The following is a 115,343-nucleotide window of genomic DNA, read 5'->3' on the forward strand; positions in this document are numbered from 1 at the left end:
TTCACCGAAGGTTTAGTCACTTCATCCCTGATCTTCGGTGCCGCGCTGGGTGCTTTCCTTAGTGGTTATTTCTCCGATCGCTTTGGCCGACGCATTACGCTGCGTTCTCTGGCGCTAATTTTTGTGCTGGGCGCGATTGGTACCGCGTTAGCGCCAAACCTGCACGTAATGGTGGCGATGCGTTTTCTGCTGGGGATTGCGGTGGGTGGCGGTTCCTCAACCGTACCGGTGTTTATTGCCGAAATTGCCGGGCCAAAACGGCGTGCGCCGCTGGTGAGCCGCAACGAGCTGATGATTGTTTCCGGTCAGCTGCTGGCTTATGTGGTCAGCGCGGTAATGAGTTTCACGCTCAACGATCCGCATCTGTGGCGTTATATGCTGGCGATGGCGATGATTCCTGGCGCGTTGCTGTTTATCGGCACCTTCTTTGTGCCAGCGTCGCCACACTGGATGGTGGCAGAAGGGCGCATCAAAGAAGCGAGCCGTATCCTGCACAAACTGCGTGAAACGCCGCGCGAAGTGAAAAAGGAGATGACGGAGATGCGCCAGCACGCTAAAGCGGCGCGTCAGGGGCCCTCAGCGCGTGAACTGCTGCAAGAGAAATGGATTCTTCGCTTATTATTGGTGGGCGCGGGGCTCGGCATTGTTATCCAATTCACCGGCGTGAATGCCTTTATGTACTACACGCCCGTGATTCTGAAAACCACCGGCATGGGCACCAACGCCTCGATTGCGGCGACCATCGGTAACGGGATTGTTTCGGTGCTGGCGACCATGGTGGGCATCAAAGCAGTGGGACGTTTTGGTCGTCGTACCATGCTGATGACCGGTTTGTCGGTAGTGATCGCCATGCAGCTGGCACTGGGCTGCGTGCTGCTGTTGATGCCACAGGACATGACGCAAAGCATCTTCGCGCTGGCGGCGATCCTGGTGTTCCTGTTCTTTATGCAGATGTGCATTTCGCCGGTTTACTGGCTGCTGATGTCGGAGCTGTTCCCGATGAAAGTGCGCGGCGTGCTGACCGGCGCTGCGGTTTCGTTCCAGTGGATCTGTAACGCGGCGGTGGCGTTTGCCTTCCCGCCGCTGCTCTCCGCCACCGGCAATGGCGCGTTCTTTATCTTTGCAGCCATCAACGTCGGCTCGCTGATCTTCGTAATCACTATGCTGCCGGAGACCAAAGGCAAATCGCTCGAGCAGATCGAAAATGAGATGCGCGAGCGGTTCAGCGAGCAGGAGCAGGATCAGCAAACCGCGTAGCGGCGCTTGAGAATTCCTGGTCACGGGAGGAAGATACGCATCTTTCACCGGGCCAGGATTTCCCATGCTAATCACCGCCGAGAACACGCGCACCTTCAATACCGACATTCGCCTGGCCTGCACGCTGGCCGCCGTTGCGGGCGCACTTAACACCGCAGCGTTTGAAACGGTCGGCTTCTTCTCGGCGAACATGACCGGCAATGTCTCCTCACTTTCCGACCATCTGGCCAAAGCTAATCTGCACGTCGGCCTGTTTTTTCTGCTCATCGTGCTGCTGTTTATCGCCGGATCTTCTGTCTCAACGCTGATAATCAACTCCGGCAGACGGCGCCAGATTCGCGGCATCTACGCCATCAACATCCTGATTGAAGGCATCGCTTTGCTGCTGCTCGGCGTGATTGAAAGCTGGTTTCGCTTTAGCGGCTCTGGCGTGTTGCTGGTGCTGAGCCTGAGTTTTTTGATGGGATTGCAAAACGCCGTTGTGACGCGCATCTCCAACGCCCGCGTGCGCACCACGCACGTTTCTGGCACCACGACCGATATCGGCATTGAGCTGGCGATGCTGTTTGATGTGCTGCGCCGCAAAGAATCCCCCAAAGATGCGCCGCTTTACATTGAGCGGCTTAAGCTGCATTTTTACACCGTGCTGGCGTTTTTGGGCGGCGGTGTGTTGGGGATTTGGCTGCTGCAGTGGATGAGTTATCTGCTGCTGATGGTGATCGGTGTGCTGCTCAGCGTGCTGGCTTTGGCGGCACTGCAACGGATCTGATCGGTGAGCAGCTTCACAGTTTTCCGCATCGTTCGCTAAAACTGCTTGCCACTTTTTCCGCGCTGTTAGCATGATAGCGCCCGTTAAGGATTGTTACTGTTCGGCAGGCAAAACCTGAGACGCGCCCTTTTTCAGTTGAAGAGGGCGCGTCTCAGGTTTTTTTTTGCGCGAAATTCAGGGCATGAGTTTAGGGCATTGTTCAGGAGAAAGAGTGATGCAATATCAGGAACTGGCGGATGACATCTTTGCCGGTGTTGGCGGCAAAGAGAACATCATCAGCGTGATGCACTGCGCCACGCGCTTACGCTTCAAACTAAAAAACAGTCAAAAAGCGCAAACTGCGGCGTTAAAAGACAATCCTGGCGTGATCATGGTGGTGGAGAGCGGCGGCCAATATCAGGTGGTGATTGGCAATCAGGTAGCGGAAGTGTATCGCGAAATCACGTCACGTCACGGGCTGGATAATCAGAGCGAGGCCGCAGATAACGCTGCACCGCAAGGCTTATTTGCACGCTTTATCGATCTGGTTTCCGGCATCTTCACCCCCTTTATCGGCGTGATGATCGCCACCGGCATCATCAAAGGGTTGCTGGCGTTGGCGTTGGTGCTCGGCGTGATGAGTGCCGACAGCGGCAGCTACAAAGTGCTGTTTGTCGCCAGCGACGGTTTGTTCTACTTCCTGCCGATTTTGCTCGGCTACAGCGCCGGTAAAAAATTTGGCGGTAATCCTTTTGTCAGCATGGCGATTGCCGCTGCGCTGGTGCATCCAATGATTCTCGAAGTGCTGCAACAGCAGCAGCAGGGCAATGCGCTGACCTTCATCGGCATCCCGCTCGAAGTGCTGAACTACAGCTCGTCGGTGATTCCGATTATTTTCGCGGCCTGGGTTTCCAGCCTGATTGAACGCTGGGTGCATCCGCGTTCTCCTAGCGCGGTGCGTAACTTCACTACGCCGTTGTGCTGCCTGCTGATCACCGTGCCGCTGACGTTTCTGGCGATTGGTCCGGCGGCGACCTGGCTGAGCCGCATGTTGGCCGAAGGTTATTTGTGGATTTACAGCCTGAGCCCAATGATTGCGGGTGCGGTGATGGGCGCGATTTGGCAAGTGTGCGTGATTTTCGGTCTGCACTGGGGTTTAGTGCCGATCATGCTGAACAACCTCGCCAACTTTGGTCACGACACGCTACTGCCCTTGCTGATGCCTGCGGTGCTGGGCCAGGCGGGCGCCACGCTTGGTATTTTCCTGCGCACCCGCGAAGCGAAACTGAAAGCGATGGCGGGATCAGCCTTTACCGCCAGCATCTTCGGCATCACCGAGCCGGCGGTATATGGCGTGACGCTACCGCGTCGTCGTCCGTTTATCTTCGGCTGCATCGGTGGCGCCTTGGGCGCGGCGATCCTTGGCTTCTGGCACACCACCATTTACTCCTTTGGTTTCCCGAGTGTGTTCACCTTTATTCAGGTGGTACCAAACAGCGGCATTGATGCCAGCGTGCTGGCGGCATTTGCCGGTGCGGCGGTGGCGCTGATCTTCGCTTGCGTCAGCACCTATCTGTTCGGTCTGACCGAGCTCGCAACCGAAGCGGTTGCGCCGCCGGCAGCGGTTGCTCCGCCCACCAGCCTGACGCGCCGCGAAAGCGTGGTCAGTCCGATGGCGGGCGATGTCATTCCGCTCGATCAGGTTAAAGATGAAACTTTTGCCAGCGGATTGCTCGGTAAAGGCGCGGCGATTATCCCGCAGCGGGGCCGCGTGGTATCGCCGATCGATGGCGTGGTGTCGTCAATGTTCCGAACCGGCCATGCGATTGGCCTGACATCGGCGCAGGGCGCAGAAGTGTTGATCCACGTTGGCCTCGATACCGTGAAGCTCGATGGACACTATTTCTCTCCGAAAGTAGTGAACGATCAGCCGGTCAAGGTGGGCGATTTGCTGCTGCAGTTCGATCTCGATGCGATTAAAGCCGCAGGCTTTGACCTCACTACGCCAGTGCTGGTGAGTAATAGCGATGACTTTGTGGATGTGTTAACCCTGAGCCGCACGGCCGTGAGCGAAGGCGCTCCGTTGTTGGCCGTGCTGAAATAATAGAGGAGCAAACAGATGACTAAACGTTTCCCTGACGGATTTTTATGGGGCGGCGCCGTTGCCGCAAACCAGGTTGAAGGCGCGTATCAGGAAGGTGGCAAAGGTTTATCGACCTCCGACCTGCAACCCAAGGGCATATTTGGTGCACGCGTCGAGCGCAGCGATGACGATTTTGGCATCAAGGATACCGCCATCGATTTCTATAACCGCTTCCCGGAGGACATCAAACTGTTCGCCGAAATGGGCTTTACCGTGCTGCGTACCTCGATTGCCTGGACGCGCATCTTCCCGCAGGGCGATGAAGCGGAACCTAACGAAGCGGGATTAGCCTATTACGATTGCCTGTTCGATGAGATGGCGAAATACAACATCACGCCGCTGGTGACGCTGTCACATTACGAAATGCCGTACGGCTTGATCAAAAAGTACGGTGGCTGGGGCAATCGCATCACCATTGATTGCTTTGAACGCTATGCGCGCGCGGTGTTCACCCGCTTCCAGCACAAGGTGAAGCTGTGGCTGACCTTTAATGAGATCAACATGTCGCTGCACGCGCCGTTCACCGGCGTAGGTCTGGCGGAAGAGAGCGATCAGCAGGCAATCTATCAGGCGATTCATCATCAGCTGGTGGCGAGCGGGCGCGCGGTGAAAGCCTGCCATGAAATCGTTAAGGACGGCAAAATCGGCAACATGCTGCTGGGCGCGCTGCTCTATCCGCTGAGCTGCCGTCCGGCGGACGTGCTGGAAACCTTGCAACAGAACCGCGAATGGCTGTTCTTTGGCGATGTACAGGTGCGCGGCGCGTATCCGGCCTATATGAAGCGCTTCTTCGCCGATCGTAACATCAGCATCGAGATCACCGAGGCCGATAAGCGCGACCTGCAAAACACCGTCGATTACATCTCCTTCAGCTACTACATGACCGGCTGCGTTACCACTAACGAAGAGGAGAATCAGAAAGCGCGCGGCAACATTCTCTCGATGGTGCCGAACCCACATCTGCCGAGTTCCGATTGGGGTTGGCAGATCGATCCTGAAGGGCTGCGCATTCTGCTTAACGTCCTGTACGACCGCTATCAGAAGCCACTGTTCATCGTGGAAAACGGGCTTGGTGCCAAAGATGTGGTGGAAGCGGACGGGCAAATTAACGACGATTACCGTATCCAGTATCTCAACGATCATCTGGTGCAGGTGCGTGAAGCGATTGAAGATGGCGTCGAGGTATTGGGTTATACCTGCTGGGGACCGATTGATTTGGTCAGCGCGTCAAAGGCCGAGTTCTCCAAGCGTTACGGCTTTATCTACGTTGATCGCGATGACGCGGGCAACGGCACGCTGGCGCGTTCACGTAAGAAGAGTTTCTTCTGGTATCAGGACGTGATTCGTAGCCATGGTGCAGCGTTGAAATAGCCAGTGAATAATTAAGCGCCGCACATATCGTAGCGGCGCAATTTATTGCGCAAAGTCGGGATGGGCACGGTGCCGCCATTGAAATGCGCGATAAATCGCGCTGCTACGCAACGTGCGCGATACAAATTTGGTTATGCCTCATTCGCATCATCCTGCAACGCCAGCGTCTCTTTGCGTACCCGCTCAATGTGAATGGTGAGGAACATGCGTTCCTCGCTGGAGAGCTGATACAGGTATTTCTGCTGAATGTGCTGATCAATCTTCACTGCACATTGATAGGCGAGCGGATATTTGTCGCGCACCACATCATGCAGCGATTCATCCTCGCTCCACACGCCGCGTTTGCCCAACATGCGTTGCGCAAAGAACTTCAGATGGTTGACGAAACGGTTGTAGCTCAAGCTCTCTGTGCGGTAATCCAGCTGCAGGCGATACTTCACGATATGCAGGATTTCCTGCATAAATTGCGTGATGTGAGAAACATCGGCGAAATCACTACCAAGCTGCGCATTCACCAGATGCAGCGCGATAAATCCGGCCTCATCTTCCGGCAACGCTACGCCCAGCCGCTGGTTAATCAGTTCCAACGCTTCGATACCCAATGAAAACTCTTTCGGATAGAGCGTTTTGATCTCCCACTTCAACACGTTGCGAATCGGGATACCTTGCTGGTGGCGCTCAATCGCAAAATGGCAGTGATCGCACAGTGCGATGGAGAGGCTTTCATGCAGCGGCTGGCCCAGCTGCTGACGTGCGTTGGCAATGATCAGTTCGCTGGTGGTGATCACCTCGAGCGGGATATCCGACAGCAGTTCGCTGAGCCGGCCCGTTAAGGTGTCGCTTTGTAGCGCAAACACTTTTTCGATCTGCTGTGCATCCAGTTCGTCGCCAACGCGCTTCTGAAACGCCAAACCGCGTCCCATCACCACCTGTTCTTTGCCGTTGTCGCCCAGCACCACCGCGACATTATTGTTGAGGATTTTCGCGATTTTCATTTTTATCTGCCCTGAAAATAAAAAACCTGACCCACCGGGAGGACGGCGTGTCAGGTTTTGCCTGCGCTGAACGCAGTAACAATCTCGCCAGATCATAATCGGCTCTGCTTTCCCGACAAGCAGAGCGACAGTTAAATGTGAAACGCATCATATTTCCAGCGCAATTAATCAGATGCGTTGATGGCGCAATTTAATGAATGTAAGGATAGCGTAAGGAAATGATCAGATTTCTATAAAGTTTGCGTTAAGGCTGCCGATAGTACCGTAACGTTAAATTAACAGGAGTTGCGTACATGACTGGGATTTCAACATTAGGCGTCGGTTCAGGACTGGGTTTAAGCACCATTCTCGACAAACTGACCGCGGCAGAAAAACAATCGCTGGCACCGATTTCCAAACAACAATCCGCTGCGACCGCGAAGTTGTCCGCCTACGGCACCCTTAAAACCGCAATTCAGACCTTCCAGACGGCAAACAATAAATTAAACGATGCCGCGCTTTATACTTCGACGACCACAGCATCCAGTTCCAGTGCGTTTAGCGCCGATTCCAACGGCAATGCGCTGGCGGGAAAATACACCATCAGCGTGCAGAAGCTGGCGCAATCCCAGACGCTAACCAGCGAGACAAAAACCGATATCAAAGCGGCGATAGGTAGCGATGCCGCGTCCAGAACCCTGAAATTTGTTAACGCGGAAGGTAAAGAGAAAAGCATTACGCTAACCAAAGATCAGACTTCGCTTTCGGCGATTCGTGACACCATTAACAAATCCGACGTTGGCGTTACTGCAAGCCTGATCAAGGTCTCCGCCACGGAATACCGTTTGTCGCTGACATCATCGGCATCCGGCACCGCCAATGCGGTGAAATCGCTGAGCGTGACCGGCGATGATACCTTGCAGGATTTTATCGGCTTTGATGCATCAGATGCGGCCAGCAGCGGCATGGCGCAAAGCGTCGAGGCGCAGAATGCCAAGCTGACCGTAAACAATGTGGCGATTGAGAGCAGCAGCAACGTTATCACCGACGCGGTGGAAGGCATCACGCTGAAGCTTAACGATGAAACCAGCGGCAACCAAACGCTGACGGTGAGCAGCGATACCAACAAGGCGAAAACCGCCATTACCGATTGGGTGAATGCCTATAACTCGCTGCAGGATACGATGGCGAGTTTGACTAAATACACGCCAGTGGATGCGGGTAAGGATCCGGACGGGAAGAATGGAGCGCTACTCGGTGATGGCACACTGCGTAATATTCAGGTGCAACTGAAAAGTATTCTGGCCAACAGCTCGGGTTCAGGTGTTTATAAAACGCTATCTCAGGCGGGCATTACTACCGATCCCACTAACGGCCAACTTAAGCTGGATGCCACCAAACTGACCACCAGCTTGCAAGTGAAACCAGAAGCGATTCGGGACATGTTTGTCGGTGATGGCAAAAAACCGGTGTTTCGACGGTGCTGAACACCACATTCACCGCATTTCTCAGCAGTAAAGGTGTGTTGCAGGGCGCGACGGATTCGATCAGTAAAAAACTGAATACGCTAACCGATCAGTACAATACCGCCAGCAAACGTATTGATGACACGATTGCGCGGTATAAAAAGCAGTTCACCAATCTGGATAAGATGGTCAGCGTGCTGAATAACACCAGCAACTATCTCACCGAGCAGTTCAGCAATAGTACAAAGACCAATAAGTAAGCGTAAAGCGGTCGCCATAAATGGCGATCGCTATTTCTGAAACTAGCCTTACTTTTTCTTATTCAGCATGGCCTTCAAATCGGCAAAAGGATTATAGGTGGCTTCACCAACATCCTTCTGCGCATCTTCACCCGCCACAACACGCGTGCCGTACTGATCCGCTTCGGTGTATTTCGAGTGCTCGTGATCGTGACAATAGAGGCACAACAACTCCCAGTTACTGCCATCTTCCGGGTTATTGGTATGGTCGTGATCGATATGGTGAACGGTTAATTCGCGCAGGTTGGAATAAACAAATTCACGCGAGCAGCGGCCGCATACCCACGGATAGATTTTTAATGCTTTCTCACGATAGCCGCTTTCCAGCCGCGAGTAGTTTTTAGGGATCAGAGCCATTGCCGACGTTGCCTGTTAGAAAGAGATAAAGCGACATGTTATCTGCACATCCCGCAGCTGCCAATGATGTTTATCATTCCTGAGCATCCGTTCTAAAAAACCGCCTACACTAGTTTGTAACTACGCGGAAATAAAAGGCCGCCCGACCCCGTTCGATGGAAATTCACTCATAAAATGATGCCCGTTAATGATTCTCCGTCGGTAAGCCGGATGCAGCGTATCGCTTTGACTATGATGGTGGCATTGCTGGCCACTATCCCTCTATGGACCAACAAAATTTATTATCGGGATGATCTTTACCGGATATTAGATGGGGATAGATCAACATGGCTAAGTAACGGGAGGCCGGGCACCTGGTTATTACAATCCCTGATCTCTTTTGGTGATACGGTCAGCGATATTTCTCCGCTTAATTTACTGCTCGGATTGCTGGCGCTAAGTATTGCTGCGGTATTTTTCACGGAAAGATTGAGAATTCCGCTGGCGGGTTTCTGGTCATTTCTCCCGCCGCTATTTGTCATTCTTAATCCCTTTCTGACGCAGGGAATGCTCTATACCTATGACAGTCTCACCATACTTCTGTCATTTGCAGGCGCCATGCTGGCAAGCATGGTTAATCGCGCAAAGCCTTTTCAGGAGATCGTTTACACGGCGCTGATATTATTGCTGATTCAGACACTCTATCAGCCAGGGCTCAATGTCTATATTGCCTGCGTAGCCTTGCTGGTCGTCTCTCGACTGGTAAATGATCAATCCAGCTGGAAGTGGCTGTGCGGGAAAATAGTGGCGCTGGGCATTGCCATCCTGGCTTATAAACTCGCGATGAATTATTTATTGCCAGTGAAGATCGACTGGTACAGCATGAAACACAGCAAGCTGTTATCACTGAATTCCGATTCTCTGCAAGTCCTTATCAACACTATTAAGGCGTTCAGTGACCTTTTTCTCAGCGCTTATCCGCGCGGCATGATGGTATTTATAGGGCTGCCTATGCTGATAATGTTTTCAGGCCTTATTGTGATGGTTCGAAACTTAAAACAGCAGCAGAAGTTGACGCTAAGTGCGGTCTTAATGCTGTTCAGTGCGGGATTGATCGTCATCATCGCCATCCCCGGGCTTTCATTGGCCTTAGCCACGCCGTTATTTGCACCGCGTATGCTGGGCGCATGCAGCATTACTTTCCTGTTCTGTTTCTATGTAGCCGTTTATTCATTACCTGCAATAAGAAGCTGGCTGGCGGGATTGAGTGCGATATTGCTGTTTTATCATCTGGTGGTGATGCTGGTCACTTTTAACACTGTAGTTAACGATCAACGTTATCAAATGGAGGTGATGAATCAGATCAAAATCACGCTTTCTGCTCCCGCTGCCCAATCGATTGATTCACTTGCCTTTATTGGGCAGTTGAATGATGCTCCAGAAGTACAAACCAATATTCGTAACTTCCCCATCATCGAACATATCCGCATGAAAATGTTGGGTGAGTCTGAACCGTGGATATGGCTGGCGCTGATCAAACATGTAGGTTTGAGATTGAAAGCGGTGAAAGCAACGGATGAGATGAGAGTAATTATACCGCGCCACTATCTGGCGCAGGGACCCGATTTTGACGCCTTTCAGGATGGGCAAACGATGGTGATTGATTTCAGAAAATCGGGTGGGCAGATTAATAAACCTTAAATCAATGGCTCAGTCCGGTTGCGGGTGGGTAATAATCCCGGACTGAGCTTTTATCTGGTGTTATTTATTCAACAGTTCTTTGCGAACAATTTCTGCACCTGCACTCAATGCATCTAGCTTGCCTCTTGCCACACCGCGTGGCAGAGGAATCATGCCGCAGTTGGTGCAAGGGTAGAGTTTATCAGCATCAACAAACTGCAGGGCTTTACGCAGCGTTGCTGCAACTTCTTCTGGCGTTTCAATGGTATTGCTTGCCACGTCAATGGCACCAACCATCACTTTTTTGCCGCGAATCAGTTCCATCAACTCCATTGGCACATGCGAGTTTTGACACTCCAGTGAGATGATATCGATATTCGACTTTTGCAGTTTAGGGAATATCTCTTCATATTGACGCCATTCTGTGCCCAGCGTCTTTTTCCAGTCGGTATTCGCTTTGATGCCATAGCCGTAGCAAATATGCACTGCGGTTTCGCATTTCAGCCCTTCAATGGCTCTTTCTAAGGTTGCGATACCCCAATCATTCACTTCGTCGAAGAAGACGTTAAATGCCGGCTCATCAAACTGAATAATATCGACGCCCACCGCTTCTAACTCTTTCGCTTCTTCATTGAGAATTTTAGCGAATTCCCATGCCAGTTTTTCGCGGCTTTTATAGTGGTTGTCATAAAGCGTGTCGATCATGGTCATTGGACCCGGCAGTGCCCATTTAATAGGACGATCCGTTTGCTGACGTAAAAACTTTGCATCTTCAACAAACACTGATTTTTGACGACTCACCGGACCCACAACTGTTGGCACACTGGCATCATAACGATCGCGGATTTTAACGATCTCGCGCTTCTCAAAATCTACGCCGTTGAGATGTTCAATAAAGGTGGTGACGAAGTGCTGGCGGGTTTGCTCGCCGTCACTGACGATATCAATTCCTGCCTGCTGTTGATCGTCCAGGCACAAACGCAGCGCATCTTGTTTGCCGTCGGTTAATTCCTGATCTTGCAATTTCCACGGTGACCACAACGTTTCCGGCTGAGCCAGCCACGATGGTTTCGGTAAACTACCAGCAGTGGAAGTCGGTAATAATTTTTTCATAGCAGGTGACCTTATATTTTTATCGGTAATCAAAGAACGGGAGTAAACCATTGCTCAAGAAGAGTTTGATATGGCTTGATGAAGCGCTCTTCCGTGAACTTTCCTTGTTCAATAGCCAGTTGGCTACGTTCTTCTCGATCATAAACAATTCGCGTTAAAGAATAATCCTGATGGCTCAGGCTTGGCTGATAGTGTCTACCAGCTGCAGAATTCGCATTGTAAATCTCAGGGCGGTAGATCTTCTGGAACGTCTCCATGGTGCTGATGGTGCTAATCAGCTCAAGATTGGTGTAATCACTGAGTAAATCGCCATGGAAATAGAAGGCCAGAGGCGCAGCACTGTTTGCCGGCATGAAATAGCGTGCCCGCAGGCCCATTTTGCCGAAATATTCGTCAGTCAGAGAAAGTTCATCCTGCTGATATTCAATACCCAACACCGGATGTTCATTACCGGTGCGGTAATAGGTATTTTTACTGGATACGCTCAGGCAAATAACCGGCGCTTTATTGAAATTCGCTTTGTAAGCTTCTGAGTTAACGAAATTCTTGAAGATGTTGCCATGCAGATCGCCAAAATTATCTGGCGTGCGGAATTCAGTATGGTTCTTGTTGTGCTCAGACAATAAAACGCTGAAATCATAATCACGCACGTAAGAAGAGAAGTTATTTCCAACAATCCCTTCAATGCGTTCGTTGGTTTTTTTATCAACGATATTGGTCTTCAATATTTCGATCACCGGGAAGGTGCTGTTGTTGCCCTCGGCACCCAGATTTAGCTCAGCAGAAATAATCTCTAGCTCAACCGCGTAACGATCGCTTTTAGGGTTGTCCCAATACGCCAGTGAATTGAAACGGTTATCAATCATCACTAAGGCGTTGCGCAGGTTCTCCTGACGCTTCTCACCACGCGCCAAATTAGCAAAGTTGGTGGTGATGCGTGTATTGCCAGAAGGATTGTAATTTTCGTCGAAACGAAGGCTCTTAACCGTAAAAGTAAAGGCGTTGTTCATTCTAGTCTGCTATCCCGGTTAACAATAAAAAGCCATGCTGTCGCTGGATTTCAGGATTTCCCAATGCTTTTGCAGGGTACTTTCATTCAGCAGGCTTGATATTATTTTAAGTTATTAACAATGGTACTTTTATGCCTGAGTCACTGGTTGAAAAAAAGTGATTTAATTTCATCGAACATGAAGGAATTTCATGATGAGGAGGGGAGGATGAACGGCGCTCACTGTAGCCAGCCTGTTCAACCTGGCAGAGGCTCTACAATTAAAGGTATACTCTTCCACAAATTTTTAACCGGTTAAGACACGACAATGGCAAAACTCACCTTACAAGAGCAGCTGCTGAAAGCAGGCTTAGTCAGCAGCAAAAAAATGGACAAGGTCCAGAGAACCGCTAAGAAATCACGCGTTCAGGCTCGTGAGGCCAGAGAAGCGGTGGAAGAGAACAAAAAGGCTCAGCTTGAGCGTGATAAGCAATTGAGCGAACAGCAAAAGCAAGCGGCGTTATCGAAAGAGTACAAAGCGCAGGTTAAGCAGCTGATCGAAATGAACAAAATCGATATCTCTAAAGGCAATATTGGTTTTAATTTCACCGACAATAATCTGATCAAAAAAATCGACGTTGATAAGCAAACGCAGACGCAACTGATTAATGGCCGATTGGCGATTGCGCGCCTGGCCGTCGATAGCAAAGGCGAGAGCCAGTACGCGATTATTCCCGCCAGCGTCGCCGATAAAATTGCACAGCGTGATGCGAACAGCATCGTGTTGAATAGTGCATTGAGTCAGGAAGCGCAGGATGAAGACGATCCGTACGCTGATTTCAAAGTGCCTGATGATTTAATGTGGTAAGCACAACGCCGGTTGCGCTGTCAGAACGGGCAGGCACACTTGGCGTTCATGCACTCGCCGCTGACCGGATGAACAAACTTCAACTCGCTGGCGTGTAACATCAGACGCGGGGTGTGTTCGGTCCCCGCCAGCATAAGACCGCCATACAGGTCGCAACCCAAAATCGGATGGCCCAACAGCTGGCAATGGATACGCAGCTGATGGGTGCGTCCAGTCTCTGGCGTAAGTTCCACCCGCGTTAATGGCATGAACGTCTTATCTTCCAATAGGTGATGAGTGCGCTCAATCACCTGATAGCGTGAGCGAGCTGGCTTACCATTGATTGGGCAAATTGACATCAATGGAAATAGCGTCGGATCTTTGGCAATCGGCGCGTCAATCACACCTTCGTCGTCATGCAGATGCCCGCACAACAGTGCACGATAAATCTTGGTCACGCTGCGCTGGCTAAACTGCTGGCAAATTGCGGCATTGATCGCCTTATTGCGGGCAATCACCATTAACCCTGATGTGCCGAAATCCAGACGATGCACCAGCGTGCAGCCGGGGAAAAGCTTCACTAACCGATGATGCACAGAATCGAGATTGCGCGGATTCTTCCCCGACAGGCTGAGCAGACCAGCTGGTTTATTGATCAGCAGCAGATGATCGTCCTGGTAGAGAATCTCAATCTCTTCAAGACATTGCGGGGCAATAAAGGTATCGATAATCGTAGACATCAGGCTGCCCGGCTGGCGAAGGGATGCGGATAATAGCGAATTTTGCGGCAACTGGCGAATCCGGGCATGTGTCTATTCGCTCAGGCGAAATTTATCGTCCAGACTTAAAGCAAAGACGTGGTCTGCGCAGGCAATGTGCTTTACACTGCGCGCTGAAAAAACTGAGTAGATAACGATTAGGTAGGCGGCAATGGCGATGAACGGAACGATCACAACCTGGTTTCAGGATAAAGGTTTTGGATTTATCAAAGATGAAAATGGCGATAACCGCTATTTCCATGTGATTAAGGTCGCTAACCCTGAGCTGATTAAGAAAGACGCGGCGGTGACCTTTGAACCCACCACCAATAATAAAGGTTTGTCAGCGTATGCGGTGAAGGTCTCGCCTGAGAGCAAATACATCTATATTGCCGGCGAGCGCCTGAAGCTCACCTCGATCAAATCTTATGTGGTTTACAGCGAAGACGTGCCGGTTGAAACGCGCATCGATAAAGAGAATACCGTGCTGTCGGTAGGTATTCTGATGAATAGCATCAAGCCGAAAACAGACGTTAAGCCGGATGAAACGCGCTCACTGAAAAAACTGGCGGTAACCACCTTTCAGGGAACGACTTTGATTTTCACGGCGGATGAAATTGATATTGATGCCACGGTGAAAATGCTTAAGGTGTGAAGATATTGTGATTAATTCTCAGCGGAAATCCTCACGCAGGATTTCCGCATTGATTATGCCGTTGGCCTTTCGTTCCATGCGTCGGTGAATTGAATATTTCCATCAACATATTTCCACGTAATCTTCGCGTAACGCAGCGCAACGCTTTCCATATGTCCGGTTCCTGGACAATTACGCGTGTCATGCATGATCGGCGATATCGATATGACCTTTACGTCTTCCATTAATATGTTGAAGTACTCTTCTTCCTGACCAGCATCACTGATGCGGTACCATTTGATTTCAGCTTCTTTTAACGTCTGACCTGTTGCCACAGCCTTGTATAAATAAGGTGACGCAGAATCAATTTCTTTCTCAAACATAAATGGAGCATGTTGCCGTGTGCCTGTTAGCTTGCCGGTATTGTTGTCGGTGGGAATAGAGAGAAGATGCTGTACACCCCGTAATTCAATGCTGCCCTCACGGTGCATCACGTCTGAACCGCCTCTGATTACTGCGCCGCCATCATCTTTAATAAACATATGAACGGGTATAGCCATGTGAATCTCCTTAGTTAGTCATACAACCAGCGTCCAGCTTTAGCCGACTCCACAAACATACGTACAGTTAGTGGTTTAACGTCTTGTTGAATTGGATCCTTAGAAAAGTATTTTCGGAAAACTGTTTCTGTTTTCCAGGGATAATAAGCATCAAAATTTATAACTGTTGTATCGACATGATATTTTTTACCAAAATCCTGAATGGCATAGGGCAACTCATCCCATCCGGCGTAGCCTTGTAATGGAGTATCAAATTCGATTGGAATGGGTTTTAAACTCCATGTAGTCATGAGAGATAACTCGCCACGAAAAAAATCTAATATTTGATGTTCGTCTACCATACTCGATCTTCTTCTCTCACGATCATGTTGTAGGTTGAAACAGTCTTATAGACTATTTGAGAAAGATCATTTGCCAGTAAGACCCATCCTACAACCGGCACAGTTCGGCCAACAAAAGCCCCAAGATTGTTTGTCCACATCGGCTTGAGTAACTTAATGCTGGTATTAGTGAACGTTGGCAAAGGTCTGGGCAATTTCACATTCAGAATTTGACGCGAATATTTAGAGGCGATCGAAGTACCAGGTGTAGCATTGCCGGGCTTACCTCTTGTACCCAGAATAGGAAGACCAAGAATGATGCTGCTCACCGCAACAATGTTATTGATGCCACCTACATGCTCATCAATTTTGTCCAAAAGTATCCAAAAAAATAATTCACCAGCTGAAACATTGCTGACTCCTTTGTAAAAGTACGTCCCATTAAGCTGCTCAACCGTATCCATAATCATCCTCCCTGAATTACAGGCGGCCAGATTACAACGTGATGAACGCTATTTTTTGTTCAAAAGAGAGGAGTGGAACCACTAATAGCGGGTTAACTATTGGAGAGTTTAGGGAGACTATGGCAGCGTTTGCCTGGCAAAGGCAGCGTGGTCGCCATGATTGGCGACCCAGCGTTTTCGTAGGGTGCACATTTATGCGCACCGGCTAAATCAGCTTAAAAACTCTGCCAATCCGCATCATTCACCACCGCAACGCGCGAGGGTTTAACGAATGAAGGCGTACGCACCACAGCCTGCTTTTGCTGAACTTCGCCAGCCGCCGCGACATGGAATTTACCCACCAGCTGATTCAAATTCCCGGCCTGTTCCTGCAGCGATTGCGAAGCGGCAGAGGCTTCTTGCACCAGCGCGGCGTTCTGCTGCGTAACGTCGTCCATCTGATTCACCGCTTGCTGCACCTGCACGATGCCCTGACTCTGCTCGACAGCGGCAGCGGCAATTTCTTCCACCAGTTGGCTTACCTGATGAATGGCATCGTTCATCACGCTCATATTACGGCCTACGTCGCTGGCCTGCGCAGCACCGGCTTCGGTCAGACGATGTGACTCTTCGATCAGCGTTTTGATTTCGCGCGCGGCGGTGGTTGAACGTTGCGACAAGTTGCGCACTTCACCGGCGACTACGGCGAAGCCTTTGCCGTGTTCACCGGCACGTGCGGCTTCAACGGCGGCGTTCAGCGCCAGAATGTTGGTTTGGAAGGCGATGCCTTCAATGATCGAGACGATTTCCGTCACTTTGCGCGAGCTACCACGAATGTTATCCATGGTTGAAAGCATGGTAGTCAGTGACGTGCTGCTCTTCTCTGACAATCCGCTGGCGTTAGCGGCAAGCTGACTGGCCTGGCGCGTGTTATCGGCGGTTTGACGCACGGTTTCACTCAGCTCGGTCATGCTGGCCGCGGTTTGCTCCAGCGATGCCGCCTGTTGCTCGGTGCGTGATGAGAGATCTTCATTGCCCGCGGAAATCTGTACCGATGCGCTGCTCACTGATTGTGACGCCTGACGCACCGAGGAGAGCGCGCCTGATACGCGATCCATCAGGACGTTAAACGAGTGCGCCATGTTGCCCACTTCATCACGACGGCTCTCATCTGCTTTCAGCGTTAAATCGAGGTTCTCGCTGGCAGTCATCATCACTTTGCCCGCAGCAGACAAGCTGCGACGAATGCGCAATACGGTGAACAGCGACAGCACGCCAAAAATCAGCACGGTGGCGATAACGCCGGTGATGGTGGTCCATAACACCGAGTGGAACGTGCTGCGGTTGGTGGCGCGCAGTTCATCGCCAATGGTGATATTCAGCTGCAGCTGTTTTTGATAATCGCTAATTAGCTGGCGAATGGCGGCTCCGATACCGGTTTGTCCATCAATCAGCTTGAGGCTGATATCATTTTGATGCGCACGCGAGGCGGTGATAAACGGCGCCAGTGCGGCGGTGACGTGCTGAATATTGGCATAAGCGACTTCGGTTAAGCGCTTATCTTCATCGCTGGAGATATCGTGCGCCATGTAGTAATCGGTCTGCGCCTTCAAATCCGCCAGCTGTTTCTGGATCTCGTCCTCAATAGCCGGCATTTTGCTGTCGTCGGTCTGGCTTTTGTGTTTGTAGAGCGTTAACGCCAACTGGTTACTGCCATCAATCAGTTTCCCCAGATCTTTGATCGAGGGAATCGCATTGGCCTGTACATATTCAAAGCGATCCTGAAAACCAGAGAGTAAGGAAATGGCGAGTATCGCTTGCAGGATGATGGCGCTAAACAGTATGGAAAAGGTGGCAAACAGACGTTGAGAGATGTTCATTTTATTATCCTTAATCTTAAAGCGTCCCGGCAAAAGCCGCGTAGGGAAGAGGGCAGATTAATAACCATCGGCAGATTGAGGAAATTAGTTAATTTTTTTATTCAGGGTTTAAGTCTTCAACTGGTTATCACGCTAATTTTTAACATTTTTGCCGGATACCAGCGCTGTATTGCATCGGATAAGTAAAGGACACCAAAACTCCGCGCTCCCTCCGATATTGCCTTACAGACCCGCTCTCTAACATTTCGGAAATCGTGAAAGTTTCTGAACTTAAAGAGAGTAAAATCCCATGAATAAAATTTTCCGCGTGATTTGGCATGCTGCAACGCAGCGTTATGTGGTGGCCTCGGAGCTGGCTAAGGGCAAGGTTAAATCCCATTCCTCTTCGGTGTTAACGCCGTCCGCAAGCAAAGCCATGGCGTTAACCGGTGTGGCGCTGGCAATTACAGTGGCTCTGCATGCTACAACGGCAATCGCTGCCAGAACCATCATTGCTAATGACAATCCGGTCATTGTAAATAATCAGGATATTGTAGGTGCGGGAACCGGCCAATATGTGCGCGGCGTAAGCGCCACAAATAATGGGACAGTTGATTTCACCACTGGTACCATCACCACTTCAAATACCTATGGGCACGGTGCATTCGCAGATACTGGCGCTGGGGTGACCTTAAAAGATATCGATATCAAAACCTCTGCAGCCACGTCGCATGGACTCTATGCGCGCGGTGCCGGCTCTATCACTGGTGACGGTATCAATATCATTACATCTGGCAAAGGTTCATACGGGGTCCAAACCAGCGATGGTGATATCACGCTGACTAACGGCACCATTAAAACCAGCGGAGCCAATTCCTTCGGTGCGTTTGCGGCAGCGGGTGCTGGGCATCTTTTCATCAGTGATAGCAGCATCAGTACCACGGGCGATGGTGCTCATGCGGTCAACGCCACTGGTGGCGAGATAACAATTAACAATAGCGTCATCAAAGCAGAAGGCCACATGACTAATGGCGTTAAGGCCGCAGGAAACGCCAGCGTAGTTAATGTTAATAACAGCGAGATCAGCACGGCGGGCTCATCCTCCGAAGCGGTATATGCGCAAAACGGCGGTACGGTTAATCTGACTAACACCAATATCTTTACCGATCGCATTAATAACTACGGTCTGCGTGCCAATGGAGGCAATTCAGTGGTGAATTATGATGGCGGCACCATTACCACCACTGGAGGTACAATAACGGTTCAGGCATTCAATGGCGGGACATTAAATATCCGTAATGCCACCATTAACGGTGGAGCAACAACAGTTGATGCTTATGCAACTGGCGCAATTAATCTCGATAACGTCATTATCAATAATGATGGGTCAATGGCGACTAATGCGGCGGGTGTGTTTGTTCATGGTGTAGGCACAACGCTGAACGCCAAAAATGTCCAAATTAATACGACGGGAACCAATATCTTCGGTATTCAACTGGTTGGTAATAACTCAACGTTGGAAAATGTCGAAATTAACAGCGCTGTCAGAGGCTCCGGCCTGCAGGCATACGACGGCAGTCATATTGTTGCAAATAATTTGCGCATGAGTATTCAAAGCCAGGAAGGGTTGGACATCTCCTCTGGTCTTACCATGAGATCAAATGGTGGCGACAATAACGTGGCGATGGAAAATTCCCAGATCGTTATGCAAGGCACGAATAGCGCAGCGTTACTTTTCAAATCTACAGCTAACAATACTAATAACTTGTCACTGATTAACAGCGCCGTCACTGCCAGTGAAGGCATCGCCATGAAAGTCACTGATACGGCGAATGCACAGGTGACCGCCTCTGGTGCTTTATTATCCGGCGCGACGCTGTTATCTACTGGCGTTAGCAGCACAGGCACGGTTAGCAATGTGACATTGACCGGTGATAACGGCTCAGTATTTAACGGTGATGTCATCATCGATCGCGCCAACACCGCGACTAACATCATCAACCTCGATAACAACTCCGTCTGGAGTGGTGCGACCAGCTCACTGGAAAATCTGAACCTGGCGAATGGCAGCCAGTGGAATGTTACGTCGAGCTCTGCGGTGGATAATCTGACGCTGAATAACGCCACGCTGAATATGACCGCGGCCGGCACCGGCTTTAGCAAGGTGACCTTGAGCAGCCTGAACAGCACCAACGGTACCATCGACTTCAAAACCCATCTGATGGATGATCATTCAGAGACCGATCACCTGCACATCACCGGTGATTACGCCGGTAACAGCAACGTGGTGGTGCAGAACGCCGGCGGCACCGGCGCGCAAACCATCGATGGTATCGAGCTGATTCGCGTCGATGGCAACGTAAACGGTACGTTCACCCAGCAGGGCCGTATTGTGGCCGGTGCTTACGATTATCATCTGGTGCAGGATGCCAATAAATGGGTACTGGAGAGCAACAGCAACAACGTGGCACCGGGCAATCCAGGCAGCAATCCGGTTAATCCTGGCGATCCTGACAACGGCTCCGGCACGCCAGGCGATGATACTGGCACGCCGGGCAGTGGTTCAGGTAATGCGGGCGATGTGGGCAAGCCGGTTAAAGGCTTCCCGATTACGCGTCCGGAAGCGGGCAGCTATGCGGCTAACCTCGCTGCGGCGAATACCTTATTTACCACCTCGCTGGATGATCGTCTGGGTGAGACCCACTACATTGGTGCAGATGGTAAGAAACACGCCACCAGCCTGTGGTTGCGTAACGCAGGTGGACACACGCGCTTCAGCGATAGTTCCGGCCAGCTGAAAACCACCGGTAACCGTTATGTGATGCAGTTAGGCGGCGATATCGCCAAGTGGAGCAGTAATGGTGCGGACCGTTTCCATCTGGGTGTCATGGGCGGCTACGCTAATGCGCAAAGTAACACACACTCCAACGTGACGGGTTACACCGCAAAAGGTCAGGTGCACGGTTACAGCACGGGCGTTTACGCGACCTGGTTGCAGGACAACGCTGACAAGACCGGAGCTTATGTAGACAGCTGGATGCTCTACAACTGGTTTGATAACAGCGTGAAAGGTGATGGCATCGCGGAAGAGAGCTACAAATCGAGAGGCATCACCGCGTCAGTGGAAGCCGGTTACAGCTTCAAAGTCGCGGAGATGAGCGAGCGTTCCAGCGTCTATCTGCAGCCGAAGGCGCAGACGACCTGGATGGGCGTGAAAGCCAAGGATCATCAAGAGCAAAACGGCACGCGCGTGGTAGGTGAAGGCGACAACAACCTGCAAACGCGTCTGGGTGTTCGCGCTTACATCAAAGGCCACAATGCCATTGATGATGGTAAAAACCGCACCTTCGAGCCGTTTATCGAAGCCAACTGGGTGCACAACACCGAAACCTTTGGCAGCAGCATGAATGGCATCAGCGTGCAGCAAGCCGGGGCGCGTAACCTCGGTGAAGTGAAGCTGGGCGTCGATGCGAAGCTGAATAAAACCGTTAATCTGTGGGGCAATTTGGGGCAGCAGATGGGTGATAAGGGTTACAGCGATACCAGCGCAATGGTGGGCGTGAAGGTTAATTTCTGATAACACAAATCGCTTGAAAAATCGCGCCGCTACGAATGCGTGCATGTTTCTGTAGCGGCGCAGTTTATTAAGCAAATTTATATAATTACGGCCTGCGGAACAGCGCCATACTGCGGCCTTCCAGTTCGAAATCCTTCTCTTTGGTAATCACTAACCCTTTCTCAACGCTGTCAGACGTCGAAAGCTCCAGCACCCAGCCGCCTTCACCAAACTGTGGAATACTGAACGGCACATTGCCTTCATATGGATTAAACAGCATCAACACGTCATGCCAGATGCCTTCCTCCGGCACTAAATCCGGGCGACCGAGATACACCCCGAGCGTGGTGCCATCATCCCATTGATCATCCTGCTGGAAGCCGCCACCGGCGTTAAACCATTTGATTTCCATACCATCGCGCCAGCTTTCACGCCGCAGCAGCGGTTGTTGAGCGCGTAACGCCAGAATATGCCGGGTAAAGTCGCGCAGTGCATCAGCAGAAGGCGGCAGGTTTTCCCAATGCAGCCAGGAAATCTCGCTGTCCTGGCAGTAGCCGTTATTGTTGCCGAGTTGACTGCGGCCAAACTCATCGCCCGCCAGCAACATCGGCGTGCCGTGCGAGAACAGCAGCGTGGCGAGGAAGTTGCGTTTCTGCCGCTCACGTACCGCGTTGATGCCTTCATCGTCCGTCGGGCCTTCCGCACCGTAATTGTACGAACGGTTCTCGTTATGGCCGTCATTATTGTCTTCACCGTTAGCTTCGTTGTGTTTCTCGTTGTACGAAACCAAATCGTTGAGCGTGAAGCCATCATGCGCGGTAAGGAAATTGATGCTGGACCAGGGACGGCGACCGCGCTGATCGTAGAGATCGCCAGAACCCAGCAGGCGCGCGGCGAAGTCATTAGTGACCATGTCACCTTTCCAGTACTCACGCACCGTATCGCGATATTTATCGTTCCACTCCGCCCAGCCCGGCGGGAAGCCGCCAACCTGATAACCGCCCGGCCCAATATCCCACGGCTCACCGATCAATTTCAGTTTGGACAACACCGGATCCTGCATGATGGCATCGAAGAAGCCACTACGCTGGTCAAAGCCTTCCGGTTCACGGCCCAGCACGGTGCCGAGATCGAAACGGAAGCCATCAACGTGCATGGATTCGGCCCAATAACGCAGCGAATCCAGAATCATCTGCAGCACGCGCGGATGCGACGTATTCACGGTGTTACCGGTGCCGGTGTCATTGATGTAGTAGCGATGCTGATCCGGCAGCGTGCGGTAATAAGAGTAGTTATCAATGCCTTTAAACGACAACGTGGGGCCGAGTTCATTGCCTTCGGCGGTGTGGTTGTAAACCACGTCGAGGATCACTTCGAGGCCAGCATCGTGGAAGGCGCGCACCATATCGCGGAAGCCCTGAATCCCGCGCGGGCCAAAGTAGCGCGTGGCCGGGGCGAAGAACGCCAGCGTGTTGTAGCCCCAGAAGTTTTTCAGACCGCGATCCAGTAGATGCTGATCGTCCGGGAAACCGTGCACCGGCAGCAGCTCCACGGTGGTTACGCCCAGGCTTTTGATGTAATCGATCGAAGCCTGATTGCTTAAACCGTCGTAAGTGCCGCGCATCTCTTCGGGCACCGCCGGATTAAGCTGGCTAAAACCTTTAACGTGCGCTTCATAAATGACCGTTTTCGACCACGGAATATTCGGTCGATTAGCATCCTGCCAGTCAAATTCATTGGGATCGATGACCACACATTTGGGCGTAAACGGTGCGCTGTCGCGGGTATCGAAACTCAAATCCTTATCTTCATGCAGCAGGTCATACGCGAAGTGCGACTCGTCCCACTGCAATTCGCCCGCCAGTTCGCGTGCGTAAGGGTCGAGCAACAGTTTGTTAGGGTTAAAGCGATGGCCATTTTCCGGCTCGTACGGGCCGTGCACGCGATAGCCATAGAGCGCGCCGGGCTGCAAGCCGGGAATGTAACCGTGCCACACTTCATGGGTGTATTCCGGCAAATCGAAGCGGGCGATTTCGTTTTCGCCGCTCTCATCGTACAAACACAGTTCGACTCGCTCAGCGCAGGCCGAAAACAGCGCAAAGTTCACGCCCTGGCCATCATAGTTAGCGCCAAGCACTTGTCCCGAACCTGCTGTAATTTCTAGAGGCTTACTTGTCATCCATTATTCTCCACACAGATTAATCGGGTAATGCATCAGCTGCTCAGCAGCACTAACGGCGCACTTGAGGCCGCCTCATCCAGCGCGATGTAATCGCCAATCGTCACGGTTTCGCCACTCCATAAGTTGCGATAGTGACGATGGGCGAGTGACTCGGGCAGTACCACTTCGGTTTGCGTCCACTGCGCGTTGTCAAAACTCAGGCGCGGCAGAATGACCAGCAGCGCGTGGTTACTGTCCTGACGCGCAAAGGCGATGACTTTCTCCTGATGTTCACCGCTGACGTCCAGCGGCTGATAATCGCCCACACGGAACAGCTGCGGATAATCGCGACGCAGATGCAGAAGGCGTGCAATCACCTGTTGTTTCAGTTTGCCACTCAGCCAGTTTTGCGCGTCGTTAAAGTCGGGCGAAGAAGACTCTTCCAGCTGCTGCTCCAGCAGCGCGAAGTCCGGCGTGCGGCGGTTGTCGGGATCGACCAGGCTGAAATCCAGCGCTTCGCTACCCTGATAGATATCCGGCACGCCCGGCGCGGTGAGTTTAATTACCGTTTGCGTCAGGCTATTGATTAATCCGGCCTGAATAAACGGTTGCAACGCGTGGCTGAAATCGCTGAGGAACAACTGATTGGCCGGTGAAAGCAGATGACGCGCGTAATCCAGCACCGCTTTTTCGTAGGCTTCGTTGCTCTCTGCCCAGTCGGTGCGCAGTTTGGCTTCGCGTAACGCTTTTTCGACAAAAGGAATAAAGCGCTCTTCAAGTTGGCTGGCATCCTGCGGCTGCAAGGTGGTCGGCCACACGCCAGCTAACGCCTGATACAGCATCCATTCCACTGCCGGTTCCGGCGCGGCGCCATCGTCCAGTTCCACTACCTGCGCCTGATTAATCTGCCGCCAGCGCGCTACGTGTTCCGCCCACAGCGCGGGGGCTTCGCTTAGCGTATACAGCCGCGCACGCGCATCTTCACCACGCTTGGTGTCGTGGGTTGAGGTGGAAGAGATGCCATCGGGCTGCTGTTGCAGCCGCGTTTGCATCTCGCTGTGGAAATGCGCCAGCGAGAAGGCGTGCGGCAGCGGTTCTGCGCCCACTTCATTGATCGCTAATGCGACGTGATTGCGGAAGAACAGCGTGTCTTCAACCGATTTCGCCATCAGCGGTCCGGTCAGCTGCTGGAAGCGCATGCGGAATTCGTGCGCGTCTTTTTCGCTCTCTTCAGAAACCGCGCCCAGCAGCATCGCCTGCAGCAAACTCAACACCGTTGGCGACGCACTGTTTTTCACCGTTTCCAGCACCTGTTGCAGCAGCTCTTCGCCTTCGAGCGGCATGCCGTCCTGCTGGCCGTAGGTGCGATACACCGGGAAGGCGATGAGGATTTCGCGCAGTGCGACGTGCAGTTCCGCTTCGCCAAGGTTGCGATGTTCGGAACCGGCAATCTGCGTCGCCAGCTTAAGCAGACGCGCAAACTCACCGGCGAAATTGCGGTCAACCATCAATTCACGCGCCACGCGCAGTCCGCCTTCAACGTCGTTGCGTTGTCCGGTGGTGGCTTCATAGGCCAGATGCAGCGTATCGATCTGCGAATCATCCACCAGCGCGTGCGACAGCGCGGCAATAAATTCGTAGCCGGTGGTGCCGGAAATGGGCCAATCGTCAGGGATCTTTTCTCCTTCGGCGAGGATCTTTTCCACCGTGATATAGCAATCCGGGCCGGTGGCCTGGCGCAGCTGGCGCAAATAGCCTTGTGGATCGGCAAGGCCATCAACGTGATCGACGCGCAGGCCGCTGACCGCGCCCGAGCGCACCAGTTCAAGAATCAGCCGGTGGGAATCGGCAAACACCGCTTCATCTTCAACGCGCACGCCGACCAGACCGGTGATCTCAAAGAAGCGGCGATAAGAGAGCTCGCTGCGTGCATCGCGCCAGCTGATCAAACGCCACGGCTGCTGCTCATGCAGTTCAGCAATCGCTTTGGCTTCAGTCATCGCCAGCACCTCGTCGGCGCGATCCTGCCAGCTGGCGGGCGTCAGCGGGTAAAAGCTGTCGTAGTACGCCAGCGCGGGATGGCCAGTTTGCGGATGTGCTTTAATGCTCAGCTCACCGTTTTCCAGCACGTTCTCGAAGCTGTCGCCGAGAAACGGCAGCGTCAGACGGCGTGTCCAGTCGATATCAAAATGATTGGCGTAGCGGCTGCTCTCGCCATACTCGATCACATCACGCCACCAGGCATTCTCCAGCGAGGCCGCCATATGGTTTGGCACGATGTCGAGAATCAAGCCGATCTCCGCGTCCTGCAACGCCTCAACCAGACGATTAAAGCCGTCGCGGCCGCCAATCGCCGGTTCGATCTCATTGGCATCGATGACGTCGTAACCGTGGGTGGATTCGGCGGTGGCGCTAAATATCGGCGACGCGTAAAGATGGCTGATGCCAAGGCGTTGCAGATAGGGCACCAGCGCCGCGGCGCGATCAAACGTCATGCCGTTGCGAAACTGAATGCGATACGTCGCGGTTGGAATACTCATTTTGTTGCTCCCTGATCCAAACGCACCACGATGGCGTTTTGTGATAATGCTTCAGTTTCTTGCGGCCAGGCGAAAATCGTGCGACCTGGCGTGGCGGGTAAAGATTGCGTCTGCTTGCCGATATTCAGCGCCAGCGACAGTTCGCCCTGTGGGAAATGCCAGCTGACGGCTACAAAGCTTTCAGCGGTGGCGAGCACCTTGCCGCTGTTGCCGCCCGCATCGGCCAGCAGCGGCACGATATATTGCTGACGCAGCGCCAGCAGCTCGCGCGTGAGCGCCAGCCAGCTCTGGCCTTCAGGCGTTTGTAACTTATCCCAGTCAAGTTTTGAGCTGGCAAAGGTCTGCTCGGCGTTGGGATCCGGCACCTCTTCGTCATGCCCGGCGTGCCCGGTGAACTCCTTCGCGCGCCCTTCACGCACCGCTTTGGCCAGATCGCCGTGGAAATCGGTGAAGAACAGGAAAGGATTCGTTTCCCCATACTCTTCGCCCATAAATAGCAGCGGAATATGCGGTGACAGCAGCAGCGTCGCCAGCAGCACTTTGGTGCGATCGCTGCCCGCCAGGCTGATCAAACGATCGCCCTGCGCGCGGTTACCCACCTGATCGTGGTTCTGGATGAAATCAACAAACGCCACCGGCGGCTGGCTGGCGCTTGGCACGCCGCGCCGCTGCCCACTCTGCGGTGAAAGTTCGCCCTGATAAGCAAAGCCTTCAGTCAGCACACGCGCCACCAACTTCTCCGGCACGTCGGCGAAATCTTCGTAATAGGCGTGAGTTTCACCGGTTGCAAACACGTGCACCGCGTTGTGGAAATCATCGTTCCACTCACCGGTAAACAGCGGCGCGTTGCCCTGTTTGTCACGCGGATGCAGGAAGATAACGTTGCGGCAATCTTCGGTGGTGAGATGAATAGGGCGCTCGGGAATGTCCTGACGGATGCGTTCGGCAATCTCAATCAGCGCATGCTTACTGGAGCTGTCTTCAATCTGGTCAATGGCATCAAAACGCAGGCCATCAAGATTAAATTCCTGCAGCCAGTAGAGCGGTGCTTCGACAATGTAGCGCCGCACAGCATCGACATCATATGCAATGCCTGCGCCCCACGGCGTCATGCGTTCCTGGTGGAAAAACGCCGGCGCCAGCAGCGGCAGGTAGTTGCCTTCCGGGCCAAAGTGGTTGAGCACGATATCCAGCACCACCGACAAACCGTGCGCGTGCGCGGCATCGATAAAGGCTTTGAAATCATCCGGCGATCCGTAAGCCGCATGCGGAGCGTAGAGCAGCACGCCGTCGTAGCCCCAACCGCGATTGCCACCAAACTGCGACACCGGCAGCACTTCCAGCTGCGTGATGCCTAATTCGGCCAGCCACGGCAATTTAGCTATCGCAGCCTGGAAAGTGCCTTCGGGCGTGAAGGTACCGATGTGCATTTCATACACCACCGTTTCATGCCACGGACGACCTTGCCATTCGGTGTACTGCCAGCGATAGCTTTGCGGATCGACCACCAGTGAAGGGCCGTTAACATCAGCCTTTTGCGCACGCGCGGCGGGATCCGGCACCACCGTGCCATCGTCCAGCACAAAGTTATACTCTGCACCGGGCGCCACGCCGCTGACTTGCAGCTCAAACCAACCGTCGCCTGCGTCGAGCATGGCGGTGTCGTTATCGGCAAGTCTTAAGGTGATGTGCTGCTGCCCTGGTGCCCAAACACGAAAACGGACGCTGTCATCAGCAAGAATCTCAGCGCCCCAGGATTTTTCAAATGATCTGAATTCCATTCAATTGCCTCGTTTAGCCCACGCAGGGGCAATGGACGACATCAAGCGATTCGCTACTGGCTGAAAACGATAAATAATTTGGGATGAAAGTTAGGTCGGACAACAAATCATAGTCGATATTTTGGCGTTTTCTGGCGCGCGCGAGAGGATTTCAGGTGGGTTTAAGAAATTATCGAATTAGCGGGGGATTTTTACGCTTCGGTTAGATGAGGTCGCCATGAATGGCGTAATGCTGCTCAGTTAAGCGCCGAGCGACTTTCGTTCGCCCTATGCTGAGGCAGTTGCAGTATCTTCGTGCGGCGACCGAGCAGAGGACGCCTGGCCGCGCCCTCTGCACTCCCGGGCCTTGCGCCAGCCCAACCCGCCGCTGCGCGGTGCCTTCACTCATTCACGATTCCTGACGGACCGGCGGCGATTCGCTCCTGCTCAGCGCCACCTCTCGCCGCATCCCTGCGGCTCGCCCTGGAATCCCTCATTCGTTCAGCGGATTGGGATGTCGCCTCAACATCCGCGCTGCAGCAGTCGTGCGTATTCTTAACTCAAAATCGCTTTAAATCCCGCAGGACTGCGGCCCTTGTTAATGCCGACTCGAAACTACGCCGGTTTATGCTTAACCTTACGTTTACGCAATTTATCGATCAAACGATGCGCTTCCGCTTCTGTTGCCACCGCAGGCGATGAACCTTTCAGCGGTTTGCGGGCCGTTTCACTCAAGGTTAAAACCGTCAGCAAACCAATAATCCCGGCACCGATCATGTAATACGCCGGCATCAGATTATTGTGCGTGGTATCCACCAGCCATGCGGTAATCAGCGGCGTGGTGCCACCAAATAGCGAAACCGATAAGTTAAAACCAATTGCCAGTGCGCTATAACGAATATCGGTGACAAATAGCGCCGGTAACGTTGCCGGCATGGTGCCGCTGAAACAAGTATGCAATAAGCCCAGAATCGCCAGTCCGGCAAACACCAGTAGCATATTGCCGGAACCAATCAACATGTAGCTCGGAATCGCCAGCACGATTAAGCCTAACGCGCCTAAACCAATCACCGGACGGCGACCAATGCGGTCGGTGAGATATCCCCACATTAACGTCAGCGGCATCATGATAAACATAATCACCATCACCAACATCAGGCCGGATAATTCACTCATTCCCAGCACGCCGGTTAAATAGCTCGGCATATAGGCGGTCAGCATATAATTGGAGACGTTGAACAACAGTACCAGACCAATACATTTCAGCAGCGGTTTACGTTGATCGCGCAGCATCTGCCACACGCTCAGGCGCGGCTTGTTGTGCTCCATCTCTTCGCGCTTATCCATGTGATCTTTAAACGCGGGCGTCTCTTCCAGCTTTAAGCGGATATACAAACCGAACAGACCCAACGGCGCGGCGAGGAAGAACGGCACACGCCAGCCCCAATCCATCATGGTTTGATGCGGTAAGAAAGCGATCATTGCTGTCACCAGGCTGGCGCCCAGCAGATAGCCACCCAGCGTACCGAACTCAAGGAAGCTACCCATAAAGCCGCGACGTTTGTCGGTGGAGTATTCCGCGATAAAGGTCGCGGCACCGCCATATTCACCGCCGGTGGAGAACCCTTGCAGCAAGCGCGCCAGCAGCAGCAGAATCGGCGCAGCGATACCAATGCTGGCATAGCTCGGAATCAGACCGATACAGAACGTACCGATCGACATCATGATCATGGTCAACGCCAGCACCTTCTGACGTCCAATGCGGTCGCCGAGTGGGCCAAACACCATGCCGCCAATCGGACGCACCAAAAACGCCGCGGCGAAGGTACCGAACGAAGCGATCAGCTGCGCGGCAGCGCTGGCATCGGCGAAGAAGACCTGGCCAATGATCACGGCGAGATAGCTGTAAACGCCGAAGTCAAACCACTCCATCGCATTACCCAATGCGGCGGCACCGACCGCGCGTTTCAGCAATTTGTTGTCGATAACGGTGATGTCATCAACGGTTAAGCCACTGGCTGTGGCTGAGTGTGTTGTATCCGTTCCTGTGCTCATAAATTCCCCAGTTGAGAAAATGGCGCGATCTTATAGCTTTCGCAGCCGTAATTTCATAAATGGAAAAGAAAGCTATAAGAGGCAGAAGAAGCGCAAACCCTAGTAAAGATTTTAACATCTCGCAAGTTGGCAGGATAAAACACGGGTAGATAGCATGCTTGAGGGAGGTCGCCATGGATGGCGACCGTGAATGTAGATTATCAGCCTGGCCCCTCACTACCGGCCGCCAGCAGCGGCACAATCACATCGCTGATTGGCGTAGGAATGCCGCGCGCCCGGCCATAACGCTGCACGACGCCGTTGCGGATATCCCACTCCAGCGGACGGTCGGCCTGGCGGTCGGCAAGGATCGAGGTGCCTAAATCAGTCGGTGCGCGGTGGAAGCGTTCTACAATCTCCTGCGGCACCTCATCCTTTAACGCGGCACCTTCAGCGCGTGCTACCGTCAGGCACTCCTGCAAATAGGCCAGCGCCAGCGCGCTGATGTCGTCGCGCTGGAACATGCCCGCACGACGATTCGACAGCACCATCAAACCGGCAACCGCGTTTTGCAGCAGTTTGCGCCAGGCGATGGTCAGGAAATCGGCGGAGAGATCGACCGCGCAGCGCGTGTCGCGCAGTGCCGCAACCACCAACTCAGCGTGCGGCGTTTCTGGCAGCGTCAGGCGCGGCTTTTCTCGCAGCCACACCGAGGCGTCTGGTTCGCGCTGGGCCGGGAACCACACCACCGATGGCAGCACGGTCGCGCCATTGACATAGGGCGCGAGTTGGCTTTTCTGCTCCACGCCATTCTGCAGCGCGCACACCACGGTATTTTCATCACACAGCGCCGCCAGCCAGGGCGCGGTATCCTCAACCTGGGTGGTTTTCACCGCCACAAACACCAGATCGAACGGTTGCGCGATCTCGGCGGGATTGGTGAGCACCGGGCCGGGAACAATAATTTTGCCGCTGTCGTGACGCAACTCCAGCTGCGGATGTGCGGTACGCCCGCAAATCGTGGGCGTGCGTCCAGCTTCATGCAGCGCCGCTGCGATGGTGGTGCCAATCGCGCCCGGTCCAATAAGGGCGATGGTGGGATTCTCAGACATCTTATTAAGCTCCTGATTATCAAAATGCTTGCAGGGATCGTAGCGGCGCAATTCATTGCGCGATAAATCGCGCCGCTACGGGATAGGCTTTGATTGGAAAGCGTACGATGACCTTAAATGTTTAGCAGCGAAGAATAGCCGTTTACAGCACAGTTATGTGCTTTTTCCGCAGCAGTTGGCACATTTCGTTATCGGGTTGAGCATCAACGATCAAGGTGCTGGCCAGTGATAATTCGCCGATGGCAAACGCCGAAGCGGAATTCAGCTTCTCATTCGACACCATCACCACCGTTTCCGCCGCGCGTGCGGAAAGCGCACGTTTCACCCCGGCCTCTTCGTAGTTGCCAGTGGTTAATCCCGCCGTTTTGTGCACGCCGGTCACGCCCATGAAGAACAGATCGGCATTAATCCGCGCAATGCCTTCCAGCACCGCCGCACCCATCGCCACCACCGAATGGCGATAGAGCAGGCCGCCAATCATGATCACGTCAACCTGTGGATAATCCACCAGCGCCACGGCAATGCTTGGGCTGTGCGTCACCACGGTAAATGCCAGATCCGGCGGCAGCAATTTCACCATCTCGGCGGTAGTGGTGCCGCCATCGATAATCACTACCTGGCCTGGCTGGATTAGCTGGACCGCTTTCTGCGCGATAAGGCGTTTAGAGCTAATCTGCACGCTTTTGCGTGTTTCAAACGGTGCGATAGCGGCAGAAACCGGCAGCGCACCGCCGTGTACACGTTGCAATAATCCTTCGGCGGCTAGCTCACGCAAATCGCGGCGAATTGAGTCCTCTGACACCGCAAAGCGCTGGCTAAGCTCGCTCGACATCACCTGTTTTTCTTCGCTCAGAATGGCGAGGATGTACTGTTTACGTTGGCTGGAGAGCATTATTTTCTCATTCATGTTTTTGCTTGTATTTGCACGATTATGCATGTTAGCGTAGATTTTGTCACCTATCGCCGGGCAAATCGTGCAAAAAAACGCTTGCCCACACCATCAAATTTTTGGAGAAACGCAATGTTGATTCTTATAGCAGGGCCCGTACGCAGCGGCACCAACGGCAATCAAGTGTTAATTCATGAAAACATTAAGAAATTAGACCAGATTGCCCTGCAGGTCTACCAGCGCGGACATACGCCGGTGATCGGTGAGTGGCTGGCGTTGCCGCTGGCGAGCGCCGCCGGTTCGCAGACAATTGGCGATGAAATCAGTGAATCTTTTCTCTATCCGGTGGCGCATCGTTTGATTCACTGTTGCGATGCTATTTTACGCATTCCGGGCGCGTCGCAGGGGGCTGATAACGATGTGCGGATTGGCAAGGAGCGGGGGATGGCGATCTTTACTCAACTGGATGAGATTCCGGTGATTGAGGGTTAGATTAAGCGTGGTCGCCATGAATGGCGACCCGATAAAAATATCATTTATTACTCGTGATAAATCTGGCTGCGTCCGCCATCAACCAGGATATCGGTGGCATTGATGAAGCGCGCTTCGTCCGAGGCGAGAAACAGCGCGGTATATGCCACTTCCTGCGGTTCACCAATACGTTTGCACGGTAGCAAAGCGGCCTGCCGTTCACGCTCGGCTTGCGGATCGGGACAGCTTGCCAGCCAGGCTTCAGCGGCGGGCGTCATGATCAAACCCGGAGAAATGCTATTAATGCGAATGCCCTGACTGGCGTACTCCACGCCCAGCGAACGCGTCAGGCCAATCAAACCGTGCTTGGCAACCGGATAGGGAAACGCGCCGGGAATGATTTTGTGCCCGTGTACCGACGCGACGTTAACGATATTGCCGTACTGGCGCGCCAGCATGCCCGGCAGCACGCTGCGGATCAGGTTGAAGGGTCCTTTCAGATTGACCTCCATACAGCGCTGCCAGTCGTCATCTTCCAGTGCCAGCGGATCGCGAAACACATTCACGCCCGCGCAGTTGATCAGAATATCAATCGGGCCCAGCGCTTGCTGCGCTTCGCTCACCGCCCGCTGCACCTCCTCGGGTTGCGTGACATCTGCGCTATAGGCAATACAGTGTTGACCACTTTGCTGCTGCAACTCTGCCGCCAGCGCTTCGGTGGTTTCACCGTCAAGATCGAACAGCGCCACGCGAGCACCTTGTTGCGCAAACATTGTAGCGATTGCGCTGCCTATGCCGCTGCCAGCACCGGTGATAATCGCGGTTTTATTAGCTAAGCGTGATGACATAATCGCCTCCTTATGAAGATGCCGGTAATGCCAGCCAGTCTGGGAAGTACAACGTGCGCTCGCCGCGCTGCACAGTAATCATTGGCCATTCGCCACTGCGCGTTAAGGCTTCGCAGCCCTCAGCGGTAAGTAAAAAGGTATCTTCGCTTTTTACGCCGCTGAGCGTGGGATTCCACGCCACGGCAATATCAGGCTGAATATCGCCGCGCGTATCTGGTGTTAGGATCACGTCGCGGCAACCATAACCCGCCGGGCCGCCCTGATGATGATTGCGCCACGCATCGCCATGTCCGTGCCGCTGATAGGCATCTTTAATTGCCTGAAATAGCGTTGACCAGCTTTGGCCCGGCTGCGTTGCACAGAGAATATCGGCGTGGATCTGGCACAACGAGTTGAGGTGCTGGCGTAATGCGGGTTCAGGTTGGCCGATATGCACTAACCGCGTCAGGCTCACGTGCAGCCCGTGGCGCTCGGCGCCGAGCGTGATCAGCATGTGTTGCTGCAGCTTTTTCTGCGTGGGCACCGGATGTTTGAACGCGCTAATACGCTCATCGGCCGCTACTAAGGTGCACATCGGACGAATACCGCGTGCCAGACAGGCTGCGACAAGCTCGGCCTCCACTTGCCATTCCGTTACGCCTGCTTTTAACTGGTGCGCCACGCCTTCGACAATCTGCGCGGCTTCGCGCCCCAACGCTTTGAATCGCTGTTGCTCATTGCTGTTCAGGCCCTGTCGCAGCGCCACCATCGCTTGTTGAATATCAGACATGCCGTTTTGCGGCGTATCGCTGCCGAATTTGCCCTCAGGCAACAGGGTATTTAACGATTGAAACCACGGGTAACTCAGCGTTTCACAGGCAAACGGCAGCGATTCTTCGGCGAGGATACGCGGCATCTCATTTTCAGGGGCGAGCAGCAGAACCTTGTCCTGCATGATGAGCAAGCTGGCCACGCCGACTTCAGCGCGTTCCACCACGTAAAAACTGGCACCTTCGGTCAGCCAGGCGATGTTATCGCGCCGGGTAAGCAGCACACCATCGAGTTGCCAGGAGGCGAGTGCACGCTGCAGGCGGGATAATTTTTCACTCATAAGCGTGCTCCTTGCTCTCGCTCTGCTGCGTCTGCAATAGCAATTCAGCAGCACGATGGGCCACCGCCATCACAATGGCATTGGTGTTGCCGCTGATAATGTTGGGCATCATTGAGGCATCGACCACGCGCAGGCGGTTAACGCCGCGCACGCGCAGGTCGTCGTGTAACACCGCCAGCGGATCGTTATCGTGGCCCATGCGGCAAGTGCCAACCGGGTGATAGCCGGTTTTCACCATGCGTTTGCAGTGTTCGGCAATCTTTTCATCTGACGTAATCTCTGCACCAGGGAAGATCTCTTGCTGCACCATCGCGCCGATGGGCGTCGCGGTGATGACCTTACGCGCAAAACGGAAACCGGCGATGGTGCGCGCCAAATCGTCGGGATGACCAAAGATTTGCGTATCGATAATCGGCAAGCTGCTGGCGCTGCTATCGCGCAGCGTGACCTCGCCGGTCGCTTTGGGGCGCAGCAGAAGCGAATTGACGGTAACGCCATGGCCGGGATCGGCGCCCATCACGTCGCGGTCGAGATATACCGTGGGCACACAAAACATCTGAATCGTTGGCGTGGCGCCGAAATCGAGCGGGTCAAAGAAGGCGCAGGTTTCCACGCCGGTGGTGGTGACCGGACCGGTTTTGAACAACATATATTGCAAGCCAGCTTTGACCATCGGCCAGCCACGATCCTGGCCGTAATAGCCAAAGGCACCGTTGGTGCTGGCCACCACCGGCACTTCATAGTGATCCTGCAAATTCTTGCCGACACCCGGCAAATGCTGACGCAGCGTGATGCCATGCTGTTTTAGCTGGGCTTGTGGACCGATGCCGGAGAGCATCAGCAGCTTCGGCGTTTGATAGGCACCGGCAGCCAGAATCACCTCTTTACGCGCGCAGGCACGTTGCGGATGGCCATCTTGTGTGTAGCGTACGCCGCTGGCATTTGCGCCCTCAAACAGGATCTCTTCTACCTGCGCGCCGGTGACGATGGTCAAGCGCGCGTCATGGCGCAGCGGCGTAATAAAGGCATCCACCACGCTGCAGCGCTGGCGCGTCTGACCGTTAATGGTGTGCTGCATAAAGCCTACGCCAAACGGATTGCCGGTATTGAAATCCGGCGTGTAAGGAATGCCCAATCCCTGCAGAGTTTTCACATAAGCGCGGCTCAGAGGGCTGAAGTGGCCGAGATGCGACACTTTCATTGGCCCGCCGACGCCGTGATGGGGCGCACCGAGATGATCGTTATCCTCGATGGCGGTAAAGTGCGGCAGCAGCGCATCCCACGACCAGTCGATGCCCTGATTGCCGAGCGCGCTGTTCCAGTCGGCGTAATCCTGGCGATGGCCGCGCATATACACCATCGCATTGACCGTCGACCCGCCGCCCAACACTTTCGCCTGTGGCACAATCACGCCGCGTCCGTTGAGCTGCGGCTGCGGCTCGGTCTGGTGCATGGTGAGGAATTTGTCGCTGGCGAGAAACTTCATGTAACCTGCGGGCATCTTTAGCACCGGGTGATACTCATCGCGCCCGGCTTCCAGCAGCAGCACGCGCGCGTTGCCTTCCGTGACTAACCTGGCGGCGACGATACAACCGGCGCTGCCGCCTCCCACCACAATGTAATCAAACTCTTTCATGGTTCTCTCTTTACTCTGAAGCGACAGAATCTAAACGGCGCAGGCGCTGCGCCTCGGGATTATGCTGCTCGCCGGGATCCAGTGGGCTGAGCAGGAAGCACCAGGAAACAATGGCGCTGATTAAGTACAACGCGGCGTAACCCCACACCACGCCCGAGGTGCCAAACAGTGCGTTGAAGGCGCCATAGAGCGCGGGGCCAAAGAAAGTGGAAAGCCCGGCAGCAAAGCAGTAAATCGCCATCGCGTTACCTTTATCTTTTGGCTGGCACAGGGAAGAGAACAGCGCGGCAGCGGGAACATAGCCGCACAAGGTGATGCCATATAAACACGCGCAGATGACGCTGAGGACAAAGCTGCCGTGGCTCCATTGCGGCACAAAATACATCAGCAACATTGAGATGCCGGAGCCGAGTCCACCAAATACTGTCAGCACTTTGCGCCAGCCGATGCGATCGCTGAGCTTGCCGACAATGGGATTAAAACTCATGCCGACTAAACCCATGATGGTGATCAGGCTGAGGTATTCGGTTTGCGTAAATCCGATCTGCTCGGTGAAAAAGCCCGGCAGGAAAATAAAGAAGCCGAAGTAAGGCGTGGTGTTGATGATACGAACCACGGCAGCCGCGGCGATGCGCGGTTCACGCCACAAAATATCGATGCCGCCCATCAGCGTACGCGCAACGCTCTGCTGACGGTGTTGCTCATCGAGCAACGACTGATAGCCGCTGCGTTCTTTCAGCGCGATCACCATCACCAGCAATCCCAACGCGACCAGCCCAAGCGACAACCAGAACGTGGCATATTCACCAATCAACTGTATTGAGAAGATCGCCACCAGCGATCCCAGCGTGGGCAAGCCGCCGGTAAACGCCAGCCAGAACCAACCGGTTGCTGAACCGCGCATATCGGCGGGTGCGGCGGCCTGAATCCACACCAGAAACGCATAGGCAAACATGGGGTAGGCAACGCCGCGCAAACCGTAGGTTAACGCCAGCAAGGCCACACTATGGGAAGGCAAGGCGATGGCGAGGAACAGCACTTCAAACACAATCCAGATCACACCGCCTGCCAGCATCACTTTGCGCGGGCCAATGAGTGTGGAGAGTGAACCGGCCAGCCACGAACCGAGCGTAACGGTGACGCCGTAGAAGGCGATCACCGCCGCCGCGATATTGAGTGAGAAACCATTTTCATGCAGGTAAGGCGCGAGATAGTTCGACTCCACGCCATCGCCAATCATAAACAGCAATACAGCGACGTAGCCCCAGGCCAGCGCGGGTGGAATACCGAGGCGGATCAGCCACGGATGGTTTGCAGGTGATGTTGTCATGTTCAATGTCTCTTGAGAGGTGAGGATATTTTTTTGTTATTGGGATGAGCACGAACTTTAAGGCAACGGTAGTAAAGAGGATGGCGAAACCATCACAAAAGACAGTAAACTCTGTTTAGTAAACGGGTCGGATGGGGTGTGATGGAGACAAAATGAAGCCGGTTGGTTTGAACAATTTGCAGGTGCGAAAACATAATAAGGCGCTGTTTATGTCGCTGATGTGGCGGCATAAACAACTCAGTAAATCTCAATTGGCACACCTCAGCGGCTTAACCATTCCAGCCACCAGCAAAATTTTGCAGGCGCTGCTGGATGAAGGAAAACTGCAACACTCTGAGGCGCTAATGAGCGCTCGCGGTAACAGTAATGGCAGTTTTGCACTGCCATCCAACGGTGCCTGGACGCTGTGTTTATGCGTCAAGCCGAGCAGCATTGAACGGCAACTGGCCGATGCGCAGCTGGTAGCGCAGGGAGAATTTGAGCAAGTCGCCATCAAAGCGGAAACGCCGGAAGCATTGCTCAGTGAGATTGAGGCGGTGTGGCGGAAAACCTGCAAACAGTGGCCGAAGCGACGCATTAATCTGGCGCTGGCAGTGCATGGTCAGGTCGATCCGGTCACCGGTGTGTCACAGCATATGCCGCAAGCCGCGTGGAAAACGCCGTTGCAGTTAAAATTTCTGCTGGAGGAGAAGCTCGGCGTGGAAGTGCGTGTGGATAACGACTGCGTGATGCTGGCGCTGGCTGAGAAGTGGTTAAATCGCAATGCGCTCAGCGAATTCTGCGTCATCAATGTGGATTACGGCATCGGCTCATCATTTGTGATCAACGGTGAGATTTTTCGCGGCAATTTGTACGGCAGCGGCCAAATCGGCCACACCATCATTGAGCCGAACGGTCAGCGCTGCAGTTGCGGCCGTCAGGGTTGTCTGGAAACGGTGGCCTCACTCAGCACCTTAAAACAGGCGGCTCATCAGCGCGATCCCGAAGCGCCGCAGCCCAGCAGCACGCAGTTATTGCAAGCGTGGCAAGCGGGCGAACCCTGGATTGTAGCGTGGGCACAGCGCGCCGCCGAAGCGATTGGTATGAGCTTATATAATTTTCTCAACACGCTGAATATTAATCAGATTTGGTTATATGGTCGCAGCTGTACCTTTGGTGACAGTTGGTTGCAGACCATTGTGCGGCAGATCGATTTTAATCCCTTCGATCCGCGTGATGCGTTGAAAAGCAAAGGCACCAATGTGCATTTTGGTCAGCTGGATCGAGCGCGGCAGGTGCTGGGGATTGGTTATTTGTATGTGGAGGCGGAACCCAGTGCGGCTTGAGAGCGTGGTCGCCATAAATGGCGACCTACAAAATAGCTTTCAGACCTGCGCCATACCGCCATCGACGAACAGCTCAGCGGCGTTAATAAAGCTGGACGCATCGGACGCTAAAAACGCCACCACTTTGCCAATTTCGCCAGGTTCGCCAAGACGACCTAACGGCACCTGCGCCGCCAGCGCATCAAACAATCCTTGCTGCTGATCTTCCGGCACCAAACCACCCAAACCTGGCGTGCGCACCGGGCCGGGACTCACAACGTTAACGCGAATACCGCGATCTTTCACATCCAGCGCCCATGAGCGGGCAAAGTTGCGCACCGCGGCTTTACTGGCGCTGTATACGCTGAATCCGGCAGTACCCTGAACCGATGTGGTGGACGAGGTGAGGATCACCGAGGCATTGTCACTCAGTAGTGGCAACGCCTTCTGCACGGTAAACAGCACGCCGCGCACGTTGGTGCCAAAGATACGGTCAAAATGCTCTTCGGTGATGGCGCCAAGCGGCAGCATGTCGCCGCCACCGGCGTTGGCGAACAGGATATCGAGGCGGCCCGCTTGTTTGGCGATTTCTGCGTAAACGTTGTCGAGGTCGCTTAGCACCGCAGCATCAGCGCGAATACCGCTGGCGCTGGCACCGATGCTGGCGACTGCCGCATCAAGCTCCGCCTGACGACGACCGGTGATAAACACGCGTGCGCCTTGTTTCGCCAACTCCTGCGCGGATGCCAGACCAATGCCAGTTGTGCCGCCAGTTACCAATGCGATTTTGCCGTTGAGTGCGTTCATGTTTGCTTCTCCAATCGGTGATGAGGTTTTGATGACTGCCTTGCAGTGCATGAGAAGCAATCTATCTTCACGGCGTTTGCTGATAAATAGTGTAAAATCGAAATGACTATTTCTGTGTGTGGATAATTAAAGGCGGCGGAAAACAGCATGGATCAGTTATTGGCGATAAAGGCCTTTGCGCGCGTCGTCGAAGCGGGCAACTTTACGCGTGCGGCGGATTCGATCGATATGCCGAATGCCACGCTGAGCAAACTGGTGCAGGAACTGGAAGCGCATCTCGGCATTCGCTTGCTGCAACGCACCACGCGGCGCGTCACGGTGACGCCAGAAGGGCGCGATTACTATGAAAAAGCGCTGCGCATCGTGCGCGATTTGGAAGATATCGACCACTCGTTTAATGCGGAAAGCGCCAAACCTGGCGGCTATCTGCGTATTGATATTGGCGGCTCAACCGCGCGCGATGTGTTGATTCCGGCGCTGCCCGATTTTATTGCCCGCTATCCGGACATTCGTATCGATCTTGGCGTTGCGGATCGCGCGGTGGATTTGATCAGCGGTAACGTCGATTGCGTGATTCGCGGCGGTCCGCTTAGCGATTCGTCGCTGGTGGCGCGTCATTTGGGGGATGCGGAGATGATTACCTGCGCCGCGCCGGGCTATCTGAAAACCTATGGCGTACCGGCTTATCCGCAGGAGCTGAAAAATGGACATCGCGTGGTGAGCTATTTGTCACCGCAGAGCGGCAGAGCGTTTCCGTTTCGTTTTACTCAGGGCGAAGAGCAGCTTGAGATTAAGAGTGAGCATCGGATTGGCGTCAATGAAAGTAACGCGCATTTGGCGGCAGCGGTTGCGGGTTTAGGGATTATTCAGACCTTCCGCTATGCAGCGGCAGCAGATTTACAGGCAGGGAAATTGGTTGAGATTCTGGCGGCGTGGCGTCCGGGGAATTATCCATTTCATGTGGTTTATCCGCAGAATCGTCATCTTACGCAGCGATTACGGGTATTTATCGGATGGCTGAGGGACGTGTTTCCTGAACGATTGAACGGGTAGAGCGGGATCGCCACGAATGGCGACCCCAAAGATGATTACAGCGTGCCGGTGCCGCCATCAGAGCACCACACCTGGCCGGAGGTGAAGCTGTTTTTCACATCGGCAAACGTGACGTACAGCGGGGCGATTTCAGCCGGTTGTCCCGGACGACCCAGCGGTGCGGATTCACCGAACTTCTCCACTTTCTCTTGCGGTTGTCCGCCGCTCACCTGCAGCGCGGTCCAGTATGGGCCAGGCGCAACCGCGTTGACGCGAATCTGCTTTTCACCCAGCTGTTTCGCAAGCGCTTTGGTAAACGCGACAATCGACGCTTTGGTCTGCGCATAATCCAGCAGGATCGCGCTTGGCTGATACGCCTGCACCGACGAGGTGTTGATGATGGACGATCCAGCTGGCAGATATTTCAGCGCCGCTTTGGTGATCCAGAACATCGCATAGACGTTGGTCTTAAAGGTGGCGTCAAAATCTTCAGTAGAGAGTGTCAGGATGGATTCATTAAACTGCTGACGTCCGGCGTTATTCACCAGAATATCCAATCCGCCTAGCTGCTCAGCAGCCTGATCCACCAGCTTCTGACAGAACTCTTCCGAACGAATATCACCCGGAATCGCCACCGCTTTGCGGCCTTCGGCTTCAATCAGTTTTACCACTTCTGCCGCATCAGCCTCTTCTTCCGGCAGGAAGTTGATGGCGACATCCGCACCTTCGCGGGCATAAGCAATTGCCACGGCGCGGCCAATACCGGAGTCACCACCGGTGATCAGCGCTTTACGACCGGTCAATTTACCGGTACCACGATAGCTGGTTTCACCATGATCGGGACGGGGATCCATTTTGCTCGCCAAACCCGGCATCGGTTGCGTCTGCTTTTTAAATGGCGGAACCGGATACGTTTCAGTAATAAGGGTTTTATTTGTGGTTTGCGATGTCATATATATCTCCTTGTCGCATGAGGTGAATAAACTAAGCCTGGCATAAATGTGATGTTTGTCACGTTAGAAAGTGAACAATCAGATTTATTAAGACGAAACGGTAAACGAAAGGGGGTTAAAGAGTGCAGCAGTAACGTGAGGTAATTAACAATATTTATCGAGGTGCGACTGCAGAAGGGGATAATGCTTAGGGCGTCCGTGCCCTGGCGGATTTCCAAGGTGCTATGTGCTATTTAAAACATGGTTGGCTACTTCTTGCCGCCTTTCTTACCTGCTTCTGATGCTTTAGCGGGGTCATCTTTGAAACTACCACCGCTTTTTTCTCCGCCTTTTTTACCGGCTTCTGATGCTTTCTTTTTATCGTCAGCAAAATTACCGGAACCGCCTCTATGCTCAGCCATAAAACATCCTCTCGTGAGTTGTTGTTGCATGGCGGAAATAAGGGCTTCAACGCCATGCCCGTGCTGCAATTTAAGATTAGCGAGGTTCGGATTAATCACAAGCGGAGCGGAAGTGATTATTTATTGCTCGCTGGCGGGATGTTAATAAAATAAGTGCCGCTATAAGGAATCGGTAAGAAATCACGAAAAATCTGCTGCAGGGTCTTTTCGGGTTCCAGGTCCGCAAACAGCTGTGGATAGAGTGTTTTAGCCATAAATTCTGTCGCCGCAATGTGCCACGGACTGAGGTAGAAATTCATCCAGATCACCGCCGAGTGACCATTTTTCAATGCTGATAATTCGCGTAAACCGTTTTGCTGCGCGGTGAGCTGTCTGAAACTGCTGAGCACGGTTTCGGGTGCCACGTCTGGCCCTAATTTCAGTAAGCCCTGCGAGGCGTTATCGCCAAAGCCGGTAGCAAAATAGTACTGCGGCTGAGCGGCAATCACACTCTCTTCACTCAGGCGACCAAACACGCCGTGCTGGGTTTTGTTGGCGATATTGTCGCCGCCCGCTGCGTTGAGTAATTCGCCGAGGCTGCCGTTGATCGCCGTCACGCAACATTCGTTACGGCGTCCAAGATGCAGTTGCAGCAGCACCGACGGTTTCGCGCCCTGATAGCTGGCTAAGCGATCATGAATCACCTGCATATGCTGCTGGTAGAAACGATTAAACGCTTCTGCCCGCGCCTGCTGATTCAGCACTTCGCCAAATATCTCCACGCTGCGGCGGGTGTTTTTCAGCAGATGCACGCGCAGATCGATCTTCACCACCGGAATGTGCGCCGCTTTCAGCATGGTGACAAGGCGCAGGTCGGCATCATCGTAGCGTGCCAGACTCGGCAAAATCACCACGTCCGGTTTCAGCGCCAGAATCTGCTCGGGATTGATGGCGTTCGGCCCGCCAGCACCCAGCGACGGGATTTTCAGCATCTGGGGAAAGTGACGGGCAAAACTGTTCCAGGTTTGGCTGTCGTACTTCTTCAGATCCTGCGGCCACGCCACAATGTGCTGAAACGGATCGCCAGGCTCCAGTAACGCCAGCGTATACAGCATGCGGCTTTCACCTAGCACGATACGCTGCGGACGATCGGGGATTTCAACGCGATTACCGTCGATATCGGTGATGGTTTTTGCCCAGGCCACGCTGTTGAGCACCAGCAGAAAACAGGCCAGTACCACCAACATCGGGCCGGACAAGCCTGGCGCACGTCGTACAAATATCGAATCAGAATTCAACGCTGGCCTCGAGCATCAGGTTGCGGGTTTCTCCTTCACGCACGCGCAGATTGCCGCCGCTGGAGGTGTAATAATGTTTGTTGAACAGGTTATTCAGATTGAGCTTCAGCTGGGTTTTCTCGCCAAACAGCTGATTGTTCCAGGCGACAAAGCTGTCCGCCACCACATAATCGGGCAGGGTAAAGCTGTTTTCCGGATCGCCGGCGCGCGTTCCCACATAGCGCGCACCGCCGCCTACGCGTAAATCGCCCGGAATGCCGGAGATCGCCAGATTATGGCTCAGATAGAGCGCGCCTGCGTGGCGCGGCGCATTCTGCAGGCGATTGCCGTTATTAGCCGCGTTAACACCGTCACCCACGATCTCGGCTTTGTCATAGCTGTAGTTGGCGCTGAGATCCCAGCCCGGCAGCACTTCGCCATTTAACTCAAATTCCGCGCCGCTGGAGCGCGCTTTATTGATGGCGCGCGTGGTGCCGTTAATGCTTAGCGACATATCGCGCTCGTTGATGCGATACAGCGCGACGCTGGCAAACAGCTTCGGTGAAATCTGCCACTTGCTGCCGACTTCCCATGTGGTGCCCTGTTCCGGTTTACCGACGTTGCCATCATCATCAACATCGGTCGATGGTGTGAAGGATTTACTCACGCTGGTGTAGAGCGAAACGTCCGGCGTCACTTTGTAGATCAAACCGGCCTGCGGCAGGAATTTGTTGCCTTCGCTGTCCAGCGTTTGCACCACCGGATCAAAACCTTTCGAGGCGCGTTGCTCGTAATGCTGATAGCGTCCGCCCAGCACTGCAATCCAGTTTTCCGTCAGGCTGATGCTGTCTTTGGCATAGATTGAACGGCTGTGCGTGCGGTTGAGGTTATTGGCGTTGGCGCTGTTTTCGGTGCTGCTGTTGGTAACAGGCGACAGAATATCGTACTGCGGATCGGTGAAGTTGAAACCGGTGTTGGCTTTGCCCTGATACTGATGCGCGCGATAGGTTTGGATCATCTCGTAATCGGTGCCCAGCACCAGATCGTGCGTCATCCCAAACACTTGCTGTGAGCCGATCACGTCCCACGAAACGTATTTGGTTTTATGGTTAAAACCGCGATTGGCATCGGCACGACGCGTCACCACGCCAGTGTTGGCATTGACCGCCGTGACGCGCACTTCATTATTATCGTATTGACGCTGGTTCCAGCCGAGCGTGACGCGCGTGCTCCAGTCATCATTAAACTGCCAGTCATAATGGGCGTTGAGGGTTTTGTTGTGGCCCCATGCATGGTTGGCTTTGTCATCCAGACGATCTTTGTAGCCCATATCCAGCGGCTTACCGTTAATGAATGCGGTGCCACGATCGTAAGGAATGTCGTACTGATAATCTGAATAGCTAATCAGGAAGCTGGCTTGCTCACCAAACCACTGCAGCGAGGGCGCGATCAGCGTGTGCTTTTCGCTGCCGAAATTGCGCCAGTAATCCTGATTCTGTTTTTCCGCAATCAGGCGGAAGGCGAAGCCGTTGCCAAGCGGTCCGGTGACATCCACCGTGCCCGCGCCACCGCCTTCACTGGAGGTTCGGCCGCTGACTTTGCTGTGCCACTCATACTGCGGCTTTTTGCTTATCACATTGATTACGCCACCCGGATTCTGGATGCCGTACAGCAGCGATGCGGAGCCTTTCAACACTTCAACGCGCTCAGTGGTGGCATCAAAGTTCAAACCCTGGCTGCTGCGCACGCCATCGCGATAGATCGAACCATCCGAGTTGCTGCCAAAGCCGCGACGCACGAAGCCATCTTCGGTGCCGGCCAGCGTGTTGCCTTCCGTAACGCCGCTGACAAAACGCATCGCGTCGGCAAGACTCGACGCCTGATAATCCTCCAGCTGCTGCTGCGTAACCACGCTGACCGACTGTGCCTGGTTAATGCGCGGCGTGGAAGTTTTACTGCCGATCGCGCTATTAGTGACGTTGTAACCTTGTGCGTTATCTTCCTGCGCCGAAACGGTGAGCGTGTTGCTCTCCTCTGCGGCAAAACTGCTGGTGGAAGCCCAAATGCTGACGCCGTAAATCGCAGCCAGAATGGCGGGATGGCGTTGAGATTCAAAAGCCGACGGCTTGTTGTTATTCATTCTTTATTAACCTGGTGCAATGCAATTGAGAATCATTCAATCATGTTGTAATGTAGTAGTAAATGGAAATGATTACGAAGCCGTTACATTTTTATTATCTTAAATTCATTGGCTTACATCTTAGATCTAAGTAGTAAGTGGGTAATTCACTACAAACCTTCAGTAAAACTCTGACACTTTAAAGAGCAATCAGCAGATGAGTCGAAATAGCATTAAAAGTCGTGTGGATTTGCTGGGTGAACGCTATCGGTTACGCGCACCGACATTATCATCCGGTCTGCAAGCGGTGGCGCGTTACATCCACGACCATCGCGAGGTGGTGTTGGATGCCACGGCGCTGGAAATTGCCAATGCCACTAATACTTCGGATGCGACGGTAGTGCGCGCGGTGCAGGCATTAGGTTTTGCCGGTTTGCGCGATTTAAAAACCACGTTGAACGCCTGGTTTGGACCGGCGATGAACTCTGAAGAGAAGATGAGCGCCACCGTCAGCGAACTGTCGTGCGATATCAATTCCGGCATCGATTTTGTGTTGAGCGGCCATAAACATGCCTGCGATACGCTGTCTGAACCGCACAATCGTGAAGCCGTCGCCAAAGCGGTAACGCACTTGATTGACGCGCGTCAGGTGGCGCTATTTGGCATTAATGCCTCCGGGATTTTGGCGGATTACAGCGCGCGTCTGTTCACGCGCATTGGTATTCCGGCGGTAACGCTCAATCGCTCTGGGATTGCGCTAGCGGAACAGTTGATTGGGCTGCAACGCGGCGATGTGCTGATTATGATGGCGCAGAAGTCGGCGCATCGTGAAGGCATGACCGCGCTGAAAGAGGCGAAGCGTCTCGGCATGCCGGTGATTTTGCTCACTAATGCGCTTGATTCGGCTTTCGCTAAACAGGCGGATGTCATTATTAACGTGCCGCGCGGTGGCGAGAATGGTCGCATGCCGCTGCACGGAACGGTGTTGGTGTGTCTGGAGATGTTGATATTGTCGGTGGCTTCCGCGACCTCATCGCGTACGGTAAAAACCATGAAGCGTATTCAGGATCTCAATCGATCGCTGAAGCCATCCGGCAAAAAGTAACGCTATTTGCTGGCGCTGCTATTTACAACGGCGCGTTTGCCAAAGCCGTTGCTGGTCACCAGCCACACCGCGCAGACAATCAGCAGCGAACCGCCGATAAAGCCCTGATTGATCTGCTCGCCCAACACTAACCAGCCCCACAAAATCCCGAACGGCGGAATCATAAAGGTGACGGTCAGCGTGCGCAGCGGGCCAATATCGGCCAGCAGGCGGAAATAAATAATGTAGGCCAGCGCGGTACAGATAAACCCAATCGCCAAAATAGAAGCCCACACTTCCGGGATTTGCCAGCTGCTGGCGGGCGTTTGCGGAGCACTAAAGGCAAAGACCGGCAGTAAAAACAGCGATGCACCCAGTTGGCTGCCAAAAGCCACTTTGGTGGCATCCAGTCCGCCGCGTGCACCAATCCAGCGTTTGGTCAGGAAACCGGCAAATCCATAACAGGCGGTGGCAACCAGGCAAGCCAAAATGCCCCCGATTAAAGTGCTGCTCAGATGCGCTTCGCCGGTGGTGCTGATGATAATGATGCCGCTGAAGCCGGCTATCATGCCGAGAACTTTGGTGATCGTCAGTTTTTCATCGAAAAAGGCCGCACCAATGATTACGCCCATTAACGGTGTGGTGGCGTTAAGAATCGCGGAATAGCCCGCCGGTAGCACGCGCGCCGCGAGACAATACATCAGGAACGGAATCGCTGAGTTGATAACGCCCAGCAGCATCGCCCAACCTAATTTGCCCTCAAAGCGGCGTGGAATGCGCATCACCGCCATAATGATCAATAAACCCAACATGCCGCAAAACACGCGTAAAAACGCGGTGTTCACCGCGCCCAGCGCCGGTACCGCAATGCGCATAAACAGAAAACTGGCACCCCAAATCCCCGCTAAAAGCAGCAGCCGCAACAAATCCGATGTTCGCATAAGTTTCACAATTGTTAAGAAAGAGTCGCGCACAGAATAGCAAATAACCCGCTCCGTCGGGCCGCTATTAACGGCGACTGATTACCGCTTTGCAGAAATATTCCCAGGCAGCGCAATCATCAGGTAGTATTTAGGAATTGATCATTTCCTATATATGCGGAGAGCGAAAATGTCAGCATCAGTTATCAAGCACGCACAGGGCTGGACGCAGCCATTCAACGCGTTAGACGGATTTTCCCATCATTACGCCACGGTAGACGGCGTGCGTTTGCACTACGTCAGCGGCGGCAATGCAAATGGAGAAACGTTGCTGCTGCTGGCGGGATTTCCGCAAAGCTGGTTCGCCTGGCGCCAGGTGATGGCGCTGCTGGGCGATCGCTATTTCATTATCGCGCCGGATTTACCCGGTCAGGGCGACTCGGATAAACCGCTCAGCGGCTACGACACCACATCGCTGGCGCAGAATGTACAGGGCTTGATGCAGCAATTGGGTCATGAAAGCTATTACCTCGCCGCGCACGACGTCGGCGCGTGGGTTGCCTGGCCGTATGCCACGCTGTTTAGCGATCAGGTGAAGAAATTGGCGCTGCTTGATGCCGGTATTCCTGGCGTGACGTTGCCAGAATCGCTGCCCGCCACGCCGGATAAAGCGTGGAAAACCTGGCACTTCGCGTTTCATCTCTTACCGGATTTGCCAGAGGCGCTGATAGAAGGGCGCGAAGCGATCTATCTCGAATGGTTCCTGAAACGCAAAGCGGCCAGTCCGATGGTGTTTGGCGATGAGGATATGGCGGAATATACCCGTTTTTCAGCAGAAGGGCGCGATACGCGCCGGAATGGCGACTTATCGTGAAGTGACGGTTTCGGCGGCGCAAAACCGTGCGTTGCTGAAAGAGCGCGGCAAATTAGCGTTGCCGTTACTGGCGATCAGCGCCGATCAGGGTTCGATTCCGGATATGGCCTTACCATTGCGAGAATTCGCTGCGGATGTGACGGGAATTAAGATCGCGCACTGCGGTCACTTCATTCCGGATGAGCAACCGCAGGCGCTGGCAGAGGCGTTGAGTGAGTTTTTTAATTAAACGTCAGGTCGCCATGTCTGGCGACTAAACACCGCTCAATCAAAACGACATCGTTACACCGGCATAATAGGCGCGGCCCGGTTCGTTATAGGTCGAAGCACCCGAATTTTCGCGGTAAATGCGTTTATCAAACAGGTTATTGATACCGGCATTGGCGCGCAGGTTTTTGCTGATGTCGTAATTGACGTTCAAACCAAACACCGAATACGGGCTGATTTCCTGCGTCGTCATGCTCGAGGTATCGATATTGGTCTCAACATTCTGACGCGGTTTCTGGCGGCCATACTGCGTCCAGTTGATGTTGGCGCTGAGATCCTGCGTCGCCTGCCACTCCAGCTGCGAGTTGATGGTGAATTCCGGGATCACCGACAGCGGATTGCCGGTTTTCTTGCTCTCGGAGCGGAACATGTAGGTGGCGTTGGAGCGCCATTCCAGCGTATCGGCGATCAAAGGAATAGTCAGATTTCCTTCCAGTCCTTCCACAATCGCTTTGCCGCCGTTTTCCCAGCGCAGCACGTTGTAAACCGGGCGAGTGCTGGAATAAACCGGCTCGGTGCCGGACACAATCTTGTTCTTGTAGTCATTGCGGAACCAGGTGATGCCCGCGACGTAGCCCTGGTTGCTGAACTCCAGTCCAATCTCTTTGTTGACGCTGGTTTCTGCATCGAGATCGTTATTCCCCAGCAGATAACATTGGCTGAGCCCAATCGGGCAGCCGTTGCCGCGCGTGGAGAGCAGATACCCCGGCGTTGACTGATACAGGTTTGGCGCTTTAAACACCCGTGCAATACCGGCCTTCAGGGTGAAAAAGTCGCCCAGACCTTGTGAGAGGTTAAGGCTTGGGCTCCAGTTGGCGCCAAACTGATCGTGATAATCAAAGCGAAGGCCAGGAATCACTTCGGTGCTATCGGTGGCGGCAATGTTGTCTTCGAAGAACAGTGAACTGATGGTGGCGCTGTTCTTACTGCTGCGCTGCGATGGATCGCCCGAACTGCCAGGCAAATTCACGCCGCTCGCGCTGGCCGCAAGCATTGATGCTGGATCGTTCAGCTCATCGCGGTTCCACTCCGCGCCCAGCGTCACGGTTTGGTCGACCAGCAGCTGCAGCGGGAAGTTGATCTCTCCGCCCGCGCGATAGCTTTCCAGGCGGCTGGTGGCGTACGTATCGCTATTAATCATCCCTTCAGTACGCCCGGCGGTGCCTTCCTGCAGGCGAGTGTTATTGGTTTTCTCGTAGTTGAAATTAAGCTTCGAGGTTCCCCAATCCCAGATACCGTTGTGCGCGATGCCGTAGCTTTGGCGATACATGCGGTTAGTTTCATCACCGTACAGCGACTCTACTAAACCGTCGGTGCTGGCGTTGCTGTTACTGTTCTGCGTGTCACCGGCATAAATATTGCCCTGACGGCTGTAGCCCCAAGAGAAGTCGATGATTTGCAGCGGCGTGATTTTCCACGACAGCACGGTATTGATGTCTTTGTTGCGCACGCCTTCACGGCCCGCCGCGTATGAACCGTTTTCTGCGGTGTTGATATCGAACGCATCGGCATCGGTGCGGTTGATGTTGCCGTACAGGCGCATGGTCAACGCATCACCGGCCAGCGGGCCGCTGAGATTGAAGTTAGCGCGTCGGGTATCGCCTTCTTTGCTATTTCCCGGCTGGCTGGTATAGAGCGACAGCGAGCCGTGCCAGTCGTTGGTGGGACGCTTGGTGATGATGTTCACCACGCCGCCCGCCGCGCCAGAACCGTATCGAGCAGCGGCCGGGCCTCGAATCACTTCAATGCGCTCAACCATTTCAGCTGGCACCCAGTTGGTATCGCCGCGTGAATCACGCTCGCCGCGCCAGCTGTAGCGCACCGAGTTACGAGAGGAAACCGGCACGCCATCGATCATCACCAGGGTGTTTTCCGGGCCCATGCCACGGATATCGATTTGCCGGTTATTGCCGCGGCTGCCGCTGGCGCCGTTACCGGTAAGGTTTACGCCGGGCATTTTGCGAATGATGTCGGAGAGATCGTTAACAGGGGGATTTTTTTTGATGTCTTCAGCGGTGATGGTGGACACGCCCGGTTGCTGTTTCAGCTCCTGCTCGGCGGTGACGATCATTGATTCATCGTCAGCCAGCTTTTCGGTGGTTTCAGCTGCAAAGGCAGGCGACGTTAGCATTCCCGCTAAAAAAAGCGCAATTGGACGCTTTTTGCCACGCATGGTTACATACACTTAAGTTTTCTCCCTGTAACGTTAACAATTGTAAGTAAATGCGCATGATAATGATAACGTTTCTCATTGTCCATTCAGTGAGACGGCATCATGCCTGACAATACAAACCTTTACAAAGGTTGTTCGGTTGCGGGGTATGAGTTGCGGAGAGGGGAATTTCTCATTTGCTTAGAAGAAACCGTTATGAGTAAGAAGAAATGTGTCGATGAATATTGGATAAGCAGACTATTGATTCACTAGCAAATTCTGAATTCTGCTGAGTGTTACGTGCCAAATCTGGGGCGGAAATCCCGCCTTGCAACCGTGCTTGCGGCTATTGCCATATTTCGGCAATAGATATGTTTTTTTCGCATTTGTGATTGTTATCTATCTTCCAGAGAATGCTAATCGGGACGTAAATACCCGTCATAATTTCAGCCGCAACTGCGTTGGCTTCGCGTGTTCACCCCAGTCACTTACTTAAGTAAGCTCCCGGGGATTCACACACTTGCCGCCTTGTTGCAGCTGGAATTATTTAGGGTATATGAGGATGACAATTCCACTCACCGCACGCCGCTCGCGCGAGGTGAGTCAGGAGACAAAACCATCGCTACCTCAACGCCTTTTCCCTGTGGGGAAACTTTTTATAAATCAGGAGAAAGGTTCCAGTGAAATTCGCCAAAGGCATGACTCTTCTTGCGCTCGCGCTGAGTGCACACACCGCGTTCGCCGCCGATGAAAACGTCCCAACTGACAGCTCAATCCATGTGCAGGCCGATCCTGCGCTGAAAAGCCTGCTGCCTGCGGATGTGGTGAAACGTGGCTATGTTGTTGCCGGAACCAACCCCAACACGCCGCCAACCACCTTCTATAAAGAAGACAACAAAACGCTTGCCGGCCGTGAAATCGATATCATGAATGCCGTGGGCGAGCGTCTGGGAATCCAGGTTCAGTGGCGCGACACCGGTGGTTTCGACAACATCATTCCAGGCCTGAAAACCGGTCGTTACGATGTGGCGCTCTCCAATATCAACGCCACGCCAGCGCGTGCCAAAATCATCGACTTCGTGGGTTATTACGATGCCAGCCGCCTCGGCATTATCTCGCGCAAAGATGCCAACATCGCGCCATTCAAAGAACTGGCCGATGTCTGTGGTAAAGAAGTGGGCGCCGGTTCCGGCACCACCCAGGTTACGCGCCTTGAAGACGCCAGCAAAGCCTGTGAAGCGGCAGGTAAAAAGCCAATCAAAGTCTCCGTCTTCCCGGATCGTCCAGCTGGCGTGCAGGCGGTGGTAAGCGGTCGCGTGCCAATGTTCCTCGGCCCGTATGAAGGTTTGCTGTGGCAGGTGAAAGTGATTAAACCGCTGACCATGAGCGGCGAAATCACCGTACACGATGCGCCAGTCTCCGTCGCTTTCCCGAAAGATTCCGCGCTGGAGCCCGCCGTACAGGCCGCGCTTAACTCGCTGATCAAAGATGGCAGCTATAACAAGATCCTCGACAACTGGGGCATCGGCTTTGGTGCTGTTAAACAAGCCAAACGCAATCAGGAAATCTTTCAATGAGTGACATTCACGACCACACCGGCGACTTGAAAATCGTCGGCAAACGTTACTACGGACGCTGGCTGAGTGCGCTGGTCGTGTTGTTGTGCGTGGTGGCGATGGCGAACTCGATGATTAACAATCCACGCTTCGAATGGAGCGTGATTGCGGAGAACTTTACCGGCGAATCGATCCTGCAAGGCGTATTAATGACGCTGCAGCTTACCGCGATCTCTGTGGTGCTGGGTTTTGCCTTCGGTACGGTGCTGGCGCTGATGCGCCTCTCCTCCAATCCGGTGCTGGTGGGCGTGAGCTGGTTCTACACCTGGTTCTTCCGTGGTGTACCGATGTTGGTGCAACTGTTCCTGTGGTACAACATCGCGGCGCTTTATCCCACCATCGCCCTATCGATTCCGGGCCTCGGCGAAGTCTGGAGCACGCAATCGAACGCGCTGGTGAGCCCATTCAGCGCGGCAGTGATCGCGCTGGTGATGCACCAATCTGCCTATGCCGCCGAAATTGTGCGTGCGGGTATCCAAAGCGTCGGCAACGGCCAGCTGGAAGCCGCGCGTGCGCTCGGCTATCGCCCTTCGCAGATTTTCCGTCACACCGTGCTGCCGCAGGCGATGCGCGCCATCATGCCGCCCGCCGGCAACGAAATCATTGGTCAGCTGAAAACCACGGCGGTGGTCTCAGTGATCTCGCTGCAGGACGTGCTGTTCTCGGCGCAGATTATTTACCAGCGCACCTATGAAGTGATTCCGCTGCTGCTGGTGGCTACCTTGTGGTATCTGCTGATGACTTCGGTGCTGTCGGTGGGTCAGTTCTATGTGGAACGCTATTTTGGCCGTGGCGTTTCGCGCCGGGAAAAACGCAGCCTGTTGAAATCGCTGCCGGGCTTCTCAGCGCCAAAAGCAGAAAGGAGCGTCAGCAATGGGTGAAGCGATCGCCTTACGTAAAGTCACTAAGCGCTTCTCTGGCGTCACCATTCTGGATGAAGTGAATCTGGATATTCCGGCCGGTTCAGTCACGGTGATCCTTGGGCCGTCGGGTTCGGGGAAATCTACGCTGCTGCGCTGCATAAACCACCTGGAAAAACTGGATGGCGGCACCATTCGCATCGGCGGCGAGATCATCGGCTATAAGCAGAAAGGCCAGGCGCTGTACGAGTTGAGCAGCGGTGAAGTTGCACGTCAGCGTGCCGAAATCGGCATGGTGTTCCAGCAATTCAACCTGTTCCCGCACCGTACCGTGTTGCAAAACATCGTCGATGCGCCGATGCGCGTCAAGAAGCAGAGTCGTCAGCAGGCGACCAGCAAAGCGCTGTCGCTGCTGAAGCAAGTGGGTTTGTCTGGCCGCGAAGATGAGTGGCCGCAGAATCTCTCCGGAGGACAGCAGCAACGTGTGGCGATTGCCCGCGCGCTGGCGATGGATCCCGGCGTGATGCTGTTTGATGAACCCACTTCAGCGCTCGATCCCGAACTGGTTGGCGAAGTGCTGCAGGTGATCAAACAGCTGGCGCACTCCGGCATCACCATGGTGGTGGTGACGCATGAAATTGGTTTTGCGCGCGAGGTTGCTGACAACATTGTGTTTATGGAAAGCGGCAAAATCGTGGCGGCGGGGCCAACCCAGCAAGTGCTCGACGACCCGGAAAACGGGCGCGTAAGAAACTTTATTGCAACGGTGCTTTAGGCACCGTTTTTCTTTTTTGATGCCAGGAACAGTGATGACGCAAAAACCGGTAATGCACAGCGCCCATTGGGGCGCTTTTCATGCCCAGCAACAGGGCGATCGGCTCACCATCGAACCGTTCAAGGGCGATCCCGATCCCAGCCCGTTGCTGCAAAATTTCCACACTGCGTTAAACCATCCGGCGCGCGTATCCCGTCCGATGGTGCGCCGTGGCTGGCTGGAGAACGGCCCGGGCGCGGACGATCGTCGTGGCAACGATGAGTACGTCGCGGTGAGCTGGGATGAAGCTTACGCGCTGGTCACGCGCGAACTGCAACGCGTCGGCGATAAGTACGGCCCGGAAGGCATCTTCGGCGGCTCTTACGGCTGGTCAAGCGCGGGGCGCTTCCACCACGCGCAAAGTCAGGTGCATCGCTTCCTCAACACCACGCTCGGCGGCTACGTGCGTTCAGTCAACAGCTACAGTTCCGGCTCCGCGTCGGTGTTGCTGCCGCATATCGTCGGCGACATGAATGAAATTGCCCGTCGCGGCGTCAGTTGGGAAGAGATCGCCCAGCACAGCGAAATCGTGGTGGCATTTGGCGGTTTGGCGCTGAAAAACTCGCAGGTCGCCAGCGGCGGTTTGAGCGAACACACCGAGCGCGGCTTTATGCAGCAGGCGGCTGAGCGCGGCACTCGCTTTATCTCGGTCAGTCCGCTGCAAAGCGATCTCCCTGAAGAAGCGCAGGGCGAATGGCTGGCGCTGCGTCCGGGCACTGATGCGGCCTTCATCCTCGGCGTGTTATCGGTATTGATCGCTGAACAGCTGACCGATGAGGCTTTCCTCGCGCGCTACACCGTGGGCTGGCCAGAAATGGCGGCCTACATTCGTGGCGAAGAGGATGGCACGCCGCGCGATGCGGCGTGGGCAGCAGAAATTTGCGGCGTGAGTGCTGCGTTCATCAGCGATTTTGCTCGCCAGCTGCACGGCAAACGCGTGCTGGTGACGGTGGCGCATGCCTTGCAGCGCGCCGAAAACGGCGAACAGCCGGTGTGGCTGGGATTGGTGCTGGCGGCAGCGCTTGGTCAGCCAGGCTTGCCGGGCGGTGGCTACACCTATGCGCTGGGTGCGCTAGGCCATTACGGTAAGCATCACAATCTGGTGAGTTTTCCGGCGCTACCGCAGGGCAAAAACGGTATCGATCGCCTGATTCCGGTGGCGCGAATTTCCGATATGCTGCTCAATCCCGGCAAGCCGTTTGATTACAATGGTCGCCGCTTAACCTATCCGCACATCCGTCTGGCATATTGGGCCGGCGGCAATCCGTTCCATCATCATCAGGATCTCGCTCGCTTGCGTCAGGCTTTTTGTCAGCTGGATACGCTGATCGTGCATGAGATCGCCTGGACCGCCAGCGCGCGCCATGCCGATATCGTTTTGCCCGCCACCATGACGCTGGAGCGCGAAGACATTGGCGGCGCACCCACCGATCGCCACTTGTTTGCCATGCAACCGGTGGCGCAACCGTTCGGTGAAGCCAAAGATGATTACGCGATTTTCACCGAGCTGGCGCGCCGTTTAGGCCGCGAAGAGGCCTTCACCGAAGGGCGCGATACGCGCGGCTGGTTGCAGCATCATTACGCCCAGCTGCAGCAGAAGCTGGCGGCGCATCAGGTTGAGATTCCCGACTTCGAGAAGTTCTGGCAACAAGGCGTGCTGGAGTTGCCGCAGCTGAAAGATGGCGGTCGTATGATCAACGCGTTCCGCGCCGACCCGGAAGCGTCGCCGCTGCCGACGCCGAGCGGGAAAATTGAAATTTTCTCTGCCACCATCGCCAGCTTTAACTACGAAAACTGTCCGGGACATCCGGTGTGGCGTGAACCGCAGCAAAAACCGAATTCCGATCATCCGTTTTGGTTGATCGCCAATCAGCCGGCGACGCGCTTGCACAGCCAGCTCGATTTTGGTGATTACAGCCTGAGCGGCAAACGCGATGGCCGCGAAGTGTGCAGTTTGCATCCGGCGGATGCGGCGGCGTCAGGCATTAATGATGGCGATATTATCGAGCTCTACAACGCGCGCGGCCACGTGCTCGCCAGTGCGCGTCTCACCGAAACCATCATGCGCGGCGTGGTGCAGTTGCCGACCGGCGCCTGGTATGATCCGGTCGATCCTACCGCGCTGCGTCCGCTGTGCCGTCACGGTAATCCCAATGTGTTGACGCTGGATATCGGCACGTCTTCATTGGCACAAGGTTGCAGCGGACAAATCACCGTCGTGCAGGTGCGTAAATATCGCGGCGAAGTGACGCCGGTACAGGCGTTTATTCCGCCGGGTTGATAATGATTTTCGGCGGGGAAATGCAAAAAGGTCGCCACGAATAGCGTAATGCTAGTCAGTTTAGCCAACGACGAGTGCGCAGGCCGGAGCTTCAGTGAGTGCTGCTAAACAGGGCTCATTTGCCAGAGGCGCTGGCGCGTCTGCTGCGGCAAAAGGGCTATCCGCAGCGCTGAGGCTTTTACGTTGGGCCAGGAGCCTCACGCAGGGATGCGTGAGGCAGTTCGGGGCGGCCAGGACGGCCGATCCTCGAACGATCCGTCGGCACAACGTGAAAGCCGAAGGTACCGCGTAAGCGGCGCGAGGACGGCCCGTGACGCAGCAGATGTGTCAGTGCCCGCACCAGATTAAAAGCAAAATGCTTGCTTAACTCCATTCATGGCGACCTTACGGTTTAGGCGGGATTTGGTGCGCACCTTTGGTTAAGCCGTGGTTTTCCGGTTATGGGTCAAATCTTTCACCGTTTCCGCTGCACGTTTACCGGCGAGGAACGCGTGGTCCGAGTTGTAATATTCCCACTCGCTGTAGCGCCCGGAAAGATGGATGCCTTGCGTCGCCAGCCAGCTACGAATCAGCGTGACGTTGGCGGTGCGTTGATGGTCGTACACCACATAAGCGTACGGCATATCCACTTCGCTGGCGGTAACGATCTCATCATCGGCATTGATGATGCCGACCCGAATACAATCCGCAATGCAGCGTTCAATCAACGCATCGCCTTCGCAAGGAAGCGGCTGATCGTCGCGATAGGTCATTTCGCAGGTCAGGCCAAAACCGCCTTCTGGATTGCAGTGCGGGCTGGCGTTGCCCTGTAAAAAGATGCGGTGGAACAGCGTGTTGCCGGGATAGTAAATCCAGTGTTTGTCGCTGATATTGGCGCGGCCAATGCCCAGATTGACGCAGCGCACCGAGATATGACGCAGTTGCTTCGCTGCTTTCTGCACCGCTTCTGGTGCAAAGCTGCCCATCAATCGCACCAGTTCTGGCAGCGGCAAGGTGCTGATCATCTGGTCATAATGAAACTGTCGACCATCACTTAACAGCACGCGCCGTTGCAACGGCTGAATTTCGCTGACGCCCGCTTCCATCTCCAGCGTGCAGTCCAGATGTGGCAGAAATCCTTCCATTAGCGCCTGAAAACCGCCGCGCAGCGGATAGCCAAAGCGCGCATTGGGGCCGACCGGCTTATCCAGCGGCGCCAGCGCGCCGGAGATGATCTGCTCCAAATCCGGCAGCGGCACGCGTCCGCCGAGCCATGAGGTTTCCATATTCACCAGCGGGGTTTTCCACAGTTTCTGGTTATACGGCAGGGCGAAATGGCGGGCGATGCCTTTGCCCCAGGTACGGAAAATAAAGCTTTCGAAATCTTCGCTCTCCGGCTGACAAACCAGGCTTTCACCATCCGGGATGGCGCCATCGGCGCAGCAATCACGCCGCGCCTCGGTGGCCACCGCCTGTAAAGCGGGAGGCGACGCATAGCGCGCTTCAATCGCGCCTAACACACACTCGCCAATCACTTCGGCAGGCAAACCATGCAGCGCCGACTGGAACGGATAGCGGGTGTAAACATCATGGCTGTAAACCCAGGCTTCACGCGTTTGCCAGTGCTGATTGTCGCCCAGCAGGATATCGTACAGGCGCAACACGTAAGGATCGTTGGAGAACATAATGTGGCCAGCGTGATCGAAGGTGAATCCCTGATCCTCGACCGAACGGCACCAGCCGCCCACGGTGGCATTTTTCTCCAGCAACACTGCGCCCGCGCCGTAGTGATAACCGGCGCTCAACCCCGTTGGCCCGGCCCCCAAAATCAAGCACGCAACGGTGTTGTGCGCCAGCGCGGGCGGAGGGGCGGCGGCTATTTCGGGATGGGAAATCTGACGTTGGGTCAGCGCCACGATATGCGCCTGCATCTCATCGACAGTGCGATCCCACGAGGTTTCCGCAACGCGTGTCGCCATGTTTTTCGCTAGCTGATAGCGGGTTTCCACCGGCATGCTGAGCGCCGCTTCACAGGCCTGAACAAAGCTCTGATGCGAGTCGGCAATGCTCACTACGTCGGCATAGTGTCGCGCCACATCGGCAATCGCGGTGCTGACAATCGGCAACTGCGCCGCCATGTACTCCAGCACTTTGGTGGGGCTGATAAAGCGCGTCGAAGCATTGAGCGCGAACGGCATCAGGCATAGATCCCAGCCGGCGAGAAAGTGCGGCAAGGCGGCGTACGGTTGCTGGCCGAACCAGTGCAGATTGCTGCGCTGGGGCAGGCTGGCGGCATCAATTTTCACCACCGGACCAACCATCACGATCTGCCAGTCGGGATGCGCATCCGCCAGCGCGGCAATCAGCGTCAAATCGAGGCGTTCATCAATTACGCCGTAATAGCCGAGGCGCGGTTTTGGCAGGTTTTCCTGCAGCGGATGGCTGTTAGTGCGGTCCAGCGCCTGTTCGAAATGTCCCGCATCGACACTGCTTGGGCAGCAGAAAACCTGCGGATGGCGATGTTTCTTCGCTTCATACAGGCTGGTGCCGCCGGTGAACACCAAATCGGCGCGGCTCAACAGCGCAGATTCACGCTGCTGAAGCTGGCGCGGCGCCTGGTTGAAGGCGGAGAGCTCATCCATGCAGTCATAGATAATCGCGCTCGGTGTAAAGCAGGCCAGCAGCGGCAGCGCCATCGGCGTGTAAAACCACACCAGCGGCGTTTCATCGTCATCAAGCAGTTCGGCCAGCAGCGGTTGCAGCACGGCGATTTGGCTATCGTGAAAGCCAGGCGCGGCCACATCGGTATGCGGTTCGATCACCGTCACGTTTGGTGCGGGCTGATATTGGCGTAACGCGGCTTCACCGGGCTGATAAATCGGCTCTTCAATAAACACAATGCGGTGGAACTGGGCGAGGCGCGACAACAGATGCTGTGGACGTTGAAAGACAAATCCCCAACGTAAATGACTGAATACCACTAATACGGATTGTTTCATGACGCTTTCCTCTGGCCTGCTGGCCGCGGTGATAAGACCCTTAAAACGGGCTAATAATCGTTGTGATTGCTGTAATGACGCGGCATAAACCGGGTTCAGCAGACGCTTTTTGTGGGGATCGACATCCCACAATCCGCTGCGTGGCCAGTGTTCGAGATCTTCCCAAAGTGGGCGATCGATAATCGGATAAAGACAGATGCCGCGGATATCACAGCCGTTCAGCTGTGCCTGCGCGACATCGGCGGTCACCTGGGCGATCCAGGCGGCGCGTCCGCTGCCGACGTGGCTGGTTTCCGCCAGCAAAATGGGCCGCTGGTAACGCTCAGTTAACTGCGCCAGCAGCGGATGCAGCGGCACGCGGCGCGCATCGCCCAGATGCCATTCCAGTCGGCAGCCGGACGCGGTGAGCCACTGATTGCCGTGGTAATAATTGGCGCCAACCACATCGAGATAGTGCGGTTTGCCGCCGAGTTCCGGCTCGCGCAAACCGACGATCATGTCCCACGCCTGATATTGCGAAGCGTTGATATCCCGGGTGCGCTGCCGACATGCATCGCTGTCTTCATCCGGCACCACGTGAATAATCGGGTCGCAGTGCAGGAAACGCGCACGCGGATCTGCAAGGCGAATGGCGGCGCAACCCGCCAGCGTGGCGCGAATCAATTGACGTTTAATCTCATCGGGATCGGTATGGGCATTATTACCAAACAGGCCGACAGAAATTCCCCACGCCATAAACGAGATTTCATTCATCGGCGAATAAATGGGTGCGTCTTCATAATATTCCGCGAGGAAGCCCGCCATGCGCTGACAAAAAGCGGCGAAGCGCGGCACAAATTCGCTGGAAAATAAGGTTAAGTCATCCGGCCAGCCGTAATGGCAAAAGGTCCAGTTAATTTGCACGCCAAAGGAGCGCGCCGAATTCATGCGTTTTTTTAAACTTTCGAGCGTGGTTTGCGGTTCCATTTCCGCCAGTCGCCAGCCAATACTTTCGCGGGCGGAGGTAATGCCAAACTGCTGCAGCGCGGCGTAATCGTTATGGTGTTGCGATAAATGGTCGGTCAACGCATTCATTGAAAGCCGCTCGCCGAAGGGATTGATATGATCCGCTCCCTCATAACCGGCTTGCCAAAAGCTGGAAAATGGCGACATGATGTTCCCCCGGAATAACATTCAGGAAATAGCAATAAATAAAAGAAGTTAATCGTGTTATAGGGGCGCCATTTAAGGCAACCAGGGAAATCGACTGTTGAACCTAATTCAAATTATAACCACGCTTTGGCTTAGCGCAAATGGTTGAGCTGAAAAGAAAATAAGCCCAGCGTGAATTTTTCTTATTTAAGTGAAGCGGCATGAAGAAATGAAAATATTATTGTTGCGCGATTTCTTACGCTTAACTCACATAATGAAAAGAAGGGCGATGTTTAATTTATTTCATTACTACACTTTAATTAACCCAATTCGGGTTTACGGAGGTACGTATGTCAGAACGTCCAGATGATGATGTAATTCCACTGCCAGGTGATGATGAAACATTACCCGACGAAGATGATGATTTACCCCGCGATACTGAATTCCCTGAAGATCAGCAACCTAAAATCTGAAAATCAGTCGAGCCGCCGCTGGCGGCTCACTATTTAGAGTGCACTCTGCTGTAATTCCCCCATAATACCTCTCCAGGATTCATTTATTTTTTTAACACTTAAGGGAGAGATACGATGGTCAACGACTATTTCACACAGCCACCGATTGGCGTCACGGTTGAGCAGCATAAACGCACCGTTGCAGTTGCGGCGGCATTAGCGGTGGCAAAAGAGTCAGTTAGCGCCTCAACCTCTGCCAGCGGATCAAAGGCATCGTGGGATTTGCAGGCGGTTGCCAATGAGATCGCAAATCTGGCCGATGCCATTCAGGATGCGCTGGAGCCGGTCGAAACGCTTTAAGCGAGCAGTTGGGTTAACTGCGCCAGGTGCGCGCTGTTAGCCAACTCGCTGCTGTTCAGCAGTTGTTGCTGACGTAGCGAGGATTCCTGCTGCAGTGCCGCGCGCAGCTTGCCTGCGACATCCACCGCATCGGCCAGCGATTGCTGACGTGTGCGGTGATGCTGCAACTGCAAGCCATCGCGTAGCGTAATCGTCACCAGATGAAAACGCAGCGCCGGGTTAATCGCATCCGGTGGCGCACCTTCATCTGGCGTACGACGCACCTTTGCTGCCAGCGGCATCACCTCTTGATTCAACTCGCCTTCGGCAAAATCCTGCAAACGCAAATCGCCATACATCAGCATCGCGGCGATCACATATTCCAGACTGAAACGCGCTTCGATGCCGTTGGTTGGCACGCGCACCGATGCCGCAATATCACCGCCCGGCGGAAACGCCACGCTAATTTCGCTAATGTTTTCCAGCAAACTTTCCAGTGATTTACCGCTCGCCAGCCATTGATTGCGCAAGATGCGCGTGGCTTCGGCGGCGCTGTGCGTACCGGCGCAGGTGGGGAAGGGTTTGAATTCCAGCCCAGGCGCGACGATGCGCCACGGCTGCGCCCAATGCTCAATCAGTTTTTCCGGCTGCGCCTGGCCATTGCTGGTGGCGGAGATGAAAGCGTCAATCACGCCGTCCTGCTTGCCATCAAAGCCTGCCAGCGTCAGCTGTGCGGCGCTCACCGCGCGTTCAGCTGCAAACCCGGCATGCAGCGGCTTTACCGCCGAACCAAACTGCGCGCGTAAGCCGCTGGCCTGCGTGGTGGCGATGCCGAGCAGCGTTGCGGTGGCAGCCACATCTAACGCCAGCAAACGCGCCAGCGCGGCGGCAGCGGCAACTGTGCCAAGCGTCGCGGTATTGTGATGACCTAAAGCGTAATGCTGCTGGCTGACGGCGAGGCCTAAACGTCCGGCAACCTCCACGCCGACCGCATAGGCATCAAGAAACTGATCCAGCTCAGAGGGCTGCAACTGCTGCCAGGCAAAGAGCGCAGGCAGAATCACCACGCTGGGATGCCCGCGAAAATCCGCATGGAAATCATCGTAATCCAGCGCGTGGCTGGCATACCCGAGCAGCAGCGCGTTGGATCGCGCGCTGCCGTCGCCATATACGCTGCGCAGCGCCGGTAATCCGCTGTCTGGCACCTGACCTTGCAGTACCGGCCAGCTGACGGCGAGGAAATCACGCACCCCTTCGCGCGCCGCATTACGTGCGGCGGCGTCCGGTTGGCTGTGAACAATGCGCTCAGCCAGCGCGGCAGTGAGGCTCATCAGCTCACGCTCTTCAGCGCTGCGACCGCCAGATTGGCGAGATAGCGCGACGTCGGCAACAGCACATCATCATTGATGCGAAACGCCGGATGGTGCAGCGCGTAAGGCTCGCCGGTGCCAATCATCATAAACGCGCCCGGCAGCTGTTGCTGATAGAACGCGAAGTCTTCGCCGATTGGGCTGGCTTCCACCACGCGCGCCTCAAAGCCGCTGGCGCTGGCCTGCTGCAAGGCAAAATCCGCCCAATGCGCATCATTTACCACCGATGGCGGACCCGCGTGCCAGTTGAATTTCACCTCGGCGGCGAAAGCGGCGCCGATACCTTGCACGATTTCACGGAAGCGCTGCTCCAGACGTTCGCGCGTTTCCTGCGAGAAGGAGCGCACCGTGCCTTCCAGCCAGGCGCTATCAGGAATCACGTTCCAGGTGCTGCCGCTGTGAATCTGGGTAATCGAGACCACCGCGTTATCGCCGGATGGGGCATTGCGGCTAATCAACGTTTGTGCGGCCGAGACAATTTGCGCGGCAATCACAATCGGATCGTTACCCTGATGCGGTTTGGCGGCGTGGCTACCCATGCCGGTGATGCTGATATCAAAGCGATCGACCGCTGCGGTGAGCGGACCGGCTTTGCTGCCAATCACGCCAGGCGGCAGAGACGGATCGTTGTGAATGCCGAAGATTGCCACAGCATCATCCAGCGCGCCGGTCGCGATCACATCGGGCGCGCCCTGGCCGGTCTCTTCAGCGGCCTGGAACAGAATACGCACGCGACCTGGCAGCGTATCTTCCTGCTGTTTGAGCAGAATCGCTGCCCCCAGCGCCGCCGAACTGTGAAAGTCGTGGCCGCAGGCGTGCATCACGCCGGGACGTTCAGATCGAAAGCTCACATCTGACTGCTCTTCAATCGGCAGCGCGTCAATATCGGAGCGTAACACCATCAATGGGCCTTTTTCCGCCCCGATTTCCGCCACTAAACCGGTTTTGAGCGGGAGATCCAGCACGCGAATCTGGTGTTGCTCTAATTGCTGACGAATTCGTGCGGTGGTTTCAAACTCTTGATTGGAGAGCTCGGGAAAACGGTGCAGTTCATGGCGGAAAGCGATCAGCTGTTCGCCTAAGGTGTCGAGAGATTGGCTCATGCTTTTACTCCTTGTTGTGCCGCCTGGCGTGTTAACCACGCATCGTGGGCGCTTTCATCCAGTACTTTCTTCATATATTGCGTGATATGCCCTTTGCCGAGATCGGTGGTGTGCATCAGCTGGAAACCGCGCTTTTTGTACATCTCGATCAGCCACGGATGGCTAGTGGCGGTGCCGAGCGACACCGCAGGCGCGCGTAACTGGCCCAGCAAGATCTCCTGCTCGAGACGATCCTGCACCTGACGACCAAATTGCTGGCCGGGATAATCGGGATGCGCGCCAAACCAGCCGATATGCGGCAGGCCAAACGGGCCGGGCAGCGGTCCCCACGGATAGCGTACGGTAACGGATGAGACCATCACATCATCGGCATACAGGGCATAAACACCGTGGCTCTGCAGATGACGCAGTGTCTTGGCAAGGTCGGCGGTGGCGGCATCAAATTTAATGCCGAGCGCCAGCGTGGGTGCATACGCGGCATGCATCAGCGCCTGATAGGTTTCCACCTCGTCTTCTCTAACCTGACGAAATTCAAGTGACATAGACATCCCCGGGGAAAAAACCGCCATCAGGCGGAGAATCAAAAAGCAGGCACCTTCCATAGCGGCGCGATTCATCGCGCAATAAATTGCGCCGCTACGCAAGGTGCTCGTCTGTTATAAGGGTTCAGATTACCAGCAAAGCCATTCCCCGCTATATGTGAAAAATAACTAAGCTAATGCGAATTTGTGAAAATGAAATCGCCCCTTTTGCATTGCTTAAATCGTTATTTACCGTAGTATGCAGAAAATACATAGCGCTATAACTATTCTGTATTAACCCTCTGAATTATCTTAATTTAATCCGTTATAGCCTTATTCTTAATCAGGGTGACGCCGTGTTAGCGATCAAATCTCCGCGTGCATATGCACATGAATCCGGTTTGCGTGCGCGCGCCGGTGAATTTATCAAACCTTACGCTTCCCATATTCGCGTCTTTACTTCCCCCCGCGCCTGGCAGGCCGTTAATCCGGAATTAACCCAGAGCCTTGAAGCCAATGATATTCGCTGGGAAATAGAGTATCTGACCGGTGAATGCACCGATGCCGCGATTGAAACCCTGAAGCACAATGTCGAGCGGCAGGGCGCTGAACTGCTGTTTGCGATCGGCGGCGGGCGCGTGCTGGATGCGGCAAAAGCGGTGGGTAGCCAGCTGCCCGATCTCAAGGTGATCAACTTCGCCACGGTTGCCGCGACTTGCGCTGCCTGGTCGCCGGTGGCGATTGTTTACAACGAGCAGGGCGGCCATGTGCGCAGCCAGCCGCTGGGCAAAATGCCGGATTTGGTACTGGTCGATAGCGAGATTATCGCGCGCAGCGACGTGCGTTACCTGAAGGCCGGCATCGTTGATGCGCTGGCAAAATATTATGAGTTCTATCCGTATCAGCGTAACAATCCCAACGATCTGGCGCTGGATCTCAAAGTGATGACCGCCAAACGCGCGCTGGATCTTTATCGCGAGCTGGGCCCGGCGGCGGTAGCCGCTAACCAGCAACAGCAGGTCACGCCGGAGCTGGTGAAAATCATCGATGCCAATATCGTGTTGGCCGGATTAGCCAACAGCGTGCGCGATGTGCTGCCGACGCCAGGTTTTGCTCACGCCATTCACAATCGTTTGACGCATCAGCCGGAACTGCATCAATGGCTGCACGGTGAAAAAGTGGGTTACAGCCTGCTGGTGCAATCGCTGATTGAGCATGACGGCGTGCCGGATGCCGATCTGCTGACGCTGCTGCGTGCGTACGACATGCCGCTGACCTTAGCGCCGTTAACCGGTGACCGCGCGGCGACGATTCGCACCATCGCAGAACAGATTAAATTTCCGGCGGCCAGCGCCGAACGTCTGCCATTCCGCATCTCTGCCGATGCGCTGGAACAGGCGCTGCTGGCGACCGAGAACACGTTTTAAATCGCACCACTTTTTATTGACCAGGACAAATTAATGGCTAACTCAAAACAACAACGCCGCATCCGTTTAGGCCTTTTCGTGCAGCCGGTAGGACAACACGTCAGCGGCTGGCGTCTGACGGAAAAGCTCGGCGATCCAACTGACATCGACTGGCTGATCACCATCGCCAAAAAAGCCGAAGCCGGTAAATTCGATCTGTTCTTCGTAGGCGATGCGCTGGCCACCAGCATGTATCGTCTGCCCTCGACCATGGCGCGCCTTGAGCCGCTGACCATGCTGTCGGCGCTGGCGGTGAATACCAAACGCATTGGTCTGGCGGCAACGGCGTCTACCACCTTTAGCGATCCGTTCACCATGGCGCGCAGCTTCTCTTCGCTGGATCACATCAGCCGTGGTCGCGCGGCATGGAACGTGGTGACCTCGTTCTCTACCGATGTAGCGCGTAACTTTAGCCGCAACGATATGCCAAACCATGCCGAGCGTTATGCGCGTGCGCGCGAATTCCTCGAAGTGGCTGACAAGCTGTGGGCCGGTTGGGAAGAGGGCGCGGTGCAGCCGAACAAAGAGACCGGTGCGTACTTTGTTGATGAAAAAATCCAGCCGATTAACCATGAAGGCGAGCACTTCCAGGTGCAGGGTCCGCTGAATATCACCCGTTCGCCGCAGGGTCGTCCAGTGATCATCGAAGCCGGATCCTCCGCTGATGGTCAGAAACTGGCGGCGGAAACCGCGGAAGTGATCTTCACCGCGGCTGCCAGCCTCGAAGAAGCACAAACCTTCTACCGTTCGCAGAAAGATCAGGTCATTGCCGCTGGTCGTAATCCGGATCATGTGGTGATTATGCCGGGCGTGATGCCGATTGTGGGCCGCACGCGTGAAGAGGCCAAAGCACTGTGGAAAGAGCTCAACACGCTGGTGGACATCGAAAACGGTCTGCGTCAGCTGTCGCTGCGTTTCAGCATGGATCTCAGCCAGTTCCCGCTGGATGGTCCGGTGCCAGAAGTGCCTCTGGGCGAGGGCAACCAGAGCCGCGTTAAACTGATGACCGATATGGCGAAACGCGAAAATCTGACGCTGCGCGAGCTGGCGGCGGTGGCTGCTGGTTCACGCGGACATCGCGTGATTGTCGGTACCGCCGAAGATATCGCTGACGATTTCGAGCTGTGGATGAACGAGGGCGGCGCGGATGGTTTCAATATTATGCCGGCGATCATGTCCGAGCAGCTGGATCTGTTTGTTGAGCTGGTGATCCCTGAACTGCGCCGTCGCGGCCTGTTCCGTGACGATTACGAGTTCGCCACGCTGCGTGAAAACCTCGGCTTGCCGGTGGTCTAACCCCTTCAGGAGCTCAACATGGTCACCTTATCAAAGCGTGTGCAGTCCGTGTCGCTCTCTGCCAATGCGGCGGCGCGTCAACTGACGCGCCAGCTGAAAGAGCAGGGCGTGGATATTCTCGATCTCACCACCGGTGAGCCAGATTTAGATACGCCCGCGCATATTCGCCAGGCGGCGGTGGCGGCAATGGAAGCCGGTGAGACGCGCTACACGCCGACCAATGGCACCACGCCGCTGCGCAAAGCGGTGCTGGCTAAGCTGAAAAATGAAAATCAGCTCGATTATGAGCTGGCGCAAATTTGCATCGCCAACGGTGCCAAACAGATTATCTTCAACGCCTTTGCCGCCACGCTGAATGAAGGCGATGAGGTGATTGTGCCTGTGCCTTATTGGCCGACGTTCCCGGATAGCGTGCGTTTTAACGGCGGCGAAGCGGTGCTGCTGGCGTGTCCGCTGGAGCAGGAATACAAGTTGCAGCCGCAACAGCTGGCGCAGGCGATCACCGCCAAAACCCGCTGGCTGGTGCTGAACAATCCCGGCAATCCTTCTGGTATGGTGTACAGCGCAGATGAGCTGACCGCGCTGGCGACGGTGCTGCGCGATCATCCTGATGTGCTGATCATGCTGGATGAACTCTACGAACATATTCTGTTTGATGGCCGTGAACATATTAGCCTGCTGCACGTTGCGCCGGATTTAGCCGACCGTATTCTGCTGGTGGGCGGCGTGTCGAAAACCTACGCCATGACCGGCTGGCGCATCGGTTTCGGTGCCGGGCCTAAAGCGTTGATCGACGCGATGGTGGTGGTGCAGTCGCAAAACAGCTCCGGTGCCAGCGCGATCAGCCAGGCTGCGGCGGTGGCGGCGTATAACGGTGGACTCGACTTTCTGCCGCCGCAACGCACGGCTTATCAGGATCGCCGCGATGCGATTATGGCGCTGTTAAAGCCGGTGCAGGAAATTGACGTGCTTAATCCTGATGGCGCGTTCTTTATTTTCTGTCGCTGCGCCGGTTTATTAGGTAAAACGCGTCCCGATGGTCAGAAGATCGAAAGCGAGCAGGATGTGATGAATTATCTGCTGGAAAGCGGTGTCTCTGGCGTGGCGGGCAGCGCGTACGGATTATCACCTTATTTCCGTTTGTCGATTGCCACCGACATTGAAACGGTGCGTGAAGCGGGTCGCAGAATTGCGCAGGCCTGCGCGGTTCTGAAATAAGCTTACTGGTAAAGACGTCAGATATTTCCGGGGGATTATCTGACTTAACGGCAAGTATGATGCGCAATACGGTATCGCTTGCCAGGATTATGTTTACGACGTTTTAAAAGCGTATATCAAACAGATTAACGCGCAGAAGTAATAACGAAAAAACGCAGCACTTACGCTGCGTTTTTACTGTTCATGCGCTGTACAGCAAGTCACCGATTAAATCAGGAAATCATCCATTGAACCGCCCGCTTCCAGTGCGGCTTTAATCGGTGATGGCGTACGGCCCTGGCCGGTCCACAATTTCTCGTTCCCCTGTTCGTCGATGAATTTATACTTCGCGGGGCGCGGAGCACGTTTCGACTTGGGTTTGCTTTCCTGGGTAGTTAATTGCGCCAGGTCACTAATATCAATGCCATCTTTCAACAACATCTCTTTATACAGCGCCAGCTTTTCTTCTTTTTCGCGCTGAGCTGCAGTTTCTGCTTCCGCTTCTTCACGGCGCTCTGCGACGACCACGGCGAATTTTTCCAGCATCTCTTCTAATGCTGCGACGTCAATATTACGCGCCTCGGCACGCAGCGTACGAAGATTGTTCAATGCTTTAAGTGCATCGCTCATGTATTAATCCTTATTACTTATTTAACTGGTGTAAAGGGAAGCATTCTACGAGATTTTTTGCCAAAGTAAAATAATCAAACGTGGGCAGAATTGTCTGTAAAATATCCGGGTGATCAGAGATTCTTTTATATTCCGTGACGCTTTATCGAGCTATTTGGCTTATTCACGTGACGCGGGAGAGTAAGGAGAATAATAGTGGGTGATTTAATATGCGTGTGTATGCGGTGCGTGTGAAGGTCGCCATAAATGGTACCGTACACATAAGAATCTGTTCAATTTCACATAGTTGCCGAAAGCCCCGCCATGAACCTTCCTGAAAATAACGTAAGTCAACTATTACTCGTTGAAGAATAAGGCTTTTCACCAAGTGTAAAAGTGTCAGTAAACTGGTAACAATTTCTTGCATTGGAAATCTTAATGCGTATATTTCTCATTTGCTTTCTTAACGGCTTCCTTACTGTCGTTCCTCTTTCCGACGTCAGCAGCGGTGCCGCAAAAAAATAACGATAAGTTGATTGAGGAATCGTATGTCTTTCAGTGATTTGCGCGTCAGGAAACCCGGCAGTGCGCCTCAGCGTGCGTTACGTCTCTCTTTACTGGCTGTGATGGTTGCGTCAGGTATCGCGCAGGCAGCAGAGACCACCAACACCGAACAGACGCTGAACGTGGATGCCAGCGCCAACGCCGATCAGCAACAGCAGGCGGCACAGGATTACAGCGTACCGGTGACGCGTGCCGGTACCAAAATGGCGCTCACCGCGCGCGATATTCCGCAATCGGTTTCAATCGTCAGCAAGCAGCGTATGCAAGACCAACAGCTGCAATCGCTGAACGATGTGCTGAAGAACACCACCGGTATCCACGGCGTCTCTTCTGATATGGACCGCACTAACTACTATTCGCGCGGTTTCCTGATCGACAACTATATGGTCGACGGTATTCCAACTGCCTTCGCCTCACGCTGGAACCTTGGCGACGCGCAGAGCGACATGGCGCTGTATGAGCGCGTCGAAGTGGTGCGCGGTGCCACCGGCTTGCTGACTGGCCCAGGCAATCCTTCCGCCTCCATCAACATGGTGCGCAAGCACGCCGATAGCAAAGAGTTCACCGGTGATGTTTCCGCCAGCTACGGCAGCTGGAACAAGCAGCGTTACGTTGCCGATCTCTCTGCACCGCTGTCGCCTGAAGGGAACGTGCGTGGTCGTCTGGTTGCGGGCTATGAAGACAAAAACAGCTTTATCGAACGCTACGGCGCAGACAAAAAGTTCGTTTATGGCGTGGTTGACGCTGATCTGACCGACTCCACCAAATTGTCGGTTGGTTACGAATTTACCCAGGTAAACACCGATTCGCCAATGTGGAGCGGTTCCCCGCGCTGGTATACCGACGGTTCTCAGATCAAAGCGCGTCGTGGTTACAACACCGCGCCAGACTGGGCTTACAACAACAAAGAAAACAAAAAGGTCTTTGTTAACCTGCAGCAAAACTTCGATAACGGCTGGAACATCACGCTTAACGGCACGCACAACGAAATGTTCCTCGACAGCAAACAGCTGTATATCGATGGCTTCTTTGATAAAACCACCGGCGCGGGCTCTTCCTCTTACGCCGGCTATCCGGTTATCGGCGGCACCGGCTATAACACCGGTAAACGTAAAGTGGATGCGGTGGATGCCTTCGCCAGCGGCCCATACGAATTGTTGGGACGTCAGCATGAGCTGATGATTGGCGTTAACTACAGTCGTCAGGACAACAAGTACTACAGCTCGTGGGAGAACATCTCATCAGCAGAGCTGGGTAACTTCAATAACTACAACGGCGATTTCCCGGAATCTAACTGGGATCCGCGCGAACCGGCTTCAGATACACAGCTGGTACGTCAGAAATCTGCTTATCTGGCAACCCGCATCTCGCTGGCCGATCCGCTGCATGTGATTCTCGGCGCGCGCTATACCAACTGGAATCGTCAGACGCTGAGCGAAGAGATGGAGAAGAACAACATCACGCCGTACGGTGGTGTGATTTGGGACTTCTACGACAACTGGTCGGCGTATGCCAGCTACACCTCGGTATTCCAGCCGCAGGATTATCAGGATGCCTCAGGTGCATTCCTGGCGCCGGTGATTGGCAAAAACTACGAAGCGGGCGTGAAATCAGACTGGTTTAACAGCCGCCTGACTACTTCTATCTCCGTATTCCGCACCGAACTGGATAACGTTGGCGAAGCGACCGGACAAACCAACCCGGAAACGGGCAATGCCATTTATGTGGGTAAAAGTGGCGTAGTGAGCCGTGGCGTGGAGTTTGAAGTCAACGGCGCGGTAACCGATAACTGGCAGATGACCTTCGGCGGTACCAGCTATGTGGCGGAAGATCGCGAAGGCGAGAACTACAATTCTCAGCTGCCGCGCACCTCATTCAACCTCTTCACCAGCTATCGCTTGCCGATGCTGGATCAGTTGACTTTGGGTGGTGGCGTGACCTGGCAGTCGAAAACCTACGGTGACATTGGCGGTCCAGATGGCGAAGGCACCTGGCGCGCACGTCAGGGCAGCTACTCGGTGGTCGATTTGTTCGCACGCTACGACGTCACCAAAAACGTCTCACTGCAGGCAAACATCAACAACCTGTTCGACAAAGAGTACGACACCAATGTCAGCAACGGCGGCATCGTGTACGGCGATCCACGTAATTTCTCTGTCTCGGCGAGCTATCGTTTCTGATAAAGATGCTGGGTGCGCAGGACTGTGTACCCAGCAATTCTCGGCGGTCGCCATTCATGGCGACCGATATTAACCCTTCATCCACTCCGCAATAATCTGCCCATACAACTGCTCGGCTTCCCCCAGCTTACTCACCAGACAATACTCATCGGTTTGATGCGCCATCGTCGGTTCGCCCGAACCTAAAATAATGCACGGCGGATCACCCAGCGCGGGCAGCAGCAACGATGCATCGGTAAAGTAGGGCACCACGCGCGCTTGCAACGGCTGCTCGAAAAACGCCTGACAATGACGGTAGATCGACTGAATCCACAGATTCTCTACGGAACTCAACACCGCAGGCAGATCGACCAAAGTGGTGATGTGCACTGCTTCGCCCATTAATTCGCCTAACCGCTGGCGAATAGTGGCGTGTTGCAGGTTTGGCGCGCTGCGGATATCAACATCAAACGCCGTGCGATCCGGCACCGAGTTAATATTCAGGCCGCCCTGAATGTGGCCAACGTTCAGCGTCGGTTGCTTCATTAAAGGATGCGGCGCGCCCGGCGAGAAGTGGCGGATTTTGCCTAACGCATCGGCAGCGAGATAGATGGCGTTAATGCCTAATTCCGGCATCGCACCGTGCGCGGTTTTGCCACGCGTCTCGCAGCGCAGCCACAGCGCGCCTTTGTGACCAATTACCGGATAGTTGGCGGTGGGTTCACCAACGATCAATGCGCCAATCTCTGGCAACGTTCCGGCCGCAATCAGCGCCTGCGCGCCATCGCAGCCGGTCTCTTCACCGCCGGTAATCAGCAACACCACGCCACGCCCGGCGCGAATCGCCGGTTGCTGCTCGATGCAGGCGTGGGCAAAAGCGGCGATGGCCGCTTTCATGTCACTCGAACCGCGCCCATAAAGCCGATCGTCCGCAATTTCCGAACCAAAAGGATCGTGCTGCCACGGCTGATTGCCGAGCGGCACGGTGTCGAGATGTCCGGTAAACGCCAGCGGTTTGCCCGCAGCGGAGCCGCGCATCTGCGCCACCAGATTGCTGCGACCTTCGCCAAACGACGATAGCTGCACCTCAAAACCCTGATCGCTGAGCCACGCGGCAAAAAACGCCATGCAGGCAGCTTCGTTGCCCGGTGGATTAATGGTGTCGAAGCCGAGCAGTTGCTGAGCAAGTGCCAGTGAAGCGGGCTGCATCAGGCGCGCTCCGTCAGCCAGTCGAAGCAGTTAATCCACAGCTGGCGATAGCCGGGCCATTGGGTAAACTCTTCCGGCAGCCAGTGCGCCGACATATCGCTGGTCCACACCAGCGAACGGCCTTGCTGATATTCCCGCACCGCTAATAAAGGATGCGCTGTGCCGGCGACGGTCGCCAGCAGCGTGCCTTCGGGCTGCATCTCCACCTCGTTGTAGCCCAGCATCCACGGCCATTCGCCGGAGATGTTATCGAACAGCGCATGTGATTGCGTCATCTCCAGCGTAGAACCTTCCGGCGTTTCAATGCGGTCATCCCAGGCGAGGCAGCGCACTGGCAACACCTTTTCGACCAGCGTATTGCGGAATCGCGCGCCGCCGTTGATGCCCTGAAAACTGAAGTAGCCGCCGATCATCATCAGGCTGCCGCCAGCGGCGACGTAATCATGAATCAATGCCAGGCGATTAGCGGTACGACGGCTTTTCAGCCAGGTATCGGGATGCAGCAGCAGCGTGTTGGCACCGATATCCGACAGAATAATCACATCCCACTTTTGCAGCCCTTCGAGCGTCAGCGGGAAATCGGTGGCGGCGGCATGCGCTGGCATGTGGGTAATGGCGTAATCGCTATCCTTCAGCGCCGCGATAAAATCGTTGGCACCGCTGTGCCAGGTGGCGGTGGAGAACTGGTCAAAGCCTTTGATGTGGTTCGAGGTGCTGGTCCAGGATTCGCCCACCAGCAAGACTTGTTTCTGCATGATATTTTCCCTTTTACCCACCAAATACGCGCTGCGGGTTAGCAATCATTAAGGTTTCGAGTTGTTCGCCGCTAACGCCGTGACGTTTCAGACGCGGGACAAAATGTTTGAGGATGTAGCCATAACCGTGGCCGCCAAAGCGCGTCAGCATGGTTTTCAGGAACACATCCTGCGACAGCAAAATCTGCTGAATGTAGCCGTCATCAATCAGCTCGCAGATGGCGCGCGCGTTCTCTTCATCGGAAGGCGATTGCGCGGATTCATCAGCGTAGTAATAGCTCATGCCGATCATGTCGTATTCCAGGAACACGCCACGGTCGGCCAGTTCACGCTGATAGGTCTTATCGGCAAAGCTGGGATTCATATGGCACAGCACGGTGTGACGCAGATCGGCACCTTCCTGCTGCAGAATATCCAGCACTTTATGACCTAAACGCTCCCAACCCGGCAGATGCACCTGAATCGGCACGCCGGTTGCCGCACTGGCGCGTCCGGCGGCACGCAGCGATTTCTCTTCATCGGCGGTAAAGCGGCTGGAGATGCCGATCTCGCCGATCAATCCAGCGATCACCTCGGGTTTCTCCGCTGCGCCGCCAAGGTCAAAAATCAGCTTCTCGGTGAGTTGCTCAACGCTGATGCTCTTCACCCATTCCGGATGCGACGGCTCCAGATACAAGCCGGTGCCCATCACGATGTTGAGTCCGGTTAAGCGCGCGATGCGTTGCAGCCCTTTGGGATCGCGGCCAATGCCGATGTTGGTAGGATCGACGATGGTTTCGCCGCCCAGCGCGCGATACTTCATCAGCTCGTCAATCGCCATATCGACGTCAAACAGCTGGCAGTTATCGCGGCTCATCAGCGGGTTCATGTTGAGTTCACCGAGATTCTCCATTTTCACCGGCATCTCAGCGATATGACGATCGCTGCAACAGCAGGGCGGCACCCACTTGCCGGATGCATCCAACAGAATGTGTTCATGCATCAAGGTAACGCCCATCTCGGCCAGCGGCAGCGGCCCTAAAACCGTCATCACATGTCCGCTGCTCACGCCGAGCGGTAACGGATCCGCATGGCGAAAAATCGATCCTTTCATGAGCTATCCTTTTGCCGGTGCGCGAGTGGGATTGAGAATGCGGGTGTTGAGCCAGATGGCGAGCAGAATGATGGTGCCGGTTGCGATTTGCGTATAGAACGGCGAGATGTGCGACAGGATCAGCCCGTTCTGGATAATCGCAATCGACAGCGCGCCCAGCAGCGTACCGATAATGGTGCCGAAGCCGCCAAACAGGCTGGTGCTGCCGAGCACCACGGCGGCGATCACCTGCAACTCAAAGCCTTCGCCCTGATTGGATGAGCCGCTGCCGAGACGCGCGGTGATAATCATCCCGGCCAGCGCCGCCGCCATGCCGCTGATAATATAGACCTTCATGGTGACCGATTTAGTATTGATGCCGCTGCGACGCGCGCCTTCGGCATTCGAACCAATCGCCGTCACGTAGCGACCAAAGCACATGTGGTTGAGCACAATATGCCCGGCGAACAGCACCACAATGCCAATCAGCGCCGGCATCGGAATGCCCAGCACCCATGCGCGGCCCATAAAGGTAAACAGACTGTCGGCCGGCACCGGAATCGAATAACCCTGAGTGACCAGCAGAGCGATCCCACGTACCACGGCCAAGGTAGCCAGGGTGACGATAAACGCCGGAATCCCCTCAAAGGCGATAAAGAAGCCGTTGATGGCGCCAACCAATCCGCCCAGCAGCAGTCCGCCAATTAACACCACCGGCCACGGCAATCCCCAGTTATTCAGCGCGATAGCCGAAAGCGCGCCGACCAGCGCCAGCGTTGAACCCACCGATAAATCAATGCCGCCGGTGGTGATCACCAGCGTCATCGCGGTGGCGACGATCAGTAGCGGGGCGCTTTGGCGAATGATGTTCAGCCAGTTGTTGCTGGAGAGAAAATTGCTGGTGATCAGCGAAAACACCACGCAGCAAAAGATGAAAAACAGCGCAATGCTTACCACGCCCGAATGGTTGTGCAACAGGCGACGCGGTAGCGAATGCTGGATCATGCGCGAACTGCTTAAATTCATGATGCTCATCCCGTTACCTCAGTGTGCAGCCGCTGAGTGAGCGGTAAATTTCTCACCCACGATCAAATTAACGATATCGCTTAAGCTGGTATCCGCCACGCGCCGGTCCGCCACGTTGGTGCCTTCGTACATCACCATGATGCGATCGCACACCAGGAACAGATCCTGCAGGCGATGGGTGATGAGGATAACGCTGACGCCGCGCGCCGAGACGCGGCGAATCAACTCCAGCACTGCTTCCACTTCTGCCACCGCTAAGGCAGCGGTCGGTTCATCCATGATCAGCACTTTCGGTTCGAAGGCGGCGGCGCGCGCAATGGCAATAGCCTGGCGTTGTCCGCCTGACAAATTGCGCACCAGCAAGCGCGTATCCGGAATCGAAATGCCCAAACCTTTCAGCATCTCGCGCGCTTCGGCGTGCATTTTTGCCTGATCGAGAAAGGGAATGCCGAGCACGCTTTTCATCGGCTCGCGTCCCATAAACAGATTGCCGGCGACATCCACCGTGTCGCATAGCGACAGATCCTGATAGACCATTTCAATATGGCAGCGGCGCGAATCGGCCGGATTGGTGAAGTGTTGCTGTTCACCGTCAATGCGAATGGTGCCGCTGGTGGGCACCACCGCGCCGGAGAGCACCTTGGTCAGCGTCGATTTACCCGCGCCGTTGTCGCCGACTAAGCCCAGCACTTCGCCCGGTGCCAGTTGAAGATTGACGCCGCGTAGGGATTGTATCGAACCGTAAGTTTTGGTGATGTTAATCATCTCTACCCGCGCTGGGGTAGCATGAGGCTGCTGCATCTGAACACTCCCAATCGGTTACCGGGAACTTGGCCTGTTAGCGCAGCAATGCTTTAACTGACACGATTTACCCTCTAGTAAACCGGTTTACCTGTCAGTTAAAACACTGGCCGCACTTCCAGAGCAATGGGTTACAACGATATTTGTTTGCCGCTGGGAACGTTGCAGCTTCTGTGCCAGGTTAGAATTTAGTCAGTTTGGCCTGCATCAAACGCGTGAAGATTCAGCAGGTTAAAATTTTATTGTTCAGTAAACCGGTTTACCTCGAAGTACTGAACTTCACTTGATTGATCAACTTTTGCGCCAAATCTGTGCAATTTTGCGCCACGGTGGATCAGGGTAGGCGGATTTGAATCGAATCGCGTCCCACCCATTCAACGGGTAAGCGTGTTTCCAGCGGGATATTCACGTCGTTATTCAGCAGGCGCAGCATGATGTCCACGGCGGTATAACCCAGTTCGCGCGCGGGTTGGCGGATGGTGGAGATGCGCGGCTGCGTCAGGTCGGTGTAGTTAGCATCATCAAAGCCGACCAGCGAAAGGGCATCCGGTGCCTGCAAGCCGCTGGCGCGTAAACCGTCCAGCAATCCCAGCACCAGATAATCGCTGGCCGCAAACACTGCGGAAGGGCGCGGCGACTGGCTGAACAGCCGCTGCAAAGCCTGCTGACCGAACTCGCGCTCGTAGTTGCCGTACATCACCCATTCTGCAGGCACCGATAAACCGGCCTGCTTCATGGCGGTGCAGAAGCCGAGATAACGTTCGCGCACGCTCATCAACTGTTCCGGGCCACCGATAAAGGCGATGTGGCGATGTCCGGCGGCGATCAGCTGTTCGGTGGCGATGCGTCCGCCCTGCACATTGTCGGCAAACACTTTCGGCACGCTGCTGCCGGGAATATCTTCATCGAGCAACACAATATGCTGATGGCGCTGAATCTCTTTACGTAACAGGCCGTTATCCGGTCGGTTGGTAGTGAACAGCAGGCCATCAACCTGACGCGTATCCAGCCAGCGAATGAACTGCGCTTCTTTGTCGGGATTGTTGCGGGTGATGCACAGCACCAAACTGTAACCGCGCGCCGACGCCGCCTCTTCTGCGGCATCAGCCAGTTCGGCAAAGAAGGAGTTGGTGATATCGGGCAGCACCAAACCCAGGGTTTCGCTGCCACCTTTGCTCAGGCGTCGCGCCAGGCTGTTGCCGCGATAATCGAGCTGGCGAATCGCCGCTTCGATGCGGTCAATTGTCTCCTGCGGCAACACGATACTGTGATTCATATAGCGAGAGACCGTGGCTTTAGAGAGCCCGGCTAATTGTGCCACGTCGGTTAACAACACGCGTTTTGAATTCATGTTCCTCGCCATTATTACATCGGGATCATCGTGTAGTGGTTACAAGGTCGCCATGAATGGCGACCTTACGCGTTAATCATTACACATCGCCAACCAAATAAACACTTGACAAAAATATTTACTCAGCGAATTGTATGCACAGTTTACCGCATTACCGGGAATCACTTCCCAAGCCGACTTAAGTTATTTCACCGGGTATTCCTAGCGGATGGGTTACCGAAACAAACTTAAGCAGGTCGCTATAAAAACACTGCACTTATGCAGTGTGTATATCACGTCATCGATATTCGCCCGCCAAAAATAATCTCAGTGCTTAACGCTGGGAAACGCTGATTATTATTTATTCCCGACGAGGAACACCATGATGTTATCTTTCACCGGAAAACTGCGTTCATTGGTTTTGGCTTCCACCTTAATTACTGCGGGTTCATTTTTCTCGCTGGCGCAGGCTGCGCCGACGTATGCGTTGGTGCAAATTAATCAGCAGGCGCTGTTCTTTAATCTGATGAATCAGGGCGCACAGGAAGCCGCAAAAGCCAGCGGAAAAGATCTGGTTATCTTTAACGCCACCGATAATCCAGTGGCGCAGAACGATGCAATTGAAAACTATATTCAGCAAGGTGTGAAAGGTATTTTGGTTGATGCCATTGACGTCAACGGCATTATGCCCGCCATTAAAGAAGCCGCAGCGGCTAACATTCCGGTCATCGCCATTGATGCTGTATTACCGGCCGGTCCACAAGCAGCGCAGGTTGGCGTAGATAATCTCGAAGGCGGCAAAATCCTCGGTAAATATTTCGTCGATTACGTAGCGAAAGAGATGGGCGGCAAAGCGCGTCTCGGCATTGTTGGTGCATTGAACTCGGCGATTCAGAACCAGCGTCAGAAAGGCTTCGAAGAGACCATCAAAAGCAACAGCAAAATCACCGTTGCCGATGTGGTGGATGGCCAGAATATTCAGGACAACGCCATGACGGCCGCAGAAAATCTGATCACTGGCAATCCTGATTTAACCGCGATTTACGCCACCGGCGAACCGGCACTGCTGGGTGCGATTGCGGCGGTCGAAAACCAGGGCCGCCAGAAAGATATCAAAGTATTTGGCTGGGATCTGACGGCCAAAGCCATCAGCGGGATCGATGGCGGCTACGTCACCGCCGTGTTGCAGCAGGATCCGAAAAAGATGGGTGAAGAGGCGCTGAAAGCCCTCAACGCGCTCTCCGAAGGCAAAACGGTGAACAAAACTATTCTGGTGCCGGCCACCGTGGTCACCAAAGCGAACGTCGACAGTTACCGTTCGCTGTTTAAGTAACCGATCACTCGCTGCGCGAAGTCAGCAGCGCAGCGAGTTCCTGTTGTGTGGGGAAAGCGTTAACGGTGCCGGTACGACTCACGGTAATAGCGGCGGCCTGGCTGGCATGCTTCAGGGCAAGCGCATCGGGCTCCACTCCGCGTAACAGCGAGGAGGCGAGCAGCACGGCGAGGAAGGTATCGCCCGCGCCAGTGCTGTCCACCGCGTTTACCGCCGCTGCCGGACAGAAGTGGCGCTCGGTTTCGGTGATCAACCACGCGCCTTGTGCGCCTTGGGTGATCACTAAGGTGCTGACGCCAGCCGGTTGCAGCCGCTCAGCTTCCAGCTGGTTAACCACCGCGATATCCACTAGCGGCCAAAGTTGGGCGAAATCAGCATTGACCGGCGAAGGATTAAAGACCGTTTTCATGCCGTTGGCTTTTGCCCAGAGAAAAAGAACACGGGTTTTCTCAACCGAGAAGTTGCCCTGTTGCAGCAATATATCGCCTTTCTTTGCATCGGCTAAATAAGGCAGCATCTGTTCGACGGTTAATGCATCTGCCGCAGCGGTGGTAGTAATAATGGCGTTATCGCCATCGCTGCTGTTAAGAATAATTGAGGAGTCGCTGTGTGGTGAAGAATATTGAGTGGGAAATAGCTTAACCGGCTCATGCGCTATTTTCTCACGCAGCCATTGTCCGTTACTGTCGTGACCGATTGCGGCAATTAATCGTGTATCGAGACCACAGCGTGCAATAACAATCGCCTGATTCGCGCCTTTACCGCCAATATCCTGCGAGGTTTTTACGCCGTGGATCGATGCGCCTTTTTGCGGCAGATCGCCAATCGACCAGGTTTCATCAACAACAATATTCCCTGCAACATAAATTTGCATAATGGTTCTCGTTAATAAGGTGGAGAAGATGGTTTCTATATCAGCAGGAAAAACCAGCGCAATACAAGATATTTTTTCCAGAAAGAAAGCAGTGATTGGCGTAGTGCATTGTGATGCTTTTCCGGGTGCACCTAAATATCGCGGCAAACCGCTCCCAGCTATTATTGAGCGCGCACTGCGTGATGCCGAGAATTATATTTCCGGTGGCGTGCATGGGTTAATTATCGAAAACCACGGCGATATTCCGTTTGCCAAACCAGACGATATTGGGCCGGAAACTGCCGCTTTTATGGCGGTGATCACCGAAAAGATCCGCGAGCGTTTTGGCGTGCCGTTGGGCATTAACGTATTGGCGAACGCCGCGATTCCCGCCTTTGCCACCGCTTTAGCCGGCGGCGCGGATTTTGTGCGCGTCAATCAGTGGGCCAACGCCTATATCGCCAACGAAGGCTTTATTGAAGGTGCGGCGGCGAAAGCGCTGCGCTACCGCAGCCAGCTGCGCGCCGAACACATTCGCGTGTTTGCCGACAGCCACGTCAAACACGGCAGCCACGCGATTGTGGCTGATCGCTCGATTCAGGAGCTGACGCGCGACGTCGATTTCTTTGAAGCCGATGCGGTGATCGCCACCGGGCAACGCACCGGCGACAGCGCCACGCTGAATGAGATCGACGAAATCCGCGCCGCCACCGAGCTGCCGCTGCTGGTCGGTTCCGGCGTCACGCCTGCCAACGTCTGCCAGATTCTTGGTCGTACTCAAGGCGTGATTGTCGCCAGCACCCTGAAATTTGATGGCGTGTGGTGGAATGAGGTCGAGCTGGAACGCGTGAAGCACTTTATGTCCGTGGCGCAAGCGGCGCTGGAGGAGGCGTAATGAACAGCTTCACTGACCAGCTTTTACAGCAGCACCACACGCTGTGGCAGGCGATGCAGCAGCATCCGTTTGTGCTGGATATCGAGCGCAATCAGCTGCCCGACGCGGTATTCAATCGCTATCTGGTATTCGAAGGCAACTTTGTCGCCACCGCCATCAACATCTTCGCGCTGGCGGTAAGCAAAGCGCCGGATATCCGTCAGCAGCGCTGGTTAATCGGCGTGCTGAATGCGCTGGTGGACACGCAAATCGCCTGGTTTGAAGCGGTGCTGGCGCGCCGCAATATTAACCCACTGGATTATCCCGACGATCTGCCCGGCGTCACCGCCTTCCGCGATGGCATGTTTAACGTGGCAAAGCAGGGCAGTTTCGTCGAGATCCTCACGCTGATGTTTGGTGCCGAGTGGATGTATTACCACTGGTGCGCGCGCGTCAGTGCCCAGCCGCTGCTGGATGACGACATTCGCCATTGGGTCGATATGCATGCCGAAGAGGAGTTTCACCAGCAGGCGCGGTGGCTGAAAGCTGAGCTGGATCGCGCCGCGTTGGCATTGACGCAAGAGGAGAAGCAGCGCTTATCCAATCTCTACGCGCAGGTGCTGCAGTGGGAAATCGATTTCCACAGCGCCGCCTATCTCAGCAGCGGGGAGGCGAGATGAGCAGCTGTTTTATTGAAGCGCGCAACATCTGCAAACGCTTTGGCGCCTTAACCGCCCTCAATCAGGTCAATCTCAGCATCCATCGCGGTGAAGTACTGGCGCTGTTGGGGGATAACGGCGCGGGCAAATCCACCTTTACCAAAGTGTTGTCGGGCGCCTACAGCGCCAGCGACGGCGAATTGTGGATCGATGGCAAAGCGGTGAAATTCACCTCGCCGCGCCAGGCATCTGAACACGGCATCGCCACCATTTATCAGGAGCTGGCGCTGGCGGAGAACCTCAGCATCGCGGAAAACGTATTTCTTGGACGTGAGCTCAAGCGGCGCGTGCTGGGCATTCCGTTTTTGCGTCGCCGGGAAATGCGCGAGCAGGTTGATCAGCTGTTAAAGGATCTCGACGCGCATATCTCCGATGCCGAAGCCTCGGTTGGCAGCCTCTCGGGCGGACAGCGCCAGGCGGTGGCGATCTGTCGTGCGCTCAACCTCAACGCGCAGCTGGTGATCATGGATGAACCGACCGCCGCGCTGGCGGTGGCTGAAACGCAGAAGGTGTTACAGCTCACCCGCAAACTCGCCGCACGCGGCTGCGCGGTGGTGCTGATCAGCCACAACATCAGCGACGTGTTCGCGGTGGCCGATCGCATGGTGGTGTTCCGCCGGGGGCGAAAAATTGCTGAGCGCCGTCACGCCGAAACCTCGCCCGATGAAATCGTTTCATTAATTACCGGTGCGCATCCCGATGCGCGCGCCTTTGAGAATCAGTAATTGTTGTGCCATTAACCCAGGGGAAATAAAGATGCGTCGAATTACCACTGCAGTCTGTTCTCTCTCATTACTGTTTTCAGGTTATGCCCTCGCCGCCGAGAAAGTGGCTTTTGTGCCACAGATCATCGGTATTCCCTATTTTCAGGCGATGGAAGCGGGCGGTAAACGCGCGGCCAGCGACCTGGGCGTCGAGTTCGTTTACAGCGGTCCGGTGGATACCAATCCCATGGATCAATTGCAGATTGTGCAGAACCTGATCGCGCAGAAAGTGAATGCGATTGGCATCAGCGTGCTCGATGCCTCAAGCATCGCGCCGGTGTTGGCGCAGGCGAAAGCCAACAATGTGCATCTGTTTACCAGCGACAGCGACGCGCCCGACAGCGGACGCCCGGTTTATGTGGCGCAGGCCACCGATCAGGGTTTGGGTGACACCATCATTGATGAGATGGTCAAGCGCGTCGGCGATCACGGCAAAATCGGCATCGTCTCCGGCGAAGCCACCGCCTCCAACCTCAACAGCTGGATTGGCTTTATGCAGCAGCGGGTGAAGAGCAAATATCCCCATATCACCTTGCTGAAACCGCAATATGCCGGCGGTTCCGCCAGCCGCGCGGCGCAGATCGCCACCGATTTGATGTCGGCGAATCCGGATATCAAAGGCCTGATCGCTATGGCCTCCACCACTTGCCCTGGCGTGGCACAGGCGATTGAGACCGCAGGCAAAAATGGCAAAGTGATCGGCAGCGGTTTCTGCAGCCCTAACACCGCGCGCGCCTACCTGAAAAGCGGCGCCTTTGGTTACACCGTGTTGTGGGATCCGGAGAAGCTCGGTTATCTCACCGTTTGGGCAGGCAAACAGCTGATTGATGGCAAAGCCTTCAGCGCGGAAAACCGCGTGCCGGGCTTCGCCGAAGCGGTGAAGTTTGACAGCAAAACCGGCGTGCTGCTGCTCGGTTCGCCAGCGGTATTCACCAAAGAGAATGTCGATCAGTTCAAATTCTAACGGGGCTTCGCATGCACATGACTTCACGGGAGATCGCCTTGCTGGCGATTGCCATGTTAGCCATCGCCGGTTTTTCCTGGTTTTCACCCTGGTTCGCCACCGTCGATAACCTGCTCACTATTCTGCGCAACAGCAGTGAACTGTTGTTGATTGCGCTGGGAATGACGCTGGTGATCGCCATGGGCGGCGTGGATGTCTCGGTGGGCGTGGTGATGGGCGTTGCCGCATGGGGCGTCGGCCAGCTGTTGCTGCTGCAATCGCCGTGGCTGGCAGCAATGGCCGGTCCGCTGCTCGGTTTGCTGCTGGGTTTGATGACCGCGCTGGTGGTGGTGATAGGCCGCATTCCGGCAATTGTTGGCACGCTTGGTCTGTTCGGTGTGTGGCGCACCGGGCTGTTTGCGCTGCTGGGCGGACAGTGGTTATCCGGGTTGCCCGGCAGCTTAACCAGCGGCCTGATGCATCCGCTGCTGGGTTTACCGGTGATGGCGTGGGTCATCGTGCTGGTGTGGGCGAGCGTCTGGCTGGTGTTACGTCACACGCCGTACGGTTTGTGGCTGCTGGCGGCGGGCAATTCAGAGGAGAAAGCGCGGCTGGCGGGCATTCCGGTCACTCAGGTGCGCATCGCGACCTTTATGATCAGCGGCCTGTTGTGCGGCATCGCCGCTACCTGTTACATCGCTACCTATCGCAACGTCGAAATGACGGTCGGCGGCAGTCTGGCGCTGGAAGCCATCGCGGCGGTGGTACTGGGCGGGACGCGCATTACCGGCGGTGCCTGCAGTTTGTTGGGCACGCTGCTCGGCGTGTTGTTGCTGCGCATTCTGCAAAACGGCTTATTGCTGGTGGGCATTCCGTCGCTGTGGCAAACCGTGGTCACCGGCGCGGTGCTGCTGATCGTTCTAAGCAGTGAAGCGGCAAGCGGTCGCGTTTTTGCCTTCAGGAGGATCGCATGACGTTATGGCGCAAATCTCCCGACCTGACGCTGCTCAGCGCGCTGTGGCTGCTGCTGGCCATCGGCATTGTGCTGGTGCTGCCGCAGATGCTGGCTGGCTGGTCAATCACCTCGATACTGCAGTTTGCGACCTTGCTGTCGCTGGTGGCGCTCGGCCAATCGTTGGTGGTGATGAGCGGCGGCGGCGGTATCGATCTCTCGGTGGGCGGCAACGTTTCGCTCTCGGCGGTGATCGGCATGCTGGCGCTCAATCAGGGCATCAATCCGCTTTGGCTGCCGCCGATCTGCCTGATCACCGGCACGCTGGCAGGCGCGATTAACGGCTGGCTGATCGCGCGGCTGCGTCTCTGGCCGTTGATTGTCACGCTCGGCAGCTTCTACTTGTTTTCCGGTCTGGCGCTGGCGCTAACCGGCGGCGCCGCCGTCGCCGGCGTGCCTGCGCAACTGACGCAATGGGGACGCGGCGCGCAGTTCTTTATTCCTTTGCCGTTTCTCACCTGCGTGATTCCGGCATTCCTCATCGCCTGGCTGATTCTCAGCAAAAGTGCATGGGGCAAATGGATCTACGCCTGTGGTTTCAACGAACACGCCACGCGGCTGGTCGGCATTCCGGTCGATCGCCTGCGCTTTCTCGCGTACTGCCTGAGCGGCTTGCTGGCGGGCTGCGCGGGATTCGTTTCGCTCAGTTGGCTGGGCAGCGCGCGCCCGGAAATCGGCGTCAATCTGGAGCTCGAATCCCTTACCGCGGCTCTGCTCGGCGGCGTGGCGATCTTTGGTGGACGCGGCAGCGTAATCGGCGTGTTAGCCGCCGCGCTGATGCTGGTCACCCTCAAAACCTGCATGTTGCAGCTGGGATTGAACAGCGTCTGGCAACTCGGCGTGGTGGGCATTCTGTTGATTATCGTATTGATGGCACAACGACTTTTTATCTATCGGAGATAACTAATGAATCTGACTGAACAAATCAGCGCGCACGTTGAGGCGAGCGCCGAACGCATCGCCAACACGCTGTGCGATCTGCTGGCGTTTCCCTCGATCGTCAAAGTTGATCCGCGCGAAGCTGGGCCGGGCGAGCGCGACTGCCAGCGCTATCTGCAGCAGCGTCTGGAATCGCTGGGGATGGAAACCGATCTGTGGGATCCGGATGGTCCGGCGCTCTACGCCAAGTATCAGGGCCGACCGGGCGCCAATAAAGGCCGCACCTTTGAAGGTCGCCCCAATCTCGGCGGCACGTTAACTGGCGCGGGCGGCGGCAAATCGCTGATGCTGACTGGTCATATCGACGTGGTGCCGCCGGGGCCGCCGGAACATTGGCTCACCGATCCCTTTGTGCCGGAGATCAAAAACGCAGCGGTGTACGGTCGCGGCGCGGTGGATATGAAAGGCGGCGTGGCCTGCATGTTAATGGCGGTCGAGTTGTTGCAGGATCTCAACATTCGTCTGGCGGGCGACGTGGTGTTTACCACGGTGGTGGATGAAGAGATCGGCGGCATGGGATCGCTGGCGATGGTCGATCGCGGATTCAGAGCCGATGCGGGCATCATGACGGAACCGACCGCCAACCGCATCTCGCCAATCTGCCACGGCATTTTGTGGGGCCGCATTATTCTCGACGGCATCGGCGGCCACGCGGAGCTGACGCCCAACAGCTGGGACAGCAGCGGCCCGGTGGATACGGTGACGCTGTGCCGCCAGATGCTCGATGGCCTGGATGTGCTGAATCGCCGCTGGCAGACGCAGCCGAGCAAAAACCATCCGCTGATGGAATTACCAAACCAGATTATCGTTACGCAGCTGAAAGTGGGTGAACATCCGGCCTCGATTGCGGGCCGCGCCGAGATTGTGATTGATGTGCAATATCTGCCCGGCGAGAAGGATGAGATGGGGCTGGGCGGACACGTCAAAAAAGAGATTGAGGCGCACGTTGCTAAAGTCTGTGCGCTCGATCCTTATCTGGCGCAACATCCGGCCAAAGTGGAATGGATTCTGGATGCCGATTGCGCCGAAATCGAAGCGGATCACCCGTTTGTCACCACCTTCCAGCAGGGCGTCAGTGATGCGGCACTCAATCCGCAACTGGCCGGATTCGGCGCGCACAGCGACATTGGACTGCCGAGCACACTAGGGCAGACGCCAACGGTGAACTTTGGACCGGGCGATCCGGCGATGTCGCATCAACCCAACGAGCATGTGCCAATCGCCGATCTGGTAGCCTGCACCAAAGCCATAGCATTGACGTTAGTGCGCTGGTGTGGCGTCGCATCTTAACCCGCAATGGCGCAATAAATTGCGCCGCTACGGACCATCGCGCACCTCCGTAGCGGCGCGATTTATCGCGCGCCATTGGCCTTCTACGCCGCCGCGGCCGCTAACGTCTTCACCCGCTCACGGATGCGTGGCAACAAATGTTGTCCGTAATCGGTGGCATCGCGCAGCTGATCAAATCCACGGAACAGGAACGTGGTGATGCCGAGCTTGTAATACTCCAGCGCGGCATCGGCCACGGTATCCGCTGAACCCACCAGCGCGGTGGAATTGCCCGCCGCGCCGGACAGCGCCGCAATCTCCGTCCACAGGCAGCTATCGTATACTTTGCGCGCGGTGGCGAGCTGATACAGTCGCTGCGATCCGGTATTGCTATCAGGCTGAATCGCCTTGCCGCCAATGTTGGACTGCGCATCCCGCAGCAGTCGATTGGCGCGCGCCCAGGCTTGTTCATCGCTATCGCCGAGAATCGGGCGCAGCGACAGGCTGAAACGAATATGTTTATCGCGGCCATATTTCTTCGCTGCCGCGCGCACTTGCTCAATTCTCGCTTTCACCTGCTCCAGCGGTTCGCCCCACATCATATACACGTCGGCGTGACGCGCGGCGATATCGATGGCGGCTTCTGAAGCACCGGAGAAATAGACCGGCACGCGCGGCTGCTGCCAGGGTTTAACCTCGGTGAGATTATCTTCCACCTGGTAAAACTTGCCGTCATAGCGGAACGGCGTACGTGATTCCCACGTCAGTTTCATGATGTCGAGATATTCGCCGGTGCGCGCGTAACGCTCATCTTTGCTAAGGAAATCGCCGTCGCGTTGCAAATCGCCGCTGTCGCCGCCGGTGATCACATTGATGGCCGCGCGTCCCTGGCTGAGCTGATCGAGCGTGGCAAACTGGCGGGCGGCAAAAGTCGGTGCCTGAAAGCCGGGTCTATGCGCCACCAGCAAGCCCAATTTTTCGGTAAAAGCCGCCACATAACTGGCGATGATCATCGAATCCGGCGCGCGGGTATTCACCGCCAGCAGCACCTTGTCAAATCCGGCGTACTCCTGCGCGTGGGAAAAGGCTTTGATAAACGGCACATCGACAGTTGGCCCATGCGCCGCCACCGATTCGCTGCTCTCCTGCGCCCCAACCAGACCAATAAATTCCAGCGTCATGATGTACTCCTCTCAGCAGAAAGGGCGGATTTGCCCACGGAAGTGAAAATGGCGTCGTCCTGCGGCGTATGTATGCGGCCGCAAAGCACGTTACGCAGGTGACGTTGTAACGGATGGTGGCGCGTCAGCGCGTGGTTGCCAATGCTTTCCACCATCAGCTGCACGCTGCGAATGGCATTTTCAGTCACCACCTGTTTGATTTGCGCGGCATGTCCGCTGGCGATGTGGCCGTGGGAGGCGCTGCTTAGCATAGTTTGACTGGTAAACAGCAGCGTATCGATGCGGCCAACCAGCTCCTGGAAGCGCGGCAATGATGCCAGCGGTGCGCCAAGATTGGCCGGCACGCGCTGCTGCAAAAAGGCGATAAACCAGTCGCGCGCGCTGTGCGCAATGGCGTCGTACAGCGAACCGAGCAGCACCGCCATCCACAGCGATTCCTCTTCGTTGAGGCCCGCTCGCGGCGTGCTCCACGGCGCGACGTTGACCGCGTGATCGAGCGGGATCAGCACCTCGTCCAGCACCACGCGATGGCTACAGGTGCCGCGCATGCCGAGGTGATCCCACTCATCAATAATGTGGATGCCGGGCGCGTTGGCCGGCACCAGATAGCTGCCGACCAGCGGATCGGCATCGTCGCTGCTGGCCCACACCAGAAACCAGCTCAGCCCATAGCTGCCGGTGGAGTAAATCTTCTCGCCGCTGATGCGCCAGCCTTCAGCGGTGCGGCGTGCGCGGGTGGCGGGCAATCCGCCGCGCGCGGGCGTGCCTAATTCTGGTTCGACGCGCAGCGCATTGATCAGCGCACCGTCGCGAATCACGCTCTCCGCCACCTTGCGGCGCACCGCGTCTGGCCAGTTTGAGCTGTCGTCGAGGCGACGCGTGTTGAGATACTGAATGATGAGGATCAGCGCTGCAGAAGGTTCGCCGCGCGCCACGGCCTGGATAATCGCCTGGCTTGCCAGCAGATCGCCGCCGCTGCCGCCCGACGCCGTCGGCAATACAAAGTGCAGCAAGCCATGCTGCTGCAACACGCTAAAAGCGGTTTTGGGAAATTCGCCGCTGCGATCAACCTCTTCAGCTTCTTTTTCTAAGGCCTGAATAATCACCGGCAATATTTCAGCCAGAAAGGGCGGGTTATTTGCCATGCGTTATTAATCCCCTTATTAAATCAGGCTTAATTGTTTCCTGTTCTGCCACCGCTGTAAAAGCAATAAACCGGCTATATACATGCGGAATCGGCATAATTCTGCCGCCGGTGGAAGTGTTAATTTGCAATGGCTGTTTCTGCGCGAGCCATTAATTAGGGTCAACACCTTCACCTGCATTTACTTTTGGGAGTCATTTAATGCCAAATAATTATTTAGTTTCCCGTCGGCATTTTCTGGGATATTCCGCCGCAGCGGCGATGGCGGCAACGTTACCGGGCCGCGTGTTTGCCGATGATCATATGGCGGGCATGCAGATGCCCGGCGATTTACTGCAAGATGGCCCCGGAAAATGGACGCTGGCGAAGCCAACGCATGTGCGTCTGGCGGTCAATCTTAACGCCATCTGCCTTGCGCCGGTAGTGGTGGCCGATCAGCATAACTTCTTTAAAGCGCACAACCTGGAAGTGGAGTTCGTTAACTTCGGCAACTCCACCGAACTGCTGCTGGAATCCATCGCCACCGGCAAAGCCGAAGCTGCCATCGGCATGGCGCTGCGCTGGCTGAAAGCGCTGGAGCAGGGCTTTGACGTCAAACTCACCGCCGGCACGCATGGCGGCTGTATGCGCCTGCTGGCGCGCGATGGCGGGCCGACCACGCTGGAGCAACTGAAAGGCAAAACCATTGGCGTCACCGACATGGCGGGCGCGGATAAAAACTTCTTCTCACTGATGCTGAAAAAGCACGGCGTCGATCCCAATACCGATGTCGACTGGCGCGTGTTCCCGCAGGATTTGCTGCCGATGGTGCTGGAGAAGGGCGAGATTCAGGCCGCCAGCGGTTCCGATCCGGTGATGTGGCGCTTAACCCAGAAGCCAGGCTACCGCGAGATTGGCACCAACTTAATGGACGAGTACGCCAGACTGAGTTGCTGTGTGGTGGGCACGCGCGGCAGTTTGATTCGCGAGCAGCCGGAAGTGGCGGCGGCGATCACCCACGCGATTTTGCAGGCGCATGCTTATGCGGCCAAACATCCCGAAGCGATTGGCAGCGAGTTTAACGGCCAGGCACTCAACACCACGCCGCAAGAGATCGCCAGCGTGCTGAAAACACATACGCACGGACACTATTCGGTGGGGAACGCGTTTGTGAATGAGATCGACGTGTATGCGCGCGATTTAAAGGCGATCAACGTGTTACGACCGGAAACCGATCCGCTATTGTTTGCTAAGGGGATTACCAGCAACGTGCTGGTTTAAATTGAAATCGCGCCGCTACGAATACATGCAGGATTCTGTAGCGGCTCGATTTATCGCGCATTATTTTCAGGCGATTTTCCTGGAGGTTTGCACGGCGCTCGCCAGCTTCAGCGATTCGGCTGGTACCTGATGCGCGAACAGCTGGGTGGTTAAATAACTGCTGCCGCCATCGGCCAGCAACACCACAATGCGCTTGCCACGGTTCTCTGGTCGCGCTGCAACCTGTTGTGCCGCCCACAATACTGCCCCGGACGAATCCCCCACCAGCACGCCCTCGCTCAGCGCCAACTGCCGCGCCGCTTTATACGCCTGCCAGGTTTCCACCGCGATCACTTCATCGTAAACGCGGTGATCGAGATTGGCAGGAATACGCTCAGGCGTCTGGTTGCTGAACGCATGCACGCCGGTGATCTCCAGTGGATCCGGACGCAGTTCGCTCGGCTGTGAACCCACGCCCGGCTCCACGGCGATAACCTGTAATTCCGGATGCTGCTGTTTGAGATAGCGTCCGGTGCCGGAGAGCGTGCCGCCGGTGCCGACGGCGGCGATAAAGATATCCAGCTCGCCGCCGCTGTCGCGCCAGATCTCCGGCCCGGTGGTGCGCTCATGCACCGCCGGATTGGCCGGATTATCCAGCTGCAGCAGGAAGTGCACTTCCGGTTCCGCTGCGGTGACCTGCTCGGCCAGCCATTTGGTGGCGGCGACGAAATCGCCGTTGCTGGCATCGTAAAACGCTTTGAACCCTTCAATGGTGCTGAACGGCACCACTTCGGCACCGTACGCCTGAATAATCTGGCTGCGTTCGATGCTAACGAAATCATTGATATAGACGCGGAACTTATAGCCTTTCGCCGCCGCAATCGCCGCTAACCCAATGCCGGTGTTGCCGCTGGTGGTTTCAACCAGCGTATCGCCGGGCTGAATAATGCCGTTGCGTTCGGCGGCTTCAATCATGCTGAGGGCGATGCGATCTTTCACGCTGTGATTGGGATTAAACAGTTCGAGTTTGGCGACCAAATCGGCCTGAATATCGTGTTGCTGTGCGTAGCGAGACAGGCGCAGCAGCGGCGTGTTGCCAATCAGTTCAGTGATAGAAGCAGAAATTTTTGCAGCCATAATCGACCTCATAAATAGATGAGATGAGCCTGAATGATTGCGCGATAAATCGCGCCGCTACGGATGGGTGCACATACCGGATCGGCGCAATTCATTACGCAATGTATGTCGTTACCATTTCACCGCGCTACGCTGCCATGACAACAGGCGATCGCGCACCAGGAACAGCAGGGAGATCAGCGAAGAGAACAGCAGCGCCATCACAATCAGCGCGGCGTACATATTGGCGTAAGCCGCCCAGCCTTGCGCCCACTGCAGATACCAGCCGAGCCCGGACTTCACGCCCATCATCTCCGCCGCCACCAGCACCGAGAACGACGCGCCCAAACCCATAAACAGGCCGACAAACAAGTGCGGCAGCGCTGCCGGCACCGCCACGCGCAACACGAGGAACAGCGAATTGGCACCGAGCGTGCGCGCCACATCGTAATAACGCGTATCAACGCTGGAAACGCCCGACCAGGTTAGCACCGTCACCGGGAACCAGGTCGCCAGCGCAATCAGAAATACCGCCGCCGAGAAGCTTGACGGGAAGAAGTAGAGCGACAGCGGCAGCAGCGCGGTAGAAGGCACCGGGCCAAGGAAACGCAGAATCGGATGCACCCAATAACCCAAGCCGCGCGACCAGCCAATCGCTACGCCGGTAATAAAGCCAACCACGCTACCGTAGATAAAGCCGAAGGCCAGCAGACGCAGCGAATTGAGCACGCTATCCAGCAGGCGCGGCCAGTCGGTGGCATAGGCTTCGACCAGCGCACGCGGCGGGGCGAAAAACGGCGCGGGCAGCAGCGCCAGTTTGCCGGTGACGGTTTCCCACAAGCCGATCAGCAGCGCCAGTACCATCAGCCACGGACCGCTGCGTTTGAGCGGCGCGAGTAGTGTCAGCCGTGGGAACAGGCCCGAGGCAATCGCCAGCCCGGTGAGAAGCAGCGCGATGGCGGCAAACAGCTCGTGCGTTTCATTGACAAAGCGCGGGGCGGCAAAACCCTGCGGCTTATCCGGCACCGTCACCATCAGCGCGACCAGCGCCCACCACAGCAGGAGCGCACCCCAAACCGCCGGTTGAAGGCGGCGCGGCACATCACGGTTGCGGGCAATCGTCAGGGTTTCACTGGCCATTCTCGTCTCCTTAACTCGACATGTTGCTCATGTGCGCCATGTTGCTGGCGTGCTGATGGGCGGATTCCGCCGGCAACAGCTCCGGCACATAGTGTTCGGCGAAGCGCTGCGCATCGGTATCCGGACGGATCACGTTGATTTTTTTCAGCTCATCGATATAAACCGCCACCTCTTTGCGCAGCTGCACGCCGGTGGAGTGATGACTATGAGTGTGCTCTTTCAGCATCGCGGCGATATCCTCCACCGCGACGGAGCCGGGCACAAACGGCTGGAAGATTTTCGCCGTCTCGTCCGGATGTTCGGCGGTCCACTGCTGCGCATCGACAATCGCCTGAGTGATAGCACGCGCGGTGGCGGGATCGTCACGTACCAGCGAGCCGCGCAGGCCCAGCACGCAGCAGGTGAGGTTGGCGTATTCGCCTTTTAGATTGTTATCAACTTCCACCAGGTTGTGCTGCTTCTTCAGCAGCCAGCCCTGCGGATCGTCGGTAGCCAGCGCCTGTACTTCGCCTTTGCGCAGCGCTTCGCCAAACAGGTCGGGCGGATATTGCAGCCAGTTGACCTGCTTATCGGGATCGATGCCCTGTTTCGCCAGCTGAATGGCGAAGAAGTTGCGAATCGGGCTAGCTTGATCGCTGACCGCCACCGATTTGCCCACCAAATCTTTCACATCGCGGATGCCGCTATTTTGCGGCGCGAGTAAACGCATGCAGCCGCCGTGCGTGCCAACGGTGAGATCCACATCAAAACCCTGCTCCAGCGGTTTCAGCCAGCGCAGCGCCATGCCGATGCCGCCATCGGCCTGGCCGGTGGCAATCGCTTGTAACAGCGCATCGGTGGGACCGCTGAAGTTCACCGGCTCAACATTCAAGCCGTACTTTTTAAAGAAGCCTTGCTTCAGCGCCACCGAAATCGGTGACTGACACACTGCGGTTTGCCCCCAGGCCAGCTTGATGGTTTTGAGGGATTTATCGTCGGCTAACACGTTGCTGCTCAGCAACGGATTCACCGCCATGCCGGCACTAAAAAGACCCAGCCCGCGTAATAACGCGCGGCGGCTCAGAGAGAATTGTTGCAATGCCATCCTGTCTTCCTTGTAGATAAAGTTCACAGGCACTATGGCAAAGGCAATTAGCGCGACCAAATAACAATCCCGCATGACATCATGCAGTTTTTCATTATGAATATTTGCGGATAGGTTTGCCGAAATGGCTATTTCGATGTGGGAAAGGCGAGGCTTATGCTTTATTTCTTAGCAAATCAAGCAGGAGCGAAAATATGGCTACCACTTCGGCGGGCGTTAATATTGCGATTGAGAAGGTGAATCATCACTTCACCTTAGAAGGCGAAGATTTACCGGTGCTGGAGAATATTAATTTGCAGGTAGAGGCCGGTGAATTTGTCGCGCTGCTGGGGCCGTCCGGCTGTGGCAAATCGACGCTGCTGCGTTTGCTGGCCGGCCTCGAACCGCCCGCCAGCGGGTTACTGGCGGAGGAGGGCAAAGCGATAACCGCGCCCGATCCGTCGCGCGTGGTGGTGTTTCAGGATCCCACGCTCTATCCATGGCGCACCGTCTATGACAACGTCGGTCTCGGTTTGCAGATTCGTGGGGAGAGCCGGCCGGTGCGCGAACAGCGCATTAACGCGATGCTGGATCGCGTCGGCCTCAGGCAGTTTGCTCGCGCGTGGCCACATCAGCTTTCGGGCGGTATGGCGCAGCGTGCAGCGCTGGCTCGCGCGCTGGTTAACGTGCCGCGTTTGCTGATCGTGGATGAACCGCTCGGCAAGCTCGATTCCCTGACGCGATTGCGGATGCAGCAGGAGATTGTCGACCTGTGGCAGGAGCAGCAGTTCACCACGCTGATGGTGACGCACGATGTTGAAGAAGCGTTGGTGATGGCGAATCGCGTGGTGGTATTCAGCCCAAGACCGGCGAAAGTGGTGGATGTGATCGAGGTGGATCTGCCGTGGCCGCGCCGTCGCGATGATCCGCAGCTGGTGGCGCTGCGCAGCAGGATATTGGATTTGTTGGGGGCGGATCGGGTAGCTGCGTGATGTGGGTCGCCATTCATGGCGACCTTCTGGCATTTAACCCTGCACGATCCGGCAACCGGCCAAAATATCATCCGCAGGTTGATACTCGCTGGTCTGAATCCCCGTCAATCCAAGCAGGGTGGAGAACAGATTATCCTGAGAATAACTCTGATGCGCCGCTTGTTTATCGACACAGCTTTTACTCACGCCATAACGCTGCTGGTAATCTGGTGACAGCCAAATCAGCATCGGCACATGTTTCTGCACATCCGGTGCAATTGCATACGGCATACCGTGCAAATAAGCACCATTTTCCCCCAACGACTCACCGTGATCCGATAAATACACCAGGCTGGTGGTGTATTGATCCTGATGCGCCTTCAATACATTGATCGCCTTATCGACAATGTAATCAATATACAGAATGGTGTTGTCGTAGGTATTCACCAGCTGCTGTTGCGAACAATCCTGAATTTGATTGGTATCGCAGGTCGGCGTGAATTTTTTAAACTGCGGAGGATAACGGTTGTAATAGGTTGGGCCGTGACTGCCAATGGTATGCAGTACGATCACGCCGTTGCCTTTAAGGTTTTTAATAGAGTCCTCGATACCGTGAAATAATACCTCGTCATAACATTCCCCATCGTGACACATATTCGGCAGATTCAGGCTGGTCATATCCTGATGCGGGACGCGATCGCAGGCACCTTTACAGCCGCCGTCATTATCATTCCACAAAACCTGCACGCCGGCGCGCTGGATAATATCGAGCATGCCTTCCTGATGATCAGCGAGCTGATCGTCATAATGCGCGCGCGGCATATTCGAGAACATGCATGGCAAAGAGACCGCAGTAGCGGTACCGCAGGATTTCGTATTAGGGAAATAAGAGACGTCATCTTTCGCCAGCAACGGCGTGGTTTCGCGACCATAACCATTAAGCTGGAAATTCACCGCGCGCGTGGTTTCACCCACCACCAAAATCGTCAGATTGCGCTTTGCACCCGCCAGCATCTGCGGCTTTTGTTTGGCATCTAAGCCAATTTTCACCAGCGGCAAATTGGCGGTGCGGCTGTGGTGATACCAGGAAAGTGTCGCCACAATGGAGTTCGACGGGCTGAGCGACTTGATCAGCTCTTTTTGGTTACGAAACAGCGAGGCGTAATCCTTATAGAAAAGTGTCGCCACCAGGGCGATGCAGATGACCGACACCACAATTGACGCGGCGCGTTTGGCGATGTTTTTCCACAGAGGTTCGTTATGTTTAATCCGAATCCAGAATACCAAAAGGGCAGCGAGCAGGCCGCTGCCACCCAGCGTGATAATTAACTTAGGCGACAATAAAGCAAAGGACTCGGACGGTGTGGTATCCAGAATATTCACGATCATCGAGCGATCAATAACAATACCGAACGTCCAGATGAAATATTGCGCAGCCGCCGCCACTAATACGAACAGCGCAAGAATAAGCCGGTCAAGCCAAACAAAAGAGGCGAGGGTGGCGATAATATTGATCACGCTAAATGCCACCAGCGGCATTGAGACGAAGACGAATATCGTGCGCAGCGTATCGAGTGGCATTGCTGCAATCACCTGACGATAAAAGGCAATATTCAGGAACACCGCAACATAAATTGAAAATAGCGAAATAAACGTCAGCCGACTTAGCGTCGGTCTTTTGCGCAGCGAAAACGTCATTGGTCCATCCGTAACAGTGAAGATGGCGCCAGATTAAGAAATGAAGGTTAAGTCAACCTTAGGCTGAATCCTGTCAGGCAGATTTATCTTTAGACAGCATCATTGCGGCTGACCGTGGTGAACAATAATTCGCGCAACCAGCGATGCCCGGCATCGCGGTGCGTTCTTTCATGCTACTCCACGGTTTTGGTGAAGCCTGAATCTCCAGCGGCGGCGCGCGCGTCCCATCGCATTCAAAGCCGCATCTGTGACGCCGTGAAAATTCCCGCCGAGATAAGACACCAGCGCGTGATTCTGTGCGCAGAAGTGGTTAACGTGAGATTTCCAGGGTGGGGCAGCGATGATCGTCTGGACGTGCTGCATGCATGGTTGATCGAAGATCTTTCCGATAATCGCGTGCGCCTCCTGACGCAGGAAACTCAAAACGGCAAACCGGCGGTTGAGCCGGCAAAAGCGCAGGCGAACCCGATGATTAACGGCCATCAGGATTGGCGTTTGGTCAAACTTGCCACGCGTGTCCATATTCATCAAACACCTATTGCGCGATAAATCGCGCGGTGATTAGATAATATTACTAACGTAATTTCATCACTTCCTCCTGCGTCAATCCGTTTTAATCCTCTATCTCCTTGAATAGAAGAAATTCGCCACTGAGGTCTAAAGTCATCGGCATTGCTGCCGATACAAACCTGTGAATTTTTTTTATCAATTAGCCTCAACCATTAATCATTGTTTCCTCCGCACGACAGAGGATTTTTCAATCAAGGATTTGATGTGAATTTACCCTTTTCTAAAAAAGCTGCATCCGTGCTGATCGCCGCTTCTCTGACTTCCAGTTGTGCCTCAATGAATGACTTTGCTCGTGATTACGGTACCGCTGCCGGTTGTATCGGCGGTGCCGCACTGGGTGGCGGCATCACTTATCTGGTGACTCACGACGCAAAGAAAGCTCTGGTGGGTGGACTAGCGGGCGGCGTAGCGGGATGCGTGGTCGGAAACGTTTGGCAGAATCGTGAACAGGCGCTGGCTAAAGTCGCCCAGGAAGAAAAAATTCGCATTAGCACTCAGGCGCTTAAGGCGCAGGAGAACAGCAAGCAGGAGCCGGTTGGGATTGTTGCACAAGTTGAGGACGGTACCATGTTCGCCATCGACAGTGCAGAACTGACCAGCAGCGGCATGCGTCAGGTGCAAAAAATTGCCAAAGCGATGAAAGGCGGCCAGCAATCCTCCAGCGATGTTTTGCTGGTGGTGGGACATACGGACGCCACTGGCAACGCCGAACACAATCAGCAACTTTCTGAAGCGCGTGCCCGCAACGTTGGGCTGGTACTGGAGCAAAGCGGCATTAAAGCCAGCCAACTCTATTTCCAGGGCGTGGGTTCCTCACGTCCACTGGCGGATAACGATTCCCTTTCGGGTCGGGCACAAAACCGCCGGGTTGAAATCGTGGCGTTAGCGAATGAAACACTGTTACGCCAGCGTCTGGCGCTGGAAAGCAATAATCCACTGTATTTGCGCCACAGCTCTACTGCTGAAAATACGCTGGCGCGTACTTCAACCGCCAGGGCGGCACCACGTAAAGCGAGCAAGAAGGCTGCGGCAAAAAGCGCTGAAGTAAAAGCGCCGGAAGTGGTGACCCAACCCACTCAAGCCATTGCTGAGAGCAATCCCGTTAACTTTGTCGATTTTGGTGGCAAGCCCACCAGCGCACAGGTTACGGGTCTCGCCAGCAACTTAAAGCCGCTGTCGCAAGGTTTCAGCCTGATTAGTCAGGCGCAGGCCAGCAGTGTCAGCGGTAGCTGTCTCACCGATCTTCCTCGCGTCAGTGGGCTGGCTAAGAATTTAGCCAGCGGTAAGGCGATCGATCAGCATGATACGCGGGAATATCTGCCCAATATGAACGGGCGCGCGTGGGCTGGATTGGTGAATGGCAACCTGGTGACATTGACGCCAGTGTTTGTTCTCAAAGAGGGTGCGGTGGTGACGCAAAACCCACAAGTGCTCATCACGCCAAATTATGCGCAGGGCAACCGCAAGGTGCTACAAGGCATGGCAAGTGTCGCCAACAGTTGGGAAGGTGAAGACAGCATTCTTTACCGCGTCTACATCGCCGATGCCCAGCAACAACCGATCTCGTGCGTCGACCTCTTGCTGCCGAAATCGGGCAAGCCTGCGCAACAAGGACAGCTCTTTTATAGCAATCATCGTCAGCCGTGGCTGGCCAATTACGCTCCTCAGCGTGGATAAACGGATAACACTCTTATGGAAATTTTAGATACCTTAATGCAGGCGATCGCCACCTATCGCTACATCTTCTGGCCGCTTTTCGGGCTATTGGCGCTAACACTTGGCGTGATCAAATGGTGGGATCAAGTTCGTTACTTCTTTTTCAACCTGTTTTGTTCCCTACCGCTCTTTGGCCACATCACCCGTTTGTCGCGTAGCCATGAATCTCGCCGTGCGGGCACCGGCGGACGCATCTGGCATCCGGCTGAAGAAGCGTTGTGTGGCAAGTTTTATCAATTTCATAGCATTTCAAACCGCGATGCCGATTTTTATCTGCGCTGCGTTAACTATCTGAACAAAGTGGATGAGCGGGGCCGCAAACCGACCAGCGTGGTGTTGTGGTTATGCAGTATCGCCCTCGTCATTCTGGAGGCCTTTATCTTTGCGCTGGTACTTTCGCCATTCATTGCCAACAACATCTCTGCGAACCAGGCGGAGCTGTCGGCGATTGTGGTTTCGGTGCTGATTGGTGTGATTTTAGTGCCCGCAACGCATTTAATGGGCACGCAGTTACACAAAAATACGCTGCTGAGTAAAATCCGCTACTGGCATAAAGAAGCGCGTCTGGAAGGCCATGCGCAGGCGTTGGTTAAAGACAACCGCGTCTCACTGGAAAACAGCCGCATTGACGATGATGCGCCTAGCTATTTGCAAATGCTTAACCGAGTGAACCACGGTATTGGCGCAAAACCGCAATATGTACAAACGGTTGTGACGCTGCTGTTGATCTTCACCTTTGCGGTAGGTGCCTATTTCATTCGCGCGGCAACCATTAATGCCGCCGAAACCCAGGCCGTCAATGGCACGCCGTTCAGCCAAACCAGCGCGGCGAGCAACGCTTCACCTTTTGAGTTGCCACAGCAAGCGGTGGAAGATAATCAGCAGGCTGATAAGCAAGCGGCGCAAGAGGTCAGTGACAACCGCGTGTTCGCCTCCAAATTGACCTTCATTATTTTGTCGGTGATTTTCATTGGCGTGCAGATTATCGGTATTTTGATTGGTTATTACCGTTCTCTGGTCGGCATCGAATCGCGCCTGGCGGCGAAATATATTGGTAATTTTAGTAGCTCTGAAGAGTTTGCCGCGTGGTACGCCATGCGCCGTGAGCGCGTAGAGCGTGATGCGCAGGATAAACTGGCATGCTTGCAGAATCGTATGGCGATGCAACGCGCCAGTAGCGCCAGCATTGCACAAACTGATGTTCGGACCTTCGACGATTACGTGCGCGGTAAGCAGCGCGATAAAGCACTGGCCGACGATCAGCATCAGCAATTTAACGCCACACGCGCTACCGTTGCTCCAGAGCGCCCGGTACATCAGCCAGAACCGGCTTTGGTATTTGAACCTACAACGCCAACACCTGCACCGGTGGCACTGGAAACGGCACCTGCTGCTATCGCCGATGAAAAGGCGCGCATTGCGGAGTTGGGCGATTTGACAGCCTTAGATGATGAAGAATTGCGTTTGGTGGCTGAGGATTTGGATCTGTCAATGGAAGCACTGATCAGTCGTCGTAAAGTGCAGCGCGTGCTTAATAAGGCCAGAGGATAATCAGGTGAAGATCAGCAAATGGTGTTTGCTGCTGTTAGCCGGGGTGAGTGCCATGGCGCAGGCTGCGGATCGCAACGATATCCCGAGCTGTTATGACTATGCCAAACTCAGTCAATATCGCCCGGCCAACAGCGGTCGTGAGCTGGTGGTGATTATTGATCAAACGGTTAAAGTGCCGCTGCAGATCAAAAATACCAGTTGGCAGCAGATCATGCGTTTTAGCCAGCCCGGCGATCATGTGGTGCTGTATCAGTTCTCGGCGTTGCTGCAGAACAATTTCATGCAGCGCTTATTTGATGGACGTCTGGAGCCGCTACTCACGGACAAGAAGATCCGCGACAATCAAGGCATGGAGAGTTTGAAGAACCTCGACAAATGCCTGAGTGAGCAAAAGCAATATTTCGCGAGCGCAATGGGTGGGTTGATGTCAAAAAGTTTCGCTGAGAAGGGCGATAACATCGCTAAAAGCGAGATCCTCGATAGCCTGAAACGCATTAGTCACGATCTTGAGCAGGATGAAAACGCCTCACGCACTCTGTTTCTGATCTCCGATATGTTGGAAAACAGCGCTTTTGATAGCTTCTACCGCAATAACGCGCTGCGTTTGCTTTCGCCTGAGAAAGCGTTGCAGCAGGTTAAACAGCAGAATTTGTTAGCGGATTTTGCCGGCGCTAAGGTATTTGTCGCAGGTGCAGGATTGATTGATACCGACGCGAAAAATAATTATCGCTCAGGGAAAATCATTCAGCAACTGGAGATATTCTGGCGCGACTATTTTACTGCGTCGAATGCGGAGTTAGTCAGTTTTGGTGCCCCGGCGTTGAACGTGGATTTGCAATAAGTTGATCAGTACGATGTGTTAAATGCCTCAGTGATAAAACTGAGGCATTTAATAATAAGCGGCGAAATTAGGTCTTAATTATTTATAGGTCACTTAAAAGATTTTATGATTGTTGGCCGATTTAACGCGTACGGAGCCAGTCTGATAAGACAGCATTTGTTGTTATGGATTAAGTGCAATCGTACGCACTTTATCAACACCTTCGCGCGTGCAGGTAACAGACGTTCCTTGCAGCTGAGTAGCCGTGGTGCAGGACGGTTCCATAATCGCACCGCTGAAGCTAATCGTGCCATCAGCGGCCATCGCCGTTTACAGCATCATCAAGCCTGACAGTAAAAACCAATACTTTACACATACGCTATCCTCCAGAATGTCTAAAAGGATTTTCGTCCTCTTATGCTTGAACTTTAGAGGATGAGAAGCAACTTGCGAATAATCTTGGTATTTAGGATGCTGGCAGGGTTATGACGGCGGCTGAACGATGTGTATTGGTTGTTTGTTCATCCGCCCACCGTCTACTTTCATGCAGGCTTATTAGTTTGCTTGAGCGAATAGTGGAAGTAAACTTGGACTAGGAAAGCCTGAAGTAACTTGATAATCCGTCGTGATTTAACCATCGAAGGTAATGTCTGTGTATAATGGCTTAAAAAAAGTGAAGTATGTCAAGTTCAGTGCGATCTGCAAAAAAATGCTTTGCTCAAGGGATGTTACAGGATCTAGGATTATTAGCTTAGATTGGTTAAAAGCAATGTATGTGTTTATATTATTTTTTTAAGGAGATTCTAGCATGTCATCTATAGCCATTTTTAATAATAAAGGCGGGGTGGGAAAATCTACAATGACTTATCACTTGGCTTATGCCTTAGCAGAGTCAGGAAAAAAAACATTGATGATAGATTTAGATCCTCAGTCTAATTTAAGTCTTTTCGTCCTTGACGATGAGCAGATAGAAGAGATTTGGGATGCAGAAGATCCATTCATTGAAGATTATGAGAAAGCAAAATCTGATTCTTCTGATGTTGAATTCAGAAAAATACATAATGCGCCACGATCAATTCATTACATATTGAAACCATCAGAAGATGGTCAGTCAGAAGAACAACAACTGCCACCCAGTATAAGAGTTAATAATAACTTACATTTAATCCCGGGTAGGCTGACATTGCATCTGTTTGAAAACAAACTTTCAAAGCAATGGAGTGAAGCATTTTTGGGGGAACCTCAAGCCCTTCGTGTTATCACAGCCATAAGAAGAATTTGTAAGATTTATACTGAGAAACTCGGCTTTGATGTGATATTGATTGATACATCTCCGATGTCTAGGTATTTTAAATAAAGTAATAATATCAAATTCAGACGGTTTCTTGATTCCTTGCGCTCCTGATATGTTTTCTGGTTATGGAATAAAAAATATAGGGAATGCACTTAAGACATGGAAAAAAGATTTTGATACAATGATGTCATTGCTTCCTAATTCTAAAAAAACGTACCTCCCTAACAAATTTGTAAAGTTAATAGGGTATACAATATATAATGCTAAAAAAAGAGAGGATGCATCCAATCCACTTAAAATAGCTAAAGCACATTATAACTGGGCAGAAAAGCTACCAAATAAAATTTTGGATCATATACCTGAAGAATGCTATGCCCCTATCCATAAAGATACAATAAAGCAATTCATTGGTGGGAATTCCATTATATATGGTCATGCTACAATGCCTGCGAATGCCCAAAAATATAAAAAACCTATGTGGCTTCTTCCATCAAGTGATTCCATTTACGATGCCCAGGATAGAAGCACGATTAATGGAAGAAGGGATGAATATCTCGCTACTCGTCAAGTGTATACATCTTTTGCTAATGAAGTCCTTTTACGCGTAGAGGAGATTAGTAAATGAATATGAAAAATGAAGATATCATTCAAAGTATTAATGAACATATTCATGATTATGAGATATTCTCAGATAGGATTGTATCTTATATCACGAGGGATCCTATTCTTAAAAATAATGTTCACAGCCATAAAAAAAGAACAAAAGACATAGAGCATTTAAATGAAAAAATAACCAGAAAGAATGACAGGCTAAGAGAATTAGGTCATTTGGAAATTAATAAAGATAATGTAATGGATTTGATTACCGATATTGTAGGTATAAGGATACTTCACTTACATCAAGGACAGTTTGATGCTATACACAAACGACTTATGAAGTATGTCGATGATGGCGAGTTGGCTTTATATGAAACTCCCAAAGCTTATACATGGGATCCTGAGTATGCATCATTCTTTAGAGATGAAGGTATAACGACAGAGCAAAAAGAAAGCTTCTATACTAGTGTTCACTATGTTTTCAAAGCTAACACTACAAGTAAAATAACATGCGAGGTTCAAGTTAGAACGTTATTTGAGGAGGTTTGGGGGGAAATTGACCACGCAGTTAACTATCCAAAAGAAAGTGAAAGTATTTTCATTAAGGAACAACTAAAGGTTTTTGCTAGAATTGTTGGTGCAGGCACTCGGATGTCGCACTCAATTTTCAAAATACATGAAAATTAAGTTGGCAATTAAATCAAGTACAGTCTTTGATTGTGCTTGATTTTTCCAATAAATTTTTCGTGTATATGTTGTCATTCATTATTAAAATTAAAATTAAAATCGGAATGTTTTTTATAAGGTCGATTGCGTACCTAACCGGTTGTAGTGAGGCTTCTAAAAAGCAGTCTCTAAAAACAATCCTATCTGAGTTTTTTATGTCTTTTTCTATCAGAAAGCCGCCTCACTTATGCTCTCCCTATAGCATATCGTTAAGTCGCTAACCAAATCCGACTACCACCAAGTGGATAACACCTATACTACAACCCATATTCCCCACACAACAACCCAAATACCCAATCGTTATGCCACGCATTTCTCAGCCAGTAACTTTCCCGCAGTTCGCCCTCTAATTTAAATCCGACTTTTTCCAGCAGCCGACGAGAGGGCGTATTGCCTGCGGTGACGGTGGCGCTCAGGCGTCGGATGCCGCCGTCGCTGAACGCATAGTCACAAATCGCCCGAAGCGACTCGTGCGCATAGCCTTTGCCTTGCGCTTCTGGCGCGAACAGAAAGCCGACTTCGGCGCAGTTATTTTCACGATGGATATAGCCGCTGACGCCGATGCGATTACCTGATTGTTTCTCCCGCACCACCAGACACAGCCAATGCGCGCTGCGAGGCGACCAGCGCGGCAATCTTGCTGTGAAATCAGCGAGAATTTTTTCTTCAGATTTTGCATCGGCGACGTAATGCATGACGTGAGGCGAGAGCTGGAGCTGGCGGAAGAAGTCCCAGTCGTCTTCCGCGATCTGCGAGCAGGTGAGTCTGGGCGTATCGAGATGCAGTTTAGCGGTCACATTTCACCTTCGTTTATGGATGAAAGTGGATCACGTTAAACCAAGTCGCCATAAATGGCGACCCTACAAATGCGCGCGGGGGATCACAACTGGAACCGCAACGCCACACCAAACGCCTGCTCGGCACCAACAATAATCGCCGACTCTTCTTCGCGGAACGGCACATCACCGAGCAGCAGGCTGGCTTTCACTTTGCGCAGATCCGAGGTGCGCAAACTCAATCCGGCCATGCGCGCGCTGCCGTCGTAATCAATCGGCAATCCGGCGAAGCGCTGCGTAACGTATTCCGCGGCGGCAAAGCGTACCGTTGCCACGCCCGCTTTGAGCACAAACGCGCCTTCCTGACAGGCGGTGAGTTTATCGGCACCGAATAAACGGCTGTAGGGCTGAGCAGCGGCGGCGGGATCCTGCGCCACCACCACGAACTCGACGATATCGCTCACGCCATTCGGATGGACGCGCCACGCGTCCTGCCATACCGAATCCGGTGTGTCGTGCTGACAAAAGAAGCTGCGGCCGTTCGCAACCAGCGACGGGCGCAATCGCACGGTGCGGAAGCGTGCTTCCTGCTCGGTGCCGTCCGGCAAAGTAACGGGACGGAAAAAGCTCGCCGGCAGATCGCCGTCGATGTCCTGGCTCTCCAGATAGCGCCACACCGCATCGGCATCCTCAGTTTTCCATACTAATCCGCTGAGGCCAATCGGCGACTGCCACAAATCCTGGCGCAGATTGCCGCGCCCAGGCTCAAACCCCAACAGCTCCAGATAGTTATCTCCAAAAATCGCCAGATGATTACTGGAGCCGAGCGAATGATGGCCGCGCTCGGTCAGCTGAAATCCCAGGCGACGAAACAGCGCGCTGGCGTCATCCAACTGGCTTGCAACATTGATCACCACATGGTCGAGACGTGGAACAGGTACAGAAATCGCCATCGCTTTTCTCCTTGCTCTCATGGTCACGATGCCAGCGCCTGTTGTTGGCGCAGCGTCAGCAGCGCGCGTTGGGCCAGCTCGGTAAAGTAATGCACCGCCGGTTCCAGCATCGCTTCATCCGGAGCGAATCCGGCGTGATGCAGGCCAAATTCACTGGCGCTGCCGATGCTGACGAACGCGCCCGGCAGCTGCTGCAGGTAGAAGGCGAAGTCTTCGCCACCCATCTGCGGCGTGCCGACCTGTGTTTGATAGCCTTGCTCTGCGGCCAGATCCAGCGCGAAATCGGCCCATTGCGGGGTGTTGACCAGCGAAGGCGGACCTTCCTGCCACACCAGCTCCGCCTGTGCGCCAAATCCGGCGGCGATCCCGTTTATCAGCGCTCTCATTTTCTGCGGGATCTGCGCGCGAATCGCCGCGTTGTGGGTGCGCACCGTGCCTTCCAGTTCCACCGTTTGTGGCAGCACGTTCCAGCTATTGCCTGCGGTAAAGCGCGTCACGCTGACTACCAGCGACTCCAGCGAACTGAACACGCGGCTCGGCAGCGTTTGCAGCGCGGTGACGATGTGGCTGCCAATCACGATGCTATCAATGCCTTCATGCGGACGCGCGGCGTGCGCACCTTTGCCGTTGATAGTGATCTGGAAACGATCAACGTTGGCATAATAGGCACCGCCGCGCGTCCGCAGCGTGCCGGTTGGCAGATCCGGCGCGTTATGCAGGCCGAAAATCGCCTGCACCTCTTTCAGCGCGCCCGCCGCCAGCAGCTGTTTCGCGCCGGTAAAAATCTCTTCGGCAGGCTGGAACAGAATGCGCACGCGGCCAGGCAGCTGGGATTCGATGCGTTGCAACTGCTGTGCGACGCCCAGCATCACGCTGCTATGCAGATCGTGGCCGCAGGCGTGCATCACGCCCGGCTGTTGGGAGCGCCATACTTGATCGGTTTGCTCGTCGATGGGCAGGGCGTCGATGTCGGCACGCAGCGCAATCAGCGGTTCACCGTGACCGATTTCTGCCACGACACCGGTTTTCAAATCCAGCGGCAGCAGCTTGACGTTGAGTTCCTGCAACCAGCGGGTAAGGCGCTCGGTGGTGGCAAATTCCTGATCCGACAGTTCGGGATGCTGATGCAGCTCGCGTCGCCAGCGCACCAGCTGTTGATGGGAAAGATCCGTCATGGTCATCCTTGTGTGTGTTCAGGTAAGAAAGGTTCGCCGAGCGTCAGCATCAGGCGATTCGCCCAGGCAAAGAAGGCGGCGGATTGAATCAGGTCCAGCAGCTCCAGCGTGCTGAATCCCTGAGCGCGCAGCGCCTGCAGCTGTTTCAGGCTGGTGGCGGCAGGCGTAATCGATAAGGTAGCAACCAGATCGATCTGCGCCGCCCAGCGCGCCGATTGTCCGTGCGACAGCTCAGCGCCCGGCGCGACATTCAGCAGCTTCTGCACCTCCGGTTCATCTTTCGACAGCTGGCTGGCTTTGCGCGCATGCACCGAGGCGCAGTAGATGCAGCCGTTGACCTTGCTCACCACCGTGGCGGCGAGTTCTCGCTCGGCGCGCGAGAGTCCGCCTGCGGTGTAGAAGATGCCTTTATCGGTTAGCGTGCGCTGCTCGAGCAGCGGCTGATTGCGGCCCAGCAGGCGGAAGTAATCAGAGTCGCTGTGGCCGAATTTCGCCAGCGTTGCCTGCTCTTCAGCGCTAAATTCCTGCAGCGGTTTTGCCGCCAGCCACGGTTCCCAGCCGAGTTCCTGTTGGGTAAAGGCGGTGAGGGCGGTTTTCCCGCTCACGGTGAGCGGCGCATCGTGCCATTTACCGGCCACCGCATGCGGCTGCGACGCCGTCTCTTCACCGTTGAGCAAACGCAAACCCGCAAGCAAGCGGCTCTGGAAGCTGACAAAGGCAATCAGCTGCGCCAGCGTGACGATGCCACGTGGCGACCATCCGGCAGTTTGCAGCGTCTCGATGTGCTGCGGCGCAGCATCGACCGGATGCAAGCTCAGCAGTTCCGCAAACGCCAGACCCGCAGCGAAGCGTGCGTTGTTGGGCTGATCCGGCTGTCGGTAATGCGCTTCGAGACTCGACGCGCCATGCCAGGCCGCGACCTGCGCGGCGAGGGCGAAACGTTCTGCTAACGGCAAATCCTCATCATCCTGTGAAAACAGCACGTCATAGCTGCCTTGCGTGTGCTGGGTGGCGGCGTGACGCTCGGCGCGGGCTTGCGCCAGTTCAGACGCGGGATCGATATCCGCCAGCGCGGCCAGTAAATCAAACGGTTGAGACATGAAATTCTCCTGTTAAGCGTGGCTTAGCGCACGCAGCGCGGGCGCAATATACTCGGCAATCAATTCGATAGAACGCAGAATGTCGGTGTGTGGCGGATCAATGGAGTGCACCTGGAAGCTGATATCGGTGACGCGTTGCAGCGACGTATCGGCCAGCAGCGATTGCCGCACCGTGTCGGCATCGCCGAAGTGCGCATCCAGCTGACGCGCCTGTTCGTCCAGCGTGTTGCCAATCACGTGTCCCGATTCACGGAAATGCTGCGCCTGGCGCTGTAAGCCCGGCTCGGCAAGACGGCGCGCGTAGTCGTTGGAATCGGCCACAAAAGCGGTGCGCGATGCCAGAATGCGCGGCGCAATGCCTGCTGGTAAAGCCGCCAGATAGGCATCAATCATCGGGTTTTGTATCTGGTGGAGTGGCAAATCAGGCTGGCCCGCCGGACGCGGCTGGGTGCGCGACAGCATCAAACCGTGCCCGGCAAGGCCTGCGCGCGCCGCACCTTCCACCGAGAAGGTGGCGATCCACACGCGCTGCGCCAGCGTCGGCGCTGCGGGGTAAAGATGATTCTCCGGGTGGCCCAACGTATCGCCGCGCCAGGCGCTCAGCAGTTGATGCAGATGATCGGCAAACACGCTGGCACGCTGGTCGATAGTGATACCGAACGGCAGAAACGAGGTCGCGGTACCGCCCGATCCTAAACCGACTTCTAGGCGACCGTTGCTCAGCAAATCCAGCACCGCTGCATCTTCGGCGACGCGCAGCGCGTTCTCCATCGCCAGCGTGATGATGCCGGTGCCAAGCCGAATAGTGCGGGTGTGCGCCGCAACGTGGGCCAGAAACAGCAGCGGTGACGGCAAGCCGCCTTCTTTCTCGTGAAAGTGGTGCTGAGCAATCCACGCGCTGTCAAAACCGGTGCGCTCGGCGTGCTGAATCTGTTCAGTTGCCAGGCGATAGCGCTGCTGTGCGGAAGTGTCATCCAGCAGGCGAGTGAAAAAACCAATGCGTTTGCGCGTCATGCAGACTCCTTAATCAGCGGACGGAAAGCGGGTATCGCGTCAATCAGCGATCGGGTATACGGATGCTGCGGCGCGTTAAATAGAGTGACAGTGTCACCTTTCTCCACCACTTCACCGGCGCGCAGCACGGTGACGCTGTGCGCAATGCGGCGCACGGTGGCGAGGTCGTGGGTAATAAACAGATAAGTGAGGCCGAGCTCGCGTTGCAGTTGTTGCAGCAGTTGCAGAATCTGCGCCTGCACCGTGACATCCAGCGCTGAGGTCGCTTCGTCCAGCACCAGAATCGCCGGTTGCAGAATCAGGGCGCGGGCGATGGCTACGCGCTGACGCTGGCCGCCGGACAACTCGCGCGGTTTACGCGTCAGCAGCTCCAGCGGTAACGCCACGCGCTGCGCCACGGCTGCGACGCGTTGCCGGCGCTCGTCGCTGCTGAGTTTCTCAAAGTTACGCAGTGGCTCTTCAATGATGGCGAACAGCGTCTGGCGCGGATCCAGCGAGGCAAACGGGTTCTGATACACAAACTGAATCTTGCGGCGCAGCTGACGTTGCGCTTCGCCGCGCAGCGCGGTGGCATCGATGCCATCGATCACCACGCGGCCGCTATCGGCCTGCTCAAAGCCTAAAAGAATGCGCGCCAGCGTGGTTTTCCCCGAGCCGGATTCGCCGACCAGCGCGTGCGTGGTGCCGCGCGCCACCGTGACGCACACCTCTTTCGCTACCTGCAGCTGCTGCTGGCGACCGAGGGAAAACTGTTTATTGATGCCGGAGAGCTGAATCGCTGGCGACGAGAAGTTGGCATGTGTCGGCACGGACAGCGCGCTGTCGCCCGGATCGGCGTCCTGCAACAGCTGCCGCGTGTAAGCATGCTTAGGCGCGTTGATCACCTGCGCCGCCGGGCCTTGTTCCTGAACTTCGCCATGACGAAATACCAGCAGGCGATCGGCACGTTCTGCCGCCAATGCCAAATCGTGCGTGACAAACAGCACCGCCGTACCGGATTCGCGGCGCAGCACATCCAGCAGATCGAGAATGCGTTTTTGCACCGTGACATCCAGCGCGCTGGTGGGTTCATCGGCAATGATAATCTGCGGACGCAGGGCGAGGGCGATAGCAATCAGCACGCGCTGTTTCATGCCGCCGGAAAGCTGATGCGGGTACTGCGTCAGACGCTGTTCCGGATGGCTCAGCCCCACTTTTTGCAGCAGCTCCAGTACGCGCTGCTGACGTTCGGTTTTGCTGATTTTCAGGTGCAGCTGCAACATTTCACCGACCTGATCGCCAATGGTTTTCACCGGATTGAGCGAGTTGCCCGGATCCTGCGGCACTAAGCTGATGCTGACGCCGCGCAGGCTATCAAGACGTTTAGAAGACCAACCGGCGATATCGGTGCCGTTCAGCACAATTTTGCCGCTGTCCCGGCGGCCGTTTTCTGCCATCAAACCAATAATGGCCTGCGCGGTGGTGGTTTTGCCGGATCCGGATTCACCGACCAGCGCCACCATTTCACCCGGCTGCAACTCGAAGCTGACGTTGTGAACCACCGCGCGCCACTCGCCGCGCTGGCGATAGCTGAGGGTTAAATTTTCAATGGCTAATAACGCGCTCATGCGTCACCTCCGGCCAGTTGACGACTGATGCGGTTGGCGGCCAGCACCACGGCGACCACCACAATGCCGGGGAAGGTGGTGAGCCACCACGCAGTCGCCAGATAGTTACGTCCTTCGGCGATCAATAATCCCCATTCGGGCGTCGGCGGCGGCGTGCCGTAGCCGAGGAAGCTGAGCGTGGATAACGCCAGAATCGCCTGGCCAAACTGCAAGGCGGCGAAGGCGATCACCGCCGTCAGCGAGTTGGGTAAAATATGACGCCACAACACGCGCCAGAAACTGCCGCCGCTGCCGTAAGCCGCTTCGACGAACTCGCTGCGGCGTACGCGGACCACTTCGCCACGCGCCAGGCGGGCAAAGCTGGCAATCGAGGCGATGCCCACCGCCAGCGCGGCGTGCACGGTGCCAAAACCCAGCAGAATCAGAATGCTGAGCGACAGCAGCAGCGAGGGAATCGACAGCAGCACATCCACTAAGCGCATCAGCCAGTTCTCAGTGCGACCGCCCATCGCGCCCGCCAGCACGCCGAGCGTGGTGCCGCCAATCAGCCCCATCGCCACCGCTGCGACCGCCGCCGACAGCGACTGTGACGCACCATAAATAATGCGCGCGTAGAGATCGCGGCCCAGCTGATCGGTGCCGAGCCAGTAAGCGGCCTGCGGCGGCAGACGTTGTGCGCCAGGCACGCCTTCCGTTGGGCTGAAATGGGTAAACAGACCAGGCGCAAATGCCGCCAGCAGCGCCAACAGCATCACGCCCCACGCCAGCCACAAACCTGGCTGGATGTTGAGCACGCGGGACGCACGTGCGTTGCCGTTGCTTTGACGCGCAGTTGAGTAATCGACCAGACTCATCGGTTGCCTCCGGCAATGGATTGCAGACGCGGATCGAACAGCGGCATCAGCGCATCGACCAGCAGGTTAATCAGCACAAACGCCAGTGCCGAGATCATCACCACCGCCTGTAACACCGCGACGTCCTGATTATTCACCGCCTGCTGCGTCAGCTGACCGACGCCGCTTAGGCCAAACACGGTTTCGGTAATCAGCGCACCGGCGATCAGTTCCCCGAGCAGCAAACCGGCAACGTTCAGCACCGGCAGCAGCGCATTGCGCATCACGTGATGCCACAGCACATGGCTTTCGCTGGCGCCTTTAGCGCGCGCGACCGCCACGAACGGCTGGGTAGAAACCTGATCGATGCTGCGCAACAGAATCTGCGCCAGCGGCGCGGAGATTGGGATCGCCACGGTAATCACCGGCAGAATCAAACCCTGTAGCGCCGACGGATTGATCACCGGGATCCAGCGCAGCTGGAAGGAGAACAGCTGAATCAGCGCGATGCCGAGCCAGAAGGTCGGCAGCGAGATAAACAGCGCCGGAATTGATTGCAGCACCGAACGCAGGAAGCGCAGCGCTGGCAAGCGCGATAACGCCGCCAGCGCGAACGCGATAAGGGTTGCCAGCGCAAAGCCGAGCAGCGCCAGTTGCAGCGTGGCGGGCAGGTTGCTGATCAGCTGTTCGCTGACCGGCACGCCCGCCTGCACCGAGTAACCAAAATCGCCGCGCACCATCGCCAGCAGCGTGTGCACGTACTGCTGCCAGAGCGGATTATCCGCGCCGTAAGCCAGTCGCATCTCGGCAATTTGATCCGGGCTAAGGCCCAGATCCGGGTTCTGAAACTTGATCAGCACCGCATCGCCGGGCAGCACCTGCAGCAGAAAGAACGACAGGGTAAACGCGGCCCATAGCACCAAAACGCTTTGACCCACTCTTCGCAGCAGTGAACGTTGCATCATTAACCTGCCTTAGTGTTTTTCCAGCCACGCGCCGTAGAACGACGGACGACCCACGGCTTCAAAATTCACGCCTTTCAGCCACGGCGCACCGGCAAACACCTGCGGTTCTTCAAAGATCGGAATCAGATAGGCCTGATCGAGCAGATAGCGCTGCGCCTCGCCGGTCACCGCCAGGCGTTTCGCCGGATCGACTTCCGAGGAGATCCCCAGCAACAGCGTGTTCAGCTTGTCGTCGCGGAAGTTTTGCACCTTGTCGCTGGAGCCGCCTTTTTGCAGCAGCGCATCACGGTTAGTCGGATAGAACTGGCTCTTCACCACGTCAGGATCGGCGCGTCCCACTTCGGACACCACCAGCGGGGTTTTCAGCGGATCGAGGTTATCCAGCACGCGGCTGCCGGCATCACCGGCTTTCACCGCCAGCGCGACGCCAACCTGACGCCACTGCTGTGCCACCAGCTGCAGCACCTCTTTGTTCTGCGGCTGCGGCAGCGATTCATAAATGGTCAGCGCCAGTTTCTTGCCATCCTTCTCGCGAATGCCGTCGCTGCCCGGTTTCCAGCCCGCTTCATCCAGCAGCTTTTTCGATAACGCCGGATCGAATTTCAGCTTGTCGGCCAGATTGACGTAACCGGCCGCCGAGGTGGCGATCACCGACGTGGCCTGCGGATAGTTCGGTGAGAACAGGGTTTGCACCACTTGCTGAGCGTTGGTGGCGTGCAGCAGCGCCTGACGTACTTTCACATCGCTGACCAGCGGGTTATCCGGGCGGAAGCTGATGCTGTCGTTAACGCCACGCGTGGGTGCAGCGTAAATCGGGAAGTTTTGCTGCTGCGCCTGCTTCTCGTCGTAGGCTTGCACCTGACGAATAAAGTCGGCCTGACCGGCCAGCAGCGCGCCAATACGCACGCTGTCTTCCGGCGTGACGATGAATTTAATGCCGTCGAGATTGGCGGGACCTTGCTGGGCGAGGTTTTTCGGGCCCCATTGATAATCTTTGCGCGCGGTTAAATCGACCTCGCGGCCGAGTTTCTCATCGCTGACCACAAATGGACCGGAACCAATAATATGACGCGCATCGCCGAGTTGGTCGAAGCTACGCTGCAGCGTACTGAGGGAAACCAGGCCTGAACCGATGGTAGCGGTGCCCTGTAAAAAACCGGGAGATGGCTTTTTGAAATAGAATTTCACCGTCTGAGGATCAATAACTTCACTGCGGTCGTAATTATTGATCACTTCGGAAACCGGCAGGCGCTGGGCTTTATTTCCCAGACCGTAAGTATCAAAGTTTTTGGCTACCGCTTTAGCATCTAAGGGCGTGCCATCAGAGAAGGTGACGCCGGGACGAATTTTAAAGGTATATTCGGTTTTATCGGCGTTACTGCTCCAGCTTTCGGCAATCCACGGTTCCACTTTTAAGGTTTCAGGATTCTGCCACGTCAGCTTATCGGTAATTTGATTCAGAATACCGCCATTGGGATAAAAGCCACCGGCGGGTGGATAAAGGTTGGTATGTGCCTGTTGTTCGAGGTAAACCAGCGTGCCGCCTTTGACGGGCGTGTCTGCCGCGTGGGCGCTAAAAATCCCTGATAGCAGGGCCAAACTCAACGCCTGCAAGTGAAAATGCTTAGTCATGGTGTTTCCCTTTTTAATCAATAGCCCGACGGGCGGTTTTCATCATTGAATGCCGCACACGGGAGTTGAACCAAGGAATTGCACTAAGCTTTGCTAAAAAAAATAAATAGGCGTTCTATTCATACGATGGGGCGCCATAAATGGCGTAATGCTTATTAGCTAAGCCATTGGCGATGGCGCTGACCGGTGCCACTTTTGGTCCGGCGGTCCTCGCGCCGCTTACGCGGTACCTTCACTTCGCTCGTCTGCCTGACGGACCGGCGGAGACGGGACGTCCTGTCCCGGCTCCGCCTTTCGCCCGCGTCCTGCGGGCTCTCCTGGCTTCCTCGCTTCGTTCAGCGCTGCGGATTGCCGGCCCAAAAGCGGCCCCGGCCTGCTCCAAACCTTCAGTGCGTGTTGTTGAAAAGGGCACATTTGCCAGAGGCGCTGACGCGTCTGCTGCGGCAAAAGGGCTATCCGCAGCGCTGAGGCTTTTACGTTGGGCCAGGAGCCTCACGCAGGGATGCGTGAGGCAGTTCGGGGCCGGCCAGGACGGCCGATCCCCGAATGATCCGTCGGCACGACGTGAAAGCCGAAGGTACCGCGCTAGCGGTGCGAGGACGGCCCGTGACGCAGTAGATGTGTCAGAGCCCGCAGCAGATTTAAAGCACAATGATTTGACCGGTTGTTACATCACGCCCATTAAACGCGGTAGCCATAGCGATAACGCCGGAATATAGGTAATCAACATCAGCACAATAAACAACACGCCATAGAAAGGCAGCATGGCGGTGACCACTTGCTCAATCTTTTGCTTACTCACGGCGCTGGCGACAAATAATACCGTGCCGACCGGTGGCGTAATTAAACCGATGCCTAAGTTGGTTAGCATTATCATGCCGAAATGCACCGGATCGACGCCGAGTGCGGTGGCTACCGGTAATAGTACCGGCGTCAGAATCAGGATCAGCGGTGCCATATCCATTAGCGTCCCCACCACCAGTAGCAGCAGATTAATGCACATCAAAATCACATACTTGTTACTGGAAAATTGGGTAAAGGCTTCGGTAATAATGGTGGGTAATTGCATAAAGGTCATTACCGCACCAAAACCGGCGGCGAAGGCGATCAACACCATCACAATGGTTACCGTTTTGATGGTACGAAACACCAGGATATGCAATTGCGTCCATTTGAAATCACGATAAATAAACATGGTGACAAAGAACGCCCAGATGCAGGCAATGGCTGCCGATTCCGAGGCGGTGAAAACGCCGGACAGAATTCCGCCGAGAATGATGAAAATGGTGAACAATCCCCAAAACGCATCGAAGAAGATTTTCAACGCCTGCTTGTAAGGGATGCGCTCGCCTTTGGGATAGCCGCGTTTACGCGCAAATCCCAGGCACATTACCATTAAGCAAAAACCCAGTAACAGGCCAGGAATGATGCCGGCGACAAACAACGATGAGATGGTGACAACACCGCCGGTGGCGAGCGAATAAATCACCGAATTGTGGCTGGGCGGGGTTAACACCGCTTGTACCGAGCCGCTGGCCGTTACCGCCGCAGCGAAGTCACGCGGATAGCCTTTCTCCTCCATCTGCGGAATCATCACGGAACCAATCGAGGCGGTATCCGCCACCGAAGAACCCGAAATCGCGCCAAAGAAGGTTGAGGCGACAATATTCACCAGCGACAAACCGCCGCGAATAAAACCAACGAAAATATAGGCAAAGTTGACCAGCCGCCGGGCAATGCCGCCTTCCGCCATAATCGCACCAGCCAAAATGAAGAACGGAATGGTTAACAGTGAAAACTTATTAATGCCGTTGGTAATCTGAATCACCACCGCTTCCAGTGGTAAATCGATCCACCATGCCCCGATAAACGCGCTCAATCCTACGGCAAATGCCACCGGGAAACCCACCAGCAGTAATACCACCAAACTGCCTATCAAAATCAGTGCGTCCATTTTCTTCTCCGCTTAGTGGGTGCCGCCAAGAGTCACGATGGCGCGTTGGCTTTGATCGCCAAAAACCAATCTTTCAATGACAAACAGCAGGGTGAAAATCGCGCCGATTGGGATCGGCAGATACATTTCGCCATAGGTCACCACCGGTAGTGAGGCCAGCGTTTGCACCCACATCGCTTCACACAGGTTGTAACTGGCGCGGAAAATCACCAGACAGGTGATGATCATCAGCGCGTCAGACAACTTGAGCAGCCAGCGCTGATTCACCGGCGAGAGCCGGTCGGTCATCATCGAGACGCAAATATGCGTACCGGCGCGGAACCCGACTGGCGCACCAATAAAGGTAAAGATGATCATGCAAATGATGGCGACCGGTTCTGGCCAGGATAACGCGTCGTTCAGCACATAGCGGGTGAAAATCCCGATGGGAATCACCGTCACCATAATCAACAAGGCAACGG

Annotated in this window: 94 protein-coding genes and 2 pseudogenes (2 of these 96 running past the window's edge); 41 read left to right on the plus strand and 55 right to left on the minus strand. The window is 54.9% G+C overall.

Going from position 1 to position 115,343, the window contains the following annotated elements; genetic code table 11:
* The 4 genes from PZBJ_RS04040 to PZBJ_RS04055 form a co-directional block, all read left to right on the plus strand.
* Nucleotides 1-1,257, plus strand: partial view of a sugar porter family MFS transporter gene (locus PZBJ_RS04040; protein WP_101761306.1) — the 3' portion only. Its footprint begins 192 nt before the window's first position; only the last 1,257 of its 1,449 coding nucleotides appear in the window; its start codon lies beyond the left edge, outside the window; the stop codon is at nt 1,255-1,257.
* A gap of 64 nt (nt 1,258-1,321) precedes the next feature.
* The gene (locus PZBJ_RS04045; RefSeq protein WP_101761307.1) at nt 1,322-2,026 is read left to right on the plus strand and encodes a YoaK family protein; all 705 of its coding nucleotides are present in this window, start codon (nt 1,322-1,324) and stop codon (nt 2,024-2,026) included.
* 214 nt (nt 2,027-2,240) lie between these two features.
* Entirely contained in the window at nt 2,241-4,109 is a 1,869-nt protein-coding gene (gene bglF, locus PZBJ_RS04050) for a PTS beta-glucoside transporter subunit IIABC (protein WP_101761308.1), read from the plus strand.
* Nucleotides 4,110-4,124: 15 nt separating this feature from the next.
* The gene (locus tag PZBJ_RS04055) at nt 4,125-5,519 is read left to right on the plus strand and encodes a glycoside hydrolase family 1 protein (protein WP_101761309.1); all 1,395 of its coding nucleotides are present in this window, start codon (nt 4,125-4,127) and stop codon (nt 5,517-5,519) included.
* Nucleotides 5,520-5,650: 131 nt separating this feature from the next.
* Here the strand turns inward: PZBJ_RS04055 and licT are convergent, their stop codons facing one another.
* Nucleotides 5,651-6,514 (minus strand): BglG family transcription antiterminator LicT, encoded by an 864-nt coding sequence (gene licT / locus PZBJ_RS04060; protein ID WP_101761310.1) that lies wholly within the window; start codon nt 6,512-6,514, stop codon nt 5,651-5,653.
* 293 nt (nt 6,515-6,807) lie between these two features.
* On the opposite strand from licT, the pseudogene fliD reads away from it, so the two are divergent.
* Nucleotides 6,808-8,219, plus strand: a pseudogene (gene fliD / locus PZBJ_RS04065) (flagellar filament capping protein FliD).
* Between the two features lie 48 nt (nt 8,220-8,267).
* On the opposite strand, the gene yajD reads toward fliD, so the two are convergent.
* Nucleotides 8,268-8,615 carry an HNH nuclease YajD gene (gene yajD / locus PZBJ_RS04070; RefSeq protein WP_101761311.1) on the minus strand — a complete coding sequence of 116 codons (348 nt, stop codon included), beginning with the start codon at nt 8,613-8,615 and terminating at the stop codon, nt 8,268-8,270.
* 210 nt (nt 8,616-8,825) lie between these two features.
* Here yajD and PZBJ_RS04075 point away from each other — a divergent pair, with 210 nt between their 5' ends.
* Nucleotides 8,826-10,295, plus strand: coding sequence for a glucosyltransferase domain-containing protein (locus PZBJ_RS04075; RefSeq protein ID WP_101761312.1), 1,470 nt, complete (start codon nt 8,826-8,828; stop codon nt 10,293-10,295).
* 60 nt (nt 10,296-10,355) lie between these two features.
* Here PZBJ_RS04075 and PZBJ_RS04080 read toward each other — a convergent pair whose 3' ends face one another.
* Nucleotides 10,356-11,387, minus strand: coding sequence for a methionine synthase (locus tag PZBJ_RS04080; protein ID WP_101761313.1), 1,032 nt, complete (start codon nt 11,385-11,387; stop codon nt 10,356-10,358).
* Nucleotides 11,388-11,416: 29 nt separating this feature from the next.
* On the minus strand, nt 11,417-12,397 hold the full coding sequence (locus tag PZBJ_RS04085) for a DUF1852 domain-containing protein (protein WP_101761314.1): 981 nt from the start codon (nt 12,395-12,397) through the stop codon (nt 11,417-11,419).
* Nucleotides 12,398-12,703: 306 nt separating this feature from the next.
* On the opposite strand from PZBJ_RS04085, the gene PZBJ_RS04090 reads away from it, so the two are divergent.
* Entirely contained in the window at nt 12,704-13,243 is a 540-nt protein-coding gene (locus PZBJ_RS04090) for a DUF2058 domain-containing protein (RefSeq protein ID WP_101761315.1), read from the plus strand.
* Between the two features lie 20 nt (nt 13,244-13,263).
* On the opposite strand, the gene PZBJ_RS04095 is transcribed toward PZBJ_RS04090, so the two are convergent.
* The gene (locus PZBJ_RS04095; RefSeq protein ID WP_101761316.1) at nt 13,264-13,962 is read right to left on the minus strand and encodes an RluA family pseudouridine synthase; all 699 of its coding nucleotides are present in this window, start codon (nt 13,960-13,962) and stop codon (nt 13,264-13,266) included.
* 190 nt (nt 13,963-14,152) lie between these two features.
* Here PZBJ_RS04095 and PZBJ_RS04100 point away from each other — a divergent pair, with 190 nt between their 5' ends.
* Nucleotides 14,153-14,635, plus strand: a complete 483-nt coding sequence (locus PZBJ_RS04100; RefSeq protein ID WP_101761317.1) for a cold-shock protein — start codon at nt 14,153-14,155, stop codon at nt 14,633-14,635.
* A gap of 53 nt (nt 14,636-14,688) precedes the next feature.
* On the opposite strand, the gene PZBJ_RS04105 is transcribed toward PZBJ_RS04100, so the two are convergent.
* The 4 genes from PZBJ_RS04105 to PZBJ_RS04120 form a co-directional block, all read right to left on the minus strand.
* Nucleotides 14,689-15,174, minus strand: a complete 486-nt coding sequence (locus tag PZBJ_RS04105; protein WP_101761318.1) for an Hcp family type VI secretion system effector — start codon at nt 15,172-15,174, stop codon at nt 14,689-14,691.
* A 14-nt stretch (nt 15,175-15,188) separates the two neighbouring features.
* Complete coding sequence (locus tag PZBJ_RS04110; RefSeq protein ID WP_101761319.1) at nt 15,189-15,515, minus strand: DUF1493 family protein; 327 nt, start codon at nt 15,513-15,515, stop codon at nt 15,189-15,191.
* Nucleotides 15,509-15,958: an STM2901 family protein gene (locus tag PZBJ_RS04115; protein ID WP_101761320.1), complete on the minus strand. Its 450-nt coding sequence runs from the start codon at nt 15,956-15,958 to the stop codon at nt 15,509-15,511. Before PZBJ_RS04115 ends, PZBJ_RS04110 begins: the two co-directional genes overlap by 7 nt.
* Before the next feature lie 215 nt (nt 15,959-16,173).
* Nucleotides 16,174-17,817, minus strand: coding sequence for a methyl-accepting chemotaxis protein (locus PZBJ_RS04120; RefSeq protein ID WP_101761321.1), 1,644 nt, complete (start codon nt 17,815-17,817; stop codon nt 16,174-16,176).
* Nucleotides 17,818-18,106: 289 nt separating this feature from the next.
* Here PZBJ_RS04120 and PZBJ_RS04125 point away from each other — a divergent pair, with 289 nt between their 5' ends.
* Complete coding sequence (locus PZBJ_RS04125) at nt 18,107-21,373, plus strand: autotransporter outer membrane beta-barrel domain-containing protein (protein WP_101761772.1); 3,267 nt, start codon at nt 18,107-18,109, stop codon at nt 21,371-21,373.
* 85 nt (nt 21,374-21,458) lie between these two features.
* On the opposite strand, the gene glgX is transcribed toward PZBJ_RS04125, so the two are convergent.
* From glgX to PZBJ_RS04160, 6 genes are all read right to left on the minus strand, one after another.
* Complete coding sequence (gene glgX / locus PZBJ_RS04130; protein WP_101761322.1) at nt 21,459-23,531, minus strand: glycogen debranching protein GlgX; 2,073 nt, start codon at nt 23,529-23,531, stop codon at nt 21,459-21,461.
* Nucleotides 23,532-23,566: 35 nt separating this feature from the next.
* Nucleotides 23,567-26,053, minus strand: coding sequence for a malto-oligosyltrehalose synthase (gene treY / locus PZBJ_RS04135; RefSeq protein WP_101761323.1), 2,487 nt, complete (start codon nt 26,051-26,053; stop codon nt 23,567-23,569).
* Nucleotides 26,050-27,834, minus strand: coding sequence for a malto-oligosyltrehalose trehalohydrolase (gene treZ / locus PZBJ_RS04140; protein WP_101761324.1), 1,785 nt, complete (start codon nt 27,832-27,834; stop codon nt 26,050-26,052). Before treZ ends, treY begins: the two co-directional genes overlap by 4 nt.
* A 594-nt stretch (nt 27,835-28,428) precedes the next feature.
* Nucleotides 28,429-29,868: a glycine betaine/L-proline transporter ProP gene (gene proP, locus PZBJ_RS04150; RefSeq protein WP_101761326.1), complete on the minus strand. Its 1,440-nt coding sequence runs from the start codon at nt 29,866-29,868 to the stop codon at nt 28,429-28,431.
* A 200-nt stretch (nt 29,869-30,068) separates the two neighbouring features.
* Complete coding sequence (locus tag PZBJ_RS04155; protein ID WP_101761327.1) at nt 30,069-30,959, minus strand: oxidoreductase; 891 nt, start codon at nt 30,957-30,959, stop codon at nt 30,069-30,071.
* 142 nt (nt 30,960-31,101) lie between these two features.
* The gene (locus PZBJ_RS04160; protein WP_101761328.1) at nt 31,102-31,851 is read right to left on the minus strand and encodes a DeoR/GlpR family DNA-binding transcription regulator; all 750 of its coding nucleotides are present in this window, start codon (nt 31,849-31,851) and stop codon (nt 31,102-31,104) included.
* A gap of 129 nt (nt 31,852-31,980) precedes the next feature.
* Here PZBJ_RS04160 and PZBJ_RS04165 point away from each other — a divergent pair, with 129 nt between their 5' ends.
* A complete protein-coding gene (locus PZBJ_RS04165; RefSeq protein WP_101761329.1) occupies nt 31,981-32,340 on the plus strand; it encodes an NUDIX hydrolase in 360 nt (119 codons plus the stop codon).
* Nucleotides 32,341-32,387: 47 nt separating this feature from the next.
* Here PZBJ_RS04165 and PZBJ_RS04170 read toward each other — a convergent pair whose 3' ends face one another.
* Genes PZBJ_RS04170 through PZBJ_RS04185 form a run of 4 tightly spaced genes read right to left on the minus strand, consistent with a single transcriptional unit; the run spans nt 32,388 to nt 37,223 of the window.
* On the minus strand, nt 32,388-33,167 hold the full coding sequence (locus PZBJ_RS04170; RefSeq protein ID WP_101761330.1) for an SDR family oxidoreductase: 780 nt from the start codon (nt 33,165-33,167) through the stop codon (nt 32,388-32,390).
* 10 nt (nt 33,168-33,177) lie between these two features.
* On the minus strand, nt 33,178-34,257 hold the full coding sequence (locus PZBJ_RS04175) for a M24 family metallopeptidase (RefSeq protein WP_101761331.1): 1,080 nt from the start codon (nt 34,255-34,257) through the stop codon (nt 33,178-33,180).
* Nucleotides 34,250-35,893, minus strand: a complete 1,644-nt coding sequence (locus PZBJ_RS04180) for a GMC family oxidoreductase (RefSeq protein ID WP_101761332.1) — start codon at nt 35,891-35,893, stop codon at nt 34,250-34,252. Before PZBJ_RS04180 ends, PZBJ_RS04175 begins: the two co-directional genes overlap by 8 nt.
* 10 nt (nt 35,894-35,903) lie before the next feature.
* On the minus strand, nt 35,904-37,223 hold the full coding sequence (locus PZBJ_RS04185) for an MFS transporter (protein ID WP_101761333.1): 1,320 nt from the start codon (nt 37,221-37,223) through the stop codon (nt 35,904-35,906).
* A 152-nt stretch (nt 37,224-37,375) separates the two neighbouring features.
* Between PZBJ_RS04185 and PZBJ_RS04190 the strand changes: the two genes are divergently transcribed.
* A complete protein-coding gene (locus PZBJ_RS04190) occupies nt 37,376-38,548 on the plus strand; it encodes an ROK family protein (protein ID WP_101761334.1) in 1,173 nt (390 codons plus the stop codon).
* Nucleotides 38,549-38,587: 39 nt separating this feature from the next.
* Here the strand turns inward: PZBJ_RS04190 and PZBJ_RS04195 are convergent, their stop codons facing one another.
* Nucleotides 38,588-39,334: an SDR family NAD(P)-dependent oxidoreductase gene (locus PZBJ_RS04195; RefSeq protein WP_101761335.1), complete on the minus strand. Its 747-nt coding sequence runs from the start codon at nt 39,332-39,334 to the stop codon at nt 38,588-38,590.
* Between the two features lie 147 nt (nt 39,335-39,481).
* On the opposite strand from PZBJ_RS04195, the gene PZBJ_RS04200 reads away from it, so the two are divergent.
* On the plus strand, nt 39,482-40,387 hold the full coding sequence (locus PZBJ_RS04200) for a LysR family transcriptional regulator (protein ID WP_101761336.1): 906 nt from the start codon (nt 39,482-39,484) through the stop codon (nt 40,385-40,387).
* 35 nt (nt 40,388-40,422) lie between these two features.
* On the opposite strand, the gene PZBJ_RS04205 is transcribed toward PZBJ_RS04200, so the two are convergent.
* From PZBJ_RS04205 to PZBJ_RS04220, 4 genes are all read right to left on the minus strand, one after another.
* Nucleotides 40,423-41,319 (minus strand): SDR family oxidoreductase, encoded by an 897-nt coding sequence (locus PZBJ_RS04205; RefSeq protein WP_101761337.1) that lies wholly within the window; start codon nt 41,317-41,319, stop codon nt 40,423-40,425.
* 248 nt (nt 41,320-41,567) lie between these two features.
* Complete coding sequence (locus tag PZBJ_RS04210) at nt 41,568-41,720, minus strand: con-10 family general stress protein (RefSeq protein ID WP_101761338.1); 153 nt, start codon at nt 41,718-41,720, stop codon at nt 41,568-41,570.
* Between the two features lie 116 nt (nt 41,721-41,836).
* Nucleotides 41,837-42,946, minus strand: a complete 1,110-nt coding sequence (locus tag PZBJ_RS04215; protein WP_101761339.1) for an ABC transporter substrate-binding protein — start codon at nt 42,944-42,946, stop codon at nt 41,837-41,839.
* A gap of 40 nt (nt 42,947-42,986) precedes the next feature.
* Nucleotides 42,987-45,116, minus strand: a complete 2,130-nt coding sequence (locus PZBJ_RS04220; RefSeq protein WP_101761340.1) for a TonB-dependent siderophore receptor — start codon at nt 45,114-45,116, stop codon at nt 42,987-42,989.
* Between the two features lie 196 nt (nt 45,117-45,312).
* On the opposite strand from PZBJ_RS04220, the gene PZBJ_RS04225 reads away from it, so the two are divergent.
* A complete protein-coding gene (locus PZBJ_RS04225) occupies nt 45,313-46,200 on the plus strand; it encodes a MurR/RpiR family transcriptional regulator (protein ID WP_101761341.1) in 888 nt (295 codons plus the stop codon).
* 2 nt (nt 46,201-46,202) lie between these two features.
* Here PZBJ_RS04225 and PZBJ_RS04230 read toward each other — a convergent pair whose 3' ends face one another.
* Nucleotides 46,203-47,120 (minus strand): DMT family transporter, encoded by a 918-nt coding sequence (locus tag PZBJ_RS04230; RefSeq protein ID WP_101761342.1) that lies wholly within the window; start codon nt 47,118-47,120, stop codon nt 46,203-46,205.
* Between the two features lie 169 nt (nt 47,121-47,289).
* On the opposite strand from PZBJ_RS04230, the pseudogene PZBJ_RS04235 reads away from it, so the two are divergent.
* Nucleotides 47,290-48,202: pseudogene (locus tag PZBJ_RS04235) on the plus strand (alpha/beta fold hydrolase).
* Nucleotides 48,203-48,241: 39 nt separating this feature from the next.
* Here the strand turns inward: PZBJ_RS04235 and PZBJ_RS04240 are convergent.
* Nucleotides 48,242-50,413, minus strand: a complete 2,172-nt coding sequence (locus PZBJ_RS04240; RefSeq protein WP_206098193.1) for a TonB-dependent siderophore receptor — start codon at nt 50,411-50,413, stop codon at nt 48,242-48,244.
* Between the two features lie 659 nt (nt 50,414-51,072).
* Between PZBJ_RS04240 and PZBJ_RS04250 the strand changes: the two genes are divergently transcribed.
* Genes PZBJ_RS04250 through PZBJ_RS04265 form a run of 4 tightly spaced genes read left to right on the plus strand, consistent with a single transcriptional unit; the run spans nt 51,073 to nt 55,963 of the window.
* Nucleotides 51,073-51,969 (plus strand): ABC transporter substrate-binding protein, encoded by an 897-nt coding sequence (locus PZBJ_RS04250; protein ID WP_101761345.1) that lies wholly within the window; start codon nt 51,073-51,075, stop codon nt 51,967-51,969.
* Complete coding sequence (locus PZBJ_RS04255; RefSeq protein WP_101761346.1) at nt 51,966-52,889, plus strand: amino acid ABC transporter permease; 924 nt, start codon at nt 51,966-51,968, stop codon at nt 52,887-52,889. Before PZBJ_RS04250 ends, PZBJ_RS04255 begins: the two co-directional genes overlap by 4 nt.
* The gene (locus tag PZBJ_RS04260) at nt 52,882-53,643 is read left to right on the plus strand and encodes an amino acid ABC transporter ATP-binding protein (protein ID WP_101761347.1); all 762 of its coding nucleotides are present in this window, start codon (nt 52,882-52,884) and stop codon (nt 53,641-53,643) included. Before PZBJ_RS04255 ends, PZBJ_RS04260 begins: the two co-directional genes overlap by 8 nt.
* A gap of 34 nt (nt 53,644-53,677) precedes the next feature.
* The gene (locus PZBJ_RS04265) at nt 53,678-55,963 is read left to right on the plus strand and encodes a molybdopterin-dependent oxidoreductase (protein ID WP_101761348.1); all 2,286 of its coding nucleotides are present in this window, start codon (nt 53,678-53,680) and stop codon (nt 55,961-55,963) included.
* Nucleotides 55,964-56,382: 419 nt separating this feature from the next.
* Here the strand turns inward: PZBJ_RS04265 and PZBJ_RS04270 are convergent, their stop codons facing one another.
* Nucleotides 56,383-60,093, minus strand: a complete 3,711-nt coding sequence (locus PZBJ_RS04270) for an FAD-dependent oxidoreductase (RefSeq protein ID WP_101761349.1) — start codon at nt 60,091-60,093, stop codon at nt 56,383-56,385.
* A 329-nt stretch (nt 60,094-60,422) separates the two neighbouring features.
* Here PZBJ_RS04270 and PZBJ_RS24455 point away from each other — a divergent pair, with 329 nt between their 5' ends.
* The gene (locus PZBJ_RS24455) at nt 60,423-60,545 is read left to right on the plus strand and encodes a hypothetical protein (RefSeq protein ID WP_255421536.1); all 123 of its coding nucleotides are present in this window, start codon (nt 60,423-60,425) and stop codon (nt 60,543-60,545) included.
* Nucleotides 60,546-60,659: 114 nt separating this feature from the next.
* Entirely contained in the window at nt 60,660-60,884 is a 225-nt protein-coding gene (locus tag PZBJ_RS04275; RefSeq protein ID WP_007890034.1) for a hypothetical protein, read from the plus strand.
* On the opposite strand, the gene PZBJ_RS04280 is transcribed toward PZBJ_RS04275, so the two are convergent.
* The 3 genes from PZBJ_RS04280 to PZBJ_RS04290 are packed head-to-tail and all read right to left on the minus strand — an operon-like array spanning nt 60,881 to nt 63,878.
* Complete coding sequence (locus tag PZBJ_RS04280) at nt 60,881-62,194, minus strand: MmgE/PrpD family protein (RefSeq protein WP_101761350.1); 1,314 nt, start codon at nt 62,192-62,194, stop codon at nt 60,881-60,883. The genes PZBJ_RS04275 and PZBJ_RS04280 overlap by 4 nt on opposite strands.
* Nucleotides 62,194-63,336 carry an amidohydrolase gene (locus PZBJ_RS04285; protein ID WP_101761351.1) on the minus strand — a complete coding sequence of 381 codons (1,143 nt, stop codon included), beginning with the start codon at nt 63,334-63,336 and terminating at the stop codon, nt 62,194-62,196. The genes PZBJ_RS04280 and PZBJ_RS04285 overlap by 1 nt, the downstream gene beginning before the upstream one ends.
* On the minus strand, nt 63,333-63,878 hold the full coding sequence (locus tag PZBJ_RS04290; protein ID WP_101761773.1) for a GNAT family N-acetyltransferase: 546 nt from the start codon (nt 63,876-63,878) through the stop codon (nt 63,333-63,335). The genes PZBJ_RS04285 and PZBJ_RS04290 overlap by 4 nt, the downstream gene beginning before the upstream one ends.
* A 335-nt stretch (nt 63,879-64,213) precedes the next feature.
* Here PZBJ_RS04290 and PZBJ_RS04295 point away from each other — a divergent pair, with 335 nt between their 5' ends.
* From PZBJ_RS04295 to PZBJ_RS04305, 3 genes are read left to right on the plus strand one after another with little or no spacing between them, the layout of a single operon-like run.
* Entirely contained in the window at nt 64,214-65,284 is a 1,071-nt protein-coding gene (locus PZBJ_RS04295; RefSeq protein ID WP_101761352.1) for an iron-containing alcohol dehydrogenase family protein, read from the plus strand.
* Between the two features lie 33 nt (nt 65,285-65,317).
* Nucleotides 65,318-66,619 (plus strand): LLM class flavin-dependent oxidoreductase, encoded by a 1,302-nt coding sequence (locus PZBJ_RS04300; protein WP_101761353.1) that lies wholly within the window; start codon nt 65,318-65,320, stop codon nt 66,617-66,619.
* An 18-nt stretch (nt 66,620-66,637) separates the two neighbouring features.
* Nucleotides 66,638-67,837 (plus strand): aminotransferase class I/II-fold pyridoxal phosphate-dependent enzyme, encoded by a 1,200-nt coding sequence (locus PZBJ_RS04305; protein WP_101761354.1) that lies wholly within the window; start codon nt 66,638-66,640, stop codon nt 67,835-67,837.
* 207 nt (nt 67,838-68,044) lie between these two features.
* Here PZBJ_RS04305 and PZBJ_RS04315 read toward each other — a convergent pair whose 3' ends face one another.
* Nucleotides 68,045-68,446, minus strand: coding sequence for an H-NS family histone-like protein (locus PZBJ_RS04315; RefSeq protein WP_101761355.1), 402 nt, complete (start codon nt 68,444-68,446; stop codon nt 68,045-68,047).
* A gap of 527 nt (nt 68,447-68,973) precedes the next feature.
* Here PZBJ_RS04315 and fhuE point away from each other — a divergent pair.
* Nucleotides 68,974-71,169 (plus strand): ferric-rhodotorulic acid/ferric-coprogen receptor FhuE, encoded by a 2,196-nt coding sequence (gene fhuE / locus PZBJ_RS04320; RefSeq protein ID WP_101761356.1) that lies wholly within the window; start codon nt 68,974-68,976, stop codon nt 71,167-71,169.
* A gap of 69 nt (nt 71,170-71,238) precedes the next feature.
* Here the strand turns inward: fhuE and PZBJ_RS04325 are convergent, their stop codons facing one another.
* From PZBJ_RS04325 to PZBJ_RS04350, 6 genes are all read right to left on the minus strand, one after another.
* A complete protein-coding gene (locus PZBJ_RS04325) occupies nt 71,239-72,357 on the minus strand; it encodes a M20 family metallopeptidase (protein WP_101761357.1) in 1,119 nt (372 codons plus the stop codon).
* A complete protein-coding gene (locus PZBJ_RS04330) occupies nt 72,357-73,112 on the minus strand; it encodes a glutamine amidotransferase (RefSeq protein ID WP_101761358.1) in 756 nt (251 codons plus the stop codon). The genes PZBJ_RS04325 and PZBJ_RS04330 overlap by 1 nt, the downstream gene beginning before the upstream one ends.
* 13 nt (nt 73,113-73,125) lie before the next feature.
* The gene (locus PZBJ_RS04335) at nt 73,126-74,205 is read right to left on the minus strand and encodes a phosphotriesterase family protein (RefSeq protein ID WP_101761359.1); all 1,080 of its coding nucleotides are present in this window, start codon (nt 74,203-74,205) and stop codon (nt 73,126-73,128) included.
* Nucleotides 74,206-74,208: 3 nt separating this feature from the next.
* Entirely contained in the window at nt 74,209-75,210 is a 1,002-nt protein-coding gene (locus tag PZBJ_RS04340) for an ABC transporter permease (RefSeq protein WP_167391174.1), read from the minus strand.
* Between the two features lie 18 nt (nt 75,211-75,228).
* Nucleotides 75,229-75,975, minus strand: a complete 747-nt coding sequence (locus tag PZBJ_RS04345; protein ID WP_167391178.1) for an ATP-binding cassette domain-containing protein — start codon at nt 75,973-75,975, stop codon at nt 75,229-75,231.
* Between the two features lie 370 nt (nt 75,976-76,345).
* Entirely contained in the window at nt 76,346-77,374 is a 1,029-nt protein-coding gene (locus PZBJ_RS04350) for a LacI family DNA-binding transcriptional regulator (RefSeq protein WP_101761362.1), read from the minus strand.
* A 349-nt stretch (nt 77,375-77,723) separates the two neighbouring features.
* On the opposite strand from PZBJ_RS04350, the gene PZBJ_RS04355 reads away from it, so the two are divergent.
* Nucleotides 77,724-78,674 carry an ABC transporter substrate-binding protein gene (locus PZBJ_RS04355; protein WP_101761363.1) on the plus strand — a complete coding sequence of 317 codons (951 nt, stop codon included), beginning with the start codon at nt 77,724-77,726 and terminating at the stop codon, nt 78,672-78,674.
* 4 nt (nt 78,675-78,678) lie between these two features.
* On the opposite strand, the gene PZBJ_RS04360 is transcribed toward PZBJ_RS04355, so the two are convergent.
* Nucleotides 78,679-79,548, minus strand: a complete 870-nt coding sequence (locus PZBJ_RS04360) for a PfkB family carbohydrate kinase (RefSeq protein WP_101761364.1) — start codon at nt 79,546-79,548, stop codon at nt 78,679-78,681.
* Between the two features lie 28 nt (nt 79,549-79,576).
* On the opposite strand from PZBJ_RS04360, the gene PZBJ_RS04365 reads away from it, so the two are divergent.
* From PZBJ_RS04365 to PZBJ_RS04395, 7 genes are read left to right on the plus strand one after another with little or no spacing between them, the layout of a single operon-like run.
* Entirely contained in the window at nt 79,577-80,422 is an 846-nt protein-coding gene (locus PZBJ_RS04365) for a BtpA/SgcQ family protein (RefSeq protein ID WP_101761365.1), read from the plus strand.
* Nucleotides 80,422-81,081 (plus strand): TenA family protein, encoded by a 660-nt coding sequence (locus PZBJ_RS04370; RefSeq protein WP_101761366.1) that lies wholly within the window; start codon nt 80,422-80,424, stop codon nt 81,079-81,081. Before PZBJ_RS04365 ends, PZBJ_RS04370 begins: the two co-directional genes overlap by 1 nt.
* The gene (locus PZBJ_RS04375; protein WP_101761367.1) at nt 81,078-81,845 is read left to right on the plus strand and encodes an ATP-binding cassette domain-containing protein; all 768 of its coding nucleotides are present in this window, start codon (nt 81,078-81,080) and stop codon (nt 81,843-81,845) included. The genes PZBJ_RS04370 and PZBJ_RS04375 overlap by 4 nt, the downstream gene beginning before the upstream one ends.
* Nucleotides 81,846-81,876: 31 nt before the next feature.
* The gene (locus tag PZBJ_RS04380) at nt 81,877-82,848 is read left to right on the plus strand and encodes an autoinducer 2 ABC transporter substrate-binding protein (protein WP_101761368.1); all 972 of its coding nucleotides are present in this window, start codon (nt 81,877-81,879) and stop codon (nt 82,846-82,848) included.
* An 11-nt stretch (nt 82,849-82,859) separates the two neighbouring features.
* On the plus strand, nt 82,860-83,801 hold the full coding sequence (locus tag PZBJ_RS04385; RefSeq protein WP_101761369.1) for an ABC transporter permease: 942 nt from the start codon (nt 82,860-82,862) through the stop codon (nt 83,799-83,801).
* Nucleotides 83,798-84,742, plus strand: a complete 945-nt coding sequence (locus PZBJ_RS04390) for an ABC transporter permease (RefSeq protein ID WP_101761370.1) — start codon at nt 83,798-83,800, stop codon at nt 84,740-84,742. Before PZBJ_RS04385 ends, PZBJ_RS04390 begins: the two co-directional genes overlap by 4 nt.
* Nucleotides 84,743-84,745: 3 nt before the next feature.
* Nucleotides 84,746-86,068, plus strand: a complete 1,323-nt coding sequence (locus tag PZBJ_RS04395) for a M20 family metallopeptidase (protein WP_101761371.1) — start codon at nt 84,746-84,748, stop codon at nt 86,066-86,068.
* Nucleotides 86,069-86,151: 83 nt separating this feature from the next.
* Here PZBJ_RS04395 and PZBJ_RS04400 read toward each other — a convergent pair whose 3' ends face one another.
* Together PZBJ_RS04400 and PZBJ_RS04405 are read right to left on the minus strand one after the other, a co-directional pair.
* Nucleotides 86,152-87,228 carry an LLM class flavin-dependent oxidoreductase gene (locus tag PZBJ_RS04400; protein WP_101761372.1) on the minus strand — a complete coding sequence of 359 codons (1,077 nt, stop codon included), beginning with the start codon at nt 87,226-87,228 and terminating at the stop codon, nt 86,152-86,154.
* Entirely contained in the window at nt 87,225-88,373 is a 1,149-nt protein-coding gene (locus PZBJ_RS04405) for an acyl-CoA dehydrogenase family protein (protein WP_101761373.1), read from the minus strand. The genes PZBJ_RS04400 and PZBJ_RS04405 overlap by 4 nt, the downstream gene beginning before the upstream one ends.
* Before the next feature lie 200 nt (nt 88,374-88,573).
* On the opposite strand from PZBJ_RS04405, the gene PZBJ_RS04410 reads away from it, so the two are divergent.
* A complete protein-coding gene (locus tag PZBJ_RS04410; RefSeq protein WP_101761374.1) occupies nt 88,574-89,632 on the plus strand; it encodes an ABC transporter substrate-binding protein in 1,059 nt (352 codons plus the stop codon).
* A gap of 66 nt (nt 89,633-89,698) precedes the next feature.
* Here the strand turns inward: PZBJ_RS04410 and PZBJ_RS04415 are convergent, their stop codons facing one another.
* The 3 genes from PZBJ_RS04415 to PZBJ_RS04425 all read right to left on the minus strand — a co-directional run bounded on the left by PZBJ_RS04415 (nt 89,699) and on the right by PZBJ_RS04425 (nt 92,951).
* Nucleotides 89,699-90,748 carry a PLP-dependent cysteine synthase family protein gene (locus PZBJ_RS04415; protein WP_101761375.1) on the minus strand — a complete coding sequence of 350 codons (1,050 nt, stop codon included), beginning with the start codon at nt 90,746-90,748 and terminating at the stop codon, nt 89,699-89,701.
* A gap of 111 nt (nt 90,749-90,859) precedes the next feature.
* Nucleotides 90,860-91,867 (minus strand): ABC transporter permease, encoded by a 1,008-nt coding sequence (locus tag PZBJ_RS04420; protein ID WP_101761376.1) that lies wholly within the window; start codon nt 91,865-91,867, stop codon nt 90,860-90,862.
* Between the two features lie 10 nt (nt 91,868-91,877).
* Entirely contained in the window at nt 91,878-92,951 is a 1,074-nt protein-coding gene (locus tag PZBJ_RS04425) for an ABC transporter substrate-binding protein (RefSeq protein ID WP_101761377.1), read from the minus strand.
* 194 nt (nt 92,952-93,145) lie between these two features.
* Here PZBJ_RS04425 and PZBJ_RS04430 point away from each other — a divergent pair, with 194 nt between their 5' ends.
* Complete coding sequence (locus PZBJ_RS04430; protein ID WP_101761378.1) at nt 93,146-93,922, plus strand: ABC transporter ATP-binding protein; 777 nt, start codon at nt 93,146-93,148, stop codon at nt 93,920-93,922.
* A gap of 33 nt (nt 93,923-93,955) precedes the next feature.
* Here the strand turns inward: PZBJ_RS04430 and eptA are convergent, their stop codons facing one another.
* Nucleotides 93,956-95,599 carry a phosphoethanolamine transferase EptA gene (eptA, locus tag PZBJ_RS04435; RefSeq protein WP_101761379.1) on the minus strand — a complete coding sequence of 548 codons (1,644 nt, stop codon included), beginning with the start codon at nt 95,597-95,599 and terminating at the stop codon, nt 93,956-93,958.
* 315 nt (nt 95,600-95,914) lie between these two features.
* Here eptA and PZBJ_RS04445 point away from each other — a divergent pair, with 315 nt between their 5' ends.
* The 7 genes from PZBJ_RS04445 to PZBJ_RS04480 all read left to right on the plus strand — a co-directional run bounded on the left by PZBJ_RS04445 (nt 95,915) and on the right by PZBJ_RS04480 (nt 102,834).
* Nucleotides 95,915-96,148, plus strand: a complete 234-nt coding sequence (locus PZBJ_RS04445; protein ID WP_405042465.1) for an SRPBCC family protein — start codon at nt 95,915-95,917, stop codon at nt 96,146-96,148.
* A gap of 225 nt (nt 96,149-96,373) precedes the next feature.
* On the plus strand, nt 96,374-97,846 hold the full coding sequence (locus PZBJ_RS04450) for an OmpA family protein (RefSeq protein WP_101761380.1): 1,473 nt from the start codon (nt 96,374-96,376) through the stop codon (nt 97,844-97,846).
* A gap of 15 nt (nt 97,847-97,861) precedes the next feature.
* Nucleotides 97,862-99,436: a hypothetical protein gene (locus PZBJ_RS04455; RefSeq protein ID WP_101761381.1), complete on the plus strand. Its 1,575-nt coding sequence runs from the start codon at nt 97,862-97,864 to the stop codon at nt 99,434-99,436.
* Between the two features lie 4 nt (nt 99,437-99,440).
* On the plus strand, nt 99,441-100,277 hold the full coding sequence (locus tag PZBJ_RS04460; protein ID WP_101761382.1) for a hypothetical protein: 837 nt from the start codon (nt 99,441-99,443) through the stop codon (nt 100,275-100,277).
* Between the two features lie 787 nt (nt 100,278-101,064).
* Complete coding sequence (locus PZBJ_RS04470; RefSeq protein WP_101761383.1) at nt 101,065-101,613, plus strand: ParA family protein; 549 nt, start codon at nt 101,065-101,067, stop codon at nt 101,611-101,613.
* Between the two features lie 49 nt (nt 101,614-101,662).
* Nucleotides 101,663-102,175 (plus strand): hypothetical protein, encoded by a 513-nt coding sequence (locus tag PZBJ_RS04475; RefSeq protein WP_101761384.1) that lies wholly within the window; start codon nt 101,663-101,665, stop codon nt 102,173-102,175.
* Nucleotides 102,172-102,834 (plus strand): RelA/SpoT domain-containing protein, encoded by a 663-nt coding sequence (locus PZBJ_RS04480; protein WP_101761385.1) that lies wholly within the window; start codon nt 102,172-102,174, stop codon nt 102,832-102,834. The genes PZBJ_RS04475 and PZBJ_RS04480 overlap by 4 nt, the downstream gene beginning before the upstream one ends.
* Before the next feature lie 296 nt (nt 102,835-103,130).
* Here the strand turns inward: PZBJ_RS04480 and PZBJ_RS04485 are convergent, their stop codons facing one another.
* From PZBJ_RS04485 to PZBJ_RS04540, 11 genes are all read right to left on the minus strand, one after another.
* Entirely contained in the window at nt 103,131-103,670 is a 540-nt protein-coding gene (locus PZBJ_RS04485; RefSeq protein WP_101761386.1) for a GNAT family N-acetyltransferase, read from the minus strand.
* Nucleotides 103,671-103,753: 83 nt separating this feature from the next.
* Nucleotides 103,754-104,602, minus strand: a complete 849-nt coding sequence (locus PZBJ_RS04490; RefSeq protein ID WP_101761387.1) for a VOC family protein — start codon at nt 104,600-104,602, stop codon at nt 103,754-103,756.
* Nucleotides 104,603-104,625: 23 nt separating this feature from the next.
* Nucleotides 104,626-105,777 (minus strand): amidohydrolase, encoded by a 1,152-nt coding sequence (locus PZBJ_RS04495; RefSeq protein ID WP_101761388.1) that lies wholly within the window; start codon nt 105,775-105,777, stop codon nt 104,626-104,628.
* A 2-nt stretch (nt 105,778-105,779) separates the two neighbouring features.
* Nucleotides 105,780-106,877, minus strand: a complete 1,098-nt coding sequence (locus tag PZBJ_RS04500) for an alkylhydroperoxidase domain protein (protein ID WP_101761389.1) — start codon at nt 106,875-106,877, stop codon at nt 105,780-105,782.
* 12 nt (nt 106,878-106,889) lie between these two features.
* On the minus strand, nt 106,890-107,891 hold the full coding sequence (locus PZBJ_RS04505; protein WP_101761390.1) for a putative FMN-dependent luciferase-like monooxygenase: 1,002 nt from the start codon (nt 107,889-107,891) through the stop codon (nt 106,890-106,892).
* Nucleotides 107,888-109,498, minus strand: a complete 1,611-nt coding sequence (locus PZBJ_RS04510; protein WP_101761391.1) for a dipeptide ABC transporter ATP-binding protein — start codon at nt 109,496-109,498, stop codon at nt 107,888-107,890. Before PZBJ_RS04510 ends, PZBJ_RS04505 begins: the two co-directional genes overlap by 4 nt.
* Entirely contained in the window at nt 109,495-110,352 is an 858-nt protein-coding gene (locus PZBJ_RS04515; protein WP_101761392.1) for an ABC transporter permease, read from the minus strand. The genes PZBJ_RS04510 and PZBJ_RS04515 overlap by 4 nt, the downstream gene beginning before the upstream one ends.
* Nucleotides 110,349-111,293 carry an ABC transporter permease gene (locus tag PZBJ_RS04520; RefSeq protein WP_206098201.1) on the minus strand — a complete coding sequence of 315 codons (945 nt, stop codon included), beginning with the start codon at nt 111,291-111,293 and terminating at the stop codon, nt 110,349-110,351. The genes PZBJ_RS04515 and PZBJ_RS04520 overlap by 4 nt, the downstream gene beginning before the upstream one ends.
* Before the next feature lie 12 nt (nt 111,294-111,305).
* The gene (locus PZBJ_RS04525) at nt 111,306-112,928 is read right to left on the minus strand and encodes a TIGR04028 family ABC transporter substrate-binding protein (RefSeq protein ID WP_101761394.1); all 1,623 of its coding nucleotides are present in this window, start codon (nt 112,926-112,928) and stop codon (nt 111,306-111,308) included.
* A 667-nt stretch (nt 112,929-113,595) separates the two neighbouring features.
* Nucleotides 113,596-114,882, minus strand: coding sequence for a TRAP transporter large permease (locus tag PZBJ_RS04535; protein WP_101761395.1), 1,287 nt, complete (start codon nt 114,880-114,882; stop codon nt 113,596-113,598).
* Between the two features lie 12 nt (nt 114,883-114,894).
* A protein-coding gene (locus tag PZBJ_RS04540) for a TRAP transporter small permease (RefSeq protein WP_101761396.1) crosses the window boundary here: on the minus strand, nt 114,895-115,343 show its 3' portion. Its footprint extends 58 nt past the window's final position; 449 of the gene's 507 nt are visible here — the last part of the coding sequence; its start codon lies beyond the right edge, outside the window; it ends in the stop codon at nt 114,895-114,897.

Origin of the sequence: Pantoea endophytica (assembly GCF_002858935.1) — a bacterium.
GTDB lineage: Bacteria > Pseudomonadota > Gammaproteobacteria > Enterobacterales > Enterobacteriaceae > Pantoea > Pantoea leporis.

What these genes read in the sequence shown, in the direction of transcription:
- PZBJ_RS04090 (WP_101761315.1), top strand. Translation starts at nt 12,704, where the DNA reads ATGGCAAAACTCACCTTACAAGAGCAGCTGCTGAAAGCAGGCTTAGTC.
- bglF (WP_101761308.1), top strand. Translation starts at nt 2,241, where the DNA reads ATGCAATATCAGGAACTGGCGGATGACATCTTTGCCGGTGTTGGCGGC.
- PZBJ_RS04330 (WP_101761358.1), bottom strand. Translation starts at nt 73,112, where the DNA reads ATGCAGAAACAAGTCTTGCTGGTGGGCGAATCCTGGACCAGCACCTCG.
- PZBJ_RS04270 (WP_101761349.1), bottom strand. Translation starts at nt 60,093, where the DNA reads ATGTCGCCATTTTCCAGCTTTTGGCAAGCCGGTTATGAGGGAGCGGAT.
- PZBJ_RS04420 (WP_101761376.1), bottom strand. Translation starts at nt 91,867, where the DNA reads ATGGCCAGTGAAACCCTGACGATTGCCCGCAACCGTGATGTGCCGCGC.
- yajD (WP_101761311.1), bottom strand. Translation starts at nt 8,615, where the DNA reads ATGGCTCTGATCCCTAAAAACTACTCGCGGCTGGAAAGCGGCTATCGT.
- PZBJ_RS04515 (WP_101761392.1), bottom strand. Translation starts at nt 110,352, where the DNA reads ATGAGTCTGGTCGATTACTCAACTGCGCGTCAAAGCAACGGCAACGCA.
- PZBJ_RS04370 (WP_101761366.1), top strand. Translation starts at nt 80,422, where the DNA reads ATGAACAGCTTCACTGACCAGCTTTTACAGCAGCACCACACGCTGTGG.
- PZBJ_RS04200 (WP_101761336.1), top strand. Translation starts at nt 39,482, where the DNA reads ATGGATCAGTTATTGGCGATAAAGGCCTTTGCGCGCGTCGTCGAAGCG.
- PZBJ_RS04410 (WP_101761374.1), top strand. Translation starts at nt 88,574, where the DNA reads ATGCCAAATAATTATTTAGTTTCCCGTCGGCATTTTCTGGGATATTCC.
- PZBJ_RS04125 (WP_101761772.1), top strand. Translation starts at nt 18,107, where the DNA reads ATGAATAAAATTTTCCGCGTGATTTGGCATGCTGCAACGCAGCGTTAT.
- PZBJ_RS04490 (WP_101761387.1), bottom strand. Translation starts at nt 104,602, where the DNA reads ATGGCGATTTCTGTACCTGTTCCACGTCTCGACCATGTGGTGATCAAT.
- PZBJ_RS04110 (WP_101761319.1), bottom strand. Translation starts at nt 15,515, where the DNA reads ATGGTAGACGAACATCAAATATTAGATTTTTTTCGTGGCGAGTTATCT.
- PZBJ_RS04500 (WP_101761389.1), bottom strand. Translation starts at nt 106,877, where the DNA reads ATGTCTCAACCGTTTGATTTACTGGCCGCGCTGGCGGATATCGATCCC.
- PZBJ_RS04075 (WP_101761312.1), top strand. Translation starts at nt 8,826, where the DNA reads ATGCAGCGTATCGCTTTGACTATGATGGTGGCATTGCTGGCCACTATC.
- PZBJ_RS04165 (WP_101761329.1), top strand. Translation starts at nt 31,981, where the DNA reads ATGTTGATTCTTATAGCAGGGCCCGTACGCAGCGGCACCAACGGCAAT.
- PZBJ_RS04325 (WP_101761357.1), bottom strand. Translation starts at nt 72,357, where the DNA reads ATGCAGCCCGCTTCACTGGCACTTGCTCAGCAACTGCTCGGCTTCGAC.
- PZBJ_RS04195 (WP_101761335.1), bottom strand. Translation starts at nt 39,334, where the DNA reads ATGAACGCACTCAACGGCAAAATCGCATTGGTAACTGGCGGCACAACT.
- PZBJ_RS04190 (WP_101761334.1), top strand. Translation starts at nt 37,376, where the DNA reads ATGAAGCCGGTTGGTTTGAACAATTTGCAGGTGCGAAAACATAATAAG.
- PZBJ_RS04220 (WP_101761340.1), bottom strand. Translation starts at nt 45,116, where the DNA reads ATGAATAACAACAAGCCGTCGGCTTTTGAATCTCAACGCCATCCCGCC.
- PZBJ_RS24455 (WP_255421536.1), top strand. Translation starts at nt 60,423, where the DNA reads ATGTCAGAACGTCCAGATGATGATGTAATTCCACTGCCAGGTGATGAT.
- PZBJ_RS04405 (WP_101761373.1), bottom strand. Translation starts at nt 88,373, where the DNA reads ATGGCAAATAACCCGCCCTTTCTGGCTGAAATATTGCCGGTGATTATT.
- PZBJ_RS04315 (WP_101761355.1), bottom strand. Translation starts at nt 68,446, where the DNA reads ATGAGCGATGCACTTAAAGCATTGAACAATCTTCGTACGCTGCGTGCC.
- PZBJ_RS04260 (WP_101761347.1), top strand. Translation starts at nt 52,882, where the DNA reads ATGGGTGAAGCGATCGCCTTACGTAAAGTCACTAAGCGCTTCTCTGGC.
- PZBJ_RS04375 (WP_101761367.1), top strand. Translation starts at nt 81,078, where the DNA reads ATGAGCAGCTGTTTTATTGAAGCGCGCAACATCTGCAAACGCTTTGGC.
- PZBJ_RS04305 (WP_101761354.1), top strand. Translation starts at nt 66,638, where the DNA reads ATGGTCACCTTATCAAAGCGTGTGCAGTCCGTGTCGCTCTCTGCCAAT.
- PZBJ_RS04185 (WP_101761333.1), bottom strand. Translation starts at nt 37,223, where the DNA reads ATGACAACATCACCTGCAAACCATCCGTGGCTGATCCGCCTCGGTATT.
- PZBJ_RS04430 (WP_101761378.1), top strand. Translation starts at nt 93,146, where the DNA reads ATGGCTACCACTTCGGCGGGCGTTAATATTGCGATTGAGAAGGTGAAT.
- PZBJ_RS04085 (WP_101761314.1), bottom strand. Translation starts at nt 12,397, where the DNA reads ATGAACAACGCCTTTACTTTTACGGTTAAGAGCCTTCGTTTCGACGAA.
- PZBJ_RS04285 (WP_101761351.1), bottom strand. Translation starts at nt 63,336, where the DNA reads ATGAGCCAATCTCTCGACACCTTAGGCGAACAGCTGATCGCTTTCCGC.
- PZBJ_RS04415 (WP_101761375.1), bottom strand. Translation starts at nt 90,748, where the DNA reads ATGGCTGCAAAAATTTCTGCTTCTATCACTGAACTGATTGGCAACACG.
- PZBJ_RS04335 (WP_101761359.1), bottom strand. Translation starts at nt 74,205, where the DNA reads ATGAAAGGATCGATTTTTCGCCATGCGGATCCGTTACCGCTCGGCGTG.
- PZBJ_RS04215 (WP_101761339.1), bottom strand. Translation starts at nt 42,946, where the DNA reads ATGTTGGTGGTACTGGCCTGTTTTCTGCTGGTGCTCAACAGCGTGGCC.
- treZ (WP_101761324.1), bottom strand. Translation starts at nt 27,834, where the DNA reads ATGGAATTCAGATCATTTGAAAAATCCTGGGGCGCTGAGATTCTTGCT.
- PZBJ_RS04505 (WP_101761390.1), bottom strand. Translation starts at nt 107,891, where the DNA reads ATGACGCGCAAACGCATTGGTTTTTTCACTCGCCTGCTGGATGACACT.
- PZBJ_RS04055 (WP_101761309.1), top strand. Translation starts at nt 4,125, where the DNA reads ATGACTAAACGTTTCCCTGACGGATTTTTATGGGGCGGCGCCGTTGCC.
- PZBJ_RS04495 (WP_101761388.1), bottom strand. Translation starts at nt 105,777, where the DNA reads ATGACGGATCTTTCCCATCAACAGCTGGTGCGCTGGCGACGCGAGCTG.
- PZBJ_RS04115 (WP_101761320.1), bottom strand. Translation starts at nt 15,958, where the DNA reads ATGGATACGGTTGAGCAGCTTAATGGGACGTACTTTTACAAAGGAGTC.
- PZBJ_RS04475 (WP_101761384.1), top strand. Translation starts at nt 101,663, where the DNA reads ATGTTTTCTGGTTATGGAATAAAAAATATAGGGAATGCACTTAAGACA.
- PZBJ_RS04520 (WP_206098201.1), bottom strand. Translation starts at nt 111,293, where the DNA reads ATGCAACGTTCACTGCTGCGAAGAGTGGGTCAAAGCGTTTTGGTGCTA.
- PZBJ_RS04385 (WP_101761369.1), top strand. Translation starts at nt 82,860, where the DNA reads ATGCACATGACTTCACGGGAGATCGCCTTGCTGGCGATTGCCATGTTA.
- PZBJ_RS04300 (WP_101761353.1), top strand. Translation starts at nt 65,318, where the DNA reads ATGGCTAACTCAAAACAACAACGCCGCATCCGTTTAGGCCTTTTCGTG.
- PZBJ_RS04210 (WP_101761338.1), bottom strand. Translation starts at nt 41,720, where the DNA reads ATGGCTGAGCATAGAGGCGGTTCCGGTAATTTTGCTGACGATAAAAAG.
- PZBJ_RS04180 (WP_101761332.1), bottom strand. Translation starts at nt 35,893, where the DNA reads ATGAAAGAGTTTGATTACATTGTGGTGGGAGGCGGCAGCGCCGGTTGT.
- licT (WP_101761310.1), bottom strand. Translation starts at nt 6,514, where the DNA reads ATGAAAATCGCGAAAATCCTCAACAATAATGTCGCGGTGGTGCTGGGC.
- fhuE (WP_101761356.1), top strand. Translation starts at nt 68,974, where the DNA reads ATGTCTTTCAGTGATTTGCGCGTCAGGAAACCCGGCAGTGCGCCTCAG.
- PZBJ_RS04100 (WP_101761317.1), top strand. Translation starts at nt 14,153, where the DNA reads ATGGCGATGAACGGAACGATCACAACCTGGTTTCAGGATAAAGGTTTT.
- PZBJ_RS04340 (WP_167391174.1), bottom strand. Translation starts at nt 75,210, where the DNA reads ATGAATTTAAGCAGTTCGCGCATGATCCAGCATTCGCTACCGCGTCGC.
- PZBJ_RS04395 (WP_101761371.1), top strand. Translation starts at nt 84,746, where the DNA reads ATGAATCTGACTGAACAAATCAGCGCGCACGTTGAGGCGAGCGCCGAA.
- PZBJ_RS04425 (WP_101761377.1), bottom strand. Translation starts at nt 92,951, where the DNA reads ATGGCATTGCAACAATTCTCTCTGAGCCGCCGCGCGTTATTACGCGGG.
- PZBJ_RS04400 (WP_101761372.1), bottom strand. Translation starts at nt 87,228, where the DNA reads ATGACGCTGGAATTTATTGGTCTGGTTGGGGCGCAGGAGAGCAGCGAA.
- PZBJ_RS04390 (WP_101761370.1), top strand. Translation starts at nt 83,798, where the DNA reads ATGACGTTATGGCGCAAATCTCCCGACCTGACGCTGCTCAGCGCGCTG.
- PZBJ_RS04080 (WP_101761313.1), bottom strand. Translation starts at nt 11,387, where the DNA reads ATGAAAAAATTATTACCGACTTCCACTGCTGGTAGTTTACCGAAACCA.
- PZBJ_RS04225 (WP_101761341.1), top strand. Translation starts at nt 45,313, where the DNA reads ATGAGTCGAAATAGCATTAAAAGTCGTGTGGATTTGCTGGGTGAACGC.
- PZBJ_RS04265 (WP_101761348.1), top strand. Translation starts at nt 53,678, where the DNA reads ATGACGCAAAAACCGGTAATGCACAGCGCCCATTGGGGCGCTTTTCAT.
- PZBJ_RS04510 (WP_101761391.1), bottom strand. Translation starts at nt 109,498, where the DNA reads ATGAGCGCGTTATTAGCCATTGAAAATTTAACCCTCAGCTATCGCCAG.
- eptA (WP_101761379.1), bottom strand. Translation starts at nt 95,599, where the DNA reads ATGACGTTTTCGCTGCGCAAAAGACCGACGCTAAGTCGGCTGACGTTT.
- PZBJ_RS04160 (WP_101761328.1), bottom strand. Translation starts at nt 31,851, where the DNA reads ATGCTCTCCAGCCAACGTAAACAGTACATCCTCGCCATTCTGAGCGAA.
- treY (WP_101761323.1), bottom strand. Translation starts at nt 26,053, where the DNA reads ATGAGTATTCCAACCGCGACGTATCGCATTCAGTTTCGCAACGGCATG.
- PZBJ_RS04170 (WP_101761330.1), bottom strand. Translation starts at nt 33,167, where the DNA reads ATGTCATCACGCTTAGCTAATAAAACCGCGATTATCACCGGTGCTGGC.
- PZBJ_RS04535 (WP_101761395.1), bottom strand. Translation starts at nt 114,882, where the DNA reads ATGGACGCACTGATTTTGATAGGCAGTTTGGTGGTATTACTGCTGGTG.
- PZBJ_RS04345 (WP_167391178.1), bottom strand. Translation starts at nt 75,975, where the DNA reads ATGATTAACATCACCAAAACTTACGGTTCGATACAATCCCTACGCGGC.
- PZBJ_RS04480 (WP_101761385.1), top strand. Translation starts at nt 102,172, where the DNA reads ATGAATATGAAAAATGAAGATATCATTCAAAGTATTAATGAACATATT.
- PZBJ_RS04470 (WP_101761383.1), top strand. Translation starts at nt 101,065, where the DNA reads ATGTCATCTATAGCCATTTTTAATAATAAAGGCGGGGTGGGAAAATCT.
- PZBJ_RS04205 (WP_101761337.1), bottom strand. Translation starts at nt 41,319, where the DNA reads ATGACATCGCAAACCACAAATAAAACCCTTATTACTGAAACGTATCCG.
- PZBJ_RS04525 (WP_101761394.1), bottom strand. Translation starts at nt 112,928, where the DNA reads ATGACTAAGCATTTTCACTTGCAGGCGTTGAGTTTGGCCCTGCTATCA.
- PZBJ_RS04455 (WP_101761381.1), top strand. Translation starts at nt 97,862, where the DNA reads ATGGAAATTTTAGATACCTTAATGCAGGCGATCGCCACCTATCGCTAC.
- PZBJ_RS04290 (WP_101761773.1), bottom strand. Translation starts at nt 63,878, where the DNA reads ATGTCACTTGAATTTCGTCAGGTTAGAGAAGACGAGGTGGAAACCTAT.
- PZBJ_RS04175 (WP_101761331.1), bottom strand. Translation starts at nt 34,257, where the DNA reads ATGAGTGAAAAATTATCCCGCCTGCAGCGTGCACTCGCCTCCTGGCAA.
- PZBJ_RS04155 (WP_101761327.1), bottom strand. Translation starts at nt 30,959, where the DNA reads ATGTCTGAGAATCCCACCATCGCCCTTATTGGACCGGGCGCGATTGGC.
- proP (WP_101761326.1), bottom strand. Translation starts at nt 29,868, where the DNA reads ATGAGCACAGGAACGGATACAACACACTCAGCCACAGCCAGTGGCTTA.
- PZBJ_RS04240 (WP_206098193.1), bottom strand. Translation starts at nt 50,413, where the DNA reads ATGCGTGGCAAAAAGCGTCCAATTGCGCTTTTTTTAGCGGGAATGCTA.
- PZBJ_RS04360 (WP_101761364.1), bottom strand. Translation starts at nt 79,548, where the DNA reads ATGCAAATTTATGTTGCAGGGAATATTGTTGTTGATGAAACCTGGTCG.
- PZBJ_RS04350 (WP_101761362.1), bottom strand. Translation starts at nt 77,374, where the DNA reads ATGGCGAGGAACATGAATTCAAAACGCGTGTTGTTAACCGACGTGGCA.
- PZBJ_RS04275 (WP_007890034.1), top strand. Translation starts at nt 60,660, where the DNA reads ATGGTCAACGACTATTTCACACAGCCACCGATTGGCGTCACGGTTGAG.
- PZBJ_RS04105 (WP_101761318.1), bottom strand. Translation starts at nt 15,174, where the DNA reads ATGGCTATACCCGTTCATATGTTTATTAAAGATGATGGCGGCGCAGTA.
- PZBJ_RS04355 (WP_101761363.1), top strand. Translation starts at nt 77,724, where the DNA reads ATGATGTTATCTTTCACCGGAAAACTGCGTTCATTGGTTTTGGCTTCC.
- PZBJ_RS04255 (WP_101761346.1), top strand. Translation starts at nt 51,966, where the DNA reads ATGAGTGACATTCACGACCACACCGGCGACTTGAAAATCGTCGGCAAA.
- PZBJ_RS04280 (WP_101761350.1), bottom strand. Translation starts at nt 62,194, where the DNA reads ATGAGCCTCACTGCCGCGCTGGCTGAGCGCATTGTTCACAGCCAACCG.
- PZBJ_RS04230 (WP_101761342.1), bottom strand. Translation starts at nt 47,120, where the DNA reads ATGCGAACATCGGATTTGTTGCGGCTGCTGCTTTTAGCGGGGATTTGG.
- PZBJ_RS04120 (WP_101761321.1), bottom strand. Translation starts at nt 17,817, where the DNA reads ATGAACATCTCTCAACGTCTGTTTGCCACCTTTTCCATACTGTTTAGC.
- glgX (WP_101761322.1), bottom strand. Translation starts at nt 23,531, where the DNA reads ATGACAAGTAAGCCTCTAGAAATTACAGCAGGTTCGGGACAAGTGCTT.
- PZBJ_RS04095 (WP_101761316.1), bottom strand. Translation starts at nt 13,962, where the DNA reads ATGTCTACGATTATCGATACCTTTATTGCCCCGCAATGTCTTGAAGAG.
- PZBJ_RS04380 (WP_101761368.1), top strand. Translation starts at nt 81,877, where the DNA reads ATGCGTCGAATTACCACTGCAGTCTGTTCTCTCTCATTACTGTTTTCA.
- PZBJ_RS04045 (WP_101761307.1), top strand. Translation starts at nt 1,322, where the DNA reads ATGCTAATCACCGCCGAGAACACGCGCACCTTCAATACCGACATTCGC.
- PZBJ_RS04365 (WP_101761365.1), top strand. Translation starts at nt 79,577, where the DNA reads ATGGTTTCTATATCAGCAGGAAAAACCAGCGCAATACAAGATATTTTT.